Source organism: Microlunatus sp. YIM B11417 (genome assembly GCF_059617205.1).
On sequence record NZ_JCAMPJ010000003.1, the window covers coordinates 57,672 to 170,385 of the forward strand.

The 112,714-nt window shown below is 70.5% G+C and carries 102 protein-coding genes and 1 riboswitch (2 of these 103 only partly in view); of the genes, 68 read left to right on the top strand and 34 right to left on the bottom strand.

The genetic code is table 11. From position 1 onward, the window contains the following. Positions 1-213 carry the 3' portion of an aminoglycoside phosphotransferase family protein gene (locus tag AC6CCG_RS15435; protein ID WP_496655459.1) on the top strand. It extends 777 nt beyond the left edge of the window, so the window shows 213 of its 990 coding nt (coding positions 778-990); its start codon lies off the left edge, out of view; the stop codon is at positions 211-213. Between the two features lie 172 nt (positions 214-385). Here AC6CCG_RS15435 and AC6CCG_RS15440 read toward each other — a convergent pair whose 3' ends face one another. After that, entirely contained in the window at positions 386-1,417 is a 1,032-nt protein-coding gene (locus AC6CCG_RS15440) for a LacI family DNA-binding transcriptional regulator (protein ID WP_496655460.1), read from the bottom strand. Positions 1,418-1,550: 133 nt separating this feature from the next. Here AC6CCG_RS15440 and AC6CCG_RS15445 point away from each other — a divergent pair, with 133 nt between their 5' ends. The 5 genes from AC6CCG_RS15445 to AC6CCG_RS15465 are packed head-to-tail and all read left to right on the top strand — an operon-like array spanning position 1,551 to position 7,005. Further along, positions 1,551-2,882, top strand: a complete 1,332-nt coding sequence (locus AC6CCG_RS15445; RefSeq protein ID WP_496655461.1) for an ABC transporter substrate-binding protein — start codon at positions 1,551-1,553, stop codon at positions 2,880-2,882. Then, positions 2,879-3,781 (top strand): carbohydrate ABC transporter permease, encoded by a 903-nt coding sequence (locus AC6CCG_RS15450; protein ID WP_496655462.1) that lies wholly within the window; start codon positions 2,879-2,881, stop codon positions 3,779-3,781. The genes AC6CCG_RS15445 and AC6CCG_RS15450 overlap by 4 nt, the downstream gene beginning before the upstream one ends. Before the next feature lie 7 nt (positions 3,782-3,788). Then, the gene (locus tag AC6CCG_RS15455; RefSeq protein WP_496655463.1) at positions 3,789-4,697 is read left to right on the top strand and encodes a carbohydrate ABC transporter permease; all 909 of its coding nucleotides are present in this window, start codon (positions 3,789-3,791) and stop codon (positions 4,695-4,697) included. Further along, complete coding sequence (locus AC6CCG_RS15460; RefSeq protein ID WP_496655464.1) at positions 4,694-5,524, top strand: DUF6807 domain-containing protein; 831 nt, start codon at positions 4,694-4,696, stop codon at positions 5,522-5,524. The genes AC6CCG_RS15455 and AC6CCG_RS15460 overlap by 4 nt, the downstream gene beginning before the upstream one ends. Next, entirely contained in the window at positions 5,521-7,005 is a 1,485-nt protein-coding gene (locus AC6CCG_RS15465; protein ID WP_496655465.1) for a glycoside hydrolase family 43 protein, read from the top strand. Before AC6CCG_RS15460 ends, AC6CCG_RS15465 begins: the two co-directional genes overlap by 4 nt. Positions 7,006-7,024: 19 nt before the next feature. Here the strand turns inward: AC6CCG_RS15465 and AC6CCG_RS15470 are convergent, their stop codons facing one another. Together AC6CCG_RS15470 and AC6CCG_RS15475 are read right to left on the bottom strand one after the other, a co-directional pair. Beyond that, complete coding sequence (locus tag AC6CCG_RS15470) at positions 7,025-7,468, bottom strand: hypothetical protein (RefSeq protein ID WP_496655466.1); 444 nt, start codon at positions 7,466-7,468, stop codon at positions 7,025-7,027. Positions 7,469-7,493: 25 nt separating this feature from the next. After that, the gene (locus tag AC6CCG_RS15475; protein ID WP_496655467.1) at positions 7,494-8,183 is read right to left on the bottom strand and encodes a hypothetical protein; all 690 of its coding nucleotides are present in this window, start codon (positions 8,181-8,183) and stop codon (positions 7,494-7,496) included. Positions 8,184-8,399: 216 nt separating this feature from the next. On the opposite strand from AC6CCG_RS15475, the gene AC6CCG_RS15480 reads away from it, so the two are divergent. From AC6CCG_RS15480 to AC6CCG_RS15530, 11 genes are all read left to right on the top strand, one after another. Continuing rightward, positions 8,400-8,969 (top strand): TetR/AcrR family transcriptional regulator, encoded by a 570-nt coding sequence (locus AC6CCG_RS15480; protein ID WP_496655468.1) that lies wholly within the window; start codon positions 8,400-8,402, stop codon positions 8,967-8,969. 103 nt (positions 8,970-9,072) lie between these two features. After that, positions 9,073-10,023 carry a zinc-binding dehydrogenase gene (locus tag AC6CCG_RS15485; RefSeq protein ID WP_496655469.1) on the top strand — a complete coding sequence of 317 codons (951 nt, stop codon included), beginning with the start codon at positions 9,073-9,075 and terminating at the stop codon, positions 10,021-10,023. Between the two features lie 208 nt (positions 10,024-10,231). Continuing rightward, a complete protein-coding gene (locus AC6CCG_RS15490; RefSeq protein ID WP_496655470.1) occupies positions 10,232-11,830 on the top strand; it encodes an amidase family protein in 1,599 nt (532 codons plus the stop codon). Positions 11,831-11,888: 58 nt separating this feature from the next. After that, on the top strand, positions 11,889-12,929 hold the full coding sequence (locus AC6CCG_RS15495) for an ABC transporter ATP-binding protein (RefSeq protein WP_496655471.1): 1,041 nt from the start codon (positions 11,889-11,891) through the stop codon (positions 12,927-12,929). Further along, positions 12,926-14,542, top strand: coding sequence for an ABC transporter substrate-binding protein (locus tag AC6CCG_RS15500; RefSeq protein ID WP_496655472.1), 1,617 nt, complete (start codon positions 12,926-12,928; stop codon positions 14,540-14,542). The genes AC6CCG_RS15495 and AC6CCG_RS15500 overlap by 4 nt, the downstream gene beginning before the upstream one ends. Before the next feature lie 2 nt (positions 14,543-14,544). Beyond that, the gene (locus AC6CCG_RS15505; RefSeq protein WP_496655473.1) at positions 14,545-15,489 is read left to right on the top strand and encodes an ABC transporter permease; all 945 of its coding nucleotides are present in this window, start codon (positions 14,545-14,547) and stop codon (positions 15,487-15,489) included. Continuing rightward, on the top strand, positions 15,486-16,457 hold the full coding sequence (locus AC6CCG_RS15510; RefSeq protein WP_496655474.1) for an ABC transporter permease: 972 nt from the start codon (positions 15,486-15,488) through the stop codon (positions 16,455-16,457). The genes AC6CCG_RS15505 and AC6CCG_RS15510 overlap by 4 nt, the downstream gene beginning before the upstream one ends. 10 nt (positions 16,458-16,467) lie before the next feature. Beyond that, positions 16,468-17,595, top strand: a complete 1,128-nt coding sequence (locus AC6CCG_RS15515) for an ABC transporter ATP-binding protein (RefSeq protein ID WP_496655475.1) — start codon at positions 16,468-16,470, stop codon at positions 17,593-17,595. Then, the gene (locus AC6CCG_RS15520) at positions 17,592-17,804 is read left to right on the top strand and encodes a hypothetical protein (protein ID WP_496655476.1); all 213 of its coding nucleotides are present in this window, start codon (positions 17,592-17,594) and stop codon (positions 17,802-17,804) included. The genes AC6CCG_RS15515 and AC6CCG_RS15520 overlap by 4 nt, the downstream gene beginning before the upstream one ends. Next, positions 17,801-19,216 carry an amidase gene (locus AC6CCG_RS15525; protein ID WP_496655477.1) on the top strand — a complete coding sequence of 472 codons (1,416 nt, stop codon included), beginning with the start codon at positions 17,801-17,803 and terminating at the stop codon, positions 19,214-19,216. The genes AC6CCG_RS15520 and AC6CCG_RS15525 overlap by 4 nt, the downstream gene beginning before the upstream one ends. Next, positions 19,213-20,457: an MFS transporter gene (locus AC6CCG_RS15530; protein WP_496655478.1), complete on the top strand. Its 1,245-nt coding sequence runs from the start codon at positions 19,213-19,215 to the stop codon at positions 20,455-20,457. The genes AC6CCG_RS15525 and AC6CCG_RS15530 overlap by 4 nt, the downstream gene beginning before the upstream one ends. On the opposite strand, the gene AC6CCG_RS15535 is transcribed toward AC6CCG_RS15530, so the two are convergent. Beyond that, positions 20,420-21,190 (bottom strand): GntR family transcriptional regulator, encoded by a 771-nt coding sequence (locus AC6CCG_RS15535; protein ID WP_496655479.1) that lies wholly within the window; start codon positions 21,188-21,190, stop codon positions 20,420-20,422. The genes AC6CCG_RS15530 and AC6CCG_RS15535 overlap by 38 nt on opposite strands. Positions 21,191-21,362: 172 nt before the next feature. Between AC6CCG_RS15535 and AC6CCG_RS15540 the strand changes: the two genes are divergently transcribed. The 3 genes from AC6CCG_RS15540 (at position 21,363) to AC6CCG_RS15550 (ending at position 24,598) form a co-directional block, all read left to right on the top strand. Next, positions 21,363-22,346, top strand: a complete 984-nt coding sequence (locus AC6CCG_RS15540) for a helix-turn-helix transcriptional regulator (protein WP_496655480.1) — start codon at positions 21,363-21,365, stop codon at positions 22,344-22,346. Then, the gene (locus AC6CCG_RS15545) at positions 22,343-23,317 is read left to right on the top strand and encodes a helix-turn-helix transcriptional regulator (protein WP_496655481.1); all 975 of its coding nucleotides are present in this window, start codon (positions 22,343-22,345) and stop codon (positions 23,315-23,317) included. Before AC6CCG_RS15540 ends, AC6CCG_RS15545 begins: the two co-directional genes overlap by 4 nt. 399 nt (positions 23,318-23,716) lie before the next feature. Next, positions 23,717-24,598 (top strand): DUF559 domain-containing protein, encoded by an 882-nt coding sequence (locus tag AC6CCG_RS15550; RefSeq protein ID WP_496655482.1) that lies wholly within the window; start codon positions 23,717-23,719, stop codon positions 24,596-24,598. 100 nt (positions 24,599-24,698) lie between these two features. Here the strand turns inward: AC6CCG_RS15550 and AC6CCG_RS15555 are convergent, their stop codons facing one another. After that, the gene (locus tag AC6CCG_RS15555) at positions 24,699-25,793 is read right to left on the bottom strand and encodes a substrate-binding domain-containing protein (RefSeq protein WP_496655483.1); all 1,095 of its coding nucleotides are present in this window, start codon (positions 25,791-25,793) and stop codon (positions 24,699-24,701) included. 103 nt (positions 25,794-25,896) lie between these two features. On the opposite strand from AC6CCG_RS15555, the gene AC6CCG_RS15560 reads away from it, so the two are divergent. Both AC6CCG_RS15560 and AC6CCG_RS15565 read left to right on the top strand, forming a co-directional pair. Then, positions 25,897-29,214 (top strand): CBM96 family carbohydrate-binding protein, encoded by a 3,318-nt coding sequence (locus AC6CCG_RS15560; protein ID WP_496655484.1) that lies wholly within the window; start codon positions 25,897-25,899, stop codon positions 29,212-29,214. Positions 29,215-29,264: 50 nt separating this feature from the next. Next, complete coding sequence (locus AC6CCG_RS15565) at positions 29,265-29,684, top strand: permease-like cell division protein FtsX (protein ID WP_496655485.1); 420 nt, start codon at positions 29,265-29,267, stop codon at positions 29,682-29,684. Positions 29,685-29,696: 12 nt separating this feature from the next. On the opposite strand, the gene AC6CCG_RS15570 is transcribed toward AC6CCG_RS15565, so the two are convergent. Both AC6CCG_RS15570 and AC6CCG_RS15575 read right to left on the bottom strand, forming a co-directional pair. After that, positions 29,697-31,478 (bottom strand): ABC transporter ATP-binding protein, encoded by a 1,782-nt coding sequence (locus AC6CCG_RS15570; protein WP_496655486.1) that lies wholly within the window; start codon positions 31,476-31,478, stop codon positions 29,697-29,699. After that, positions 31,471-33,276 (bottom strand): ATP-binding cassette domain-containing protein, encoded by a 1,806-nt coding sequence (locus AC6CCG_RS15575; RefSeq protein WP_496655487.1) that lies wholly within the window; start codon positions 33,274-33,276, stop codon positions 31,471-31,473. Before AC6CCG_RS15575 ends, AC6CCG_RS15570 begins: the two co-directional genes overlap by 8 nt. A gap of 86 nt (positions 33,277-33,362) precedes the next feature. On the opposite strand from AC6CCG_RS15575, the gene AC6CCG_RS15580 reads away from it, so the two are divergent. The 4 genes from AC6CCG_RS15580 to AC6CCG_RS15595 all read left to right on the top strand — a co-directional run bounded on the left by AC6CCG_RS15580 (position 33,363) and on the right by AC6CCG_RS15595 (position 35,794). Then, positions 33,363-33,611, top strand: a complete 249-nt coding sequence (locus tag AC6CCG_RS15580; RefSeq protein ID WP_179748449.1) for a hypothetical protein — start codon at positions 33,363-33,365, stop codon at positions 33,609-33,611. Positions 33,612-33,688: 77 nt separating this feature from the next. Then, positions 33,689-33,964, top strand: coding sequence for a twin-arginine translocase TatA/TatE family subunit (tatA, locus tag AC6CCG_RS15585; RefSeq protein ID WP_496655488.1), 276 nt, complete (start codon positions 33,689-33,691; stop codon positions 33,962-33,964). Between the two features lie 99 nt (positions 33,965-34,063). Continuing rightward, a complete protein-coding gene (gene tatC, locus AC6CCG_RS15590; protein ID WP_496655489.1) occupies positions 34,064-34,900 on the top strand; it encodes a twin-arginine translocase subunit TatC in 837 nt (278 codons plus the stop codon). 3 nt (positions 34,901-34,903) lie between these two features. Then, positions 34,904-35,794 carry a diacylglycerol/lipid kinase family protein gene (locus AC6CCG_RS15595; protein ID WP_496655490.1) on the top strand — a complete coding sequence of 297 codons (891 nt, stop codon included), beginning with the start codon at positions 34,904-34,906 and terminating at the stop codon, positions 35,792-35,794. A 128-nt stretch (positions 35,795-35,922) separates the two neighbouring features. On the opposite strand, the gene AC6CCG_RS15600 is transcribed toward AC6CCG_RS15595, so the two are convergent. Continuing rightward, entirely contained in the window at positions 35,923-36,654 is a 732-nt protein-coding gene (locus AC6CCG_RS15600; RefSeq protein WP_496655491.1) for a M23 family metallopeptidase, read from the bottom strand. Between the two features lie 344 nt (positions 36,655-36,998). Here AC6CCG_RS15600 and AC6CCG_RS15605 point away from each other — a divergent pair, with 344 nt between their 5' ends. Then, complete coding sequence (locus AC6CCG_RS15605; protein ID WP_496655492.1) at positions 36,999-38,672, top strand: right-handed parallel beta-helix repeat-containing protein; 1,674 nt, start codon at positions 36,999-37,001, stop codon at positions 38,670-38,672. A gap of 76 nt (positions 38,673-38,748) precedes the next feature. On the opposite strand, the gene glyA is transcribed toward AC6CCG_RS15605, so the two are convergent. Beyond that, positions 38,749-40,011 carry a serine hydroxymethyltransferase gene (gene glyA / locus AC6CCG_RS15610; protein ID WP_496655493.1) on the bottom strand — a complete coding sequence of 421 codons (1,263 nt, stop codon included), beginning with the start codon at positions 40,009-40,011 and terminating at the stop codon, positions 38,749-38,751. A 24-nt stretch (positions 40,012-40,035) separates the two neighbouring features. Continuing rightward, positions 40,036-40,128, bottom strand: a riboswitch (ZMP/ZTP riboswitch). Positions 40,129-40,244: 116 nt separating this feature from the next. Here glyA and AC6CCG_RS15615 point away from each other — a divergent pair. From AC6CCG_RS15615 to AC6CCG_RS15630, 4 genes are all read left to right on the top strand, one after another. After that, positions 40,245-41,441: an acyltransferase family protein gene (locus AC6CCG_RS15615; protein ID WP_496655494.1), complete on the top strand. Its 1,197-nt coding sequence runs from the start codon at positions 40,245-40,247 to the stop codon at positions 41,439-41,441. Positions 41,442-41,769: 328 nt separating this feature from the next. After that, positions 41,770-44,628 (top strand): DEAD/DEAH box helicase, encoded by a 2,859-nt coding sequence (locus tag AC6CCG_RS15620; RefSeq protein ID WP_496655495.1) that lies wholly within the window; start codon positions 41,770-41,772, stop codon positions 44,626-44,628. Between the two features lie 964 nt (positions 44,629-45,592). Continuing rightward, the gene (locus AC6CCG_RS15625; protein ID WP_496655496.1) at positions 45,593-46,297 is read left to right on the top strand and encodes a hypothetical protein; all 705 of its coding nucleotides are present in this window, start codon (positions 45,593-45,595) and stop codon (positions 46,295-46,297) included. Positions 46,298-48,172: 1,875 nt separating this feature from the next. Then, positions 48,173-50,017: a serine/threonine-protein kinase gene (locus AC6CCG_RS15630; RefSeq protein WP_496655497.1), complete on the top strand. Its 1,845-nt coding sequence runs from the start codon at positions 48,173-48,175 to the stop codon at positions 50,015-50,017. Here the strand turns inward: AC6CCG_RS15630 and AC6CCG_RS15635 are convergent. From AC6CCG_RS15635 to AC6CCG_RS15650, 4 genes are all read right to left on the bottom strand, one after another. Continuing rightward, positions 50,001-51,155, bottom strand: coding sequence for a Cmx/CmrA family chloramphenicol efflux MFS transporter (locus AC6CCG_RS15635; protein ID WP_496655498.1), 1,155 nt, complete (start codon positions 51,153-51,155; stop codon positions 50,001-50,003). The genes AC6CCG_RS15630 and AC6CCG_RS15635 overlap by 17 nt on opposite strands. Before the next feature lie 138 nt (positions 51,156-51,293). Further along, positions 51,294-51,692 carry a VOC family protein gene (locus tag AC6CCG_RS15640; RefSeq protein ID WP_496655499.1) on the bottom strand — a complete coding sequence of 133 codons (399 nt, stop codon included), beginning with the start codon at positions 51,690-51,692 and terminating at the stop codon, positions 51,294-51,296. Beyond that, a complete protein-coding gene (locus AC6CCG_RS15645) occupies positions 51,689-53,098 on the bottom strand; it encodes a metallopeptidase TldD-related protein (RefSeq protein WP_496655500.1) in 1,410 nt (469 codons plus the stop codon). Before AC6CCG_RS15645 ends, AC6CCG_RS15640 begins: the two co-directional genes overlap by 4 nt. Beyond that, complete coding sequence (locus tag AC6CCG_RS15650; protein ID WP_496655501.1) at positions 53,098-54,594, bottom strand: TldD/PmbA family protein; 1,497 nt, start codon at positions 54,592-54,594, stop codon at positions 53,098-53,100. The genes AC6CCG_RS15645 and AC6CCG_RS15650 overlap by 1 nt, the downstream gene beginning before the upstream one ends. Positions 54,595-54,700: 106 nt before the next feature. Here AC6CCG_RS15650 and AC6CCG_RS15655 point away from each other — a divergent pair, with 106 nt between their 5' ends. Both AC6CCG_RS15655 and AC6CCG_RS15660 read left to right on the top strand, forming a co-directional pair. Further along, entirely contained in the window at positions 54,701-55,804 is a 1,104-nt protein-coding gene (locus AC6CCG_RS15655; protein WP_496655502.1) for a serine/threonine-protein kinase, read from the top strand. 55 nt (positions 55,805-55,859) lie between these two features. After that, a complete protein-coding gene (locus AC6CCG_RS15660) occupies positions 55,860-56,375 on the top strand; it encodes a helix-turn-helix domain-containing protein (protein ID WP_496655503.1) in 516 nt (171 codons plus the stop codon). Between the two features lie 93 nt (positions 56,376-56,468). On the opposite strand, the gene AC6CCG_RS15665 is transcribed toward AC6CCG_RS15660, so the two are convergent. Both AC6CCG_RS15665 and AC6CCG_RS15670 read right to left on the bottom strand, forming a co-directional pair. Then, positions 56,469-58,424 (bottom strand): vWA domain-containing protein, encoded by a 1,956-nt coding sequence (locus tag AC6CCG_RS15665; protein WP_496655504.1) that lies wholly within the window; start codon positions 58,422-58,424, stop codon positions 56,469-56,471. A 164-nt stretch (positions 58,425-58,588) separates the two neighbouring features. Further along, positions 58,589-59,647: a helix-turn-helix transcriptional regulator gene (locus AC6CCG_RS15670; protein WP_496655505.1), complete on the bottom strand. Its 1,059-nt coding sequence runs from the start codon at positions 59,645-59,647 to the stop codon at positions 58,589-58,591. A gap of 89 nt (positions 59,648-59,736) precedes the next feature. Between AC6CCG_RS15670 and AC6CCG_RS15675 the strand changes: the two genes are divergently transcribed. The 8 genes from AC6CCG_RS15675 (at position 59,737) to AC6CCG_RS15710 (ending at position 66,536) form a co-directional block, all read left to right on the top strand. Further along, positions 59,737-60,057 (top strand): hypothetical protein, encoded by a 321-nt coding sequence (locus tag AC6CCG_RS15675; RefSeq protein WP_496655506.1) that lies wholly within the window; start codon positions 59,737-59,739, stop codon positions 60,055-60,057. Between the two features lie 101 nt (positions 60,058-60,158). After that, complete coding sequence (locus AC6CCG_RS15680) at positions 60,159-60,638, top strand: GNAT family N-acetyltransferase (RefSeq protein WP_496656270.1); 480 nt, start codon at positions 60,159-60,161, stop codon at positions 60,636-60,638. A gap of 36 nt (positions 60,639-60,674) precedes the next feature. Continuing rightward, positions 60,675-61,466 carry an imidazole glycerol phosphate synthase subunit HisF gene (gene hisF / locus AC6CCG_RS15685; protein ID WP_496655507.1) on the top strand — a complete coding sequence of 264 codons (792 nt, stop codon included), beginning with the start codon at positions 60,675-60,677 and terminating at the stop codon, positions 61,464-61,466. After that, the gene (locus AC6CCG_RS15690) at positions 61,463-62,389 is read left to right on the top strand and encodes a 2-hydroxyacid dehydrogenase (protein WP_496655508.1); all 927 of its coding nucleotides are present in this window, start codon (positions 61,463-61,465) and stop codon (positions 62,387-62,389) included. Before hisF ends, AC6CCG_RS15690 begins: the two co-directional genes overlap by 4 nt. Continuing rightward, positions 62,382-62,792, top strand: a complete 411-nt coding sequence (locus tag AC6CCG_RS15695; RefSeq protein ID WP_496655509.1) for an HIT family protein — start codon at positions 62,382-62,384, stop codon at positions 62,790-62,792. Before AC6CCG_RS15690 ends, AC6CCG_RS15695 begins: the two co-directional genes overlap by 8 nt. Further along, complete coding sequence (locus tag AC6CCG_RS15700; RefSeq protein WP_496655511.1) at positions 62,789-64,060, top strand: glycosyltransferase 87 family protein; 1,272 nt, start codon at positions 62,789-62,791, stop codon at positions 64,058-64,060. The genes AC6CCG_RS15695 and AC6CCG_RS15700 overlap by 4 nt, the downstream gene beginning before the upstream one ends. Positions 64,061-64,071: 11 nt before the next feature. Then, complete coding sequence (gene ilvD, locus AC6CCG_RS15705) at positions 64,072-65,766, top strand: dihydroxy-acid dehydratase (RefSeq protein WP_496655512.1); 1,695 nt, start codon at positions 64,072-64,074, stop codon at positions 65,764-65,766. 2 nt (positions 65,767-65,768) lie between these two features. Then, the gene (locus AC6CCG_RS15710) at positions 65,769-66,536 is read left to right on the top strand and encodes an SDR family NAD(P)-dependent oxidoreductase (RefSeq protein ID WP_496655513.1); all 768 of its coding nucleotides are present in this window, start codon (positions 65,769-65,771) and stop codon (positions 66,534-66,536) included. Between the two features lie 9 nt (positions 66,537-66,545). Here the strand turns inward: AC6CCG_RS15710 and AC6CCG_RS15715 are convergent, their stop codons facing one another. Genes AC6CCG_RS15715 through AC6CCG_RS15725 form a run of 3 tightly spaced genes read right to left on the bottom strand, consistent with a single transcriptional unit; the run spans position 66,546 to position 68,191 of the window. Next, positions 66,546-67,220, bottom strand: a complete 675-nt coding sequence (locus AC6CCG_RS15715) for an anti-sigma factor family protein (protein ID WP_496655514.1) — start codon at positions 67,218-67,220, stop codon at positions 66,546-66,548. After that, positions 67,220-67,735: a sigma-70 family RNA polymerase sigma factor gene (locus tag AC6CCG_RS15720; protein WP_496655515.1), complete on the bottom strand. Its 516-nt coding sequence runs from the start codon at positions 67,733-67,735 to the stop codon at positions 67,220-67,222. Before AC6CCG_RS15720 ends, AC6CCG_RS15715 begins: the two co-directional genes overlap by 1 nt. Positions 67,736-67,738: 3 nt before the next feature. Next, a complete protein-coding gene (locus AC6CCG_RS15725; protein WP_496655516.1) occupies positions 67,739-68,191 on the bottom strand; it encodes a hypothetical protein in 453 nt (150 codons plus the stop codon). A gap of 168 nt (positions 68,192-68,359) precedes the next feature. Here AC6CCG_RS15725 and AC6CCG_RS15730 point away from each other — a divergent pair, with 168 nt between their 5' ends. Both AC6CCG_RS15730 and AC6CCG_RS15735 read left to right on the top strand, forming a co-directional pair. After that, positions 68,360-68,818, top strand: a complete 459-nt coding sequence (locus AC6CCG_RS15730) for a QcrA and Rieske domain-containing protein (RefSeq protein ID WP_496655517.1) — start codon at positions 68,360-68,362, stop codon at positions 68,816-68,818. Positions 68,819-68,842: 24 nt separating this feature from the next. Continuing rightward, complete coding sequence (locus AC6CCG_RS15735; RefSeq protein WP_496655518.1) at positions 68,843-70,231, top strand: CapA family protein; 1,389 nt, start codon at positions 68,843-68,845, stop codon at positions 70,229-70,231. On the opposite strand, the gene AC6CCG_RS15740 is transcribed toward AC6CCG_RS15735, so the two are convergent. After that, on the bottom strand, positions 70,232-71,251 hold the full coding sequence (locus AC6CCG_RS15740) for a M28 family metallopeptidase (RefSeq protein ID WP_496655520.1): 1,020 nt from the start codon (positions 71,249-71,251) through the stop codon (positions 70,232-70,234). 434 nt (positions 71,252-71,685) lie between these two features. Here AC6CCG_RS15740 and AC6CCG_RS15745 point away from each other — a divergent pair, with 434 nt between their 5' ends. After that, on the top strand, positions 71,686-72,789 hold the full coding sequence (locus AC6CCG_RS15745) for a glycoside hydrolase family 172 protein (RefSeq protein ID WP_496655521.1): 1,104 nt from the start codon (positions 71,686-71,688) through the stop codon (positions 72,787-72,789). A gap of 249 nt (positions 72,790-73,038) precedes the next feature. On the opposite strand, the gene AC6CCG_RS15750 is transcribed toward AC6CCG_RS15745, so the two are convergent. Continuing rightward, on the bottom strand, positions 73,039-73,473 hold the full coding sequence (locus AC6CCG_RS15750; protein ID WP_496655522.1) for a hypothetical protein: 435 nt from the start codon (positions 73,471-73,473) through the stop codon (positions 73,039-73,041). A 286-nt stretch (positions 73,474-73,759) separates the two neighbouring features. Between AC6CCG_RS15750 and AC6CCG_RS15755 the strand changes: the two genes are divergently transcribed. The 3 genes from AC6CCG_RS15755 to ilvC are packed head-to-tail and all read left to right on the top strand — an operon-like array spanning position 73,760 to position 77,121. Then, the gene (locus AC6CCG_RS15755; RefSeq protein WP_496655523.1) at positions 73,760-75,514 is read left to right on the top strand and encodes an acetolactate synthase large subunit; all 1,755 of its coding nucleotides are present in this window, start codon (positions 73,760-73,762) and stop codon (positions 75,512-75,514) included. Further along, positions 75,511-76,044 carry an acetolactate synthase small subunit gene (ilvN, locus tag AC6CCG_RS15760; protein ID WP_496655524.1) on the top strand — a complete coding sequence of 178 codons (534 nt, stop codon included), beginning with the start codon at positions 75,511-75,513 and terminating at the stop codon, positions 76,042-76,044. Before AC6CCG_RS15755 ends, ilvN begins: the two co-directional genes overlap by 4 nt. A 57-nt stretch (positions 76,045-76,101) precedes the next feature. Further along, complete coding sequence (ilvC, locus tag AC6CCG_RS15765) at positions 76,102-77,121, top strand: ketol-acid reductoisomerase (RefSeq protein WP_496656272.1); 1,020 nt, start codon at positions 76,102-76,104, stop codon at positions 77,119-77,121. Between the two features lie 73 nt (positions 77,122-77,194). Here the strand turns inward: ilvC and AC6CCG_RS15770 are convergent, their stop codons facing one another. Both AC6CCG_RS15770 and AC6CCG_RS15775 read right to left on the bottom strand, forming a co-directional pair. Then, complete coding sequence (locus tag AC6CCG_RS15770) at positions 77,195-77,629, bottom strand: LIC_13387 family protein (RefSeq protein ID WP_496655525.1); 435 nt, start codon at positions 77,627-77,629, stop codon at positions 77,195-77,197. Then, positions 77,626-78,057 carry a nuclear transport factor 2 family protein gene (locus tag AC6CCG_RS15775; protein ID WP_496655526.1) on the bottom strand — a complete coding sequence of 144 codons (432 nt, stop codon included), beginning with the start codon at positions 78,055-78,057 and terminating at the stop codon, positions 77,626-77,628. The genes AC6CCG_RS15770 and AC6CCG_RS15775 overlap by 4 nt, the downstream gene beginning before the upstream one ends. A gap of 82 nt (positions 78,058-78,139) precedes the next feature. Here AC6CCG_RS15775 and AC6CCG_RS15780 point away from each other — a divergent pair, with 82 nt between their 5' ends. Continuing rightward, positions 78,140-78,763, top strand: coding sequence for a TetR/AcrR family transcriptional regulator (locus tag AC6CCG_RS15780; protein WP_496655527.1), 624 nt, complete (start codon positions 78,140-78,142; stop codon positions 78,761-78,763). Positions 78,764-78,768: 5 nt separating this feature from the next. Here AC6CCG_RS15780 and AC6CCG_RS15785 read toward each other — a convergent pair whose 3' ends face one another. Continuing rightward, positions 78,769-79,803: a phosphotransferase enzyme family protein gene (locus AC6CCG_RS15785; protein ID WP_496655528.1), complete on the bottom strand. Its 1,035-nt coding sequence runs from the start codon at positions 79,801-79,803 to the stop codon at positions 78,769-78,771. Positions 79,804-79,964: 161 nt separating this feature from the next. Here AC6CCG_RS15785 and AC6CCG_RS15790 point away from each other — a divergent pair, with 161 nt between their 5' ends. From AC6CCG_RS15790 to AC6CCG_RS15805, 4 genes are all read left to right on the top strand, one after another. Then, positions 79,965-81,335: an MFS transporter gene (locus tag AC6CCG_RS15790; RefSeq protein ID WP_496655529.1), complete on the top strand. Its 1,371-nt coding sequence runs from the start codon at positions 79,965-79,967 to the stop codon at positions 81,333-81,335. 162 nt (positions 81,336-81,497) lie between these two features. Next, positions 81,498-82,250, top strand: a complete 753-nt coding sequence (locus tag AC6CCG_RS15795) for a DUF4097 family beta strand repeat-containing protein (RefSeq protein ID WP_496655530.1) — start codon at positions 81,498-81,500, stop codon at positions 82,248-82,250. Positions 82,251-82,308: 58 nt separating this feature from the next. Continuing rightward, positions 82,309-82,875, top strand: coding sequence for a GNAT family N-acetyltransferase (locus AC6CCG_RS15800; protein WP_496655531.1), 567 nt, complete (start codon positions 82,309-82,311; stop codon positions 82,873-82,875). 49 nt (positions 82,876-82,924) lie between these two features. Next, entirely contained in the window at positions 82,925-83,317 is a 393-nt protein-coding gene (locus tag AC6CCG_RS15805; protein WP_496655532.1) for a DoxX family protein, read from the top strand. On the opposite strand, the gene AC6CCG_RS15810 is transcribed toward AC6CCG_RS15805, so the two are convergent. Both AC6CCG_RS15810 and AC6CCG_RS15815 read right to left on the bottom strand, forming a co-directional pair. Continuing rightward, positions 83,314-83,769 carry a hypothetical protein gene (locus tag AC6CCG_RS15810; protein WP_496655533.1) on the bottom strand — a complete coding sequence of 152 codons (456 nt, stop codon included), beginning with the start codon at positions 83,767-83,769 and terminating at the stop codon, positions 83,314-83,316. The two genes, AC6CCG_RS15805 and AC6CCG_RS15810, sit on opposite strands and share 4 nt — an antisense overlap. Before the next feature lie 10 nt (positions 83,770-83,779). Then, on the bottom strand, positions 83,780-85,630 hold the full coding sequence (locus tag AC6CCG_RS15815) for a PrsW family glutamic-type intramembrane protease (protein ID WP_496655534.1): 1,851 nt from the start codon (positions 85,628-85,630) through the stop codon (positions 83,780-83,782). 110 nt (positions 85,631-85,740) lie between these two features. On the opposite strand from AC6CCG_RS15815, the gene AC6CCG_RS15820 reads away from it, so the two are divergent. Continuing rightward, entirely contained in the window at positions 85,741-86,607 is an 867-nt protein-coding gene (locus tag AC6CCG_RS15820; protein WP_496655535.1) for an RNA polymerase sigma-70 factor, read from the top strand. A 10-nt stretch (positions 86,608-86,617) separates the two neighbouring features. Here AC6CCG_RS15820 and AC6CCG_RS15825 read toward each other — a convergent pair whose 3' ends face one another. Next, positions 86,618-87,859, bottom strand: a complete 1,242-nt coding sequence (locus AC6CCG_RS15825) for a hypothetical protein (RefSeq protein WP_496655536.1) — start codon at positions 87,857-87,859, stop codon at positions 86,618-86,620. Positions 87,860-88,045: 186 nt separating this feature from the next. Between AC6CCG_RS15825 and AC6CCG_RS15830 the strand changes: the two genes are divergently transcribed. After that, a complete protein-coding gene (locus AC6CCG_RS15830; protein ID WP_496655537.1) occupies positions 88,046-88,792 on the top strand; it encodes an SDR family oxidoreductase in 747 nt (248 codons plus the stop codon). A 90-nt stretch (positions 88,793-88,882) separates the two neighbouring features. Here the strand turns inward: AC6CCG_RS15830 and AC6CCG_RS15835 are convergent, their stop codons facing one another. Together AC6CCG_RS15835 and AC6CCG_RS15840 are read right to left on the bottom strand one after the other, a co-directional pair. After that, a complete protein-coding gene (locus AC6CCG_RS15835; protein ID WP_496655538.1) occupies positions 88,883-89,422 on the bottom strand; it encodes a hypothetical protein in 540 nt (179 codons plus the stop codon). Between the two features lie 59 nt (positions 89,423-89,481). After that, positions 89,482-90,045 (bottom strand): O-methyltransferase, encoded by a 564-nt coding sequence (locus AC6CCG_RS15840; protein WP_496655539.1) that lies wholly within the window; start codon positions 90,043-90,045, stop codon positions 89,482-89,484. Positions 90,046-90,181: 136 nt separating this feature from the next. On the opposite strand from AC6CCG_RS15840, the gene AC6CCG_RS15845 reads away from it, so the two are divergent. Next, a complete protein-coding gene (locus AC6CCG_RS15845; protein WP_496655540.1) occupies positions 90,182-90,355 on the top strand; it encodes a hypothetical protein in 174 nt (57 codons plus the stop codon). A 107-nt stretch (positions 90,356-90,462) separates the two neighbouring features. Here AC6CCG_RS15845 and AC6CCG_RS15850 read toward each other — a convergent pair whose 3' ends face one another. Beyond that, complete coding sequence (locus AC6CCG_RS15850; protein WP_496655541.1) at positions 90,463-91,521, bottom strand: 3-isopropylmalate dehydrogenase; 1,059 nt, start codon at positions 91,519-91,521, stop codon at positions 90,463-90,465. An 84-nt stretch (positions 91,522-91,605) separates the two neighbouring features. Here AC6CCG_RS15850 and AC6CCG_RS15855 point away from each other — a divergent pair, with 84 nt between their 5' ends. From AC6CCG_RS15855 to AC6CCG_RS15865, 3 genes are all read left to right on the top strand, one after another. Beyond that, on the top strand, positions 91,606-92,691 hold the full coding sequence (locus AC6CCG_RS15855; RefSeq protein ID WP_496655542.1) for a branched-chain amino acid aminotransferase: 1,086 nt from the start codon (positions 91,606-91,608) through the stop codon (positions 92,689-92,691). Between the two features lie 2 nt (positions 92,692-92,693). Then, positions 92,694-93,179 carry an NUDIX domain-containing protein gene (locus AC6CCG_RS15860; protein ID WP_496655543.1) on the top strand — a complete coding sequence of 162 codons (486 nt, stop codon included), beginning with the start codon at positions 92,694-92,696 and terminating at the stop codon, positions 93,177-93,179. 238 nt (positions 93,180-93,417) lie between these two features. Further along, the gene (locus AC6CCG_RS15865) at positions 93,418-94,227 is read left to right on the top strand and encodes an alpha/beta fold hydrolase (RefSeq protein ID WP_496655544.1); all 810 of its coding nucleotides are present in this window, start codon (positions 93,418-93,420) and stop codon (positions 94,225-94,227) included. 7 nt (positions 94,228-94,234) lie between these two features. On the opposite strand, the gene AC6CCG_RS15870 is transcribed toward AC6CCG_RS15865, so the two are convergent. From AC6CCG_RS15870 to AC6CCG_RS15880, 3 genes are read right to left on the bottom strand one after another with little or no spacing between them, the layout of a single operon-like run. After that, positions 94,235-95,125, bottom strand: coding sequence for a DUF2797 domain-containing protein (locus AC6CCG_RS15870; RefSeq protein WP_496655545.1), 891 nt, complete (start codon positions 95,123-95,125; stop codon positions 94,235-94,237). Between the two features lie 42 nt (positions 95,126-95,167). Next, positions 95,168-96,175 (bottom strand): ABC transporter substrate-binding protein, encoded by a 1,008-nt coding sequence (locus tag AC6CCG_RS15875; RefSeq protein WP_496655546.1) that lies wholly within the window; start codon positions 96,173-96,175, stop codon positions 95,168-95,170. Between the two features lie 29 nt (positions 96,176-96,204). Beyond that, positions 96,205-96,975 (bottom strand): hypothetical protein, encoded by a 771-nt coding sequence (locus AC6CCG_RS15880; RefSeq protein WP_496655547.1) that lies wholly within the window; start codon positions 96,973-96,975, stop codon positions 96,205-96,207. Positions 96,976-97,060: 85 nt separating this feature from the next. Here AC6CCG_RS15880 and AC6CCG_RS15885 point away from each other — a divergent pair, with 85 nt between their 5' ends. From AC6CCG_RS15885 to cimA, 4 genes are all read left to right on the top strand, one after another. Beyond that, a complete protein-coding gene (locus AC6CCG_RS15885) occupies positions 97,061-98,185 on the top strand; it encodes a MerR family transcriptional regulator (protein ID WP_496655548.1) in 1,125 nt (374 codons plus the stop codon). Further along, entirely contained in the window at positions 98,182-99,441 is a 1,260-nt protein-coding gene (locus AC6CCG_RS15890; RefSeq protein WP_496655549.1) for an MFS transporter, read from the top strand. The genes AC6CCG_RS15885 and AC6CCG_RS15890 overlap by 4 nt, the downstream gene beginning before the upstream one ends. Positions 99,442-99,553: 112 nt before the next feature. Beyond that, positions 99,554-101,836: an Ig-like domain-containing protein gene (locus AC6CCG_RS15895; protein WP_496655550.1), complete on the top strand. Its 2,283-nt coding sequence runs from the start codon at positions 99,554-99,556 to the stop codon at positions 101,834-101,836. 218 nt (positions 101,837-102,054) lie between these two features. Then, positions 102,055-103,653, top strand: a complete 1,599-nt coding sequence (cimA, locus tag AC6CCG_RS15900; protein ID WP_496655551.1) for a citramalate synthase — start codon at positions 102,055-102,057, stop codon at positions 103,651-103,653. Positions 103,654-103,656: 3 nt separating this feature from the next. On the opposite strand, the gene AC6CCG_RS15905 is transcribed toward cimA, so the two are convergent. Next, a complete protein-coding gene (locus AC6CCG_RS15905; protein WP_496655552.1) occupies positions 103,657-104,007 on the bottom strand; it encodes a winged helix-turn-helix transcriptional regulator in 351 nt (116 codons plus the stop codon). Positions 104,008-104,146: 139 nt separating this feature from the next. Here AC6CCG_RS15905 and AC6CCG_RS15910 point away from each other — a divergent pair, with 139 nt between their 5' ends. Both AC6CCG_RS15910 and AC6CCG_RS15915 read left to right on the top strand, forming a co-directional pair. After that, positions 104,147-105,022: an NAD(P)-dependent oxidoreductase gene (locus AC6CCG_RS15910; RefSeq protein ID WP_496655553.1), complete on the top strand. Its 876-nt coding sequence runs from the start codon at positions 104,147-104,149 to the stop codon at positions 105,020-105,022. A 189-nt stretch (positions 105,023-105,211) separates the two neighbouring features. Continuing rightward, positions 105,212-106,978, top strand: a complete 1,767-nt coding sequence (locus AC6CCG_RS15915; protein ID WP_496655554.1) for an SdrD B-like domain-containing protein — start codon at positions 105,212-105,214, stop codon at positions 106,976-106,978. Here the strand turns inward: AC6CCG_RS15915 and AC6CCG_RS15920 are convergent. Next, positions 106,959-108,245, bottom strand: coding sequence for a thymidine phosphorylase (locus AC6CCG_RS15920; RefSeq protein WP_496655555.1), 1,287 nt, complete (start codon positions 108,243-108,245; stop codon positions 106,959-106,961). The genes AC6CCG_RS15915 and AC6CCG_RS15920 overlap by 20 nt on opposite strands. Before the next feature lie 251 nt (positions 108,246-108,496). On the opposite strand from AC6CCG_RS15920, the gene AC6CCG_RS15925 reads away from it, so the two are divergent. The 4 genes in view from AC6CCG_RS15925 to AC6CCG_RS15940 are tightly spaced (at most 45 nt apart) and all read left to right on the top strand, a layout consistent with a single transcriptional unit that may run on beyond the window. Next, positions 108,497-109,321 carry a fumarylacetoacetate hydrolase family protein gene (locus AC6CCG_RS15925; RefSeq protein WP_496655556.1) on the top strand — a complete coding sequence of 275 codons (825 nt, stop codon included), beginning with the start codon at positions 108,497-108,499 and terminating at the stop codon, positions 109,319-109,321. A gap of 21 nt (positions 109,322-109,342) precedes the next feature. Further along, a complete protein-coding gene (gene gltX, locus AC6CCG_RS15930) occupies positions 109,343-110,851 on the top strand; it encodes a glutamate--tRNA ligase (RefSeq protein ID WP_496655557.1) in 1,509 nt (502 codons plus the stop codon). Beyond that, the gene (locus AC6CCG_RS15935; RefSeq protein ID WP_496655558.1) at positions 110,848-111,891 is read left to right on the top strand and encodes a CPBP family intramembrane glutamic endopeptidase; all 1,044 of its coding nucleotides are present in this window, start codon (positions 110,848-110,850) and stop codon (positions 111,889-111,891) included. Before gltX ends, AC6CCG_RS15935 begins: the two co-directional genes overlap by 4 nt. Before the next feature lie 45 nt (positions 111,892-111,936). Then, positions 111,937-112,714: the 5' portion of a siderophore-interacting protein gene (locus AC6CCG_RS15940; RefSeq protein WP_496655559.1), read on the top strand. It continues 44 nt past the right edge of the window; 778 of the gene's 822 nt are visible here — the first part of the coding sequence; it begins with the start codon at positions 111,937-111,939; the stop codon falls past the right edge of the window.

Genomic DNA, 112,714 nt, shown 5'->3' on the forward strand with positions numbered 1-112,714 from the left:
GTCTCGGCCGAGGAGCACGCGATGGACGCACCGCTCGCCGTACTCGGAGCGCTCACGCGGTTCTCCGGGGACGCCAACCGACTCCCGCGCTGGGCCCGACTCCTGGTCGCCGAAGTACGAGACGGCACCCTTGCTGGCAAACTCGCCGCCGTAGCGGATCTCCGCCGAACCGCTCGGCTTGGGCGTGTCGCGAATTCTCTTCGCACGAACTGATAAAGCGCTTCAGCGGCCGGGAGTGCTCGACGTCAAGAGCATCCGCGACAAGGGGGCGCATCAACCGGCTCCTTGGTGGGCGTTGGTGGCCGAGGCGAGGCCGGCCCGCCCGTCCCGCCGACTCGGCACAAGAGCGGCGACACGCCGCCGGAACGCCCGCTCTTGTGCCCGGTCAGCGGGGTGGGGGCGTCGGGGCGGGGCCGGAGCTGGCGCGGACGCGGAGGGTCATCGGGAGCCGTACGCCCTGCTGAAGTTCCCGCAGCCGGGCCGGGGTCGGGTCCAGCAGATGATCAAGGATCTGGGCCGCCATCGCGGCCAGCGGCGAGGCCAGCGTGGTCACGGCCGGGACGAAGCGGGCTGCCTCGGGGATGTCGTCGAAGCCGACCACGCTGAGCTGATCGGGCACCCGCAGCCCCGCGCCGAGGGCAGCGCCGATCAGCCGGGTGGCCAGGTCGTCGTGCGAGGCGACGATCCCGGTCGGCGGTTCCGGCCGGTCGAGCAGGCGGCGCAGGGCTGCCGCGGCGCCTTCGCCGGAGGAGTCGCACCGCTCGACCGGGCCGGGGGAGAGCCCGGCCTCCGCGAGGCCCTCCTGGAAACCGATCTCTCGCTCCACGCCGGCCAGCGCGCTGATCGAACTGGCGAACGCCAGCCGCCGGTGCCCGAGCCCGATCAGGTGCCCGGTCGCGGTCCGGGCTGCGGCCCGGTGATCGGCGGTGATCCACGGGGTGTCGGGCTGCGGCTGGTGGGCCGGGTCGATCAGCACGTACGGCAGCGCGTTCTGCTCCAGCCAGGACGCCTCGCGATCGTCGAGATCGATCACCGCGAGGACGACGCCGCGGGACTGCCGGCGTGAGATCAGGGCCAGCCAGTTCGCGCCGGCGTCGCGGTTGGTCAGCACGATCGACACCGCCCGTCGCGCGGCCGCTTCGTCCAGGGCCCGGAACAGGGCGGCCAGGTAGGCCGACTTGAAGTTGGGTACGACCAGGTCCACCAGTTGTGGCGTGCGGCGGTCGACGAGCTTGATCTCGTACCCGGCGGCCTCGAGCAGCGGCTGGACCAGGCGCCGGGTCTCCGGCGACACGTTGGACCGGGCGTTCAGCACCCGCGACACGGTGGACACGGACACCCCGGCCCGGCGGGCGATCGTCTCCAGCTTGGCGGACGGCTGCGCCCTTGCGGCCGTGGTCCGGCGCTGCTTCGTCATCGGACCTCCACCCGGCAAGGGTACGGGTTTCGCCGTGGAATTTGCATGACCTTGACCCGGCTTCGGTGAGCTTTGTAGAAAGCGGTTACCGAGGCGAGGTCGCCCGGGGTGGTGACGAGAGAGGAACGGGTCGATGACGACTGAACTGACGGGCGCAGTGTCCCGCCGGGCACTGCTCCGGCTGTCCGCCGGCGCCGGTGCGACCGTGGCCCTGGCCGCGACCGGCTGCAACCGCTTCGGCGGCGGTGCGGGCCCGGCCGCCTCTGCGGGGGAGATCAACTTCGTCTGGTGGGGCGACGCGGCCCGGGCCAAGTCGACGCAGGCGCTGCTCGACCTCTACACGAAGGCGAACCCGGGGACGACGCTGCGCACGGAGTACCAGGACAGCGGGCCGTACGCGGACAAGCTGGCCACCCGGTTCGCCGCCGGCGACGTGCCGGACCTGTTCGCGCAGCGACGCGACTCGCTGCGGGAGTACGCCGACCGCGGTGCGCTGCTCGACCTGCGCGAGCACCTGGACGTGCTCAAGCTCGACGGCGTCCCGGAGACGATCCAGCAGATCGGCGTGGTCGGCGAGGCGATGTACGGCATCCCGGCCGGCCTGAACGCCGTCGGCTTCGTGATCAACACGACGCTGGCCGAGAAGTTCGGCGTCACCGTTCCGGACGGCGACAGCTGGTCCTGGGACGACTACTTCGCGATGGCCGCCGCGATCACCAAGGCGTCCGGCAAGAAGGTGTACGGCGGCGATCTCGACTTCGGCACGCTGCAGAACGTCGTCGTCTTCGTCCGGCAGACCGGCGAGGAGCTCTACAACCCGGACGACACGCTCGGTGTCTCGACCAAGACGATGACCGACTGGTTCAACTTCTCGGTGGAGCAGCGCAAGACCGGTGCGCTGCCGCCGGCGGGCTTCGTCGAGGCGCTCGGCGGCGGCGCCGAGCAGTCGTACCTGGCCAAGGGCACCATCGCCTCCCAGGTCATCCCGACCAACAACATGAAGGCGTACAACCAGGCCGCGGGCGGCAAGCTGCAGCTGAACCGGATGCCGGGCGAGGTGCAGGGCAAGCGGCGCGGGATGTCGATCGACACCGCCATGTACTGGTCGATCGGTACGAAATCGAAGAACATCGACGGCGGCCTGAAGCTGCTCGACTTCATCACCAACAGCGTGGAGGGCAACCAGGCGGTCGGGCCGACCCGCGGCGTGCCGGCCAGTTCGGCCGTCGCGGAGGCGATCGCGGACTCGCTGGACCCGGACGACAAGACATCGGTCGACTACATCACCGGCCTGAGCAAGGAACAGCTGCCCGAGTCCCGGCCGGATCCGATCGGCGGCTCCGAGATCGCGGACCTGATCGCGAACCTGGCCACCGAGGTGATGTTCGAGCGGGTCACCCCGGCCGATGCGGCGAAGCAGTTCACCGACGGTGCGGCGAAGATCCTCAAGGCCAACAACTCATGACGGCCGTCCCGTTGATCAGCCGGCGGCGGCGCCGGCGTTGGGACTGGTCCGGCTACGTGTTCCTGCTGCCGTGGTTCGCCGGGATGCTGTTCACGATCATCCCGTTCGGGGCATCGCTGTATCTGTCCTTCACCGACTACAACCTGCTCAGTGCGCCGCGCTGGGTCGGCCTGGACAATTTCGTCGGCATGATCAACGACGAGCGGCTCCGGTCGTCGCTGGTGGTCACGTTCGTCTACACGTTCGTCAGCGTGCCGCTGTCGCTGGTGGCGGCACTGGTGGTCGCTCTGCTGCTGAACAAGGGGATCCGAGGCCTGCCGATCTACCGGGCGGTGTTCTACCTGCCGTCGCTGCTCGGCGGCAGCGTGGCGATCGTCATGCTGTGGCGGCAGGTGTTCGGCACCAACGGGATCGTCAACGCCTTCCTCGGGCTGTTCGGCATCCAGGGCCCGAGCTGGGTGTCCGACCCGCAGACCGCGCTGTCGGTGCTGATCATGCTGAACATCTGGACCTTCGGCGCCCCGATGGTGATCTTCCTGGCCGGGCTGCGCCAGGTGCCGCTGATGTACTACGAGGCGGCCGCCGTCGACGGCGCCTCCCGCTGGCACCAGTTCCGGTCGATCACGCTGCCGCTGATCAGCCCGATCATCTTCTTCAACCTGGTGCTGTCCATGATCGGTTCGCTGCAGACCTTCACCCAGGGGTACGTGATGAGCAACGGCTCCGGCGGACCGGCGAACTCGACCCTGTTCTACAACCTCTACCTCTACATCCGCGGCTTCAACCAGTTCGACATGGGCTACGCCTCCGCGATGGCGTGGCTGTTGTTGATCATCGTCGCGGTCTTCACCGGCATCAACTTCCTGGCCCAGCGGTTCTGGGTCTTCTACGAGAGCTGAGCGAGCCATGTCCGCGATCATGATCAAGGAGCGGCGCTCCCGGGCCAAGCGCCCGGAGACCGACCTGGCCCACGTGGAACGGCTGGGCAGCACCCGGTCCAGCCGGTTCTTCCGGCATGTGGTGCTCTGCGCCATCGGGGCGGTGATGATGTACCCGCTGCTCTGGATGCTGTCCAGCTCGTTCAAGCCGGACACCGAGATCTTCACCAACCTCGGCCTGCTGTCCACCCAGTGGCGGTTCGACAACTACCTGGCCGGCTGGACAGCGCTGGAGTACCCGTTCGATCTCTACCTGGTGAACTCGCTGATCATCGCCGTGCTCACCATCGTCGGCAATCTGCTCTCCTGCGCGATGGCCGCGTACGCATTCTCCCGGCTCGAGTTCCCGGGCCGGCGGCTGTTCTTCGCCCTGATGCTGGGCACCCTGATGCTGCCCGGGCACGTGCTGCTGATCCCGCAGTACATCCTGTTCTCTTCTCTGGGCTGGCTGAACACGTACCTGCCGCTGGTGGTGCCGAACTTCCTGGCCAGCAACGCGTTCTTCATCTTCCTCATGGTGCAGTTCATGCGGGCGCTGCCGCGCGAGCTGGACGACGCGGCGCGGCTGGACGGCTGCGGCTCGTTCCGGACCTTCTGGCGGATCATCGTGCCGCTCTGCACGCCCGCGTTCGCGACGACGGCGATCTTCACCTTCATCTCGACCTGGAACGAGTTCTTCTCGCCGCTGCTCTACCTGACCGATGCCGAGCTGTACACGGTGCCGCTGGCGCTGCGGCAGTTCATCGATTCGGAGGGGCAGAGCTCGTGGGGCCAGATGTTCGCGATGTCGGTGGTCTCGCTGGCGCCGATCATCGGCTTCTTCATCGCCGGCCAGAAGTACCTGGTCAAGGGCATCGCGACGACGGGACTGAAGTGACCGATTCCTTGATCATCGACGGCGTGCCGGTCGCCGACTACCGGACCGGCGAGGACCTGCCGGCGGACCTGGCGCCGCGGCCCCACCTCCATCCGGTACGGACGCGCGCCGGACTCGCCCTGACCGCCGAGCGACCGGCCGATCATCGGCACCACCTGGGCGTCTCGCTGGCCCTGTCCGACGTGAACGGCGACAACTACTGGGGCGGCCGGTCCTTCCGCGGCGGGCCGGAATCGCTCCCGCTGGACAACCACGGCCGGCAGCTGCGCCGCACGGTCCGGCGCACCGAGACCTCGATCGAGGAGCGGCTGGACTGGCAGGACCGGACCGGTGAGGTGGTGATCACCGAGCAGCGGACGATCACCGCCCGGCTGTTGGACGAGGGGTCCTGGGCGCTGGACTGGACGAGCGAGCTGCGGGCCGAGCGGCCGCTGCGGATCGCGTCGTCGGCGGTCAACGGCCGGCCGGGCGCCGGCTACGGCGGCATCTTCTGGCGGTTCCCGGCCGACGGCCGGACCGAGGTGACCAGCCCGCTGGGTGACGGTGCGGAGGCGATCCACGAGCGCCGGGCGACCTGGATCGCCGTCCGGCACGAGGGGCCGGACGGCCGGACCGGGACCGTCGTGCTGACCGAACCGGGCAGTCGGGATCCCTGGTTCGTCAGGGATTCCGGCTACGTCGGCTGCTGCCCGGCGCCGGCCTCGACGGCCGCGGTGGAACTCGCTGCCGGGGAGGTGCTGGTGTGCCGGCTCGGCGCGGTGGTGCTGGACGGCTGGCACACCGACCCGGAGCTGCTCACCGGCCGGCTGGTCCGGGCGGGTTCATGATCACGTACCGGAACCCGATCCTGGACGCGGACTGGCCGGACCCGGATGTGATCCGGGTCGGCGACACGTTCTATCTGGTCGCGTCGAGCTTCAACCGGGCGCCCGGCCTGCCGCTGCTGGCCTCGACCGACCTGATCAACTGGCAGCCGATCGGGCACGCTCTGCCGGCGGTGCCGCCGCATGATCACTACCGGCTGCCGCGGCACGGCGGGGGCGTCTGGGCGCCGGCGCTGCGGTATCACCACGGACGGTTCTGGATCTGCTACCCCGATCCCGATCACGGCATCTTCATGATCACCGCGGAGCGCGCGGAGGGCCCCTGGTCGGAGCCGCACCTGCTCCATCCCGGCCGCGGGCTGATCGACCCGTGCCCGTTCTGGGACGAGGACGGGAAGGCGTACCTGGTGCACGGCTGGGCGGCCAGCCGGGCCGGGATCAACAACCGGCTCTCGCTCTGCCCGATCAGCCCGGACGGCACGAGAGTGCTCGGCCCGAGCCGTACCGTCGTCGACGGTGATCAACTGGACGGCTATCGGACTGTGGAGGGGCCGAAGCTCTACCGCCGCGACGGCTGGTATCTGATCTTCGCGCCGGCCGGCGGGGTCACCGACGGCTGGCAGTCGGTGTTCCGGTCCCGCTCGCTCTGGGGACCGTACGAGGACCGGATCGTGCTCGCCCAGGGCGGTACCGACATCAACGGGCCGCACCAGGGCGCCTGGGTGGACACGCCGGCGGGGGAGGACTGGTTCGTCCACTTCTCCGACCGCGGGCCGTACGGACGGGTGGTGCATCTGCAGCCGCTGCGCTGGCGCTCGGACGGCTGGCCGGAGCTGGGCCGGCGCGGCGAGCCGGTCCGCGAGCATCCGGTGCCGGCCGGCCTGAGCCCGGGCCGGGACGGGCTGACCCGGTCCGACGCCTTCACCGGCAGTCGGCTCGGGCCACTCTGGCACTGGCAGGGCAACCCGGTCGGCGGCTGGGCCGATCTGCGCGGTGACGGCCTGCTCCGGCTGCCCGCGTACGGCGACGATCCCGGCAACCTGCGTGACCTGCCGCGGGTGCTCGGCCAGACCCTGTCGGGCGGGCCCGGCTCGGCCAGCGTGCGGCTGAGCCTGGCCGGCGCCGTCGGCACCCGGGCCGGCCTGGTCGTGCTCGGCGAGAGGTACGCGTGGATCGGGCTGGAGCTGACCGAGGACGGTCCACGGCTGGTCTGCCGGACCGGTGGTGCGAGCCCGCTCGAGGAGCAGCTCGCCGAGCCGGAGGCGGTCCCGGCGACGGTGGAGTTGCGGGTGGACTGGGACGCCGAAGCCCGGTGCCGGTACGGCTTCCGTACCGACGGGTCCTGGTCCTGGCTCGACGCGAGCTTCGAGGCCGTCCCGGGTCGCTGGATCGGTGCCGAGGTCGGCCTGTTCGCCACCGCACCGCTCGGCACCGAGCCGAGCGGCACGGCCGCCTTCGCCGCCTTCAGCCACCACGTTCCTTGAGCCTGTCGAAGGGCGAGGCTCAGGATCCGGCGGTCTGGCGGACCCGGTTGGCCACGAAGGCGATCACCGCGGCGACCGTGCCGACGCCGAGCCCGATCGCCAGGGCGATCGCCCAGGTGGACGCGTGCGCCGCCAGGTCGTTCGACAGCTGGTGGCCCAGCGAGGTGCCGGCCCACCAGAGCGCCTCGTGGACGGCGATCAGGGACAGCCCGTACAGGGCGCCGGCCAGCAGATGATCACGGATCGGGGTCGCGGTGCGCCGCAGGACGGCGACCGCGAACCAGACCGCGAACGGGGTCAGGGCCAGCACGAAGTAGACCCAGGAGCTTTCCGGCGCCACGATCCCGAGGTCGGCCAGGATCGTCCGCGGCAGGCCCAGCAGGACCAGGCCGAGCAGCAGCCAGGCGGGCCAGCTGGTGCCCAGAAGCCCTTGCGGGAAACGGGTCTGGACGGTCGTGGACATGATCGACTCCTGTTCTGGGAGTGGTTCAGGCGGGCGGGAAGGAACGCAGCCGGCGGGCCAGGCTGATCGCGGCGACCAGGCACCAGACCATGCCGAGCACCCGGCCGGCGAGGATCAGGATCGACGCGTTGTAGATCGCCAGCGAGGCGAGCGAGCCGACCGCGATCACGGCGAGCACGATCGCGAAGATCCGGACCGGCTTCGACATCCCCGGGATCCTGGACGCCGCGAGGGCGAACAGGCCGAGCAGCGCGACATGCGCGGTGCCACCGGCGATGAAGTTCGCGGTACGGAGTGCGACCACCGCGTCCGGACTGAGGCCGGCGACGAGCCCGCCCAGCACCAGGGCCAGCACGCTGGAGACCACGATGCCGGCGACCGCGGCCGTACCGGCGGCGATGGACCAGCGCCGGGCCGGTCCGTCGGCCGATCGGGTGATCGCCGCCACCGAGGCCACGAAGACGGCGAGGAAGGCGACCGAGACGAGCATCAGCACGGCCTGGGCCGCGCTCGCCATGGTGTTCTCGATCAGCCACGCCTTGGTCTCCTCGCCGCTCACGTTCGGCTGCGGCGCGGTGCTGGTCGCGAACGAGGAACTGATCGGCCCGGAGATGAAGTAGACCAGCGCGAAACCGGCCGCGCCGACCAGGGCCGGTACCGCCCGGCCCACGCCGACGCCGACGCCGCCGGCGCTGCTGGTGACCGTGTTCGACATGATGGATGCTCCTTGTGGATCTCGTTGTTTGCTTGGGATTCAGCCTGGTCTGCGCAGGCCTCGTTGTCGTCCGTCAGGGAACGGGTTCGGGGCTGCGCCGTGCCGCGCACCACGGGTACGCCGTCGTACGTAGCTGCGGTGGGGGACGACCGTGACATTCGTCCTAGTGACGGTAAGGTACTTCAAACGTAGTGGTTCATTGCCGGAGGAGATGTCATGGTCAGCAACCCGGAACGCCGGATCGCCCTGCTCGATGCCGCGATCGAGGCGCTCGCCGACGAGGGGGCCCGAGGCCTCACCTTCCGCATGGTCGACGGCCTGGCCGCCGTACCGATCGGCACCACCTCGAACTACTTCACCAGCCGGGACGACCTGCTGACCCAGGTGGCGGCCCACCTCTACGTACGGTTCGCACCGGACCCGGACGAGCTCGACCGAGCCGCCTCGGCGTCCACCCTGGACGAGTTGATCATGGTCATGCAGGGCGTGGTGGCCCGGCTGATCGAGCGCCGGTCGGTCTACCTGGCCATGCTGGAGCTCAGGCTGGAGGCCACCCGCCGGCCGGCCCTGCGCGAGATGTTCACCGAACGGGTCCGACAGGATCTTGCCGCCAATGTCGCCGGTCATGCGGCCTCCGGGATGCCCGGCGACCGGAGCACCGTGATCGTGCTCTATGTGGCGCTGGCCGGCTTGATCATCGAGCAGCTCACGCTGCCCGGCGTGCTCGCCGACGAGGGGTCCACCGACGAGCTCGTGGCCCTGGTCGTCCGGTCCGTCGCCGGCTGAGCCGGTGATGTTCATCGTGATTCCGCCTCGCCTGGCTTGAGCTCAACCTCACTTCAACTCCTAGCGTGGACAGCCTCAGCGATTCGCGACAGTGAGGAATGTCATGCGTGCAGCAGTGGTGACCGAGTTCGGCGGGCCCGAGGTGCTCCGGACGGAGGAGGTGCCGGAGCCGACCGCCGGCCCGGGCGAGTTGATCATCGAGGTCGAGGCGGCCGAGGTGTTGTTCCTGGACACGCAACTGCGCAGCGGGTGGGGGCAGGAGTACTTCGCGGTGAAGCCGCCGTTCGTTCCGGGCGCCGGAGTGGCCGGTGTGGTGCATTCGGCTGGTGCCGGGGTCGAGTCCGGGCTGGTCGGCCGGCGGGTGATCGCCGGGACCGGAGGGGTCGGGACCTACCGCGGCGGCGGGTACGCCGAGCGGGTGGCCGTCCCGGAGACCGAGGTGTTCCCGATCCCGGGCGATCTGGACGCGGCCGTCGCCCTGGCGGCGCTGCACGACGGGTCGACCGCGCTGGCCCAGCTGGACCGGGCCGAGATCGGTTCCGGTGACCGGGTGTTGATCACCGCGGCGGCCGGCAGCCTCGGTCACTGGCTGGTGCCGCTGGCGGCGGCCGTCGGCGCCACGGTGGTCGGCGCCGCGCGGGGTCACGCGAAGCTGGCCCGGGTCGGCGAGCTCGGCGCGGCGGAGGCGGTCGACTACTCCGAGGCAGGCTGGGCCGACCGGGTCGGATCGGTGGACGTCGTCTTCGACGGCGTGGGCGGTGATCTCGGGCGAGCCGCGTACAAGATCATCAAGCCCGGCGGCCGGTTCCTCGGCTACGGTGCGGCGAGCGGTGACTTCGCCGGGCCGGCGGACCGCTCCGACGTCACCGTGCTCGGCCTCTACCAGCCCGATCCGGACGACTGGCGGGCACTGCCGGCGCGGGCCCTGAAGCACCTCGAGGCGAAGTTGATCAACCCCACCCTCGGCGCCTCCTTCCCGCTCGCCGACGCGACCGCGGCCCACGCCGCCGTCGAGGCGCGGACCACCGTGGGCAAGACCGTGCTGCGCCCCTGAGCCGGCCCTTGGAATGTGCCCTGAGCATGTCGAAGGGCCGAGCCGGACCTGCCCTGCCCTTCGACAGGCTCAGGGAACGTCGTGGCGTTGGGGTGGCGGAGCGTCTCCCGGCGTTCGGCGCCGTGCCTGGTCAGCACCGTGTTGGTGATCATGACGGGTCGCTTAACACGGTGCTAACCGGAGCGGGTTGGTGGCGTAACTCCAGTGGGTGACCTTCGAGTCAGCGATCACCCACCAGGAGGAGGACGGGATGTTCCGAGTTCCCGGCGTCACCGACATCCAAGCCACAGCGGGGGAGCTGGGGGTTGAGCTCACCCCGGCAGAGGCCGCGATCTTCGCCGAGCAACTGGCCGCCCAGCTCGCCGACTTCGACGGCTTCGTGCAGAGCCGCGAGGGTCGGCCCACGCCGCCGCGTCACCCGGGGCCGCGGGAGCCCGGGTATCGGCCGGGTCCCGACGAGGACAGCCACAACGCCTGGACCTGGAAGTGCCGGATCGACGGTTCCGGCGAAGGGCTGCTGGCCGGCCGGACGGTGAGCTTCAAGGATCACATCGCGGTCGCCGGGATCCCGCTCAGCTTTGGGGCGTACGCCCTCGAAGGACACCTGCCCGACTTCGACGCGACCGTGGTGCAGCGGGTCCTGGAGGCCGGCGGTGTGATCACCGGCAAGAACGTGATGAACGGCCTGGCCGGCGGCTTCGGGTTCGGCGGCGGAGTGGGCGACTACGGCCGGCCGCTCAACCCGCACGACCAAGATCATCTCAGCGGCGGGTCGTCGTCCGGCTCGGCGGTCGCGCTGGCCCTGGGCGAGGTCGACATCTCGTTCGGCGGCGACCAGGGCGGCTCGATCCGGATCCCGGCGTCCTGGTCCGGCACGGTCGGGCTGAAGCCGACCTTCGGGCTGGTCTCCCATTTCGGCATCGGCTTCGGCTCCGATCAGAGCATCGACTACACCGGGCCGATGACCCGGACGGTCGCCGACTGTGCGCTGGCGCTGCAGGCGACCGCCGGGTATGACGGCCTGGATCCCCGCCAGGGCAAGGAGGTTCCGGACTTCTACGACGCCACCAGCCGGCTCGACGAGGGGGTCGAGGGACTGCGGATCGGCATCCTCACGGAGGGTTTCGCCGACGCGACCGACGCTGTCAAGGACTCGGTGCACCAGGCGCTCGACCAGTTGGCCGAGCTCGGCGCCAAGATCACCGAGATCTCGGTACCCCAGCACACGACGATCGGCCTGGCCCAGCAGGCGATGTCGGCCGAGGGGGCACTGGCGGTCCGTGGCTCGGGCTTCTACGGCGCGTTCACCCGGACCTACTACCCGGAGTCGACGATCGTCGCGATCACCCGGCTCTGGCAAGATCATCAGGACCTGCTGGACCCGCGGGCCCTGCTCACCCTGCTGGCCGGAACCTACGTCCGGCAGCAGCACGGCGGCCGGGTCTACGCCCGGGCCCAGAACAGCCGGCGCGCCTTCATCGACGCCTACGACGCGACGTTCGCCGAGGTCGATCTGCTGGCGATGCCGACCACGCCGACCCAGGCGCCGCGCTATCAGCCGATCCCGGACCGGCTGGAGGCCTTGCGCGCCGCCCTGACCGGTTCGGTCGCCTTCAACGCCGTCGCGAACACCCGGCCGTTCAACTTCACCGGGCACCCGGCGCTGGCCGTACCGACGGCGAAACGGGACGGGCTGCCGGTCAGCCTGCAACTGGTCGGGCCGATGTTCTCCGACGACCTGCTGCTGCGTGCCGCACAGGCCTACACCCAGTCGGTGTCCTTCGCCGACCATCTCGCGCTGGCTTGATCAACACCTGCGCCGCTGTTCCACACCATTTCTGAGTCCGATTGGGGAGGGCCCGGTCATGTCTGTCACCACTCGAATCCGCGAGGTTGCACCGCCGGTCACGGCGGCACCCGCGCCGGCGCCGATGGCGCTCACGGTTCATGATCTTGTCACCGAGTTCCGGACCAGGTCCGGCCCCTTGCGTGCCGTCGACGGCGTCTCCTTCGCGGTGCCCCGGGGCGGCGTGCTGGCGGTGATCGGCGAGTCCGGCAGCGGCAAGAGCGCCATGCTCCGGTCGATCATCGGGATCAACCCTCCGTCGGCCCGGATCGAGGGGCGGGTCCAGCTCGGCGACCGGGATCTGCTCGCGATGTCGCCGCGGGAACGGCGGCGGACCCGCGGCCGCGAGATCTCGATGGTGTTCCAGGATCCGCTGACCGCACTCGACCCGGTCTACACCGTGGAACGCCAGCTGACCGAGACGATCCGCAAGCAGGACCCGGGGATCGGCCGCGGCGGAGCCGCCGCTCGGGCGCTGGAACTGCTGGAGCTGGTCCAGATCCCTTCCGCCGCCGCCCGGCTGAAGGCCTACCCGTCCGAGCTGAGCGGCGGCATGCGGCAGCGGGTGGTGATCGCGATGGCGATCGCCGGCCGACCCTCGGTGATCTTGGCCGACGAGCCGACCACCGCCCTCGACGTCACGGTGCAGGCACGGATCATGCGGCTGTTCCGGGAGGTGCAGCAGGAGGTCGACTCGGGACTGGTGATCGTCACTCATGATCTTGGCGTTGCGGCCGAACTGGCCGACGACGTCGCGGTGATGTATGCGGGCCGGCTGGTCGAGTACGGGACCGCGGCCGAGGTGCTGACCCGGCCTGCGCATCCGTACACGGAAGGGCTGATCGAGGCGAACGTCCGGCCCGGCCAGGACCGCCGCCCGAACGCCATCCCGGGTGCCCCGCCCAGCCTGCGGCGGTTGCCGCCGGGCTGCGCCTTCGCGCCGCGCTGCCGCTACGCGGTGGCCGACTGCTGGGCCGGCCTGCCGACGCCCGCGACGGTTGCCGGTGATCACTGGAGCCGCTGCCTGCTGGTGCCGGCGGCGGAACGGGAGCCGTCATGATCAACCGGCGGGAGCTGCTGGCCGCGACCGCCGCCCTGGCGCCGGTCGGCCTGGTCGCCGCCGGTTGTGCCGGCTCGGCCGAGGGCACGCCAGGCTCCGGCCAGGTGCTCCGGATCGCGATGTCGGCCGGCAACATCCCGTTCCCGTCGACGCCGCCGAACGAGGGCTACGAGGGGTACCGGTTCGTCGGCAACAACCTCTACGACGCGCTGACCCGGCTCGACCTTGATCAGGACGAGACGCTGCCGACGCCACGGCCCAGCCTGGGCAGGTCCTGGACGGTGTCGAAGGACCTGCGGACCTGGACCTTCGAGCTCCGCAAGGGAGTCCGGTTCCACGACGGTACGGCCTTCGACGCCGACGCGGTGATCTTCCAGCTGGACCGGCTGGCGAACCCGGACTTCGAGTTCTTCTACCAGACCTCGGCGGCCGGCCAGGCGGCCCAGCTCCGGTACATCAAGAGCTACGCGAAGCTCGACGATCACAAGGTCCGGTTCGTCACCACCCAGCCGTACGCCTGGCTGCACTGGGATCTGCTGCACATCAAGTTCCCCAGCCCGGCGGTGATCCGCGAGCACGGCAACGAGAACTACAACGCGCACGCGGTCGGCACCGGGCCCTTCCTGATGACCCGGTACGTCGACGGCGAGGTGATGGAGCTGAGCCGCAACCCGGACTACTGGGACGGTCCGCCGAAGCTGGACAAGATCGTGCTCTACCCGCAGCCGGAGGCGGCGTCCCGGCTGTCCATGCTGATGTCCGGCGAGGTGGACTGGGCCGAGGTGCCGTCGCCGGACGCCCTTGATCAACTCGAGTCCGACGGCTACGTGATCCACCTGGGCAAGTACCCGCACGGGATCATGCCGCGGTTCAACCTGTTCCGGCCGCCGTTCGCCGGCAACCTCAAGCTGCGCCAGGCGCTCAACTACGCGCTGGACCGGGAGGGCACCGCGGCCTTGATCAACAACGTCGGCTACCCGGCCACCCAGTACGTCTACCAGGGGCATCCGGCCTATGCGCAGGGCAACCCCGGCTACCACTACGACGTCGACCGGGCCAAGCAGTTGCTGGCCGAGGCGGGCTATGGGCCGGGGGAGTTGACGATCACGTTCGGCTACACCACCGGCGGCTCCGGGAACATGTACCCGGACGTCATGATGCAGAAGCTGCAGGCCGACTTCGCCGCGATCGGCGTCGGGGTGAACCTGCAGCCGATGGAGTGGAACACGCTGATCTCGGTCGGCCTGGACGGGCTCAACTCGGAGACCTGGAACGACATCGACATCCTCTGGGCGTCGCCCGCGGCCGGGATGACGCCGACCGGCTACAACACGTCGTTCTTCTGCGAGCGGCCGGGCGGCAAGCCGAACGCGGCCGGGACCTGCGACCCGGCGATCGACAAGGCGCTCAGCCTGGCCCCGCAACAGGCCGAACCGAACGCCCAGGACGCCTATCTGCAACAGATGATGGACGTCGCGGTCGACCAGGCCTACTTCCTGTTCTGGATGCACGACCTCAACCTGCGGGTGATGTCGCCCAAGGTGCAGGGCTACGTCCAGGCCCAGTCCTGGTGGGTCGACTTCACCACCATCTCGCTCGGAACGGGGGACTGATCATGCTCCGTGTCGCTGTCCGTCGCGCCGCCCTCGCCGTGCCGATCCTGTTCGGCGTCTCGGTGATCGTCTTCCTCCTGATGACCGTCCTGCCCGGCTCGCCCGAGGCCGGCCTGGTCCCGGAGGACGCCACCGAGGAACAGCGCCAGGCGATCCGTGATCAACTCGGGCTGAACGACCCGCTGCCGCTGCGTTACCTGGAATGGTTGCTGGCCGCCCTGCAGGGCGACCTCGGCTACTCCACCCAGCGGCGCCGCGAGGTCGCCGACCTGCTGCTCCAGGCCTGGGGCAACACCGCCGTACTGGCCCTGGTCTCGGCCGTCTTCGGGATCGCGCTGGGGCTGCTGCTCGGCTACCTGGCCGGCACCCGGCGGGGCAGGATCATCGACCGGGTGGTCTCGGTGTTCAGCCTGTCCGGGCTGAGCATCCCGTCCTTCTTCCTGGCGATCGTTCTGCTCGGTGTCTTCGCCGGGGGCTTGAGGCTGCTGCCCTCCGGCGGCGCCAACTTCCACGACGGCCCGATCGTCGCCGTGCGCAGTCTGGTGCTGCCGGTGCTGGCCGGTTCCTTGATCACGATGGCGATCACCGCCCGGGTGACCCGGGCCGGCATCGTCGACGTACTCGGCGCCGACTTCGTGGAAACCCTGCGCGCCAAGGGCCTGAGCGAGTTCGAGGTCCGCCGGCACGTGCTCCGGAACGCGATCTCGCCGGTGCTCACCACGTCCGGCGTCCAGATCGGGGCGCTGCTCGGCGGCTCCGTGCTGGTCGAGACGATCTTCCGCTGGCCGGGGATGGGGCTGCTCGTGTTCAACGCGATCTCGGCCCGGGACCTGCTGGTCGTGCAGGGCGCGACGCTGATCATCGCCGTCACGTTCGTGATCATCAACCTGGTCGTCGACCTGCTGCAGGCGGCGATCGACCCGCGGGTGAGGGGAGCGGTGTCATGACCGAATCAGCCGCCGTACCGGTGCCGACCCTGCTGCCGCCGGCGTTCGGCCGCGACAGCACCGAGGAGCAGCGCGGCCAGGCCCGGCAACGGGCGGAGGAGTGGAACGCGGTCGCGTCCACCGTGGTGGCCCAGTCGTTCTGGCGGGAGACCGGGCGCCGCTTCCTGACCAATCGGACCGGCGTCGTCGCGACCGCGATCCTGATCTTGCTCGTCCTCGGCGCGATCTTCGCCCCGCTGCTGACCCCGTACGACCCGCTGGTCGGTCGGCCGGTGGAACGGCTGCAGAACCTCGGCGCGCCCGGCCACCCGCTGGGCACCGACGAACAGGGCCGGGACCTGCTGGCCCGGGTCCTCTACGGCGGCCGGCTGTCGCTGCTGGCCGGCTTCGCACCGACCGTCGCCGCAGCCCTGGTCGGCACGACCATCGGCGTCACCGCCGGCATGGTGCGCGGAATCGTCGGCACCGTGCTGATGCGGATCATGGACATGCTGTACGCGTTCCCGGCGATCCTGCTGGCGATCGCGGTCGGCGCGTCGCTCGGCCCTGGCCTGACCAACACGATCATCGCGGTGAGCATCGTCTTCGTACCGCCGGTGGCCCGGGTCGCCGAGTCGGCCACCCGCCGGGTGATCACCCGCGAGTTCGTCGAAGCGGCCCGGTTGAGTGGCGCCGGCCCGGTGACGATCGCCCGGACCCAGATCCTGCCCAACGTGCTCAACGACATCATCGTGTACGCCTCCGGACTGGTCGGCGTGGCCATGATCATCGCCGCCAGCCTCAGCTTCCTCGGTCTCGGCTCCGCGCCGCCCGCGCCGGAGTGGGGCTACATGCTGAACAGCCTGCGCGGCGCGATCACCCGGACCCCGCTGGTGACGATGGTGCCCGGCTTCTTCATCTTCGTCACCTCGGTCGCGTTCAACCTGGCCAGCGACGCGCTGCGCGAGGCCATGGACTCAAGGCTCTGAAGGGAGCGCCATGACCACCACCACGACCAGCGAGGTGCCGACCGCGACCACGCCGGAACGGCCGCTGCTGGAGTTGATCAACGTCTCCAAGGAGTTCGACGTCCGGAGCGGCGGCCGCCGGGCCACCCTGTCCGCGGTGACCGACGTGTCGCTGCAGGTGCGGGAGGGCCGGACGCTCGGCATCGTCGGCGAGTCCGGCTGCGGCAAGTCGACGCTGGCCCGGGTGATCGTCGGGCTGCACCCGGCCACCGGCGGCGAGATGATCTTCGACAACCGGCAGATCGCCACCCGCGGCCGGCGGCCCCGGGACGTCGTCGAGCAGATGCAGATGGTGTTCCAGGACCCGTCCTCGGCGCTCAACCCGCGGGCCACCGTCGGCGAGTCGATCGCCTTCCCGCTCCGGGTCCGCGGCGCGTCGCCGAAGACGATCACCGAACGGGTCACCCGGGTGATCGACGACGTCGGGCTGCCGACCTCGTACGCGGACAGCTATCCGCACCAGCTCAGCGGCGGCCAGCGGCAGCGGGTCAACATCGCCCGTGCGCTGGCCCTGCAGCCGAAGCTGGTGGTGCTCGACGAGGCCGTGTCCGCGCTGGACAAGTCGATCCAGGCCCAGGTGCTCAACCTGCTCACCGACCTGCAGCGGGACTACCGGCTGACGTACGTCTTCATCAGCCACGACCTCAACGTCGTCGAGTACGTCAGCGACGACGTCGCCGTGATGTATCTCGGCCAGGTGGTCGAGCAGGCGCCGGCGGCCGCGCTCTACCGGACCCCGCTGCACCCGTACACGCAATTGCTGTTGTCGTCGATCCCGGCCCTCGACCCGGCCGAATCCGAACGCGCCCTGAGCCTGTCGAAGCCTCGTCCTGAGCCTGTCGAAGGAGGTGCGCCCGGGGAGGTCCTTCGACAGGCTCAGGACACGGATCTGCCGAGCCCGATCGACCCGCCGAGCGGCTGCCGGTTCCGGACCCGCTGCCCGTTCGCCGGCCCGGTCTGCGCCGAGCTGCCGCCGGCGCCGATCGAGGCCGAGCCGGGACACCTGGTCGCCTGCCACGCCTACGGCGAGCACCGCGACGCGCTGCCCCGAACCCCCGCGACCGCCCAGACTCCCTTACCCAGAAAGGATCCCGCATGACCGCAACTGCCGAGGAGATCGTCGCCGGCCTGCTGGCCGCGGCCGGCCTGACCGTCTCCGAGTTCGAGCAGGCGACGTTCGTCGCCGACTACCCGCTGATCCGGCAGGCCGCCGACGCGCTCCACCTGCCCGAGCTGGAGGCCCTCGAACCGTCGGCCCGGTTCGACCCGCTCGACTACTACCCGACCGAAGGAAGCGAGTCACGATGAACGATCAACCGCTGACCATCGCCGACGCCGCTGCGGCGTTGCGCTCCGGTGCGACCAGTTCGGTCGCGCTGACCCGGTCCATCCTGGCCAGGATCACCGCGCTGAACGACGCTCTCGGCGCCTACGTCACGGTGACCGCCGACCAGGCGCTCGAGCAGGCCGCCGCTGCCGACGCAGCCCTGGCCGCCGGAGATGATCAAGGTCCGCTGGCCGGCATCCCGCTGGCGATCAAGGACATCATCGCGATGAAGGGGGCGCCGACGACCGCGAACAGCCGGGTGCTGGATCCGGCCTGGGGTGAGGGGACCGACGCCCCGGTGGTGGCCCGGCTGCGGGCGGCCGGCTCGGTGTTCCTCGGCAAGTCCACCACCAGCGAGTTCGCGATCGGGCTGCCGGATCCGGAGAAGGGCTTCCTCGTCCCACACAACCCGTGGAACGTCGAGCACACGCCGGCCGGCTCCAGTTCCGGCACCGGGGTCGCCGTCGCGGCGGGGCTGGCGCTGGGCGGGCTCGGCACCGACACCGGCGGCTCGGTCCGCGGCCCGGCCTGCGTGAACGGCCACACCGGGCTCAAGGTCACCTTCGGGCGGGTGCCGAAGAGCGGCGTGGTGCCGCTCGGGTTCAGCCTGGACAGCATCGGGCCGATGGCCCGCAGCGCGTACGACTGCGCCCTGCTGCTGCAGGTGATGGCGGGCTACGACGCGTCCGACCCGAACGCCGCCGCGGTTCCGGTCGACGACTACCCGGCCGCGCTGGACGGGGACGTCTCCGGGATCAAGATCGGCCTGCCGACCGGCTACTTCTTCGATCATGATCAACTCGATCCGGAGCAGAAGGAGGCCGTGCTGACCGCGGTCGGGGTGCTGGAGGGTCTCGGCGCCAAGCCGGACGAGGTGACGCTGCCGTACCCGGACCTGGCCAAGGACGCCAACCATCTGATCTTGATCGGCGAGGCGTACGCGTACCACCGGAACAACCTGGTGAAGCGGTGGGCCGACTACGGCGCCGGGACCCGGCCGACCCTGGCCCGGGGCGCGTTCTACACCGCCGGCGACTTCGCCCAGGCGCAACGGTTCCGGACCCTGTTCTGCCGCGCCGTGGCCGACGTCCTCAAGACCTGCGACGTGATGATCACCCCGTCCGCGCCGACCCCGGCGGAACGCGCCGCCGACCTGACCCCGAGCAGCCGGCTGAACAAGCCCAGCTACACCGGGCACTGGAACCTGACCGGCCTGCCGGCGGCGGCCGTCCCGGTCGGCTTCAGCCGTGACGGGCTGCCGCTGTCGATGCAGGTGATCGGCAGGCCGTTCGCCGAGGCGACCGTGCTCAAGGTCGCCGATGCGCTGCAACGGGTCACCGACTGGCACCTCAGGGTTCCCGACGTCGAAGCCCTGGCCGGCGCGGTGGTGTGACCGCCGAGCTGACTCGGGGTGTTGCCGATGATCAAGGTCCGGCTGCGGCGATCAGGGTCTTCTATCCGCTGAGCGTCGCGGCCGGCCTCACCCTCGGCCTGACCGCGCCGCTCACGGCGGTGCTGGCGGTCGAGCTCGGCGCCGACCCGTTCGCCGCCAGCGCCTCGGTCGCATCGCTGACCGCCGTCGTCCTGCTGCTCGACCTGTTCGGGACCCGGGTGCTGCCGTTCCTGGAACCGCGCCGGGCGATCACGATCGGGATGCTGCTCTGGGCCCTCGGCTCGTTCGGCTCGGCCGTCGCGCCGTCGTTCCTGATCATGGCCGCGGCCCGGCTGCTGCAGGGGGTCGGGCTGGCGCTCTACGCGTCGGCCGGGCCGCAGTTGGCGATCAAGCTGACCGGCAGCCATCGGGTGGGTACGGCGATCGGCCGGTTCCAGGCGGCGATGACGCTCGGCTCGGCGGTCGCCCCGCTGTCCGGGGGAGCGGTGTCGACCCTCGGCACCGGCACCTTCGGGCTGCGGCTGGCCTTCGCCGTCTGCGGCGGGCTGGCCCTGGTCTGCGCCGCCGTCGCCTGGTTCGGGCTGCCGACCCTGAGGAGCGGGGTCCGGCCACGCTGGAGCCTGCCCCGGCTGCCCGGCCTGGACCGGCCGCGACCGGTGCTGGCCCTCTGCCTGGGTGCGATCGGGCAGGGCGCCCGCGGCGCGGTGGCGCTGATGGCCGTGCCGCTGATCGCGGCCGAGGTGCTCGGCCTCGGCGGCGGCTGGCTGGGGATCTTCCTCACCGCCATGTACGCCGTCGAGGTGGCCGCGATGGCGTTCGGCGGCGGCTGGTCCGACCGCAACGGCCGCCGCACCATGATCATCGCCGGCACGATCTTCGGCCTGTCCGGGGTGGCGGTGCTGGCGGTTGCCGTCCACACCGCCTCGGCCGCGGTGTTCTTCGCCGCGCTGGTGCCACTGGGGCTGGCCGGCGGCTGCATGCTCAGCCTGCTGCCGGCGGTGCTGGTCGACCTGGCCGGCACACCGGAGGTCGGTCTGTCGGCCACCCGGATCTCCCGTGATCTTGGCTTCACCGGCTGCACCCTGGCCGCCGGCGCCATGATCACCGTCGCCGGCGCGGCCGGTGCCCTGGTGCTGATCGCGATCATGTTCGCCGTGGTCGCGGCCGGGATCATGATCGTCGGCGAGACCCGCTCGAAGACGATCATGGTCCGAGGGCGCGCATCACGGTCGAGAAGCTGATCCGGTCCGCCCGCGCATGCGCCTTGCTGTACTCCAGCGGCGTGCCGTCGGTCGCGCGGATGGTCCGGGTCGTGTCGAGCAGGGCGAAACCGACCGGGACCTGCAGCAGCTCGGCGCACAGCCCGTCCGCGTTGGAGCAGCCGATCTGCAGCTCGGTGTCGCCGACCGGCCCGCCGATCACCTCCGCGATGATCTCGTACGGGGAGCGGTCGAGATCGAAGTCCCGCCGCTCGACCAGCGCCGCGAACCGCTCGCCCGGCAGGAACGCGGTGCGCAGGCTCAGCGGCGACCCGTCCAGCGACGTCGTCGATTCCATGATCACCACCGGCTCGCCGGCCCGCAGGCCGAGCAGCGTCCCGAGCGCGGGGACGGCCGGGTGCAGTTCGGCATAGCTGGTGCGGATCGTGATCCGTACCCCTCCGGCGTTGACGTCCTGAGCCAGGTCCCGGGACTCGTCGATGCCGTGCCGCAGCATCGTCGGCGCCACCACGAACGTGCCGGCGCCGCGGACCCGGTCCAGCACGCCCTGGTCGGTGAGATTGAGCAGGGCCTGCCGGATGGTGCCGCGGCTGACTCCGTAGCCGCGGATCAACGCCTCCTCGCCGGGCAGCACGCCGTCCGGAAAGCTGCCCAGGGCGAGTTCGGTGCGGAGCAGGTCGCAGACCCACTGGACGGCCGGCATCCGCTGCGATCCGGGGCCGGTGGGGCGATGCGGCTGTCCGCGAAACGACACGGGCTTGCTCCTCGAGGCTGGGGACGCCGATGTCGTACGGGTGCGCGGAAAGAGGAAGGTGAACACCGATCCTAATCGCCTGTGTCGGCCTCGGCCAGAGCAGGAAGTCTGGTAGCGTTCAAGACCCGTCAATCGCACGGGTATTCGAACGAAGGTGACGCTGGATCCGCCCATGACCACCCGCAAGACCGAACGCATCCTCAACCTCACCATCTGCCTGCTGGTGTCCGGCCGGTTCGTCTCCAAGGCCCAGATCCGGGAGGCGGTCGAGGCGTACCACGGGCTGAGTGCGGCAGCGTTCGAGCGCACCTTCGAGCGGGACAAGGACGAGCTGCGGGCGCTCGGCGTACCGATCGAGGTGGGCACCTACGACCCCTTGTTCGACGACGAGCCCGGCTACCGGATCCGGCCGTCGGAGTTCGAGCTGCCGCCGATCGATCTGACCGCCGACGAGGCCGCCGTGGTCGGGGTCGCGGCGCGGGTCTGGCAGCACGCCTCGGTGGCCGAGTCGACGATGAGCGCGATCGCCAAGCTGCGGGCCGCCGGGATCGAGCCGGACACGTCGCAGCTGGCCTCGCTGGAGCCGTCGGTGCAGGCCCAGGAGCCGGCCTTCGAACCACTCTGGAACGCCGTCCTGCAACGGATCCGGATGTCGTTCACCTATCGCGGCGGGGCGCGGCGGACGCTGGAGCCGTGGGGGCTGACCTCGACCAAGGGCCGTTGGTACGTGATCGGCCGGGACACCGACCGGGACGCGGTGCGGATGTTCAAGCTGTCCCGGATCAGCGACGTGCCGCGGCGGGCCTCGAAGCCCGGGGCCTACCAGGTGCCGGACGATCTTGATCTTCGTTCGCTGGCCAAGTCGCTGGCCCCGGCCGAGCCGACCGCGACCGCGCTGGTGGCGCTGCGGCCCGGGAAGGCGCCGGCGCTGTCCCGGCGTGGCGAGCCGGTGGACGTGCGTTCGCTGGGCGTCGACCTGCCGTCCGGGTTCGCGGCCTACCGGGTCGGCTACACCGAGGTGAGCTACCTGGCCGAGGAGATCACCCGGTACGCGGCGGACGTGGTGGTCGTCGAGCCGGCCGAGTTGCGACAGGCCGTGATCGACCAGCTGACCGCGGTGGTCGGCACCGTCCGTACCGTCGAGGTGGTCCGGTGACCGGTACTTCGCAGAACCAGGTGCGCCGGCTGCTCAGCCTGGTGCCGTACCTGCGCGAGCACGACGGCGTGTCGCTGACCGAGGTGGCGGCCGCGTTCAACGTCAGCGAGGAGACCCTGCGCGGCGACCTCAACGTGCTCTGGATGTGCGGCATGCCGGGCCTGATGCCGGGCGACCTGATCGAGATCGACATGGACGCGGTGGACGGCGAGGGCGTGATCCACCTGTCCAACGCCGACTACCTGACCCGGCCGCTGCGGCTGGCCGCGGACGAGGCGCTGGCCCTGGTCCTGGCGCTGCGGACGCTGCGCGAGGTGGTCGCCGGGACCGACCGGCGCGCGATCGACAGCGCCCTGGTGAAGCTGGAGGCGGCGACCGGCAGCGTCACACCGTCGGACCGGGCCAGCGTCACCGTGACTGCCGCCCGCGAAGAGGTCCAGGACCGGATCGCCGACGCGCTGCGCCGCGGCAAGCGGCTCGACCTCACCTACGACGTGGCGTCCCGGGCCGAGACCACCCGGCGGATGGTCGATCCGCTCCGGGTCTTCGTCCTCGAGGGGTACGGCTACCTGGACGCCTGGTGCTACTCGGCCGGCGGCCTGCGAACCTTCCGGCTGGACCGGATCGCCGGGGTCGAGGTCACCGACACCGACGTCGAGCCGCACCCCGGCGTCGTCCTGAAGGACCTGTCCGTCGGCTGGTTCGACGCCCTCAAGGACGCCCCGCTGGTCACCCTGGAACTGCGCCCCTGGGCGACCTGGATCGCCGAGTACTACCCGACCGAGTCCGTGGTGCCCCGCGACGACGGCGGAGCGACCGTGACCCTCCGCGTCACCGACCCGGCCTGGCTCCGTGGCCTGCTGCTCCGCCTCGGCGGCGGCGCCCGCGTGATCGCCCCGCCCGACGCCGGCCAGTCCGCCGCCGAAGCCGCCCGCGAAGCCCTGGACCAGTACGAGGCGATCTTCGGCTGAGCCGCTGATCAACTTCGACGTTCGCGGGTCCCCGGGAGTCGCGGCCGCGGGTGAGCGGGCTCCGGTCGAGACGGCGCGTGCCGAGACGGCGCGTGCCGGAACGGCCGCAGCCTTTTCGCTGCAGTGTCCTTGGCCGGATCTGCCTTGGCCATCGACCGCAGCGCCGATTTGCCGCAGGACGTCGACCTCACCGGAGAACCTTCCGAGCCCATACGTCACAGAACTGCAATGGAATGCCCTCTGCGGCCCCGATTTGGCTAGCGAGAAGGGTTTGCGTTGCAGATCTGTGCCGTTTGGCGCGTCGGCGCAGGTTGTCCACAGCAGTCGGCCGCTGGACGTTATCCACAGGCCGGCGGACGGATGCTGGCCTGAGCGCGGCGAACGTTCCATGATCGTCGAGTGCAGAGACGCATCCCACTCGAAGCGCTGCTCGCCGACGGCGGCGGAGTGATCGCCTTGCGCCGGCATCCGGATCACCGACGCAGCCTGTATCGGCTCGTGGAGCAGGGTCGGTTGACCGCGGTGCTGCCGGGGGTGCTCGCCCCGGTCGAGACCGTCGACCGACTCGAGGTCCGGCTCCGGGCGCTCGCCTCGTGGGACGACGACATCGTCCTGACTCGCTGGGCCGCGGCCAGGCTGACCTTCTGGCCCGAGCTCGAAGTTCCGGTGATCACAGCGGCCTTGCCACGGAAGCGGGTCCAGCCGGGGGTCGACGTGGTGCAGGAGACCATCCCGCGTCCGTTGGTCCGCGACGTCGGCGGCGTCCGCGTCACCGCGCCGGAGCTGACCGCTCTCGACCTGGCGCTGACCGACCGCGGCGCCGCGATCGAACGGGTGCTGCGCACCGGACTGGTCTCGATCGATTGCTTGGACGCCGCACTCGACGAGACTGCGCGCCGTCGGGACAACCAACGTCGCCGTCGCTGGTTGACGCGGTCGCGCCGTCGACCCTGGTCGCCCGCGGAACGGACCATGCACGGGCTGTTGCGCGAAGCCCACATCGACGGCTGGCTGGGGAACTGCCCGATCCGGGTGGGCCGGGTCCGCTACGTCGTCGACATCGTGTTCCACGGATCGCGCGTCGCGATCGAGATCGATGGCTACGCGTTCCATCGGAGCGAGGAGCAATTCCATCGCGACCGGCGGAAGTGGACCGATCTCGCCGCCGGCGGCTGGACTGTCTTGCATTTCACGTGGCCGCAGTTGACCGAGGATCCCGAATGGGTGCTCGCGTCGATCCGCCGCACGCTTGCGATCCGCCGCCTGGGGCACGCCGCCTGATCCCCAAGCGGCACGGATCTGCAACACAACGCCGCCACGGGCACCAATCGGGGGCGAGCGCGGGCGTTGCGTTGCAGATCTGTGCCACTTGCCCACGAGGTCACGGCGGCGGGGGAGCCGTGGTGGCGCGGAGGATCAGTTCGGGGACCAGGGAGACCTGGTAGCCGGGGCGTTGCTCGTGGGTACGGCGGCCGCGGCTGCGGAGGCGGTCGACGACCGTCTCGACGGCCATGGTGCCGATCCAGCGGCGGCGGGGCGTGACCGCGCTGAGGACGGGTTCGGGGCCGAACCGGACGCCGTCGTACGACAGCAGGGAGACCCGGCCCGGGACGGGGATGCCGGCCGCGGTCAGGCGGCGGTAGAGCTCGAGGGCCTCCCAGTCGGCGTGAGCGAAGATCGCGGTGACCGCTCCAGTACGGCAGCGCTCGACGACCTCGGCCAGCAGGGCCTGCCAGACGGACGGCTCGGGCTCCAGGGTGTCGGGGTCCACCGGCACCGCGTGCACCTCGACCGGGCAACCGGGCCCCAGCTCGGCGGCGGCGTGTTCGAGGCCGCGCAGCAGCGGGACAGCGGTCGCCGTGCTGCGGACCAGGCAGAGGACGGAACGGTGGCCGAGCCCGGCCAGGTGGCGCAGGCCGATCCCGGCGCCGGCATGGTGATCGGAGCAGACGTGGTCGATCTGGTCGGCGTCCGCGGTGTCGGAGGCGAACCGGTCCGGATGCCAGGGCCGTTCGATGACGACGGTGGTCAGGCCGAGCGTGCGCAACTGGTGGTAGCCGTGCCCGCGGTAGTCGACCGTCGCGACCAGCCCGTCCAGCCGGACCTCGCCGAGGCGGTGCAGGGCCGCGGTCTCCAGGTCCTCCCGGTAGGCGTAGGTGCCGACCACGAGCCGTACGTTGAGCGCCGCGGCGGCCGCCTCGGCACCGGCGATGACCTCCTCGTAGTAGTAGTCGCCGACCGGCAGCAGCATCCCGATCCGCAGGCCCGGTCCGGCCGTGCCCGGCTCGGCACTGACCAGACCGCCGTAGACCCGGCGCCCGGTCGGCAGCTGGTCGGCCAGCCAGTCCAGGTCCCGCTGCACGGTCCGTTCGCTGACCCCGAGCCGCTCCGCCAGCTCGGCCGTCCGGACCGAACCACGGCGGGCGAACTCGCGCCGGATCGCCGCGCGGCGCTGCTCGGCCAGACCCCCGGTCACCCGGCTCAGCCTAGATGATCACTGTCGGGTTGTGTCGGTTCCGTTGCCGCCCGGCCGGTCCGCTTCCGAAGATCAACACCAACCCGCACACCGAAGGAATCCGATGCGACGACGCGCCTTCCTCGCGGCCGGTGCCGCAACCCTCGGCCTGAGCCAGCTGCTGCTCCAGGCGCAGCGGGCCGCCGCCGAGCCGATCACCGTACGGCCGGAACACCCGCGGCTGCTGCTCTCCGATTTCGATCACCCGCGCTCGGTGATCAAGAACGATCCGGTCGCGGCCGCCTGGTACGGCAAGATCAAGTCCGCGGCCGATGGGCTGCTGGACCAGCCGCCGGTGACGTACCAGATCCCCGACGGGCTGCGGCTGCTGGCGACCAGCCGAGAGGCGCAGCATCGCGTCTACACACTCGGCTTCGCGTACGCGATCGAGGGCGACGCCGGTTACCGGGACCGGCTCTGGGCCGAGCTCGCCGCGGTCTGCGCGTTTCCGGATTGGAACCATCAGCGGCACTTCCTCGACGTGGCCGAGATGACCCACGCCGTCGCGATCGGCTACGACTGGTGGCACGCCGCATGGTCCGCCGAGCAGCGGGCGACGCTGGAGACCGCGCTGGTGAACCACGGGCTCAAGCCTGGTCTGGCCGTCTACGGCGGTGCCCCGACCGCGCACAAGTGGCCGACCTGGACCAACAACTGGAACATCGTCTGCAACGGCGGCATGATCACGGGTGCGCTGGCGGTCGCGGACCGGTTTCCGGAGGTCGCCCGGGACGTGATCACGAAGGCGGTGGCCTCGCTGCCGCTGGCGATCGGCGAGTACGCGCCCGACGGCGGCTACCCGGAGGGTGCCGGCTACTGGGAGTACGCCGCGAAGTATCTGGTCCTCCTCCTGGCCGTGCTCGACTCGGCCACCGGCGGCGACGACGGGCTGTCCGAGTCACCGGGCGTCGCCACCACGGTGGACTTTCCGCTGCACCTGGCCGGCCCGACCGGTCTGGCGTTCAACTACTACGACGGTGCCGCCGGGGCCAGCCGGATTCCCGAGATGTTCTGGTTCGCCCGGCGGTTCGACCGGCCCGACTACGCCTGGCTGGCGCGGCTCGGGGCGTCCACCCGGCAGCCGGGCTGGGCCCAGTTGCCGGTCGGGCTGATCTGGTACGACCCCGACCGGACCCGCGGTCCGGTGGCGAGCGGGACCGCCCTCGACGCCTATTTCGATCACTGCGCGGTCGCCACCGCCCGCAGCGGCTGGGAGCGCGACGAGGCGCTCTACCTGGCCGGCAAGGCCGGCGACAACGCGACCAGCCACTCCGATCTTGATCTTGGTTCCTGGGTCCTGGACGCGCTGGGCCAGCGCTGGTTCGTCGAGCTCGGCAGCGACAACTACAACCTGCCCGGCTATTTCCACGAGCCGCGCTGGACGTACTACCGGAAGCGCCCGGAGGGCCAGAACACGCTGGTCGTCAATCCCGGCGAGGATCCCGGCCAGCGGCCGGACGCGGTGGGCACCGTGGTGGCCCGCAGGACCGGCCCGGCCGAGTCCTGGTTCGTCATCGACGGCACCGGGGCGCATCCCGACATCGTCTCCTGGCGCCGCGGCTGGCGGCTGTTCGATCACCGGCGCCGGGTGATCGTCCAGGACGAGATCACGATCAAGGAACCGGGCGACCTGTGGTGGTTCGCGCACACCAGCGCCAAGATCACCATCAGCGCGGATGGTCGCAGCGCCACCCTCGCACTGGCCGGCCAGCGGCTGCTGGCCCGGGTGCTGACCCCGGACGCGACCTTCCTCGAACTGTCCGCCCGGCCGCTCTGGACGTCGCCCGACCCGTCGGGACAGGCGACCAACCGGGGGCTGCGGAAACTCACCGTACGGCTGCCCGAGACGGCCGCGGCGACACTCGCGATCGAGTTCGTCCCGCTGGTCCCGGGTGCCGCGCTGCCGTCCCCGGAACCGGTGACCGAGCTCGCCGCGTGGCCGGCTCCGGCGGCCAAGATCGCCACGTTGACCGATCTCGCCGTGGGCGGCGAGACGATCCCGGGCTTCGCGCCGGGCAACTTCACGTACGGTGTCGACCTGCCCGACGATCCCAAGATCACCGCCGCCGCCGAGCCCGGTACCAAGATCAACATTCTGCCCGGCCGGAGCGACCAGCCGACCCGGGTGATCACGGTCCGGCCCGGTCACCAACGCGGGGTCTACTGGGTCTGGCGGCGCACGCCGCTGGGGCTGGGCAACTTCCCGGAGACGATCATCGCCAGCACCGACGACGGCAACGTGCCGGTGAACACGATGGACGGTGACCCGGCGACCCGCTGGTCCGCCGAGGGCGACGGTCAATGGATCGCGTACGACCTCGGTTCGGACGGCCCGGTCGAGTCGATCAAGATCGCCTGGTCCAGTGGCGACACCCGGGTCGCCCGGTTCGACGTCGAAGTCGCCGCGGCGGGGGAGACGAGCTGGCGGCCGGTGTTCAGCGGCAGCAGCGGCGGCACCAGTGCCGCCTTCGAGACGTACGACCTCGAACCGTCCACCGCTCGCTACCTGCGGATCGTCGGTCACGGCAACTCCGCCAACGGCTGGAACTCGATCACCGAGGTCGAGATCCCGGGCCGCTCGGTGGACGTCCGCCGGGAGAACCGGCTGGAATCGCTGAGCCTCGCGGTCGGACCGGTCCCGATCGGCAAGCAGGTGGCCGGTGAACTGACCGGGACGATGACGGACGGCTCGGCCGCCGACCTCGCCGGGCTCACGGTCGACTACGCGGCGCTCGACCCGAACGTGGCGACCGTCGCGGCGGACGGCGTGATCACCGGCGTCGCCGATGGCACGGCGCGGATCGCCGCGATCGCGCAACTTCCCGATCATCGCCTGGTGCACACTCGGACCTCGGTCGCCGTCGCCGACCCGGACCGGCCCAAGTTCCCCTGCACCGCCGATAGCTACGTTCGGGACGGAACCTACGCGGCGCAGAACTTCGGCGGCCACGGCGGCATGATCGTCAAGTACGTCCCCGAGCCCGACAGCGGGTTCACCCGGCGCGCGTTCCTGGCGTTCACCCCGGCCGCGCAGACCCGCCCGATCAGCCGCGTCCTGCTGCACTTCCACGGCCGGGTCGCCGACAACAACGGCACCGAGGCCGAGCTGGTGTTCCGGCTGGCCGCCGCCGGCTTCGAGGAGCGCAAGCTGACCTGGCAGAACCAGCCCGCGCTGGCCGGCCGGGTCGGCGTGCTCCGGCTCGACAGTACGGCGGCCTGGCACGCCGTCGATCTGACGGCAGGCCTGACCGAGTTGATCACTCGGGGCGCGACGGTCAATCTGGCGATCGTCCAGGAGCCGGCCACCGGGCAGGGCCTGGCCACCGACCTGAGCAGCCGCGAGTCCGCCAACGCACCGTACCTGGAGGTGCAGCTGGGCTGACGCCCGAAGCTTTCCGAAGCAGGGCGGGGTGGTGGCGCTAGGCTGCCGAAATGCGACGTCTGGCCCTGGCCTTCCTGGCGGGTGCGCTGGTGCTGGCGGGCTGTTCGCTGATCCCTGCGCCGCCACCGACCGTTCCGCCTTCGTCGGCTCCGCCCGGACCGACCAAGATCGTGGTGCGGCTCGGCGACGATGTCACCGAGGTGCAGAAGGCGGCGATCCCGGACCGGTTGAGCGCCCTGCCCGGCGTGGCCGAGGTCAGGTACGTGTCACGGCAGGAGGCGTACCGGACGTTCAAGGAACTCAGCCGGGAGAAGTCCGGCCCGGTCGACGGCATCGGGCCCGAGGACCTGCCGGAATCGTTCACGGTCACGCTGGCCGACCCGGCCGCCTCGCTCGCGGTCGTGCGGACCGCACAGGGCCTCCCCGGCGTCCAGGAGGCCACCGCCGTCCCGACCGCGGCGCCCTCCTGAACCGCCGACGGGTCAGCGGTAGGCGCGGGCCTGGAGCTCGAAGAGCTCGGCGTAGTGGCCGCCGGCGGCGAGGAGGTCCTCGTGGGTGCCCACCTCGAGGATCCGGCCATGATCGAGAACGACGATCAGGTCGGCCATCCGGACCGTGGAGAAGCGGTGTGAGACCAGGACGGTGATCCCGCCGGTCTCCCGGGCGGCGGCCGCGGCGCGCAGCGCGAAACGTTCGTAGAGGGCGTGCTCGGCCTCCGGGTCGATCGCGGCGGTCGGCTCGTCGAGCAGCAACAGCAGCGGCCGGTCCCGCATGAACGCGCGGGCCAGCGCGACCCGCTGCCATTGGCCGCCGGACAGATCGACGCCGCCGCTGAACTGCTTGCCCAGTTGCGTGTCCAGCCCGTGCGGCAACCCGTCGATCACGGTCTGTGCGTCGCCCTCGACGATCGCCCGGCGCAGCGCGCCCGGGTCGTCCAGCCGCTCGAGATCACCGATCCCGACGGCCTCCCGGGCGGTGAACTCGAACCGCGCGTAGTCGCTGAACGCCGCGGACAGCTGCCGCCGCCAGCCGTCCGGCGTGATCATGGTCAGGGCCAGCCCGTCGATGATCACCTCGCCCTGGGTGGGGTCGTACATCCGGGCGAGCAGCTTGACCAGCGTGGTCTTGCCGGCCCCGTTCTCGCCGACCAGGGCGACGCTGGTGCCGGCCGGGATGCTCAGGTCGAGATCGGTGATCACCTCGCGGTCGGTGCCGGGATAACAGAACCCGACGCCGCGCAACTCGATCCCGGTCGCGATCCGCGCCGGAGCAGGCGTCGTGCTGTTCGACCAATCATGCTCGCGGGCGAACCGCCGCACCGCCTGGTAACGACCGAACCGGCGCAACGACTCGGAGAGCTGCGACATCAGCGCTCCGGCGCCGCCAGCCGCTCCGGCAACGGTGGGCGCGAGCAAGATCAACAATGCGACGTCGCCCGGACGAAACTCGGAGTCGCCGAACAGCAGCCAGCCGAGCGCGCCCAGGAAGACGAGCGCGAAGATCAACTGGCCGCCGAGCTTGACCGCGGCGGCCTTCCGCTGGGCGGTTGCCTGCACCCTGTTGATCGTCTGGACCTGGCGCTGGACCCGGTCCAGCAGGACGTCCTTGAGGCCGAAGGTCCGCAGTTCCATCGCATTGGCCGGACTGCGGCAGATCCGGACCAGCTCGTGCACCTGCCGGGCGTTCGGCATCATCGCGGTGGTCGAGCTCCAGGTCAGCGTGTTCGAGATCCGGGCGGCCACGACCTGGACGACGCCGACGATCAGCAGGCCGAGGAAGGCCGGGTGCAGGCTCACCAGCAGCAGGCTGACCGTGACCAGGCTGCTGCTCGTGCCGAGGGCGACCAGGACGATCCAGACGGACTGGCCCATCATCCGGGACTCGGCTCGCAGCAGCGCGACCTGGTCGGCGATGTCCGGTCGTTCGTGCTGCTCGATGCCCGGGATGCCGGCCACCAGGTCGGCCAGGTCGGCGTGGAAGGACCGCTGGGTACGGTCCTCGAGGAGCGTGCCCAGCGGCCGGAGCGCAGTCATGAAGAGCAGTGACACGGCGAAGCAGCCGAGCACCAGCCAGAGGGCGACCCAGATCAGGCCGGGGTTCCCGTTCGGACTCAGGCTGTCGACGACGAGCTTGACCGCGTACGCCTGCACCGGCTGGATCGCCGAGCCCAGCACGTTGAGGCCGATGGCCAGCGCGCACAGCCCAGGCGCCGCCTTGAACGCCGTCGCCAGCCACAGGCGCACCGCGCCGAGTTGATCACTCATCGCCGGCCCCCTCCACCGCAGCGGTGTAGCGGGCCGCCTGCAGGCCGAACATCCGGGCGTACTGCCCCTGCTGCCGGAGCAGCTCAGCGTGCGTACCGGACTCGACGATCCGGCCGCCGTCCAGGACACAGATCCGGTGGGCGTCGCGGACCACCGAGAACCGGTGCGAGATGATCATGGACGTGATCCCGGCGGTGAGGTTGAGGTACTGATCGACCAGGCGGGCCTCGGCCCGGACGTCGAGCGCCGCGGCGGGCTCGTCCAAGATCAACAGCTTGGCGCCGCAGTCGACCGCGAACAGGGCCCGGGCCAGCGCGACCCGCTGCCACTGGCCGGCCGACAGGTCGGTGCCGCCGGTCCACTCCTTGTCCAGCACGGTGTCCCAGCCGCGGCCGAGGTCGGGCAGCAGGTCGGCGACCCCGGACCGTTCCGCGATCCGGTCCCGGTCCGCGTCGGTCAGTGCCCGCCGGGCGCCGAGCGCGACGTTGTCGTCCAGCGACAGGGGGTAGCGGGCGAACTCCTGGATGATCGGTGCGACCTGGCGCTGCCAGCGGGCCAGGTCGTCCGGCCCGAGCGTGGCCAGGTCGACGCCGTCGACCATGACCCGACCGGAGGTCGGCGGGTAGATGCCGGCGATCAGCTTGGTCAGCGTGGTCTTGCCGGCGCCGTTGACGCCGACCAGGCCGAGCGCCTCGCCGGCCCGGATCTCCAGGTCGAGGTCGGTGAAGACGTCCCGATCGCTGCCCGGGTAGCGGAAGCCGACCTGCTCCAGCCGGACGTACCGCGCGGGCGCCTGCCCCAGGTCGGCCGGCTCACCGGCCGGGTGCGGATGCCGCTCGGCGATCACCGCCGGCAGGTCCATCATGGCCCGGTAAGCGGCGACACCGCGGGCCACCAGTGCGGCGATCTCGGGGGAGCCGCTGCTGCTGATCGCCAGGATCGCCGTGATCGAGCTGGCCACCGCCGCCAGGCCGAGCCGGCCGGACTGGGCCGCGACGATCACCCAGGCGACGGCGCCCGCGTTGACCAGCACCGACAGCACCAGCGGCGCCGAGCCGAGCAGGTAGCCGCGGCGCCGGGACCGCCACAATTCGTCCATCGCGGCGGTCCAGAACCGCAGATAGCGCCGCACCAGCCAGTCCCGCAGCCCGAACACCCGCAGTTCGGTCGGCGCGTCGCCCAGCGCCAGCTCGAACGGATACAGCGCCTTGCGCTCGCTCTCGGTCGTGTTGGCCCAGGCGGCGACCTCGTCCCGGACGAACCGGACCCGCCACTGTTCCGCGATCAGCACCACGACGACCAGGCCGGCAGCGAGCCACCACTCGGTCAGCGCGCCCAGCAGGACCGCTGAGGAGAGCACGGTCAGGCGGGCCCCGAGCAGGTTCGGCACCTGCCCGAGCGACCAGGTGATCTGGTAGCCGCCGGTCCCGGCCGCCCGCTCCGCCTGGTCCAGGACGACCGGGTCCTCCACGTGCGCGACCCGGGCGCCGCCGGCCATCGGCCCGGCCATCCGGAAGTAGACGTCGAGACCGGCCAGGTTGCCCAGCCGGTGCGCCGAGGCGGACTGCAGCGTCGGCAGCGCCTTGGTGAGCAGGAACAGAGTGGCGAAGGCCGTGAACAGGGCCACCATGGCGGAGCGGTCGGTGACGCCGGCCAGGAACGCGGGGACCGCGGCGACCACGAGGCCGATGGTCAGCGTGAACAGGGCCTGCGCGACGGCGTCGGCCACGGCCAGGGCCACCACGATCACCGTCGATCCGCGCGCCACTCGCCAGCCGTACCGCAGCAGTGTCAGCACTCGGACACCGTAACGATTCAATGTCCACCCCGCGAACGATTTCGCGGACTCCTTGCCGCACCGGCTCAGTGGATTAGGGTGGCCCCGTGCCATGGCCCTGGATCTTCATCGGAATCGCCGTCGGGGGCCTGGTCATGCTCGTCTGTTTCGGGGTGTGGTTGGCGCACAAGGCGTCGGACCTGTTCGCCGAGCTCCGGGTGCTGGCCCAACGGGCCGGCCAGGGAGCGGAGCTGCTCAGCCGGATCGAGATCCCGGACGGGCGCTCGTCCGGTGAACTGATCTACCCGGATCACGATCCAGACGTGGTCGTACGCCACCGGGTGCCGACGACGTAAGATGACGACCAGAGGCGTGGCTAGCGTCACAGCAACGTGAGGCAACCCACGGACGGAAAGAGGAAATCATGACCCCAATGGCATTTCCCCTCGGGCCCACCGAGTTGATCATCATTCTGGTCATCGTGGTCCTGCTCTTCGGGGGCTCGCGGCTGGCCGGGCTCGGCAAGAGCACGGGACGCGCGCTGAAGGAGTTCAAGGAGGAGACTTCGGGGCTCCGCAAGTCCGACGAGGACAAGGCCGAGGCCGAGAAGCCCGCCCCGGACGCCCGTGCGGCGGCCGAACTGGACGCCAAGTCCACCGACGTGCGTGCGGCCGAGCCGACCAACGCCGAACTTCGCAAAGACGCCTGATCGCGCCCTGCTGCCGTGGCGTTGTCCCTCAAGTGGCGGCCCTCTCGGATCAATCTGAGCTGGCTCAAGCCGCCCAAACCGGCGTCTCCGGACGGGTCGATGACCCTGTTCGAGCATCTGGCCGAGCTCCGCTATCGGCTGGTGATCTGTGTGCTGGCCATCCTGGTCGCCTCGATCGCCTGTTTTGCCTTCAATACGTGGCTGCTCGAATTGATCACGGCGCCGTACCACACGGCGATCGCGGCGCTCAAGGTCGAGCGGCCCGACATCCAGGCCGAGCTGGTGCTGAACGGTGTGAGTTCGCCATTCACGATGTCGCTCGCCGTCGCCGGTCTCGCCGGTCTGATCATCTCTTCGCCGGTCTGGCTCTATCAGGTCTGGGCGTTCATCGTGCCCGGCCTGCTGGCCAAGGAGAAGAAGTGGAGCCTGATCGTCGTCGGCGCGGCGGTCCCGCTGTTCCTGCTCGGCGTCGGCATGGGCTACTTCGTGATGCCGCAGGCGATCAAGATCCTGATCGGCTTCACCCCCGAGGGCGCGGGGATCAACAACCTGCAGTCGCTGCAGGACTTCCTCGGCTTCATGATCAGGCTGATGGTGATCTTCGGGCTCGCCTTCGAGGTCCCGCTGTTCATCGTCATGCTCAATGTCGTCGGCGTGCTGCCGGCGAAGATGATCTCCAAGTACCGGGCGTACATCATCTTCGCGATGTTCGTCTTCGCCGCGATCGCGACGCCGACCCCGGACGCGTTCACCATGCTGTTACTGGCCCTGCCGATGACGGTGCTGGTGATCGTCTCCGAGTTCATCGCGTACGCCCTCGACCGGCGCAAGGGCAAGCTCAACAAGAGCGAGGACTCGGTGGACCACAGTGTCGACGACGACGCGGCGCTGCGGCAGCTCGAGGCCGAAGACACCGGCGACGACGAGAAGAAGTGATCGGTGACGCGCCGCGTCACGCTGGTCGTCAATCCCTCCTCCGGCAAGGGCCGGGCCCAGGAGTTGCTGCCGCAGGTGGCCGGCCGCCTGCGTGACGGCGGCCTCGACCTGACGATCCAGCTGAGCCGCGACTACGCCGAGGCCCGGACCCTGATCGACGCCGCGGCCGCCGCCGGCGGCGTCGTCGCCGTGATGGGCGGCGACGGGATGATGCACCTGGGGCTGAACGCGGTCGCCGAGCGGTACGCGAGCGGCGACGAGACCGTCGCGCTGGCGATGATCCCGGCCGGCACCGGCAACGACCTCTGCCGTGGGCTCGGCCTGCCGCCCAATGACGCGATCGGCGCCACCCAGTTGATCGTCTCCGGCCGACCGTCCCTGGTCGACGTGATGGAAGTGGCCGGTCGCCGGATCGGTACGGTGCTCGCGACCGGGTTCGACGCGATGGTGAACCGGCGGGCCAACGCGCTGGCGTACCCCAAGGGCTCGCTGCGCTATCCGATCGCGACCCTGGCCGAACTCCGCGTGTTCTCGCCGCTGCGCTACCAGCTGGTGATCGACGGCGAGCCGCGCGACCTGGACGCGATGCTGGTCGCGGTCGCCAACACCAGGTGCTACGGCGGCGGGATCCAGATCTCTCCGGATGCCGACCCGCGGGACGGGCGACTGGACCTGACGATCATTCATCCGGTCGGCCGGTTCCGGCTGCTCCGGCTGCTGCCCAAGCTCTACACCGGCGACTTCGTCACCGACCCGTGCGTGGAACGGCTGCAGGCCACCGAGGTCCAGGTCGACGGCCCGGGCCTGGTCGCCTTCGGCGACGGCGAGCTTCTCGGCGCGACCCCGCTGACCGCAAGGATCGCCCCCCGCGCCCTGCCGGTCTTCACCCCCTGATATTCCGCCGACCGGTCACAAAAGCAGGCGTTCTGGCGGCGTGTCGCTGCACAACTGACCGGTCGATCGCCGGTGACACAAGCGCGCACAGACCTGTTCGACGCGAATCCGCCACGGCGCGTTGTGCGCTACGGGCGGCGCAGGGCGAGCAGGTCGGTCGGGTCGGTGGCGGTGCTGAGGCCGCCGTCGACCGCGCGCTGCTCGAAATGCAGATGGCAGCCGTCCGGGGCGCCGAGGTCGCCGGTCTCGGCGATCGGCTGGCCGGCCCGGACCCGGTCACCGGGCCGGACCAGCACCTTGCGCGCGTGGCCGATCAGGACATCGACCTGGCCGTCGGCGGTCACGACCCGGAGCCGGAAGGCCTTCTCTCCGTACGCGGTTCCGGGCCGGCCCGGTCGGGCCGGCTCGACCACCCGGCCGGCGACGCCGGCTCGGAGCGTGGTGCCGCAGGGGAGGGCGATGTCGATGCCGTGGTGGAAGCCCTGGTCGCCGTCGCAGCGCTCGTCGGGGGTGTAGTACGGGGCGTCGGTGCAGCCGAAGTCGATCATGATCCGGCGGGCGCCGTCGAACCAGGGCGAGCGATGCCTGGACCGGTCGTCGGAATAGAACCGCCATCGCGGGTCCGCCCGCTCGGTCGGGGACTCCGACGTCCGGGACGGAGCGGGCGCGGAGGGCGATGGCGACGGTGAAGGGGCCCGGGGACTCGGGGACGGCGTCGCGGACGGGCGCGAGGTCGGGCTGCTGCTCGAGGCGCCGCCGGGACCCGCGCCGGAGTCGGTCCGGGACGGGCACCCGGACAGTCCGAAGCCGCTCGCGGCGATGATCAGCATCACCGCGACGGCTCGACCGGACCCGTGCATGACGTCGAGGCTAGCCTCGACCCCGGGTGTGTCGGCCCCCGCACCCGCTGATCGGTGAGCACCCGCCGAGTCCAGCTCGGCACTAGACCGGACCTGGGTGAATTTCGCCGCGGCTGACCGGCGGGAATTCACTCAAGGATGGCCGGCGCCGGGGCGACCCGACCGAGCTGCCGTGCGTTGGATCGTGGGACAGGGGTTCCGAAATCGTCGGTTCGATGTTGAATGGATCAGGCACATAGTGGATATCTGTCCCATATAGACACGGTGAGGTGTCGATCGTGAATCATTCAGCGCGTTTCGGTCGTCGCGGGTTTGTCGCACTCGGCGGCACCCTGGTGGGTGCCGTGGCCCTGACACAGCTCGGGGCCTGGCCCGCCGCCGCTGGCCCACGGATCCTGCACGTTCGCGATTTCGGCGCCCGGCCGGAAGACGACACCGACGACACGGCTGCCATCCGGGCGGCGATCGCGGACGCGCTCAGCTCGGGGCGGCCCACCGAGATCCGGTTCGACACGGGCACCTACCGGCTGCGCCCCGGCGCCGAGCTCGGCGCGAGCCTGCCGATCACCGGCGCGTCCGGGCTGACGCTGACCGGCGCGGTCGGTCGGGACGGACGGCCGACGACCCGGCTGCTCAGCCTGATCCCGCTCGCGAACGACCTCGCCCCGGCGACCCAGTTCCAGCTCACCGACTGCCGCGACCTGACCCTGCGCAACCTGATCTTGGACTACGCGCCGCGCGCCACCACGTCGGGGGAGATCGTCGCGGTCGACGCCACCGCCGATCAGGTGACCGTCGACGTGTTCGAGGGCAACGCCCACTTCGACGGCATGCGCTGCTATTCGGCGAACAGCTGGGACCTCGCCACCCGACAGCTGAATCACGTGGCTCCGTTGACGATCGGCGCGAACCCGGACCAGTTCGCCAACGTCTGGCACAGCGTCCCCGGCGGTTCCGGCCGGCGCTACACGATCACCGGCTTCGGCTTCTCCGACCGGGTCCGGCCCGGCGACGGCGCGTCCTGGCACTTCAACGTGGTCGGCGGCTCGTACAACGTCTACGCCCTGGGCTGCCGGGACCTGCGGCTGGAGAACCTGATGATCAACAACGCGATCGGCGCGGGCATCCTGGCCGGCTACGGCCACAACCTGACCTGCCGGGACGTGACCTTCGCGCCGGACGGCAACGATCTTGCCGTCGGCCCGCGCGACGCGATCCACCTGTCCAACAACACGGGCCGGCTGGACTACCGTGGCGGGCGGCTGGCCGGGGTGCGCTGGGATCCGCTGGTGTCGCGGAGCTCCTTCGTGCGGGTCGCCGCGATCGAGAACGCGCGCAAGATCACGATCGCACCGGCCTCGGCGGGCTCACGGCCACTGCCGTTCCGGACCGGCGACGAGCTCACGTTCTGGTCCGGCCCGGTCCCGTCGACCGTGCGGATCGCCGCCGTGACGCCGGTCGACGAGGCGGGCTCGGCGTTCCTGATCATGCTGGACGCGGACCTGCCGGGCACCGTCGCCGTGGGCGGCCTGGCCACCAGTTCGGGCCACGAATGGGATGAGGCGCGGATCGCCGCGGCGACGATCGACGGCAACATCGGCACCGCCCTCGTGTTCATGAACAAGAACCTCGTCGTCGAGCAGTGCCGGTTCGCCAACAACGCCTACCACGACATCGGCTTCGGTACGACGAGCGGACCGACCGGCTCGTTCGCCCGCAACGTGATCGTCCGGAACAACGTCTTCGCGGGCTCCGGCTGGGTCCGCAAGTACACGAAGTTTCCGTCCAGCGGGGCGATCACCACGCTGGCCAACAACGGGGCGTTCACGACGCAGCCGTACAACAGCGGAATCGTGATCGAGAACAACCGGTTCAGCGATCTGACCGAGCCGTTCCAGGCCGGTGTCTACCTGCGCAACGCGCGCGCCGTGACCGTGCGCGGGAACAGCTACCGCCGGGTGGCCGAGCCGGTGGTGGTGGACGAGGCGTCGACGGAAGGGATCACGGTGGAGGACTGACCGGAATCCAGCCGAAGTCGGCGGCTTCGGGCGATCCGGAGCCAGATCTCGCCGAGTCGGCTGGATTCCGGTCACCTCAGCCGGGGAGTCCAGGCGCCGGGTGCGTGGCCATCAGTTCGGCCACCTCGCCCCGCACGGCGGTGATCGTCGCCTCGTCGTCGGACCGCGCGGCGGTGATCACCCGGTCCATCCAGTCCGCGATCGTGATCATGTCGGCGGTGCCGAGGCCGCGGGTGGTGGCGGCCGGCGTGCCGATCCGTACCCCGGACGGATCGAACGGCTTGCGGGTGTCGAACGGCACCGTGTTGTAGTTGGCGACGATCCCGGCCCGGTCCAGTGCCTTCGCCGCGGCCTTGCCGCCGATGCCGTTGCGACTGAGATCGATCAGGATCAGGTGGGTGTCGGTGCCGCCGGAGACCAGGTCGTAGCCGAGCTCGAGCAGCCGGGCCGCCAGCGCCTTCGCGTTGTCCACCACGGCTCGCGCGTAGTCGGCGAACTCCGGCCGGGCCGCCTCGCCGAGCGCCACGGCGATCGCGGCGGTCGTGTGATCATGCGGTCCGCCCTGCAGGCCGGGGAACACGGCCCGGTCGATCGCCTTGGCCCGGTCGGCGTCGCAGAGCAGCATCGCGCCGCGCGGCCCGCGCAGCGTCTTGTGCGTCGTGGTCATGATCACCGGCGCATGGCCGGCCGGGGAGGGGTGGGCACCGCCGACGACCAGACCGGCGATGTGCGAGATGTCGGCGGCCAGCAGTGCGCCGCTCTCCCGGGCGATCTCGCCGAACGCGGCGAAGTCGATGGTCCGCGGGATCGCCGTACCGCCGCAGAAGATGATCTTGGGCCGCTCGGCCAGGGCGAGGTCACGGACCTGATCAAGATCGATCCGGCCGTCCCGCCCGACCCCGTACCGGACGCCGCGGAACCAGCGCCCGGTGGCGGAGACGTCCCAGCCGTGGGTCAGGTGGCCGCCCATCGGCAGGCCCATCCCGAGGATCGTGTCGCCGGGTGCGGCGAAGGCGAGGTAGATGGCCAGGTTCGCCGGCGAGCCCGAGTACGGCTGCACGTTGGCATGATCGACGCCGAACAGCCGGGTGGCCCGCTCGGCCGCCAGCCGTTCGACCCGGTCGACGACCTGGTTGCCCTCGTAGTAGCGGCGGCCCGGATAGCCCTCGCTGTACTTGTTCTGCAGCACGCTGCCGGACGCGGCCAGCACGGCGGGGGAGACGTAGTTCTCGCTGGGGATGAGCCGCAGCGTGCTCGCCTGGAAGTCCTCCTCGGCGCGGAGCAGTTCCGCGACCTCGGGGTCGGTGGCGAGCTGGTCGGGGGATGCGGTGAGCGTCATGCCAGGGTCCTTCCGGTCGTCGAGACCGGATGCCCAGGCGGGCGGCATCACGTTGGAGGTACGTCATCGCGGCTCCCTCCGGGTTCACTCCCGGGTACGCCAGTCACCGCGACGCCATGATCATAGCCAACGTCCCCTTCGACAGGCTCAGGGCGCGTCTCCATCGAAGGTTGCAGGCGGGATGGATCCGATGGCCGATGTGGGTACGGCGGCGGATGCCTAGCGTCGTCGAGGTGACGACGACCTCCTCCGAACCCACCGCCTCGAAACCGTCGACCACGACGAGACTGCACGGCCTGGACGCCCTGCGGGCCGGGGCGCTGCTGCTGGGCATCGTGCTGCACGGGCTGATCCCGTTCCTCCCGGCCGGCGGCTGGCTTGTGGTCGACCGCTACCAGAGCGAGGCCGCGCTGGCCGTGGTCTACCTGATCCACCTGTTCCGGATGGTGCTGTTCATGACGCTGGCCGGCTACTTCGGCCGGATGGTGCTGCAGCGCCGCGGCGCCGGAGCCTACGTCCGGGACCGGGCGCTGCGGATCGGCCTGCCGGCGGTGGCGTTCTGGCCGCTCGCGGTCGGGTCGCTCGCCCTGATCGCCATCGCGGCCGGGTCCCTGGACACCGCCGAGGCGACCCAGGCGTCCCCCGACCTGCCCGGACCGCTGGCGGTGCTGATGCCGGGGCACCTGTGGTTCCTGGTCACCCTGCTCCAGCTGGTGCTGGTCACCGTCGCCGGTCGCGCGGTGCTGGTACGGGTGCTCGGCCGGCAGCGCTGCGCGGGGATCGCGGACCGGATCGGCTCGGTGCTGGCGTCGCCGGCCGGGCTCGGGATCGCCGCGCTGCCGTACCTGATCGGGCTGGTGCTGCAGGGCCAGGGCGGGGACCTCGGCATCCAGGAACCGCCGACCATCGTGCCGGTCCCGGGTGCCTCGGTGGCCTACCTCGGCGCGTTCCTGACCGGCTGGTTCCTGCAGGCCCGGGCCGACGCCCTGCCGCGGCTGGGCGGGCGCTGGCCGGTGCTGCTGGTGCTCGCCACGGTGCTGTCCGTGCTCGGCTGGTTCGGCCCGGACGTCCTGCCACCGCTGGCCAACTCGGCGGTGGCGGCGCTGGCCGGCTGGTCCTGGACCTTCGGGCTGCTCGGTCTCGCGGTGCGGACGCTGCGGCGGGAGCGGCCGGTCGTGCGTTACCTGGCCGACGCCTCGTACTGGATGTATCTGCTGCACCTGCCGCTGCTGACCCTGATCGAGCTGGGGTTGCGCGATCTCGCCTGGCCGATTCCGGTGAAACTGCTGATCGCCTGGGCCGGCTGCACCGCGGTGCTGCTGCTCAGCTACGACGTGCTGGTCCGGTCGACCTGGATCGGTCGCTGGCTGAACGGCCGTCGGCACGAGTCCGTACTGCTGGCCAGAAGGACGGGATCCCGTCGTCGGTGATCGGCGGCTGGTAGCCGGGCGGCCGTTCACGTTCCGGCGGCTCCGGCCGGGGCGGCGGATCGGTGATCTCGGTGCCCGTCAGCAGTCGCCATCGCGCGCGGGTGTTCTCGGCGCCGAGCCGCTGGGACAGCAGCTGGGAGGTCCGCGGGCTGAACGACACGTGCAGGGACGGCTCCTCGGCCGAAACAGCTCCAGCGCGGCCGCCGGGACCTGACAGAAGGGCCGGTGGTACCGCCACACGGCGTCGTCCGGACCTGGCACCTCGGGCAGGGCTCGGGGATCTGTCACGTCACGACCCTGAGTCCGGGTTGGTACCGTTGGCGACGACATGGAGCAGGCGAGTTCAGATCCGGCCGCGGCGTACGCCAGGTTCCGGCAACGGCAGCTGAGCCCGCTGCTGGCCGAGTTCGCGGGCGGTTACGGCTTCGAGCTGGACGACTACCAGCGCGAGGCGTGCGCCCACGTCGAGACCGGGTCCGGGGTGCTGGTGGCGGCGCCTACCGGGGCCGGCAAGACGATCGTCGGCGAGTTCGCGGTCTTCCTGGCGCTGCGGAGCGGCCGGAAGTGCTTCTACACGACGCCGATCAAGGCCCTGTCCAACCAGAAGTACGCCGACCTGGTCCGCGCCCACGGGGCCGCCTCGGTCGGCCTGCTGACCGGGGACACCTCGATCAACTCCGAGGCGCCGGTGGTCGTGATGACCACCGAGGTGCTGCGCAACATGATCTACGCCCGGTCGGCGACGCTGGCCAACCTCGGCTACGTGGTGATGGACGAGGTGCACTACCTGGCCGACCGGTTCCGCGGCGCGGTCTGGGAGGAAGTGATCATCGGGCTGGCCGAGTCGATCCAACTGATCGCGCTGTCGGCGACCGTGAGCAACGCCGAGGAGTTCGGCGAGTGGCTGGCCGAGGTGCGCGGCGACGTCGCCGTGGTCGTCTCCGAGCGACGGCCGGTGCCGCTGTTCCAGCACGTCATGGTCGGCCGGCGGATCCATGATCTTTTCGCCGACGTGGCGCCGACCGCGCAGGCGACGCCGCAGCCCGGCAAGGCCGAGGTGAACCCGGAGTTGATCAAGATCGCCCGGGACGAGGGCCGCCGGGTCCGGGACGACTCGCGGCGGCCGCGCGGCCGGACCGGCAAGGGCAAGCGCACCGTCTCGTACGGCAGCGGACGGTACGGCGGCGCCGCGCACAAGCGATTCTCCGACGGTGGCGGGGGACGCCCGTCGCGGGCCATGGTGCCGAACCGGCCCGACCTGGTGGAGCGACTGGACGCCGAGGCGCTGCTGCCGGCGATCGTGTTCATCTTCTCCCGGGTGGGCTGCGACGCGGCCGTCGGCCAGCTGCTGGCGTCCGGCATCCGGCTGACCTCGCCGGAGGAGCGCCGGGAGATCTCGTTGATCATCGAGCGGCACGTGTCCGGGCTGAGCGGCGCCGACCTGCGCGCTCTTGATCATGGCCGGTTCGCCGAGGCGCTGGAGCGGGGGATCGCGGCCCACCACGCCGGGATGCTGCCCGCCTACAAGGAATGCGTCGAGGAGGCGTTCGTCCGCGGATTGATCAAGGTCGTGTTCGCGACCGAGACGCTGGCGCTCGGGATCAACATGCCGGCCCGCAGCGTGGTGCTGGAGAAGCTGGTCAAGTACAACGGCGAGTCGCACGCCGACATCACGCCGGGCGAGTACACCCAGCTGACCGGCCGGGCCGGCCGGCGCGGCATCGACATCGAGGGTCACGCCGTCGTGCTCTGGCAGCCGGGCCTGGACCCGCGTGCGCTGGCCGGGCTGGCCTCGCGACGGACGTACCCGCTGAAGTCGTCCTTCGCGCCCACCTACAACATGGCGGTGAACCTGGTCGGCACCGTGGGCCGGGAGCGCGCCCGAACGCTGCTGGAGCAGTCCTTCGCGCAGTTCCAGTCGGACCGGTCGGTGGTCGGCTGGGCCAGGACGCTGGCCAAGAACACCGAGGCCGTCGCCGGCTACTGGGAGGCGGCCGAGTGCGACCGCGGCGACTTCGCCGAGTACGCGAAGCTGCGCGCCGAGATCTCCCAGACCGAGGCCGAACTGGCCCGGAGCCGCAAGTCCGACCGCCGGGCCGAGGCGCTCGAATCGTTGTTGATCTTGCAGCCGGGCGACGTGGTCCGGGTGCCGCAAGGACGGAGCCAGGGCTGGGTGGTGATCATCGACCCGGGCACCAGAGATCGCAAGGGCTCCAGCGATCCGCGGCCGCTGGTGCTGACCGAGGACCGGCAGGTCCGTCGGCTCAGCCTGGTCGACTTCCCGACCCCGGTGAAGGCGGTCGGGCGGCTCAAGATCAACAAGCGGTTCGACCCGCGCGAGCCGGCGTCCCGGCGCAACCTCGCGGCGTCGCTGCGGGCCAAGCTGGCCGGAGTCGATCTTGATCCGCAGCGGCACCGGGTGCCGGCCGACCCGGAACTGACCGAGCGGATCGGCGAGCTTCGCGAGCAGCTGCGGAACCACCCGTGCCACGACTGCCCGGACCGGGAGGCGCACGCCCGCTGGTCCGAGCGCGCCCTGCGATTGGAACGCGAGGTCGCGCAGACGGAACGCCGGATGGCCTCGCGGACCAACACGATCGCGAACCGGTTCGACCGGATCTGTACCGTGCTGCAGTCGCTCGGCTACCTGGCCGAGGGCGACGAGGTCACCGACGAGGGCCGGATGCTGGCCCGGATCTACAGCGAGTTGGACCTGGTCGCCGCCGAGTGCATCCGGGCCGGGGTCTTCGACGGGCTCAGCCATCCGCAGTTGGCCGCGGTGCTGGCGTCGCTGGTGTTCGAGGCCCGGCGCAGCGACGACGGGGTACGGCGGCCGCGGATGCCGGACAGCCGGACCGACGCCGCGATGACCCAGTTGCGGCGGATCTGGCGCGAGGTGTCCCTGGTCGAACGGGACGCCCGGCTCGAGCCCGGGCCCGAGCCGGACATCGGCTTCAGCCAGGCCGCCTTCTCCTGGGCCGCGGGCCGGCCGCTGTCCGCGGTGCTCACCGACTCCGGCCTGACCGCGGGCGACTTCGTCCGCTGGGTCCGCCAGGTGATCGACTTCGCCGACCAGGTCGGGCATGCCGCCGGCCCGGGCGAGCTGCGCGACACGGCGAGGACGATCGTCACGTCGATGCGGCGGGGCGTCGTCGATTTCGTACCGGACGATTCGGACGACGTCTGAGCGAAGCCTGGGCCGGACGAGATTCGATCCTGCTGCTTGCGTAGTTCCGAGCCAGCTGAATTGTATGTTCAAGGCCTGCTGAGGCGACGCTGCGACCTCTTGTGGCCACATGCTGTGACACGGTACGGTTTCGCTACATGTCATAACGCTTCTGGGGGATCAAATGGATGAATCGGTTGGGCGAATTCTGCAGAGAATGCTCCTCGTACTTACGTTCATTGCTCTGGTCGTGGCGCTAATCATCGGTACATCTCCGCAGCGAGGTGTAGCAGAAGATCAGGATGGCCGACTTGAGAGCGGCGAAATGGCATACTACTACAATTCAGACTGCAAGACAGCCTTGCTGGATTTTAGGGGCGATGTGAGGGATCTGGATGGATATCGTTTCTGGGGAACTCACCTCCCTGTGAAGAATAATGCCGCCTGTGTGTACAATTTTGCGCCCAGATGGAAGGTGACAATCTTTTACAATAGCCAGTATGATTGCCGCGTTGCTTGCGTATCGTACTATCCGTATATGAAGGAGAATCTTCCGCCGAAAATGAAGAATCAGAATGCGTCGCATCGCTGGTCCTCTTTAGGTTGATCTTGGAAACCACCCAGTGACTATTCTATGAATTCTGCACACGAGTCGGGTGTCTCCTGCCCTCATCCGAAATTACTCGGGGTTTCGATGGTGTCTACTTCTGGACTTCGGGGCGTGCTAAAATGCGCGCTAGCAGGTCTCATGTCTATTCTTCTTATGTCGTCGGCGTGCAGCGCGGAACGGTCGCAGGTGTTGAACGACGAGAATCCCGGGGGGTCCTTAGAGACTAGTGAACGTGGGTCGGCTAGCGAGATTGACGGTCGGTACCGGGACGGCGTAGTGCCTCCTAGCAGGTTTCCCCTGGATGCATATCGCTTCCAGCATGACTACGAATCAATGCTCGTCGGTCTCGCGAGGCAAGTCCTGGTATCCAAGTGCATGTCGGACCAATCTTTTGTGTATGAAGTGGACAGTGAGTCGGAAATTTCTGATCAGAATTGGTTCTTTTGGATCAACTACTACGGAATCACTTCTCGACAGCAAGCCATCGAACTTGGTTACGGCTTGGAGTCAGACGTGCCATCGGTTGCAGAAGGTGACGATCGTGCGGGATACCGAAGAGCACTTGTTGGAAGAATGGCGGACGCGAATTCGAACATCCCGGAGAATGGGCGGGATGATGAGTTTGGATGTTCCGGAAGCGCATTGCGCCAGTTGGGAATGTCGCCTGATGGGCAGGTTGATCCTGTGTTCACCTTGCCAAATGAACTGGTATTCGAGTCGGGCATGGATTCAAAAGATGATAAGCGTTTGATTTCCGTGGGAGAGCGGTGGAGGAAGTGCATGCAGGGAAAGGGCTACGCTCGACCGAACCTGTGGGTTTCAGTCGGCGGCATTCGATACGATCGCTTGATTCGGACGCCGCCATCTGAATCTGAAGTCGACGAAGCGCTGGCTGATGTTGAGTGTAAGGCAGCGACTGATTACGTAAGAATCGCTACTATGGTCCAATCTGAATATCAGGCCCGGGCTGTTCTGAGGAACCGTTCTGAGTTGTCATCGGCTCGGCGGCTGCGGAACAAAATTGTCGCACTGTCCCGGAAGGTAGTTGGGGCGTACAAGAATGGCGATTTCGGGCGTTAACTGGTGGCAGACTCAATCTGCCGCCGAGTCGTCATGGGCGGAGCTTGGCCGGCCGATATTCCGGGCTCGCAACATTGGCCGCCGGAGGTCCGTGGACCGCGCTCGACCCAGCATTGTGCACGGTGCTAGGTCGATCCGGCCGACAGGGTGACCGCCCAGCAGCTGGACATGCTGCTGATCCCTCCCTCGAACCGGCGCCGGTTGTTATCAGATCGCCGCGTCCGCGCTCCTGTGTCACGCGGCCAGTCTAGGAAATGGGCCAGCCGGCCGGGTTGACGTCGATCACCGCGCCGTCGGATTTGCCTTTCGACGACCGGTTCCGACTTATCAAGCGTCCTCGGTTCGGGCGCGATGGGGCCGGCCGATTTGGGATGGCCTCGGGTCCCGGGTTCACCGTGATGCTGCGGACCCGAGGCGTGGGCGCTCGCCCGGATCCACCATCCGCACGCCGTCACCACTCACCACATCGTCGAGCTGCCGGCGAGCCCTATCCGTGGCTGGTGATGGAACTGGTCCGTGTCGGCACCCTGGGGTTCAAGCTCGCCGGGCCCTGGCGCCGGACGTGGTGGCCGAGCTGACGTGTGGGCTGTGGGGCACGCTGCGGGCGGTGCACGCGGCCGGGATCTGTCACGGCTGTGTGAAGTTCGGCCAACGTGTTGTTGTGGCCGGACGGGAGTCCGGTGCTGACCGATTTCGCGATCGCCGATCGGCGGACACGTCGCGGCTGACCGGGTGGCCGGCCTGCATCGCTCCAGCGCGGCTGTGCGGCTGCGAGGGCAACGCTGCCTCGGACCTGCCAACGTGAGCTTTGTGGGCTGAGCTCGAGCAGTGAAGATCCTACGGTGGTCGACGCTGCGGCCTCTTGTGGCCACATGTTGGTATCCGGTATTTTGGATCCTATCGAATTCTGCGTTCTCTGGGGGATAAGTGGATGAACGGCCTGGGAGGACTCTGCGAAGAGGTCTCCGTATATTGTTGCTCACTGTTGCCGCGGTGATCCTAACTACCGGCACGTCTGCACAACGAAGTTCCGCACAAGATCAAGACGGCCGTCTTGAGAGTGGCGAGATGGCGTACTTCTACAATTCAGGCTGCAAGACAGCCATGCTAGATTTTGTTGGTTCCGTGGAGGATCTGTCAGGTTATCGATTCTACGGTACTAGCCTGCCCGTCAAGAACAATGCTGCGTGTGTGTGGAATTTCGCGGATAGGTGGCAGGTGACAATCTATTACAATAGCCACTATGATTGCCGCGTGGCGTGCGTGGCGTACTATCCGTTCATGAAGGAGAATCTTCCAGCCACGATGAAGAACCAGAATGCATCGCATCGTTGGTCCTCGTTTGGGTGAGATTGAACGCGATTGGTGATCATGAATGTTGCACAGGGTTCAGGCGGTGGCATCACAAATTCTGAATGTTCTGGGTCTTGATGAGTGTCAAGGCTCGGAATTCAGTGCACACTCAAACGTGCATTAGCTCCCGTAGTCGTTGTGATTCTGTTGCCCCGGCGTTCAGGCCTGAACGGCAGGCATTGGAGGATGGGAATCCGCAAGGATCACTAATCTCTAATCATCGACAGCCGCATAACAGTGAGGTCGAGGGTAGATACGGAGATGGTGTCGTGCCTCCAACCGATTTCCGTTGGATCGGCCTTTCTGGCATGACAACGACTCATTGCTTGTCGAACTCACGAGGCAAGTCCCGATATCCAAGTGTACATCGGACCAGTCATTTGAGTACGCGGTTGATCACGAGGCCAAACCTTTCTGGCCGGAATAGGTTCTGCTGGACCAACCACCATGGCATCCGGAGACTCGGAGACACCGGGACGTGTACCGCGGGTTTCGCGTGCGCCCTCCCGTAGGCTGACCCGGGTGACACAGGAGCGCGGGCCCGGTGATCTGATCGACCACCGGTTCCGACTGATCGAGCGCCTCGGTACGGGGGCGATGGGCGCGGTCTGGCGCGCCCTGGACGAGGTCCTGCAGCGCGAGGTGGCGCTGAAGGAGGTCCGGCCGGCCGATCCCGGGCTGCTGGCCGACCCGGATTTCGCCCAGATGCTGCGAACCCGGGTGCTGCGCGAGGCGCAGGCGCTGGCGCGGATCGATCACCCGCATGTCGTCGCGATCCACAACATCGTCGACGTGCCCGGCGAGTCGCATCCGTGGCTGGTGATGGAACTGGTCCGCGGCGGCACCCTGGAGGACCGACTGGCCGCGGGACCGATGCCGCCGCATGAGGTGGCCGCGATGGGCCGCGGGCTGCTCGGGGCGTTGCGGGCCGCTCATGCCGCCGGGATCTGTCACCGCGATGTGAAGCCGGCGAACGTGTTGCTGCGGCCGGACGGCCGCCCGGTGCTGACCGACTTCGGGATCGCTGATCTTGCCGACACGTCGCGGCTGACCATGACCGGTGAGCTGACCGGGTCGCCGGCCTACATCGCCCCCGAGCGGTTGCACGGCAGCGAGGGCAACCCGGCCTCGGACCTGTGGTCGCTGGGGATGCTGCTGTACGTGGCCGTCGAGGGCGTCCACCCGTTGCGGCGGTCCACCGCGGTGGAGACCCTGGCCGCCGTGATGTCCGGGGTCGTACCCCCGGCCACCCGGGCCGGGGCCCTGGGCCCGGCGCTGCGCGCGGTGCTGGTCGCCGATCCGGCGCACCGGGCGACCGCGGAGCAGCTGGAGCCGCTGCTGGTCCGCGCGCTCGACGCCGGCGCGTCCCAGCCGGGCGCACCCAAGCCGGCCTCGCTCGATCCCGGCGCATCACCGCAGGGCGTGTCCCAGCCCGGCGCACCCGAGCCTGTGCCGCTCAAGCCCGTCGCGTCCCACACCGCTGCATTCGAGTCCACCCAGTCCGGGTCCGGCCAGTCCGAGTCCGGGGCGATCGGGTCCGGACGCCCCGGGCCAGCGGCGTCGCCGGCCTCGGCGACCCCACGGTCGCCGGCCACCGCGGGTCACCCCTCGTCCGCCGGCTCCCCGGGCCCGACGGCCGCAAGCGGGGGCTCGCCCGCCGAATCGTCGCTGACCGGTCACCCCGCGAAGGACGCCACCGTCTCGAGTTTCGCCACCACCCAGCGCCTGGCCGTCCAGCCGCTGCCCCGGGAACGACGACGCCGGCCGCGGATCGCGTTCTGGGCGGTCGCCGGGGCGCTGGTGCTGGCGCTCATCGTCGGCGCTGCCCTGGCCGGGCCCGTCCTCGTCCCGCGGTTCCAGGCGGCGTTGGCGGGCCAACCGCCCAACAGTGCGGAACCGACGCCGAGCACCGAGACCACCGAACCGGTGAACCTGCACACCGAGGCGGGCATGGAGCAGTTGATCAAGGCCCTCGAGGAGGTCGCCGGCACGACCGAGTTCAGCCATTTCCTGGTGTACGAGGACTCGGCCCTGGCCAGCGTCCCGGTCGAGGACGGTACGGACACGGTCGACACCTACCTCTATCAGGACGGCACCGCCAAGTTGTGGCAGTCGGGTCCCGGCGAACCGGACGCGCGGAGGGTCGACGTGTCCGAGATCGACTGGGACGTCCTGCCCAGGCTGCTGAGCCGGGCCGACAAGAACCTGAAGACCGACAAGTCGACCACTCGGCAGGTGTCGGTCGAGTACGACTCCTTCTACGGCACCCGGGTGATCAAGATCCTCCTGTCGGGCAAGGCCGGCACCGGTGGCAACCTGGTCGCCCACCTGAACGGGGAGATCATCGACATCACTCCGACCGAGTAGCCCGTTCGGAGGTCCGGACGTGCCGGCAGAGCACCAGCGCGACCGCGACCAGGCCGGCGGCGATCCAGGCCGGCCCCTGCAGTCCGAGACCGGTGCCGAGTGAGAGCCCCGCGACGGCCGGTCCCACCGCGGCCCCGACGTTGAGCGCTGCGGTCGCGTACGCGCCGGCCATCGTCGGTGCTCCGGCGGCGGCATAGAGCGCCCGCGCGATCAGCGTGCTGCCGACGCCGAACGACAGCGTGCCGAGCACCAGCACGAGAATGATCAACGCGACCGGGTGTGCCCCGGCGAGCGCCAGGGCGATCCAGCCCGCCAGCAGGGCCGGACCGCCGACCATGATCACCAGCCACGGCCGTCGGTCGGCCAGCCGGCCGGCGATCGTCACGCCGGCGAAGGAGCCGAGGCCGAAGATCATCAACGTGACCGGGATCCAGACCGGGGCCAGCCCGGCCAGGTCCGTGACCACGGGAGCCAGGAACGTGAACACGCCGAAGGTGGCCGCGTTGACCAGCGCGCCGACCAGCAGGGTCATGATCAACTGCGGCCGACGCAGCCGACCCAGCTCCGGGCCGAGGTCGAGGGACTGCCGGTCCGGGTCGGGCAGCCGTACGGCCAGCACGCCGACCACCGCCGGCACGCACAGCACGGCGATCGCCCAGAACGTGGCCCGCCAGCCGAACCCGGTGCCGAGCAGCGCGCCGCCGGGTACGCCGGCGACGGTGGCGAGCGTCGTACCGGCGAGCAAGATCGACAACGCGCGGCCCTTGCGGTCGGCCGGCACCAGCGAGACGGCCGTGTTCAGCGCCACCGCCAGGAAGCCGGCGTTGGTCACCGCGGCGATCACCCGGGTCGCGAACAGCACCGCGAAGCTGTCGGTGAGCGCTCCGGCGACGTGGGCCAGCAGGAACAAGATCAGAAAGCCGGCCAGGGCGGTCCGGCGCGGCCAGGTCCGGGCGAACACGGCCATCAGCGGGGCACCGGCGACCATGCCGATCGCGAAGGCCGAGGTCAGCAGCCCGGCCGTACCGACGCCGACGCCGAGGTCGGTCGCCAGCGCCGGCACCAGACCGGCCAGCATGAATTCCGAGGTGCCCATGGCGAACACGGCCAGGGCGAGCAGGTAGAGCGGGAAGGGCATGACAGAGACTCCGGGGTGAGAGAGAGCGACGGGATCGTCTCGGTCACCACGGTCAGCGTGGGATCAGGTGATCACGGGGCTGACGGATGACCGGCAGCCCCGGTCCTGTCTGCCTCCGGAGTCGACACGGCGAGCATGCTAGTCAACCGGGGTGGGGGCGACCAACTCGATTTCGAAGCCGTCGCCGTTGATCACGTACGCGGCGTAGTGCTCCGGCCCGCCGGCATGGGGATGCCGCTCCGGGAACAGCAGCGTCCAGCCATGTCCAGCACCCTCAGCCGCGACCCGGTCGACGACCGCCCGGTCGGCGTTGAGGGCCAGATGGTTCAGTCCGGCCGCCGTCCGGCGATGCGGCCCGGGCAGCACGTCCGGCGACTGTTCGACGACGACGTACGCCCCGTCGGCGGCCCGCCAGGACCGCCCGGCCGGCCAGTTCTGGTACGGCGACCAGCCCAGCTCGCCGAACAACCAGTTCCATTCCGGTTCGGCCCGGGCCAGATCGGTCACCCAGAGTTCGACGTGATGGATCGAACTCAACGCGCCTGGCTGACCGTCGACATGTTGAAGTCGGGCACCCGGACCGGCGGCATGATCGTCCGGGTGAACCAGTCGTTCCACTCCCGGCACAGCGTCTTCTCCGACCGGCCGACCTCGGAGATCCGGGACAGCAGGTCGACCGGCGACTCGTTGAACCGGAAGTTGTTCACCGCTCCGGTGATCTTGCCGTTCTCGATCAGGTAGACGCCGTCGCGGGTCAGCCCGGTCAGCAGGAGGGTCTGCGGATCGACCTCGCGGATGTACCAGAGGCAGGTCAGCAGCAGACCGCGCTCGGTGTCGGCGATCATCTCCTCGATCGTCGCGGTGCCGCCGCCGTCCATGATCAAGTTGTCGATCTCGGCGACGGCCGGTCGACCCGAGGCAGACCTGGCCGCCCAGGCCCGGGTCCGGATCAGCTCGTTGAGGATGCCGTCCTTGACCCATTCGGTACGGGACAGAGGCATCCCGTTGTCGAACACCGAGCTGTTCTCGCCGGAGCTTCCGGTGATCACGAACGGGTCGCACTCGATGCCCGGCTCGGCCGGATCGGACGCCAGCGTGATCGGCAGCGTGCTCAGCCGCTGGCCGATCCGGGTGCCGCCTGCCTTGTCGGAGTAGACGTTCCGGCCCTCTTCGGCGGCCCGCGCGCCGGCCGTCCAGTAGGCGTAGATCATCAGGTCGGCGATCGCGCCGGGCGGCAGGATCGTCTCGTACCGGCCGGGCGGCAGCTCGACCGGGTTGGCGTGCCAGCCCAGCCGCCGGTTGACCTCGGCGACCAGGCCGGGCACGTCGAGGTCGGTGAAGTCGGCGGTCGCCGCGCCGGCCCAGGCCGACGCGGTCAGGTCGGCCGTCTTCGCGTTCAGCTCGAGCCGGCCGCTGCGCTGCACGGACCGCCGGCGCTGGCCGTCGCTGGTGGCGAGATAACTGGTGGTGACGAGGTGCTCGGCGAACCCGAACAGCAGCCGGCCCTCCTCGCCGGCCTGCCGGAACGCCTCGCCGAGTGCCGGCGCGACCGCGGTGAACACGTCGATGTCGGTGCCGGCCGGCGGCTCGTCGAAGTCCGCGTCCGGTTCGCCGGCGGGCAGCGGCTCGGCGGCGTCCTCGGCGGCCGCGGAGGCCCGGGCCGACCGTTCGGCGGCGGCCACCTGACCGGCCACGTCATGATCATCTCCGGCCTGCCGGCTGATCGACCCGGCCGCCCGGCCACCCGCAACGTCGGCGAAGCTGATCACGGTCAGTTCCCGGCCGTGCATCTGGCCGTTGGTGGTGAGCTGGTTGTTGGCCCAGCGCAGGTTGGCCTGGTACGTCTCGCGGACCAGCACCGTGACCGGCAGCGTGGCGGCCGCCAGCGCGTCGGTGATCAACTGCTGCGCCGACGTCTTGGTGCCGGATTCCATCGCTGCCATCACTGGCCCCCCTCGGACACGGTGTTCAGGATGTTGACCTGGCGGAACAGCGCCGACGGGCAGCCGTGCGACACCGGCGCGATCTGGCCGGGCTGTCCCTTGCCACAGTTGAACGCGCCGCCCAGGTAGTACGTCTGCGGTCCACCGACCGCCTCCATCGAGCGCCAGAAGTCGGTCGTCGTCGCCTGGTACGCGACGTCGCGCAGCTGGTGCGTGATCTTGCCGTTCTCGATCGCGTAGAAGCGCTGCCCGGTGAACTGGAAGTTGTAGCGCTGCATGTCGATCGACCAGGACTTGTCGCCGACGATGTAGATGCCGCGGTCGACCCGGCCGATCAGCTCGTCGGTGCTCGGCCCGTTCTCGGCCGGCTGCAGCGAGACGTTCGGCATCCGCTGCATCGGGATGTGGCCGGGGGAGTCGGCGAACGAGCAGCCGTTGGAGCGCAGCCCGCGGGCCGCGGCCATCTGCCGGTTCAGCTGGTAGCCGACCAGGGTGCCGCCGGTGATGATCGGGAAGGTCTGCCCGGCGACGCCCTCGTCGTCGTACCCGACGGTGGCCAGACCATGATCGACTTCCCGGTCACCGGTGACGTTCATCACCTCGCTGCCGTAGTGCAGCGTGCCGAGTTGATCAACGGTGGCGAACGAGGTGCCGGCGTAGGCGGCCTCGTAGCCGAGCGCCCGGTCCAGCTCGGTCGCGTGCCCGATCGACTCGTGGATGGTGAGGTAGAGATTGGTCGGGTCGATCACCAGGTCGTAGCGGCCGGCCTCGACCGAGGGCGCCTTCGCGTGCGCGGCCAGCAGGTCCGGCAGTTCGGCCACCTCGGCGTCGAAGTCCCAGCCGGTCCCGGTCAGGTACTCCCAGCCGCGGCCGGTCGGCGCGGCCAGGGTCCGCATCGAGGCGAAACCATGATCACCGACGCTGATCGCGGTCAGCTCCGGCTGCAGCCGGACCCGTTGCTGGGTCGTCGTGGTGCCGGCCAGGTCGGCGTAGAACTTGTTCTCCAGCACGTACCAGAGCTGGGCCTCGGCGTGGTTCACGCCGTCGGCGGCGAGCAGCCGGTCGCTCAGCTCGATCATCCGGCCGTCCTTCTCGGCGTCGGCCACCTGGAACGGATCGAGCTCGTACGCGGAGACCCAGGTGGCGTCGGCGTAGACCGGTTCCGGCGCCAGCTCCACCCGCTCGGTGGTCAGCGGCTGCGACACCTGGGCGGTCCGGACCGCCTGCTCGGCCAGGCCGGCGGCCGCATCCGTACCGAGGACGATGCCGGCCGCGAAACCCCACGTTCCCTGGTGCACCACCCGGACCGCGAGGCCCAGCGTCTCGTCGTCCACCGCGGTTTCGATCTTGCTGTCACGGTAGTTGCGCAGACTCTGTTTGATCCGTTCGATCCGGACGTCGGCATGCTCGGCGCCGAGGTCTCGGGCCCTGCTCAGGGCTGCGTCGGCGACCGCGCGGAGGGGCAGGTCGGTGAAGGTCTGATCGAGCGCGGGCATGAGGCCGACCCTACCTGCGCGGCCGCTGCCGCGGAGCCGATTTCCGAAGCTGGGCGGACCAGGTGCCAGGTGGCGATCCGCGACGGCGATCGGCGAGGATGGCGGGATGGGAGAGGTGTTCGCCGGCCGGTACGAGCTCGTCGATCTGCTGGACGAGGGCGGCATGGGCACGGTCTGGCGCGCCTGGGATCTGCGCGAGTCCGCGTACCGCGCCGCGAAGGTGTTGAAGCAGTCCGACAGCGCGTCCCTGCTCCGGTTCGTCCGCGAGACGTCCTGGCGGATCGATCACGCCCACGTGATCACGCCGCTCGGCTGGGCCGGCGAGGACGACCGGGTGTTGTTCACGATGCCGTTGGTCCGGGGCGGCACCGCCGCGTTGTTGATCAAGGACTACGGCCGGCTGCCGCCGCTCTGGGCGATCACCCTGCTGGACCAGCTGCTGCAGGCCCTGGCCGCCGTGCACGCGGTCGGCCTGGTGCACCGGGACGTGAAGCCGAGCAACCTGTTGCTGGAGGCGACCGGGCGGGACCGGCCGGTGCTGCGGCTGACCGACTTCGGTATCGCGGCGGCGATCGACGACCCGCGGCTGACCCGGGTGGGCGAGGTGATCGGCACGCCGGGCTACCTGTCCCCGGAGGCCGCGTACGGAGCCGATCCGGACCCGCGGCAGGACCTCTACGCGGCCGGCCTGGTCACCCTCGAACTCCTCACCGGCGTCAAGCCGGGCTCCTGGCCGGAGATCCCGGCCGACCTGCAGGCCGGTCCGCTCGGCCCGCTGCTGGGTCGCCTGCTGGCGCCCGACCCGGCCGACCGGATCAGCTCCGCCGAGCAGGCGCGGGCCGAGTTGGCGACGATCCGGTGGTGGGGCGACCCGGGCGCCGAGATCGAGGTGTTCGACCAGCTGCCGGCGCTGCCGCCGGGCTGGTCGCCGGACGGGCCGGCGACCCGAGCCCGGCCGCAGCCTTCCGGACCGTCGGCCGCCTCGGCCACCAGCGCGCCCGGGCCGGTGCCGCCGCCGCAGGGCAGACCCGCGCAGCCCTCGACCAAGCCCGATCCGGTCCCGTACGCCCCGGCGCCGCGGGACGTGGCGACCTCGCCGCGGGCCGCGCTGGCCCCCGACCGGCGGCGCCGGCTGACCGGGATCGCGATCGGCGCGGTCGGACTCGGCGCCGTCTGTCTCGTCGTCGCGCTGGTGTTGCTGCTGACCTGAGCGGCCGTGTCTCGTAGGCTTGGGCTCTTCACGGATGCAAACGGAGGTCGGTTCGATGGCGGCACCGGACGAGGTCGAGCGGGCACGTACGGAGCAGACCAGGTTGTACGGCGACACCCTGCAGCAACTGGTCGGGCGCTACTGCGCGGCGCTCGGGCTCAGCCAGGGCAAGCTGGCCGAACTGCTCGGCGTCTCGGCGCCGATGCTGTCCCAGTTGATCAACGGGCACCGGGTGAAGCTGGCCAACCCGGCCAGCGGGGAGCGGCTCCGGTTGCTGCACGAGGCCGTGATCGACGTCGAGCTGGGCCGGCTCACCGCGGCCGAGGCGATGGCCCAGGTCACCGAGGACCGGTCCGGCGACGTGCTCACGGCCCGGACCCGCTCGGTGTCGCGGAACACCGTCCGCCAGGTGCAGGAGGTGTTCCGGCTCGCCGCCGGCGCCGACGAGTACGCGGCCGTGGCAGCACAGATCCGCGACCGCCATCCCGCGGTCGCGGACCTGTTGCTCGCCTACGGGGTGTCCCGCACCGACGACGCCCTGCGCCATTTCGCCCGGATCACCGAGTCCTGAGTCCGGACCACCGGAGCGATCCCTGGAACGTGCCCTGAGCCTGTCGAAGGGCTGATGATCTCGGCCCTTCGACAAGCTCAGGGGGCGTGGTGATCAGTGGCGGCGGAGCCAGACCAGGAGACCGGTGCCGCCGCCGACCAGGACCACCGCGCCGGTGACCAGGGCCGCGGTCAGCCCGACCGGCGGGCCGGGCCGGTCGTCGTTCGCCGTACCGTCTCCGGAGCCACCGTTCCCCGGCTGACCGTTGCCGTCGGACGGCGGGTTCGACACCGGCGGTTCAGCCGATTCGCTGGCCGGAGGCAGGGTCGAAGGAGTCTCGGACGGGGTGGTCTCCGGCGTCGGCGTCTGGCTCGGCGGGGGAGCGTCCTGGGCGTACTGCGGCGCTCCGTTCGGCGTGCCGATCACGCCGACGGTCAGCGTCATCGGCAGCGCGAAGGCGGGTTCGTCCTCGGCCTCCCGGTCGAGCTGGACGGTGACGTAGAACTCGCCGGCCAGCGCGTTGTTCTGCTCGTCGTCGCCGGAGCCGTCCCGGTTGGCCCAGCGGACCTCCTTGGTCTGTACGGCCACCTCGTTGCCCTGGCGGGAGACGATGGACTGGTAGCCGGCCGGCTCGCCCTTGCCGAAGATCGCCTTCGCGGGACCGCCGTACGGGGACAGGACACCCACCGCGTAGCGCCGGGCGCCGCGGGCCACCCACTCGTCGGCCTTGGCCAGCTTCGCGATCTGGCCGAGCACCTGGATCCGCTGGCCCCAGTCCGCCTTCACCTTGAAGACCTGGATCTCGCCCGGCATCACGTCGACCCGGTACGTGCCCGAGGTGATCGTCGGCGCGTCGGCGAACGCGCTGCCCGGCTGGACCGCCTTCGGGCTGCGCGGAGCCATCGACTGCCAATGCGGATCGTCCACCTCGGGCGGCAGCCCGACCCTGGTCGCCACCGGCGGCTCCTCGTACACCCGGAGTTGGAACTTCTGCCCGGCCAGGCTGTCGGAGAAGTCGGTGAAGCCGACCTGGAGCAGGAACTCGGTCGCCGCGAGGCAGTCCTTGTTCTTGGTGTGGCTGCTGACGACGCCGCTGAGCAGCATCCGGGAATGCTTGCCGCCCAAGGCCGACGGGTAGGCCCAGCCACAGGTCTCGTCCAGGTCCTCCGGCAGCACCAGCTTCATGGCGAGCTGGGTCCGCGAGGAGGGCGCCTGCAGGCTCGCGCCGATCCAGAACGTCGACTGCGCCTTGGTCCGCTTCAGCCGGTAGTACTTGACTGCCTCGGCCTCGGACGGCAGCTTGTCGATCCACGAACCAGGCCCGAGATCGGGCGCCGTGGCCGGCTCCTCGCTGCCGGTGATCGGGGTCCCGCCGAGCCGGAACGGGCGGAAGGCCCGGGTGGACAGCCGGCTCAGGCTCTCCTCGAGCTCCTCGGTGTCGTCGGCGTCGTAGTAGTCGCCGTTGCCCTTGTCGGCGACGCAGCGCAGTTGCCGCTCAGCCTTGCCGGAGACGTTGAACCCGACCACGTCGATCTTCAGGTCGATCCCCGCGTCGGCGATCTTCTGGGCGACCGGGCACGGGTCGGGCACGCAGGTCTCCTCGCCGTCGGAGACCAGCAGAATCGTCCGCTGTCCCTCCGAGCCGAGATCCTTCGCCGCCTGCTCCAGCGAGTACGCGATCGGCGTCTCCCCGTACGGCTTGTACTTCCCGATCGCCGCCTTCAGCTGCGCCTGGTTCCCGGTGCCGATCGGGACGACCAACTGGGTGTCCTGACAGGCGCCCTTGTCCTTGCGATCGAAGACCGTCGCGCCGTACACCCGCATGCCCACCTGGGCCTCGTCGGGCAACGAGTCGACGACGCCGGTGAGCGCCTTCTTGGCCGCCTCGATCTTGGTCCTGCCGTCCCCGGCCTTCTCCTTCATCGACCCGGACGAGTCGAGGACGAGCAGCAGCTTGCCGCTGCCGTCCTCGGCCGCCGCCGGCACCGTCCCGGCCAGGGCCGCGGTCAGCAGGACCAGCCCACCGAGGGCCACGGCGACACACCGCCGGAGTCGTGATCGCTTGTTCATGTCGTCCTCCCCGCGATCGACATTTTACGAGTGCAAATCTGTCTTTACTATTGCAAACACGCGGGTCATTGGCAAACGCACTCGTCGCGAGTCTCCGCTCGGTCGGGCCGAGCGCCGCGAGCATCGCACATCGGAGGTGCTCCGACCCAACGATCCGAAGGAACTCAGTGCCCGAAGGCCCGGCCGATCAGGGCGGACCGGTGGCGGACTCCGGTCTTGTCGAAGATCGAGCGCAGGTGGTCCTGCACAGTGTGTTCGGAGAGGTACAGCCGGGCCGCGAGATCACGGGTGTCCGGGCCGCCGGCGAGCGTGATCAGCAGTTGCCGTTCACGCGGACTGAGCCCGTACGCCCTCGCGAACACCTCCGCGCGGTGGGTCGGTTCCGTGCGTTCGATGCTGACGGCGAGGTCGCGGTCGTCGCTGGCGCCGGCCGCCGGTTCGAGGCCGATCCGGGCGGCGCGCAGCGTGACCCAGCGGCCGGCGTCGAGATGGACCCGGGTCACTGGGGGATGGAGGTCGATCCCCGCTTCCCGCGCGAGCAGTTGGGCCGCGACGTTGTAGGCGCCCGCTGGCACCGGGTCGTCGCCGGCCTCCGGTGGGACCAGCAGCCGGAGCGCGGTCGAGGTCGGACCCGTCTGCGCCCGTACGGCGAGGTCCGCTCCGAGCAGCAGGACCATCGGCCCGCCCTCGTACGCGGGACCCTCGGCGGCGAAGCTCCGGGCCACCGCTCCGCGCAGGGCCCGGGCGAGCAGCCCGGCCAGGGTCCGGACGTAGGAGATCTCGCCCGGCCCGAACGGGGTGCCGGACCGCCAGAGGTCGAGGAATCCCCAACAGCCGTGGCGATCCCGGAAGACGGCCGACAGTACGTCGGTGATCCCGTACCGGCAGAGCAGGTCGCGCCAGATGCGGCTCTCGCCGAGTTCGCCGCCGGTGGCCTGCCACAGACTGGCGGCCGCGGCAGGGAGTTCGGTCCAGCGGTTCACCGCGGTGAGGTACTTGAGCTTGATCGCCGCCGGCAGTTCCGGTAGCCATGGCACGTCAGCCAGTGGGGACCCACCCACCTCCGTCTGCGGATCGGTGATCAGCCAGGCGTACGCGTCGAAGCCGATCACCGCCCGGAGCTGGGCCAGCACCTCGAGCCGGACTTCGCGGGCGTCCAACCGTGCGGCACAGATCCGTTCGATCCGTGCCCTGGCCCGGGCCCACGGCGGCTGCGTCGCCACGACTCGAGCGTACGCCCGAAATCTCCCGGAAATCGCGGATGGTGCCGAACCTCAGGCGGGTCCTACGGTCGAAGCGACAACCTCACTCCATGATCACGAAGGAGCAGATCATGATCACGTTGCACATCGAACACAGGATCAGCGACTACCCGACCTGGCGCCGGGCCTTCGACCGGTTCCGGGACGTACGGGAGCGGTCCGGAGTCCTGGCCGACCGGGTTCGCAGCCCGCTCGACGATCCCCAGACGCTGATCATCGAACTGGACTTCGCCACGACCGAACAGGCCTTGAGGTTCCGTGACTTCCTGGTCAGCAAGGTCTGGTCGTCCGCGGACTCCGCCCCAGCTCTGGTCGGCGACGCGGCCACCCGGCTGCTGCGTCGGCCCGAGGACGAAGCGGAGGACGCCTGACCTGGCCGCCTCGCGACAGTCCGTTCCTCCGCGGGCAGGTCGGCCGGACAAACTCGATTGCGCCGCGGGATCCGGTCGATGAGTGTGTGCCGGTGATCAGGATGAAGGTGTTGACTCCGGCCGACTGGAGGCTGTGGCGGGAATTGCGGCTGGCGTCGCTGCGTGACGCCCCGTACGCCTTCGGCTCGAAGCTGGCGGACTGGGAGGACGCGCCGGAGCACCGCTGGGGGGAGCGGCTGGAATTCCCGTGGCTGCACCTCGCGGCCCTCACGGAGGACCGGGCGGTCGGCGTCGCCTGCGGGCGCCTGGCCGAGGAGCCGGGCGTCGCGGAGCTGATGTCGTTCTGGGTTGCACCTGAGGTCCGCGGGCAGGACGTCGCCGCGACGCTGGTCGAGACCGTGGAGCAGTGGGCGTCGGAGCGCGGCTGCGGCAGGCTCCGGCTCGGCGTGTGGTCGGACAACGCCCGCGCCATCGCCTTCTACCGCCGGGCCGGCTTCACCGAGGTCGAGCGTCCCGGCGACCGGGTCGTCGACGGGCGCCGCGAACTGAGCTTCGAGAAGAGGCTCGGCGAGTCGGAATAGGGTAGGCGCCGTGAACCTCATCCCACGGAGGCCGGCATGACGGTCGCGGTCCGTGTCATTCCCTGCCTCGACGTCCACGGCGGACGCGTGGTCAAGGGGGTCAACTTCGTCGACCTGCGCGACGCCGGCGACCCGGTCGAACTCGGGTCCGTGTACGACGCCGAGGGGGCCGACGAACTCACCTTCCTCGACATCTCCGCCTCGGTCGAGGGTCGGGAGACGACGCTCGAGGTGGTCCGGCGGACCGCGGAGACCGTGTTCATCCCGCTCACGGTCGGCGGCGGGGTCAGCTCGGTCGCCGACGTCGACACCCTGCTCCGCGCCGGCGCCGACAAGGTCGCGATCAACACCGGCGCGATCCACCGGCCCGAGGTGATCGGCGAGATCACCCGGCGGTTCGGCAACCAGGTGCTGGTGCTCTCGGTCGACGCGCGCCGGAGTCCGGACCAGCCGTCCGGGTTCGAGGTGACCACCCACGGCGGCCGGAAGAGTGCCGGCCTGGACGCGATCGAATGGGCCCGCCGCGGGGTCGACCTCGGGGTGGGGGAGATCCTGCTCAACTCCATGGACGCCGACGGGACCACGTCCGGCTTCGATCTGGACATGATCGCCGCGGTACGAGCCGTGGTCGACGTCCCGTTGATCGCCTCCGGCGGCGCGGGCCGGGCCGAGGACTTCCCGCCCGCCGTCGATGCGGGAGCCGATGCCGTGCTGGCGGCCAGCGTGTTCCACTTCGGTACGCTGCGGGTCGCCGACGTGAAGGCGGCCCTCGCCGCCGCCGGCTACCCGGTTCGCACGCCCGTCGGCGCCGGAGGTGCACCCGCATGACCCGTCGCGTCTGGCTGCCCTTCCGGGACCTCGCCGAGGCCGAGCGCCGGCTCGGCGGCATCCCGGACGGGCTCGAGGTGGACTGCTTCCCCGGCGACGGTGCCTGGCCGGACTCCATCGCCGAGGTGGAGTTCTACGTGCTGTCCAAGTCGCCGAAGGAGGCGTTCTCCCGGGCGTCGGAGATGACGAACCTGAAGATCGCCCAGATCCTCTACGCCGGGTACGAGGGCGTCCTGCCGCACGTGCCCGAGGGCGTCACGCTGTGCAACGGCGGCGGCATCCACGACACCGCGACCTCCGAGCTGGCGATCGCGCTGGCGCTGGCCAACGGCCGGCACCTGGACGAATTCGCGCGGAACCAGGCCGAGGGGGTGTGGCGCGGCCGGATGGGCGTCGGGCTGGCCGACCAGCGGGTGCTGATCCTCGGCTACGGCCGGATCGGCGCGGCCATCGAGCGACGGCTGGCCGGGTTCGAGGTCGCCTCGGTGACCCGGGTCGCCCGCCGAGCCCGTACCGAACCTGAGGTGCAGCCGGTCGACCGGCTGCCGGACCTGCTGCCGGAGGCCGACATCGTGTTCGTGATCGCGCCGCTGACGCCGCAGACCGAGCGAATCATCGATGCCGCCGCGCTGAAGCTGCTGCCGGACAACGCCCTGGTGGTCAACGTCGCCCGCGGCCGGCTGATCGACACCGACGCCCTGGTGGCCGAGACGAGCACCGGCCGGATCCGGGCCGCGCTCGACGTCACCCACCCCGAGCCGCTGCCGCCGGACCATCCGCTCTGGCGCATTCCCGGGGTGACGATCGTGCCGCACGTCGGCGGTGCCAGCTCCGCGGGCGAGCCGCGCTCCGACCGCTTCCTGGCGAACCAACTGCGCCGGTTCGCCGCCGGTGAGGAACTGGAGAACGTGATCAATGGCTGATTGTGTCTTCTGCAAGATCATCAGCGGGGAGTTCCCGTCCCGCCGGGTGTACGAGGACGATCATGCGATCGCGTTCCTCGACCTGCAGCCGTGGCACCGGGGGCACACCCTGGTGGTGCCGCGCGAGCACGTGACCAGCGTGGTCGAGGGTGCTCCGGTGATGGCCGACCTCGGCCCGGCGATCGACACCTGCGCCCGGCTGCTGGTGGACCGGCTCGGCGCCGACGGGCTCAACCTCTCCTCGTCGGCCGGGGCGGTGGCCGGCCAGGAGGTGTTCCATCTGCACGTCCATCTGATCCCGCGCTACGCCGACGCCCCCGGCCTGCGGAATCTGATCAACCCGAAGCCGACCGAGCCGGAAGAGCTGGACGCCGTGCTGGCGCAGATCAACGGAGCCGCATGACCTTGACCAAGGACCAGGAGACGATCATGCCGCGGGTCACCGGCCGCAGCCTCGGCCGGCTGGCTCTCGAGCTGCTGCCGCCGTTCGCCGTCGCGTTGGTGATCTTGCCGTTCGTGATCTCCTTCGACGGCAGCTACTTCCCCTGGGAGCCGCAGACGATCGACCTCCAGGTGTACGTCTACGCGGTCAAGGATCTCCTGGCCGGCAAGGACATCTTCGCCACCACGACGCCCGGCTGGGGCCTCTACTTCATCTATCCGCCGATCGCGGCGATCCTGATGATCCCGCTCGCCTTCGGCCCGTACGTCATGTGGCAGGTGCTCTGGACGCTCGGCCTGGTTGCGGCCCAGCAGACCGTGCTGCGGCGTTGTGGGGTGCCGCGCGGCTGGAAGCTCGCGGTGATCGGGATCGTCGTGGTCCTCGCGGTGGAGCCGATCCGGACGACGCTCGGGTACGGCCAGGTGAACACCCTGCTGATGGCCCTCGTGGTGATGGACCTGCTGCCGGACCGGCCGGGGGAGCGGCGGCTGCTGCCGCGCGGCATCCTGATCGGCCTGGCCGCGGCGATCAAGCTCACGCCGGCGCTGTTCGTGATCTTCGCGTTCCTGATCGGGAAGCGCCGGACCGCGATCACCGCCATGATCAGCTTCGCCGTGCTGACCGGGATCGGCGCGATCTTCCTCTGGCCCCAGACGGTGTCGTTCTTCGGCGGGCTGCTGGGCGGCGACACCCGGACCGCCTCGCCGCTCTACGTCGGCAACCAGTCACTGCTCGGCGTGTTCTTCCGGCTGTTCGGCGACTCCCGGGCGATCACCCTGGCCGGGCTCGCGATCGGCGGTCTGATCGCGCTGACCGGCACCGTGATCGCGGCGCAGTGGTGGCGCCGCCGGCAGTACGCCTTCGCGATCGGCATCGTCGGCCTGAGCACCTGCCTGGCCTCGCCGCTGTCCTGGACGCACCACTTCGTCTGGATCCTGCCGCTCGCCGTCGCGGTGGCGCTCCGGGTGCCGCGGCCGCTGCCGCTGGAGCCGTTGCCCCGGTGGACCAAGATCATGGCCGGTGCCTGGGTGGTCTGGGTCTGTGCCTGCCCGCCGCTCGCCCTGCTGCCGTACGGGCAGGGCAAGGAACTCGCCTACTCGGCGCTGCAGGATCTGGTCGGCCTGATCGGGCCGGTGCTCGGCGCGACCCTGATCGTCGCGCTGGCCGTCGCGGAACTGCGCCGCAACGCGGCCCGGACCACCGGGAAGCACGCGGTGACCGGGGCGTAGATTACGGCCCTATGACCACCGACACGACCCCCGGTCCCGACATCAAGCCGCGCTCCCGCGTGGTGACCGACGGCCTCGAGGCCACGGCGGCCCGCGGCATGCTCCGCGCGGTCGGGATGGGCGACGAGGACTTCGCGAAGCCGCAGGTCGGCGTCGCGTCCAGCTGGAACGAGATCACCCCCTGCAACCTGTCCCTGGACCGGCTCGCCAAAGCGGTCAAGGACGGCGTCCACGCGTCCGGCGGCTACCCGCTGGAGTTCGGCACCATCTCGGTGTCGGACGGGATCTCGATGGGCCACGTCGGCATGCACTACTCGCTGGTCAGCCGGGAGATCATCGCCGACTCCGTGGAGACCGTGATGGAGGCCGAGCGGCTGGACGGGTCGGTGCTGCTGGCCGGCTGCGACAAGTCGCTGCCCGGCATGCTGATGGCCGCCGCGCGGCTGGACCTGTCCTCGGTGTTCCTCTACGCCGGTTCGATCATGCCCGGCCGGGTGGGTGACAAGGACGTGACGATCATCGACGCCTTCGAGGCGGTCGGTGCCTGCGTCCGAGGCTTGATCACCCGCGAGGAGGTCACCGAGATCGAGAAGGCGATCTGCCCCGGTGAGGGCGCCTGCGGCGGCATGTACACGGCGAACACCATGGCCAGCGCGGCCGAGGCGCTGGGCATGTCGCTGCCCGGCTCGGCCTCCCCGCCGGCGGTGGCGCGCCGCCGTGACACGTACGCGCGGCAGAGTGGCGAGGCCGTCGTCGAGCTGCTCCGGCGCGGCATCACGGCGCGGCAGATCATGACCAAGGAGGCGTTCGAGAACGCGATCGCCGTGGTGATGGCCTTCGGCGGCTCCACCAACGCGGTGCTGCACCTGCTCGCGATCGCCAACGAGGCCGAGGTCGAGCTGAGCCTGGACGACTTCGTCCGGGTCGGCAAGAAGGTGCCGCACCTGGGCGACCTGAAGCCGTTCGGCCGGTTCGTGATGAACGACGTCGACCGGGTCGGCGGCGTGCCGGTGGTGATGCGGGCGCTGCTCGACGCCGGGCTGCTGCACGGCGACTGCCTGACCGTGACCGGCAAGACGCTGGCCGAGAACCTGGCCGACATCAACCCGCCGGACGTCGACGGCACCATCGTCCGGGCGCTGTCGAACCCGATGCACCCGACCGGTGGCATCACGATCCTCAGCGGGTCGCTGGCGCCGGAGGGCGCGGTGGTGAAGAGCGCCGGCTTCGACACCGAGGTGATCACCGGGACGGCGCGGGTGTTCGACGGCGAGCGGGCCGCGATGGACGCGCTGGAGGACGGCACGATCACCGCCGGCGACGTCGTGGTGATCAGGTACGAGGGCCCGAAGGGCGGCCCCGGCATGCGCGAGATGCTGGCGATCACCGGAGCGATCAAGGGCGCCGGCCTCGGCAAGGACGTCATGTTGATCACCGACGGCCGGTTCTCCGGCGGCACCACCGGCCTCTGCGTCGGCCACATCGCCCCCGAGGCCACCGAGGGCGGCCCGATCGCCCTGATCGAGAACGGCGACAAGATCACGCTCGACGTCGCCAACGGCAAACTCGACGTGGACCTGTCCGCCGACGAACTGCAGCGCCGGCGCGAGGCCTGGACCCCGCTCGAGCGGCCGGCCCCGCGGGGCGTGCTGGCCAAGTACGCCAAGCTGGTCCAGTCCGCCAACGTCGGCGCCATCTGCACCTGATCATGGAACCGGCCGGCATCGTGGTGACCGGCGGCGGCCAGGGCATCGGCCGGGCCGCCGTCGAACGCCTGCTCGCCGACGGCAACCGGGTGATCATCATCGAGCTCGATCCGGCGGTCACCGCCTGGACCGATGATCATCCGGCGGCCGATCGCCTCGGCGTCGTCACCGGCAGCGCCGCCGATCCGGCGGTGACCGAACGCGCGGCCGACCTGGCCGGCCCGTTGGCCGGCTGGGTGAACAACGCCGCCGTGTTCCGGGACGCCTCAGTGCACGCCGACCCGCCGGAGGCCGTACTCGACGCGGTCACGCTGAACCTGGCTCCGGCCGTGGTCGGCTGCACGACCGCCGTCCGCCGCTTCCGGTCCGCCGGCACCCCGGGCGCGATCGTCAACGTGTCCTCGCACCAGGCGAAGCAGGCGGTGCCCGGCGCGACCCCGTACGCGACGGCGAAGGCGGCCGTCGAGGGCCTGACCCGAGCCCTGGCCGTCGAGTACGGCCGGGACGGGATCCGGGTCAACTGCGCCGCCCTCGGCTCGATCACCACCGCCCGCTACGAGCGCTACCTGGACGACCTCGGCCCCGACGGCGCCGCCGCCACCGAACGCGAGATGGCCGCCATCCACCCGCTCGGCCGGGTCGGCCGCCCCGAAGAGGTCGCCGCCACCATCGCCTTCCTGCTCTCACCCGACTCCGGCTTCATCACCGGCGCCGTCGTCCCGGTCGACGGCGGCCGTACCGTCCTCGCCCGTGACCCCGAGGCCCGCTGACGGTCCCGCTCAGGGCTTGAGGCTGAGCAGCGTCTTGTTCGAGGTGGTCCGGACCTCGATGGAGGCGATCTCGCTGATCGAGTGCGAGGTGGCGGCGGGGAAGCGGGCGTCCTGGCCGGGCTTCACCCGCCAGGCGCCGACCTGTTCCTCGGAGCCGTCCTTGGCGACGACGACGAGTAGGTAGACGCCGCTCTTGTTGTAGCCGGGGCGCTTCTCGTACATGCAGTGCATGTCGACCTTGGTGCCCCAGTCGACCTGCTCCAGGCCGATGGTGGCCCAGACCGGGGCGTTGCTGACCGGGCTCATGGTCGCGGTCGGAATGGCGGTCGGTTCGTCGCCGACCACCGGGCGGAAGATGATCATGAACGCCAGGGCCAGGCAGGCGGCCGCGGCCAGGACGGACGTTCCGATCGTGATCATCCGGCGGCGCAGCCGCTCACCGCGCACCCGGTCCAGCAGCTTGGGCAGCAGGTCGTCGGGCGGCAGTTCCGGGCGCTCGGCGTCGGTCGGCAGCAGCGAGGGCGGCACCTGGGCGAGCAGTCCGGGCATCCCGGCCAGTTCCCGGACCGCGTTCGCGCAGTCCGGGCATTCCCGCAGATGCTGTTCGTACTCCTGCCGGTCCTTCGGCGAGAGTGCGCCGAGGACATACGCGGCGTCGTAGGACGCGAACCTGTCCTGTGGCATCACTCGGTCACCCCCATCTCCTCCAACGCGAGCCGCAGGGCTCGCAACGCGTAGTGCAGCCGCGACTTGACCGTGCCCTCCGGCACCCCGATCCGGTGCGCCGCCTCCGCGACCGAATGGCCGCGGTAGTGGCATTCGACGACCACTTCGCGGTGGGCCGGCGAGAGCCGTTCCAGGGCCTCGGCGATGCTGAACACCAGCATGGACCGCTCGGCCTCGTCGTCGGCCACCGCATACCGCCCGGTGCCCGGCAGTTCGGCGACCGGCACCTCGCTGCGCGCCCGTACGGTGCGCCACTCGTCGATCACGATCCGCTTGGCCACGGTGAACAGCCACGACCGTGCTGAGTCGGCGTCCAGCACGTCCGGATGCCGCCAGGCCCGCAGCATGGTCTCCTGGACGACGTCCTCGGCCCGGGCCCGGTCGCCGCCGGTCAGCCGCAGGGCGTACCACCAGAGCGCGGCTGCATGATCATCATGCAGCCGGCGCATCAGCTCCGCCTGGCCGTCCGGCACCCGTCACCCCACGGTGTTCGCTCTGGTACGGGATCGTAGCCAGGCCACCATCAGCACGACACCACCGACGGCCGCCACGATCTCCGACACCGCGGCGAGCACGGCCTGCGCGTCCCAGGTCTGCTCCCGTACCCCGAACAGGCCGACGGTCGCCGAGATCAGGTACGCGGCGAACGTGGCCGCCCCGAAGCCGGCCGCGACGAAGGCCAGGAACCAGTGCCGGACGATCAACAACCCGACCCCGATGATCAAGCCGGCCACCACGTTGACCAGGAACAGCGGACCGATTACCGGGATGTCGGCGAACCCGTCCAGGTAGAGCACCAGGTGGATGTCGGCCGACAGCAGCACGGCCGCGGCCACCAGGCCCCGGACCACCTGCAGCGCGGGCGTGGCCTCGGCGGTCACGATCGACCCGCCCGCGGGCAGCCGTCGTGTCGCAACGGACTCACTCATCTCGAACCTCCCACCGAACGTTTCGACACCGAGAGATACGGGGTCGGCGGCGCCGGCGTTCAATCCGGGTTCAGAAAATTTCGCGGTACGGGTGAACCGGGGCGGTCCGGCCCCCGTAGTGAGGGGTGTTCCCCGACCCCCAGCTCGACCACGAGAAAGGGCACGACCATGGAGTTCAGCACGCATCCGACCCGCCGCCAGATGATGGTCGGAGTCGGCGCCGGCGCGCTCGCCCTGGCCGGTTGCAGTCCCACGGCCACCGAGACCGGAACCCCCGGCGGACCGGCGAGTCAGCCCGCGGAGGGCGGCGAGTCCGGCCAGCCGAAGGAGGGCACCACGCTGACGGCGTTGGACCAGGTCAAGGTCGGCGAAGCCGTACTCGTCAAAGCCGACGGCGCCGACGTTCTGGTCTGCCGGCACTCGGACTCGGAGGCGGTCGCGTTCAGCGCGATCTGCACGCACAAGGGCTGCACCGTGGAGCCGAGCGGCCAGGAGTTGATCTGCCCGTGCCACCAGTCGAAGTTCAGCCCGTCCGACGGCGCGGTGCTCGGCGGCCCGGCCTCGGCTCCGCTGGCCAAGATCGACGTCCATGTGAAGTCGGGACAGGTCGTCACCGGTACGGCCTGAGGCGGCGTTTGGCACACTCGAGAGATGAAGCGGCCCTGGCCTGCGGCCGTGCTGCTGGTCGCGGCTTGTACGGCTCCGGCGCCGATCCCGCCGTCGGAGCCACCGTCGAGCCCAGACCGGGGCGCGGCGAGCCCGGCCGCACCGAGTTCGAGCCGGAGCCCGGTGCCGGCTGAGCCGCGGTACCGGCTGCCGGTGGTGCTCGCCGTGCACGCCACGCACCCGGTCCTGGACGTGGACCTCGCGGCGGCCCGGGCGGTCGTCGAGGGCCGGGCGGAGCGGGTCACGGCGGACGGGGCGTCGTTCACGGTCGCCGGGCTGGACCGCGTCCGGCGCGACCGGTCGGTCGTCGCGGCAGTGCCGGCCACCGAGATCGACGAAACGGTACGGGTGCTGACCGTCGACGGCCGGCACCCGCTCCGCGACCCGGCTCGCTATCCGCTGACCACCGCAGCCGACCGTCCGGTCGGCGAGGTCACCACGATCACGGTCACCGGCGATCTGATGCTGGCCCGGCGGGTGGCGGCGGCCCACCGGGACGACCCGGCGGGGCCGCTGCGCCCGTACGCGAAGCGCCTCGCGGCCGCCGAGATCACGGTGGGCAATCTCGAGTCGACGCTGTCCACCGACGGCGAGCCGACCCAGGGCGGCGATTCGTTCGGCGCCGACCCGCAGGTGCTGGACGGGCTGGCGCTGGCCGGCTTCGACCTGGTCTCGCTGGCCAACAACCACGTCGGGGACTACGGGCGGGCGGCGATGCTGCAGACCTTCCTCGAACTGGACGCGGCCGGGATCGACTACGTCGGCGCCGGTCGTGATCTTGCCCGGGCGCGGCGGCCGGTGGTGATCACCGACGGGAAGGTTCGGATCGGCTTCCTCGGTACGGAGTCGATCGGCGAGACGCCGGCCGCGACGAACAGCCGGCCCGGCACCAACCGGCTGAACATGCCGCCGCGCACCGGCCCGCTGGACCGCGCCGCCCTGGACCGCATCGCGGGCGACATCAAGAAGCTGGACGAGCGGGTGGACCTGGTGATCGTGATCCCGCACTGGGGCACCCAGTACACCCATGTCGCGGAGCCGAGCCAGCGCACCGCGGCCCGCGTCTTCGCCGAGGCGGGCGCCGATCTGATCATCGGCGGCCATCCGCACTGGGTGCAGGGCTGGGAGCCGATCGGCGACGCGACCGTGGTGCACTCGCTGGGCAACTTCGTGTTCGACATGGACTTCCAGACCAAGACCAACGAGGGCGTGTTCCTGGAGATCGTGGCCTGGGACGGCGAGGTCCGGGCCGTGGAGCCGGTCCCGTACGTGATCGACGACCGGTTCACGCCCCGCCCGGCGAGCCAGGCCCGGGCCGAGTCGATCTTGGCCGACATCGCCGGGCACAGCCGCGGCCCGTACGCCCGTCCTTGATCAACTCCGGCTCAGCCAGGCCCGGACGAGCCGGGCCGCGCGGGCGAGCTGATCACCGTCGACGACGGACGGCACGTCGTCGGGGGAGTGGTAGCCGGCGTAGGCGATCTTGCCCAGCCGGACCGCCGGAATCCCCGCCTTCTGGTACGACCAGTGATCACTGGCCCGGTCCTCGCAGGCGCGGGTGTCGATCTTCGCGGCTCGGCCCGCGGCCCGGAGTTGATCTTGCAGGTCGGCGCCGCGCGACCCGGCCCGGCAGACCGGCACCCGGTCGGCCGGCACTCCGACCCGGTCCAGCGACACCATCCCGCGGATCGCCCGCCGCTCGGCCGGGGACAGTCCGGCGACGAGTTGCTGGGAGCCGAAGTGGTGCAGCGAGTCGCCGTCGCCACGCGGTTCCTCGGCACCGAACGCGACGAACCGGACCGGCACCCCGGGCGGCGCCAGGCGGCCCAGCCGGGCCAGCTCGAGCAGCACCGCGATGCCGGAGGCGTTGTCCTCGGCGCCGGGCGCGCGGGCCACGGTGTCCAGATGCGCACCGATCACCACATGATCGGCTTCGGGATCCAAACCGGGCGAATCAGCGATGACGTTCGCCGAGGTGCCGGCCCGGACCGGAGTGCCCCAGGAATTCCCGGCCGGCACCTTCACCGCGGTCCGCCGGGTCCGGTATCCGAGCTCGCGGAACCGCTGTTCGACCAGGTCCGCCGCCTCCCGGAACGCCTTCGACGTCGCCTCCCGCGGCCCGATCTCGCCGGCCAACCGCTCCACGTCGGCCACCATTCGGCGCGCCGACACCTCGGCCGGAGCCCGGGTCGGCGACGGATTCGGCGAATTCGGCGTCGGCGGTGCGGACGATGGGTCGGGGGAGGGCGAGATCGGCGGGGTGGCGGACGTCGGGCCGCTCGCCACCGAGGATCCGGACAAGGTCGGATCGGGTACGGGCGAACCGGGATCCGGCGTGCAGCCCACCAGCAAGACGATCATGATCAGCCCGGCCGGGGCGAGCGCACCGCGCATGCCCGGAGCGTAGGTGCGGTCGACAAACCGTCGGCATGGTCGGCCGGCTGGCGGTCGCTGATCGGTGGGCGCCAGCGGCTCGCGGTCCGTGCCAAGCGGGCTCCACCCGCTCGGGCTGCCACACCCGCCCGTGTCCCGCTGCCATTCCCCGGCGCGGCGGCGAGGTGTCGGAATTTCTCCACGGGCGGCCAGGTTGGTGCGCCTGCCACGCGGCAACGCCCGATCCGTGGAGGAATGACGACAACGCCGGTCGCGACGTCCGTGGTGTCGGCCTCTCGGGTCTGCCGCCGATACCGCGTCGGAGCGCCGGGCGTGACGCACGCCGGGAATGAGGACGGCGCCGGCCGGCGGGAGGGAACTGGGGCGGCCGCTCGGCGGGACAGGCGGCGCGCCTAGAGTTTGAAGTCCCGACCCCGTTGCGCAGGGAGCAGCCGATGATCGACTGGACCATGATCACCAGGGCGCCCGGCGCCGTTCGGAGTCGCTCGATCAACGCCGAGAATCCGACCGGCGCGCCGGGCCGGGCGGCGACCGAGGCGTCCGCGCTCGGGCCGTCCAGGAAGGGGCGGCCGGCAATCGGGATCGACGCCGGGGGTGCGGCGACGCTGGCCGAGATCGAGGGGCCGGGCACGATCCGGCATCTCTGGCTGACCGTGCCGGACCGTACCTCCGCCGGCCCGTGGGTGCTCCGCGACCTGGTGCTCAGGATCTGGTGGGACGACGCCGAGGCGCCGGCGGTCGAGGTGCCGCTCGGCGACTTCTTCTGCAACGGGTTCGGCGCTCGCGCCCTGGTGACCTCGGTGCCGGTCGTGGTCGCGCCGACCGGCGGGATGAACTGCTACTTCCCGATGCCGTTCCGCCGCAACGCCCGGATCGAGCTCGGCAATGATCATCCCGGGCGGGTGGACGGGATCTACTACCAGGTCGACTACACGATCGGCGACGACCTGCCCGCGGACACCGCGACCTTCCACGCCCAGTGGCGGCGTACCAACGGGACCGGGACGCTCGGCGAGGACCACCTCCTGCTGGACGGTGTGACCGGGCCCGGCTCATACGTCGGAAGCTACATCGGCCTGACCGCGCTGGAGCGCTACTGGTGGGGCGAGGGCGAGGTGAAGTTCTACGTCGACGACGATCGGGAGTACCCGAGCCAGTGCAGCACCGGCCTGGAGGACTACGCGGGCGGTGCCTGGGCGTTCCAGGACGAACTGCGCCGCGACCCGCCGCCGAACCCGATCACCTTCAGCGCCCCGTACTGCGGCTATCCGTACTACTCGGCGACGGACCTGACCCAGGCCTCGCCCTTCGCGACCCCGACCGCACAGTCACACGGCATGTATCGCTGGCATCTGCCCGACCCGGTGATCTTCAGCAGCCGGATCCGGGTCACACTGCAGCAGATCGGTGCCTGGGACCACGGCCACTTCGAGCGCAACGACGACCTGTCCACCGTCGCCTACTGGTATCAGGCCGGGCCGACCGACCAGAACGTACGGCAGCCGCTGCCGAGCCGGGAACACCGCCGCCCCCGCTGACCCAACGCTCCCTGAGCTTGTCGAAGGGCAAGGCACGGTCAGGCCCGCCCTACGCTCCCTGAGCTTGTCGAAGGGCAAGGCACGGTCAGGCTCGCCCTTCGACAGGCTCAGGGAACGGGTGGTGCGATCTGGTTCGCCCTTCGACAGGCTCAGGGAACGGGTGGTGCGATCTGGTTCGCCCTTCGACAGGCTCAGGGAACGGTGGAGCGATCCGGCCCCCTTCGACAGGCCCGGGCACGGAGCGGTGGATCAGGCCCAGGCGAAGGCCCAGTCGACAACCTTCCGTACGGTGTCGTCGGGGTCGGCCCTGAGTTCGTCGAGCAGCTCGCGCGGGCAGGAGCGGTTGGCGGCGACCCAGCCGCGGACCTGCGCCGACGGGTCCGCGGCGAGCCGGCGCAGCACGTCGGCGGAGGCCGACTCGTTGCGGGCGACGCTGCTCCGGACGCCGACCTCGGTGTCGCGGCTCAGCGCGTCGAGGGTCTCGGCGGGAGCCTGTCGCTTGCTCGCGGCCGCGGCTCGGATCGCGGGATCGGGATTCCGGGCGAGCAGCCGGATCCGGGCCAGCGTGCCGTCCGTGACCGGCGGCATCGGGTGCGCCGCCTGCACCTCCTCGGGACTCAGCTCGCAGGTGACCCGCCCCAGGGTGGCCCGCTGTTCCGGCGAAAGGAAGCTGATGCACGACACCCGGCCGACTTTACGCAAGCCGGCCCGCCCGCCCGGGCCGCACCCGCCGCAAACGCCAAGAAAGTAGGGCATCCGAGCGTCCTTCCGGAATCCAAGACACGATTGACACCGGGGAAGCCGCGAGTAGGGTGAGGCTATGCGTCCGAGCATTGTCGTACTTCCAAAGCGTGTCGACTGAGCCGCAAAGCTCACCGACACGCTCCCTCGTCTGCCATTCGGCGGCGGGGGTTTTTTGTTGAGTACGGAGATTCGGGCGTGACGATCATGGACGAAACGAGGAGTCGTGATGACTGACAACGAGGCTGAGGGCGCTCAGCTGACGGGAGCACAGTCGCTGGTGCGGTCGCTGGAGCGGGTCGGCGCCGAGACCGTATTCGGGATCCCGGGCGGCGCGATCCTTCCGGCGTACGACCCGCTCTACGACTCCAAGTTCGTACGTCACATCCTGGTCCGGCACGAGCAGGGCGCGGGCCACGCGGCCGAGGGCTACGCGATGGTGACCGGGAAGGCCGGCGTCTGCATGGCCACCTCCGGCCCGGGTGCGACCAACCTGGTCACGCCGATCGCCGACGCGCACATGGACTCGGTGCCGATGGTGGCGATCACCGGGCAGGTCGCCGGCCCGGCGATCGGCACGGACGCCTTCCAGGAGGCCGACATCACCGGCATCACGATGCCGATCACCAAGCACAACTTCCTGGTCCGCAAGCCGGCCGACATCCCCGGTGCGATCGCCTCGGCGTTCCATCTGGCGACGACCGGCCGGCCGGGCCCGGTGCTGGTCGACATCACCAAGGATGCGCTGCAGAGCAGGTCCGGGTTCCAGTGGCCGACCGAGATCAATCTGCCCGGCTACCGTCCGGTGACCAAGCCGCACGGCAAGCAGGTCAAGGAAGCCGTGAAGTTGATCACCGAGGCGCGTCGCCCGGTGCTCTACGTCGGCGGCGGTGCCTACAAGGCGGGCGCGTCGAAGGAACTGGCCGCGCTGGTCGAGCTGACCGGGATCCCGGTGGTGACCACGCTGATGGCCCGCGGCGTGTTCCCGGACAGCCACCCGCTCAACATGGGCATGCCCGGCATGCACGGCACGGTGGCGGCCGTGGGCGCCTTGCAGCGCAGCGATCTGCTGATCTCGCTGGGCGCCCGGTTCGACGACCGGGTGACCGGCGAACTGTCCTCGTTCGCGCCCGGCGCCAAGATCATCCACGCCGACATCGACCCGGCCGAGATCTCCAAGAACCGGGTCGCCGACGTGCCGATCGTGGGTGACTGCAAGGAGGTCATCGCCGAGCTGACCGCGCTGTTGTCGGCGAGCGGCACCCCGATCCGGATCGACGACTGGGCGTCCTGGCTGGCCGGCGTGAAGGACCGCTACCCGACCGGGTACGACGAGCCGGAGGACGGCTCGCTGTCGCCGCAGGGCGTGATCAAGCGGATCGGCCAGATCGCCGGCCCGGACGCCTACTACGTGGCGGGCGTCGGCCAGCACCAGATGTGGGCGGCGCACTACCTGCCGTTCGAGAAGCCGGGGCACTGGCTGAACTCCGGCGGCCTCGGCACCATGGGCTACTGCGTGCCGGCCGCGATGGGCGCCAAGGCCGGCCGGCCCGATGCGGTGGTCTGGGGGATCGACGGCGACGGCTGCTTCCAGATGACCAACCAGGAACTGGTCACCTGTGCCCTGGAAGGGATCCCGGTCAAGATCGCGGTGATCAACAACCAGAGCCTGGGCATGGTGCGGCAGTGGCAGACGCTGTTCTACAACTCGCGCTACTCCAACACCGACCTGAAGACGAACCGGGTGCCGGACTTCCAGAAGCTGGCCGAGGCGATGGGCTGCGTCGGGTTGCGCGCAGAGCAGCCGGGCGACGTGGACGCGGTGATCGACAAGGCGATGTCGATCAACGACGCGCCGGTGGTGGTCGAGTTCGTCGTGCACAAGGACGCCATGGTGTGGCCGATGGTCGCCGCCGGCACCAGCAACGACGAGATCAAGGTGGCCCGCGACATGGCCCCGAACTGGGAAGGTGAAGACCTGTGAACACGCACACCCTGAGCGTCCTGGTCGAGAACAAGCCGGGCGTCCTGGCCCGCATCTCCAGCCTGATCTCGCGGCGCGGCTTCAACATCGACTCGCTCGCCGTCGGGCCCACCGAGTTCCCCGAGATGTCCCGGATCACGGTCGTCGTCACCGTCGACGACCTGATCCTCGAGCAACTGACGAAGCAGCTCAACAAGCTGGTCGAGGTGCTCAAGATCGTCGAGCTGGACGACGCCGTACGCCGCGAGTTGATCTTGGTCAAGGTGAAGGCGCACGCCGACACCCGCGGCCAGATGATCGAGATCGTCGGACTGTTCGGCGCCAAGGTGGTCGACATCACCGCGGACGCGATGACGATCGAGGCAACCGGCAGCCCGGAGAAGCTGGACGCGCTGCTGAAACTGCTGGAGCCGTACGGGATCCGCGAGCTGGTCCAGTCCGGCCTGGTCGCCGTCGGCCGGGGCAGCCGGTCGATCACCGACCGGACGATCCGGTCCGAGCGTCCGAAACCGATTCGAGTAGTGTCTTAGCGTTTCCCGGGCAGAAAACCCGATCACCCAAGGAGATTGAAGAACGTGGCAGCAGAGATGTTTTACGACGACAACGCCGACCTGTCGGTGATCCAGGGACGCAACGTCGCGGTCCTCGGGTTCGGCAGCCAGGGGCACGCGCACGCGCTGTCGCTGCGTGACTCCGGCGTCGACGTACGGGTCGGGCTGCAGGAGGGCAGCAAGAGCCGGGCCAAGGCCGAGGCGCAGGGGCTCCGGGTGCTGACCCCGTACGAGGCCTGCGAGGAGGCCGACCTGATCATGGTGCTGACGCCGGATCCGGCGCAGCGCAAGGTGTACGCCGAGGCGATCCAGCCGAACCTGGTGCCGGGCGACGCGCTGTTCTTCAGCCACGGCTTCAACATCCGGTACGGCTACATCAAGCCCCCGGAGGGCGTGGACGTGGCCATGGTCGCGCCGAAGGGACCGGGCCACCTGGTCCGCCGCGAGTACGCCGAGGGCCGGGGCGTCCCGGTGCTGGTCGCGGTCGAGCAGGACGCGACCGGCAAGGCGTGGGACCTCGCGCTCTCGTACGCGAAGGGGATCGGCGGCCTGCGCGCGGGCGGCATCAAGACCACCTTCACCGAGGAGACCGAGACCGACCTGTTCGGCGAGCAGGCCGTGCTCTGCGGTGGCGCCAGCGCGCTGATCCAGGCCGGCTACGAGACGCTGATCGAGGCCGGTTACCAGCCCGAGGTCGCGTATTTCGAGTGCCTGCACGAGCTGAAGCTGATCGTCGACCTGATGTACGAGGGCGGCATCGCCAAGCAGCGCTGGAGCGTCTCCGACACCGCCGAGTACGGCGATTACGTGTCCGGCCCGCGGGTGATCGACGCCCGGGTGAAGGAGAACATGAAGGCCGTCCTCACCGACGTCCAGAACGGCGCCTTCGCCAAGCGGTTCATCGACGATCAGGACGCCGGCGCCCCTGAGTTCAAGGAGCTGCGGGCCAAGGGCGAGCAGCACCCGATCGAGGAGGTCGGGCACAAGCTGCGCGACCTGATGGCCTGGGTGAAGAGCCACGACGACGACTACGTCGAGGGCACCGCCGCTCGCTGATCACAGCAGCAGACCGCGCCGGTCGGAGGGACTCGTTCTCTCCGGCCGGCGCGTTTCCCTTTCCGGGTACGGGTCAGCGTGCGGTCGGCACCGCCTCGGTCCGGACGGTGGTCCGGGTCCGGCCGGCCAGAGCGATCACGAAGGCGGCCGACGCGACCGTGAACGTGATCACCGGCGGCCCGGGGATCATGGCGATCGCCAGCCCGAGTGCGGCCAGCGAGGCGGCCAGGGCGACGATCCCGAACGGCCGGAGCTTCTCGGCCGGCAGGGCCCGGATGATCATCCACAGCAGCAGCCCGACCACGAACATGGCCAGCCCCATCGCCAGGCTGATGCCCTGGTGCAGTGACGCCGAGTTGAGCGAGAACGGCCCGACCTGGAGGGCGGACGCCCGCAGCGCCTCGGCCAGCACCGGGTCGTCGGGCAGGATCAGGCTGAGCACGTTGTGGACCAGGCCGGTGAACATCCAGGCCCCGGCGCCGACCTTGCCGGCGGTGAGTCGCATCATGACCTCGCTTCGTCCGGAACGTGCGGAGCCGCGGGCGGGTCGGGCCAGCAGCGGGTGTCGGTGAGCTGGCGCAGGGAGGCGAGCCGGCCGTCCTTGGTGGTCAGCAGATGCGCGAACGGGGCCTCCCAGCCGTCGCCGCGATAGTGGCCGAGGACGACGACCTCGTCGGCACCGGCCGTGATCGCCCGGTCCGGCTCGCAGCGGAGTTCGAAGCCCGCCGGGATCCGTCCCCAGACCTCGGACACGGCCGCGGCCCGGCCGTGATGCTCCCGGGCGGTCGGCAGCGGCAGCCCCGGGCTCAGGGTCAGCACGAAGTCCTCGTCGAGGGAGTCGAGCAGCGCGGCGCCGTCCCGGTTCGCCAGGCTGGAGTAGAAGCGGTCCGCGGCGGGTACGCCGAGTCGGCTGGTGTCCTGCTGATCACCGTTCATGATCATGAACGTACGCCGATGCCCGGCACGCCGGCAACGCGAGCTTGGTCACACATGCGTGCATCCATGTATGTTTGTGTCTGTGATCACCAACGACGGCGAGGGTCCTCGGCCCCGGCGGACCCAGGCGGAGCGCACCGAACGGACCCGGAGCAGGCTGCTCGAGTCGGCTGCCCGCGGGTTCTCCACCTACGGGTACGGCAACGTGCGCCTGGACGACATCGCCCGGGACGCCGGCTACACCCGGGGTGCGCTCTATCACCTCTTCGCCAACAAGGACGAGTTGGCGCTGGCCGTGATCGAGTGGGTGGACCAGACCTGGCGGGCCGAGGTCGGCGATCCCGCCGACGAGATCGAGGACCCGGCCGAGCGGCTGGTCTGGACCGCCCGGGCGCACGCCCGCTACTGCCGCAAGCACATCGCGGCGGTGCTGATGAGCCTGCGGGTGGAGTTCGCCGGCCGCGACCATCCGGTCGCCGATGCGTTGTCCCGGGTGGTCGGCCCGCTGATCGACGACCTGGCGAAGTTGATCACGCTGGGGCGCCGGCGGGGGAGCCTGCCGCCCGGCCCACCGCCGCGCATGGTCGCGCGGGCCTACATCGGTGTGCTGGAGGGCGTCACGTCGGGCGTGACCGGAGCGCCGCACGACGCCGACCTGACCGAGCGCGCCGTCCGCGGCTTGCTCGGCCTGCCGCAGCCCAGCTAGTGACACTAGCCGAGCAGCGCGTCCTGCCAGGCCGGGAGTTCGGCCAGCACGGCTTGGGCGACCGGGAGCTCGCCGACGACGTGGTTGACGTGCTCCCGGGCGTCCCTGTCGTCCAGAACCAAGGCCCAGCGACCGAGGGACCAGGCCGGTTGCCGGGCGATCGCGAGCGGCAGCATCGCCCGCTCCTCGGTGGCGAGCGGTCGCGTGGTCCCGGCGTCGTAGGCGTCGACGAGGCGACGCGCCTGGGCGCGGTCGGTCGCCGTCGGAAGGGCCCGGCCCGGTTCCAGCAGGAAGAAGTAGACCGTCAGCGCCAGGTGGTCGATCCTCGGCCGGGCCGCCATGAAGTCGAAGTCCAGGATGGCCGCGAGACGACCGTCGCGGAAGACGATGTTGTTGTCCCAGAAGTCGCCGTGCACGATCTGGGTGAGCTGCCGGTCCAGCAGCGGTTCCTCCGCCTCGGCGACGGCCTCGAGATGGCGCACCGCACGGTGGGCGAGGTCGGTCAGCACGGCGTCGCCCCAACCCCGGATCCGGTCCGCGCCCCGTCGTGACGCAGCGAGCGCGACCTCGGCGTGGATGTGGTTGGCCGCGCTCGTCGTCCGGCCGGCCGCCGGGAGCGCGGCGTTCCGGAGGGCGTCGTGGAGCCGGCCGAACACGACGGACCCCGATTCGAGCCGCGCCGCGGTGTTCATCCGTTCGTTCCAGGCGACGAACGGCTCGAGTTCGGCGAGCCGTCCGTTGCCGAGCCTGACGTACGAGGCGCCGCCGGGCGTGGCCAGCGGCCGGATCGCGGGAAGCCCGGCGTCGGCGACGGCGATCCGGGCCGCCTGCACCGCGGCCAGCCGTTCGGGTGGAGCGTAGGCGCGATGGATCCGGGCGACCAGCGGCTCCCGCCCCGGCAGCTCCAGTCGCAGGTTCGTCGTCCAACTCCCGCCGAGATCGCACCAGGCGGCCGGGCGCCCGAGGCCGTACCGATCCGCGATCTCGGCCACGAGCGAGTCGTCCGCGGCCAGCCGCTCCTCGAGAAACTCCTCGGTCATCCGGCCATTGTTGATCACCGGCCGAGCCGCCGCCTGCTGATTTCGCACCGGCGGTCGTGCGTCCCGGTTATCGGAGAAGCGAATGACAATTATCGCGTCGATTCCGTTTCGTCATGATCGGATTCCTGCGAGGGTTGATCACGCCGGTACTCCGATCAACGATGTGGACGCTCGTGACCTACCTGAACCGTCGGGGACCCATCGCCTCCCCGTCGACGCCGCGCCGGACGACGTTCTCCTCGCTGCGGACTCGCAACTTCCGGTTGTTCGCGACCGGGCAGATCTTCTCCAGCACCGGCTGGTGGGTGCTGAGCATCGCCCAGGGCTGGCTGGTCCTCAGCCTGACCGGCAGCCCGGCCGCGGTCGGACTCACCACGGCGTTGATCTTCGTCCCGACGATCGCGCTGGGCGTGGTCGGCGGTGCGCTGGCCGATCGGTTCCCGAAGCGCCGCATCCTGTTGTGCGCCTCGTCCGGGCTGGGCCTGCTGGCCGCCACGTTGGCGCTGCTCACCCTGACCGGGGTCGTGCAGGCCTGGCACGTTCAGCTGGTGGCGGTCGGCGTCGGGGTCTGCATCGCGCTCAACGACCCGGCCCGCCAGGCGTTCATCCACGAGATGGTCGGCCCGGACCAGCTGCGTAATGCGGTCAGCCTGAGCAACGCGCTGTTCCAGCTCGGCGGCCTGGTCGGGCCGGCCCTCAGCGGTGTGCTGCTCGGTGTCGTCGGACCGGGCTGGTCGTTCTTGATCACCGCGGTGTCGTATCTGGCGCCGGTCATCGCCCTGAGCCGGATCCGGGACCAGGAACTGCACACAGCCCCGCCCGCACCAGCACAGCGCGGGCAGTTCCGGGCCGGCCTGCGCTTCGCCGCGGGCCGTACCGACATCGTGGTGCCGACGATCCTGATCGGAGTGTTCGGCATGTTCACGGCGAACCTGGCCGTCACGCTCGCCGCGTACGCGCATTCGGTGTTCGACATCGGCGCGAGCGGCTACGGCTTGCTCACCTCGGTGGTTGCGGTCGGCTCGCTCGTCGGAGCCCTCATCTCGGCCCGGCAGGGGCGGTCCCGGGTTCGGACGCTCATGGTGTTCGCGGGTGCCCTCTCCGTGCTGTACGCGGTCGCCGCGGTGGCCGCGCTTCCCGTGCTCTTCTGCGTGGTCCTGCTGGGAATCGGCGCCTTCACGATGCTGCTGTACACGACGAACATCTCGAGTGTGCAATTGGCGACCCCCGGCGCGATCCGCGGCCGGGTGATGGCCCTCTACCTCCTCGTCTTCTACAGCAGCGCGTCGGTCGGCGGAATCCTCGTCGGCACGGTCGATGAGCGTCTGGGCCCGCAGGCGGGCATGCTGCTCGCCGGAGTCGCGCCCGGCATCGCCAGCGCCCTGATCGGCCTGTGGCTGGTGGTCAGGCACCGGCGAACCCGTGTCCTCCCGGCTCCCGAGATCTCGGCCGCGGTCGAGGGCGGCTCCGTCGCTCCCCGGCCGAGAGCCATGGCCGGCCTGTTCCGCGCCTCGCCCATGACCCGGAAGTAGCCCGCTCGTTGATCATGGACACCTGTTCGGGATCGACGTGTCCCGGCGGTCTCCACTCCCGTCCTGATCGAGAACGATCGGCCGATGGTGGGGAAAACCCGAAGTCGGACTCGGAGGTTGCCCGGATTCCGGTGGCTGTTGATCTTGCCTAGGTTCATGGGTATGAAGCCGAAACGGGTCGCCATCGTCGTAGTCGTCCTCCTCGTGGTCGTCGGGGTCAGCGCCGGCTGGTCTGCCTGGCGCAATCAGAACCCGGAGCAGAAGTCGTTCGACTTCTCCGGTCCGGAGCTCACCGTGGTCGCCGACGACGGCGATCTCGAACTCGTCCCGGTCACGGGCCAGGACGGCCGGGTCTCGGTGACCCGGTGGTTCAAGACCAACAAGTGGCTCGGCAACACGGGCGCCGACTGGAGGCTCGAAGCGGGCCGGACGCTGGAACTGACCTCGCACTGCGAGGGGATGTTCGCCCGCTGCGACGTCCGCTACCGGCTGGAGGTCCCGGCCGGCACCAAGCTCCGGGTACGGGCCCAGGACGGCACCGTGCGCGGGAACGGGTTCGTCAGCGACCTGGCGATCGAGACCCGCGACGGCGACATCGAGCTGGACGACGCTCGCGGCCCGCTCAGCCTGGTCACCGACGACGGCACGATCCGCGCCACCGGCCTGGCCGCCCCGCGGGTGAGCGCCCGGTCCGGCGACGGCGACGTCCGGCTCGACTTCCTGGCCGCGCCGGAGAGCGTGTCCGCGACGACCGACGACGGGCAGATCGACGTGGCGGCTCCGGACGGCCCGTACAAGATCACGACCAAGGTGGACGACGGCGACGCCGAGAGCACGCTGCCGAACGATCCCGCCGCGCCGCGGACCATCGACGCGCGTTCCGGCGATGGTGACATCAGCATCCACCGTCGCTGACTCGTCGGCGGGATCTCGGCACCTGGTACGTCCGGCGACCCGCCGAGGACGGCCTGCGATGATCAACAACATGGTGACCGACCCGACACAGCCCAGCCTCCGGCCGGCCGTCCTCGAGGACGCCGGCCGGATCGCCGAACTCCACGCGGACAGCTGGCGCCGGCACTACCGCGGGGCCTACGCCGACAGTTTTCTCGACGGCGACGTGATCACCGACCGGCAGCAGCTGTGGTCCACCCGGCTGGCCGCACCGGACGCTTCGGCGACGATCGTTGCCGAGGACGCCGACGGTCTGGCCGGGTTCGTCCACGTGATGTTCGATCATGACGAACGCTGGGGCAGCCTGGTCGACAACCTGCACGTACGGTTCGCGCGGAAGCGGTCCGGCATCGGTCGCAGCTTGATCACCGCGGCCGCGGCGGCGATCACCGAACAGGCGGACCGACCGGCCCTGCATCTGTGGGTGCTGGAACAGAACACCGCCGCGCAAGGGTTCTACGCCGCCGTCGGCGGGGTCCAGGTCGAACGCGGGCTGGTGCCGCCGCCGGGCGGCGTCGAGGGCCGGCTGAACGGAAGCCCCGCCTGCCTCAGATTCGCCTGGCCGGAACCCGTGACCATCGGCTGACCGGCACGCTACGCTCGGCCGACAGCGGACGAACCGGAGAGGCTCGAGCATGAAGATCGCGGTGTGGATCATCACGGGGCTGCTGGCCCTGTTCTTCCTGGGCGTCGGCTTCAGCAAGGCGTTGGCCTCCTGGGAGTTCCTGGAGGCCGGCTCGATGGGCATCCCGGTGATCTTGCTCAAGATCGCGGGCTTCGCCGAGATCATCGGCGCGATCGGTCTGATCGTGCCCGCGGCGACGCGGGTGCTGCCGATCCTGACCCCGATCGCGGCGATCGGCCTGGTCGGCACCATGATCGGCGCGACGGCGATCAACATCGGCCTGGGCATGCCGGGCATCGCCGTCCAGACCGGGGTGGCCGGCATCCTGTCCGCCTTCGTCGCCTGGGCCCGGCTGGCCGGACCGGTCCAGGTCGCCCCGCGGGTTGCGGTGACCGGGAACTAGGGCTGGTCGGCGGGGGAGAGCTGCCAGGCCGATCCCGGGCCGACGCCGAGGACCAGCCGGTCCGGGCGGAACAGCAGCCACTGCTCCATCCGGTCGACCGCCGGGTCGGTGAAGATCTCGAATGTCACCAGACGGGCCCCCTCGAACGTGAAGATCGTCGACAGCGACGGGCGTTCGAACGTGATTGCGGTGAGCCGGCGACCGTTGAGGCGTCCGACGGCCGCCCCGATCCTCTCGTCCGGGTCCTCGCTGCCCGCGCCGATCTCGGCTCCGAACTCGATCCGCCAGGCGCACTGGTAGATCCACAGGTGATAGCTGCCCTGTTCCGGATCGCCGGCCCTGGGCTCGCCGAACTCGAGCGTCAGGAAGCTGCCGTGCCCCGGCTTCGCGCCCCAGACGGGAAGCCCGATCAGGCCTGCGGCGGCCTCCTCCGGCGAAGCTGACTCGTTCATCTGTGTCCTTTCACCCGAACTCCGCAAGTATGAGGTCGATGATCTCGTCGCGGGTGTAGCCCTGCTTCGAGATCATCCGATGGACCCGTTGCACCTCGTCCCGGGTCAGCCGGCGTCCCAGTTCGCGTTCGGCCGACCGGACCGCACTGTCGAACTGCCGGTTCTGGGCCTGATTGTTGCGCGGCGATCCGCCACCGCCGCTGTACCCGCCGTTCTGGGCCGCGGCCATCAGGGCGATGCCGCTGAGCCCGAGCACCGCGGCGATCTTGAGGATGCCCGCGATCGCCACGCCCTCGGCCAGCATCCCGCCGCCGGCCAGGGCCAGCGCGCCGCCCGGCGGGAACATCACGAACAGCCCGGCCAGCGCCATCAGGATCCCGACAATGAGCAACGCCTGCCCGAGCGCCTCCAGGATGTGGTACGTGTCCAGGGCCCGACCGTTGCCGGCGGTGCCGGTCAGTGCCCGGATCACCGCGCCGGTGGCGCCGAGCAGAGCGGCCGCACCGATCGAGATCCGCAGCCCGGTCCGCAGCACGGCCTCGCCCCAGCCGCCATGATCACGACCGCGGAGTACCTTGATCAGCCGGGCGAGCTGCCAGAACCCGTACAGGATCGCGATCACGGTCAGCGCGACCACGCCGATGAAGACGGCCCGCGACTCCATCAGGTTCTGCAGTCCGCCGGTGGCGGGCACGGCGCCGAGCACGAAGTACAGGAACAGCGGCACGCCGAGGATCAACCACAGCACGACCCGCCAGTTGGTGATCAACTTCACCGGGTCGACCGACGGGCGCAGCTTCCGGAGCCGATCACCCCGCCAAGCCGCCCGGTCGAAGCTGCTGTCGATCATGGCCGCGATCTCGCGGACGGTCGCCTCCAACGGCGGCGCATGATCGGGCTGCGCGACGCGGGCGTAGCGCACCGAGCGGCGGGCCAGCGCGAACCTGATCGCCACCAGAGCCGACCAGGGCGGCCCGAAGGTCGCGTACCGGAAGAGGACGAAGACGCCGGCCCTGCTGCTCCGCTCGGCCGCCGTGGCCAGGTGCCCGGTCTGCGTCCGTACGGACCGGAGCAGGAACAGGTCGATCCCGACGGCCAGCACCAGGCCGACCAGGACCAGGAACGGCAGCACGTTGCGCAGCGCCTCGGCGACGGACAGCAGCCACCCCACGAAGCCCTCGTGGTGGTTGACGATCGCGTCGTTGTTCATGGCGTGGTCGACGCTCGCGTACAGCAGCGGGGCGAGACCGATCAGGCGCCACCAGCCGCGCATCCGGACCAGCAGGCCGAGCCCGAGCCCGGCCAGCGCGGTCCAGACCAGGTGCAGGTTGACCGCAGCGCCGGCCGTGCCGAGGATGTCGGCGGTCCGGACCGGCGGCGGCAACCAGCTGACCAGGGTCGGCCCGACTCCGGTGATCTGCGGCGGCGCGAGGCTGGGCAGCAGGTAGCCGCCGCTGCTGTCGCCGAGGGCCTGGCTCGCGTCGCCGGCGAACCGCAACATCGCTTCCATCCAAGCGAAGCCGGTGCCGATCGCCGCACCCAGCAGGAGGTAGTCGGTGACGCCGAACTGCTTCTGCAGCCGACGGGCCAGCAACGCGATCAAGATCAACGGCAGCACCTTGACCAGTTCCTCGATGAACGGGTCGACGGTGTGCGAGGCGGTTCTGATCACCTCGTAGAGCGGCTCGCCGGTGATCAGCGCGCCCAGCCGGGTCCAGCCGATCTCACCGATCAGGGCGACGGCGCCGCACGCGTACGCCCCGGCCATGGCGGCCAGCAGCAGGGTGGAGATCCGCACCGTACGGGTGACCGAACCCAGGGCGGCGAGCTGGACCACGCCGTAGCAGGCGGCGATGATCATCAGCACGACCATGGCGAAGCGGCCTCCGGGTCGGGTACGGCGGGCGTGGCCCGAGCCTAGCCAAGATCGGCTCCGTCGCGACCGGGCGCGCGGGGCGTATTCTCCGGAGCGTGATCACGTCGCCGGCGGAGGCCGACTACCACCGGCTGCGGCCGCGACTGTTCGGGATCGCCTACCGGATCCTGGGCAGTGTCGCCGAGGCGGAGGACGTGCTGCAGGAGGTCTGGATCCGCTGGCAGGACTATCCGCACGAGCGGGTGGAGAACGTCGACGCCTTCCTGGTCACGACGACGACCCGGCTTGCGCTCAACGTCGCCGAGTCGGCCCGGAAGCGGCGGGAGACCTACCCGGGGCAGTGGCTGCCCGACCCGGTGGACACCAGCTCCGATCCCGCGCTCGGCGCCGAGCGAGCCGAGGCGCTCGAGGTCGCGGTGCTGCTGTTGCTGGAACGGCTGACCCCGACCGAGCGGGCGGCGTACGTGCTGCGGGAGGCGTTCGACTATCCGTACGAGCAGATCGGGACCATGCTGAACCAGTCCGCGGCGGGTGCCCGACAACTGGTCAGCCGGGCCCGGAAGCACCTGGCCGGCAACCTGCGCAGCCGGGTCGACGCCGCCGAGCAGCAGCGCTTGCTGGACGCGTTCCTGATCGCCGCCCGCGGCGGCGACCTCGCCGCGCTGGAGGACCTGCTGGCGGAGCAGGCCGTCTCGTACTCCGACGGCGGCGGCCGGGTCCGCGCGGCCAAGCTGCCGATCCTCGGCGGCGACCGGATCGCCCGCGTCATCCGTGCGTTCTCGCCGCGGTTCTGGGAGGGCGCGACGGTCACGCCGCGCCGGGTCAACGGCGCTGCCGCCGCGCTGCTGTCCCGCGACGGCGTCCCGTACGCGCTGATCACGGTCTCGGCCGGGCCGGACGGCATCGACCGGGTGCTCTGGCACCTCAACCCGGACAAGCTGGCCCAGTTCCCGGCCGACTGACCGGCACGGATCAGGACGCCGCGGAGCCCGGGTGGAGCCGGACGGTGATGCCGATGACGACCGCCGCGGCGAGCGTCGTCCCGACGACGAAGATCACGTACGGACTGACCGGCTGGCCGACCGTGGAGACGGTCACCAGCAGCCCGCCGGCGAACAGCCCGAACTGGAGCGAGGAGGAGTCGACGACGTCGAGCAGGGTGAAGCTGCGGACACTGTTCTCGGCGGTGACGAGGCGGTGCGCGGCTTCCAGCAGCGCGATGCTCGCGTACGTCGACCCGGCCGCGATCGCCGCCGACACGGCGAACACGGTCACCTGCTCCCGAAGACCGGCCACGGTGCCGCCGACCGTCAGCAGCGCGGCACTGCCGGCGAGCAGCACCAGCGTGCCGGCGATCACCCGCCGGCCGACCGGACCGTCGGTGCTGCGCCAGGCCAGCAGCGCGGCCACCACGGCCGCCGTCTGCACGGCGCCGACCAGGGCGAGGTTCGCGTCCGGCCAGCTCACCTCGGCGAGATAGACCAGCCACATCGGCAGCGAGGCGAAGTTGATCAAGGTGAAACTCGCCAGGATCCAGATCATCGCCGGGGCCAGTGGAGCCTTCGCGGGGGCGGGCCGCGGCGCGGTGGGCGTGGCCGGGACCGGCGGCGGGTCGCCCGCGACGACCCGGCGCAGCTGAACCGCGATGGCCACGGCCGCAGCGGCCAGGGCGATCAGCACCACGGCCCGGCCGGCGACGTTCACCGCTGCGAAGATCACCAGCACGCCGGCCAGCAGTCCCCGCCCCATCGCCGACCAGAACGCGTTGAGCCGTTGCCGGTCCACGCTGCGGGTCCGGGTGGAGAGCAGCGGCTGCCACGCCGTGGTGAACAGCACCGAGATCGAGATCTCCGCCGTCACGGTGATCGCCAAGGCGGTCGCGGCCAGTCCGCCGGTGGCGCCGACCATGATCAGCCCGGCGAGGATCAGCGCCTGGGCGGCGGCGAGCACGAGGAACAACTGCAGATTGCGCCGGGCCCGGTGCAACGGCAGCCGGGCCGCCCACACCTGGACGGGCAGCGAGAGCAGGCCGAGGCCGAACGCCGTGCCGATCGCGGCGGCGGACAGCCCGAGGTCCTCGACCGCGAGGATCTGGAACAGCGGGCCGCCGTCGATGCCGAGCGCCGCGGCCAGGGCCGGCTTGAGCAACGCGAGCGGTACGAAGCGGCGCAGCGGCTCCGGCGGGGCCGGGCTCCGATTGGCGTCTTCGGTCACGGCGTGCGGTCCCGGCTCGGCTCGGGCGCGGGGACCAGGCTGCAGCTCGCCGACATGACCTCATTGGACACCATCCGCACGGCCGGGGCCGGGAGCGACCGGAGATTGTTGTCACAGTTCCCGGCCGTGCGCGGTCTAGCGAGTGACCGGTGCGATCGGCGCCGGCTCCCGACGGAAGGACAGGACATGGCGAAGATCGTGGTCATCGGCGGTACCGGGCTGGTCGGCTCCCAGGTGGTCGACCGGCTCCGGGCGGCCGGCCAGGAGGCCGTACCGGCATCACCCTCGAGTGGCGTGAACACGCTGACCGGCGAGGGCGTCGACGAGGTGCTGGCCGGGGCACAGGCGGTCGTCGACGTGACCAACTCGCCCTCCTTCGAGGAGCAGGCGGTGCTCGACTTCTTCACCACGTCCACGACCACGCTGCTCGAGGCCGCCGCCCGAGCCGAGGTCGGCCACTACGTCGCGCTGTCCGTCGTCGGCACCGACCGGCTCGCCGAGAGCGCGTACTTCCGGGGCAAGATCGCCCAGGAGAAGTTGATCACCGGCTCCGGGCTGCCGTACACGATCGTGCACGCGACGCAGTTCTTCGAGTTCGTCCGCGGGATCGCCGACGAGGCCACCGACGGCGACACGGTACGGCTCTCGGACGCGTTGATCCGGCCGATCGCGGCGGCCGACGTGGCGGCGGCGGTGGCCGAGACCGCGACGGCGGCGCCGCTGAACGGGATCCGCGAGGTGGCCGGACCGGAGACGTTCGGCTTGAACGAGCTGGTGAGCACCGCGCTGGCGGCGGCCGGTGACCCGCGGCACGTCGAGGTCGACCGCACGGCGCGCTACTTCGGTGCCCGGCTGGGGGAGCGGACGCTGCTGCCGGGCGACGATCCGGTGGTCGGGGCGACCCGGTTCGCCGATTGGACGAGCGTGCACTGACCTCGTCGACGTGTGCACTGAGCCTGTCGAAGTGCCGAACCAGAAGGGACCCTGCCCTTCCTTCGACAGGCTGAGGGAACGGTGGTCCGGTCAGCGGGACTTGACGCTGAGCGCGATCACCCGGGTGCCGTCCTTGCGGACGCCGGTGCCGACACTGAACAGCCGGCTCCGGTTGCGCTCGTCCTTGGACCCGAAGACGTTCTCGTTGGACATCGCGCAGAGGTTGGCGAGGCCCTCCGGGTCCAGGGCGGTGTGATGGTCACCGCAGGCGCCGAACGAACCGTTCAGTGCCTTCAGTGCGGCGTCCGCCGACGGCTTGGGCACCTCGAGGGTGACGTCCAACGCGTAGTCGTGGGTGACCGTATAGGTCCCCTTGATCACCTTCGTGTCGTCGGGGAGGTCGACCTCGCCGTACAACTCGACGTCGGCGAGCGTCACCTTGTCGCAGGTGTGGCCGTTGAAGGTGTTGGTGCACTGGGAGCCGTTCTCGGTCTGGAACGAGAACATCGGCACGCCCCAGTAGCCCGCGTACCGGGTGATCACGAAGAGACAGATGCAGACGAACGCCACCATCAACAGGAGCCCGCCGAGCACCCGCACGATTTTCGGCAGCCGTTCGCGTTCCGCCACGCGAACAGCATGCCCGAACGAACGGGCAGTTCCAATTCCGCGTAGATCACGGAAAGGCGTCAGCGACGCACGGCGATCAACACCGAGGTGTCCTCAGCGACCATCACGTCGACGCAGGCGAACCGTTCGTCGGACAGCCAGGCCTGGCGCAGACTGTCGATCCGGCCGCCCACGATCGGCGGCCAGGAGGCGGTCGGGACGAAGTCGTCGAGGACGATCATGCCGCCCTCGCCGAGCAGGTCGACGATCTGTTCCCGTTCGGTGGTCCGGGCGGTGCCCGCGTCGATGAAGATCAGCGAGAAGGGTGCGTGGTCGGCCAGCGTGGTCCAGTCGGCGTGCAGGACGTCGATGTCGTCGTGCTCGAACATCTCCATCACGCCGTGGGCGAGCTCGGGATCGAGCTCGGCCGTGATCACCCGGGTCGCCTTGGGCGCACCGCTGCGCAGCCAGGCGGCGCCGACGCCGCAGCCGGTGCCACACTCGGCGATGGTGCCGGTCCGGGTCGCGGCGAGGGTCGCCAGCAGCCGACCGGTCTCGCTGCGGGAGGTCTGGACGTAACCACGCTCCAGGGACATGCGGAGGGCCCGAGTCACCAACTCAGGCATTTCCGGGGGAGCGCTCATGGCCTCAGTGTGGCAGCTTCCCGGAGGCCGCCAAGCCCGTCCGAATACTGAGAATCAGGTATCGCATCGTGGGTAAGAATTACTTTGGTGTCCTAGTATTTCTCAAAACTGCGAGGCACGAGTGAGGTTGTCGATCATGTACGAGATGTATCCCGAGGACTGGTCCGCCACGGCGCGCTCTGGTCGCCGGGTCCTCGATGATCCGGACACCCCGCCGCGCCGCCGGCCGCGCAAGGCCCATTCCGTCACGCCGCCGGTGATCCGGCGTCAGCAGCGGTCCGCGTCGCAGTCGGTCGATCCTGCCGCCTGATCGGTGTCCGCGCCCTGAATCCGTACCCGAGAACTGCACTGAGCCTGCCGGAAACCCTTGTCTCGCAAGGATTCCGACAGGCTCAGTCGTCGTGCTCCGGACTCGGCTCAGACCGCGGCGGCGATCGCGTCGCCGATCTCGGTCGTGGAGCGCTGCCGGCCGGTCCGGGCGGCGAGGTCGGAGATCGCGGCCTTCTCCACCCGCGCGGCCTCCTCGGTCAGGCCGAGGTGATCCAGCAGCAGGGCCACCGACAGGATCGCGGCGGTCGGGTCGGCGAGACCCTTGCCGGCGATGTCCGGCGCGGAACCGTGCACCGGCTCGAACATCGACGGGTACGCCCCGGACGGGTTGATGTTGCCGCTCGCACCGAGGCCCATGCCACCGGTCACCGCCGCGGCCAGGTCGGTGATGATGTCGCCGAACAGGTTGTCGGTGACGATCACGTCGAACCGGGCCGGATCGGTGGCCAGGAAGATCGTCGCGGCGTCGACGTGCAGGTAGTCCGTGGTGACCTGCGGGTACTCGGCCGCGACCGCCTCGAACACCCGGCGCCAGAGGCCGCCGGCATTGACCAGCACGTTGTGCTTGTGCACCAGGGTGACCTTGTTGCGGCGCCGGGTGGCCCGCTCGAAGGCGTCCCGGACCACGCGCTCGACACCGTAGGCGGTGTTGACGCTGACCTCGGTCGCGATCTCGTGCGGGGTGCCCGCCCGGACCACGCCGCCGTTGCCGCAGTAGAGCCCCTCGGTGCCCTCCCGGACGACGACGAAGTCGATCTCCTTGCCCTCGGTCACCGATGCGGCGAGCGGAGTCGGCACGCCGGGGTAGAGCCGGGACGGCCGCAGGTTGACGTAGTGGTCGAACTCGAACCGCAGCCGGAGCAGGAGCCCGCGCTCCAGCAGCCCGCTCGGAATGTCCTTGGAGTTCGGGGCGGCGCCGACGGCGCCGAGCAGGATGGCGTCCGCTTCGGCGAGTTCGGCGAGCACCGAGTCCGGCAGCACCTCGCCGGTCCGCTGCCAGGCGGTCGCGCCGAGGTCGTACGGCTGCAGGTCGAAGCTGCCCGGGGCCGTGACGGCCTGGAGCACCTTGACGGCCTCCGCAGTGACCTCCGGCCCGATGAAATCGCCGCCGATCACGGCGATCGTCCTCGTAGTGGTCTGATTCACCGGCGCATCGTAGCGAGTCCGATCCGGCGGTCGGCCGGGTATCTCGCAGAGCAGTAACCTCAGATCGACGAAGGAGTGCCACCGATGACTTTGACCTTTCCCCTGACCGCGAACCCGCAGCCGCGCAGCGACGCCGAGCGCGCCGCGATCCTGGCCGACCCGGGCTTCGGCAGCAACTTCACCGACCACATGGCCGTCGCCACCTGGACCGCCGACCAGGGCTGGCACGACGACGGCATCGTTCCGTACGGCCCGTTCAGCCTCGACCCGGCCGCGGCGGTGCTGCACTACGCGCAGGAGATCTTCGAAGGGCTGAAGGCGTACCACCACGCCGACGGCTCGGTCTGGCTGTTCCGGCCCGAGCGCAACGCCGCGCGGTTCCATCGGTCCGCGGTCCGGCTGGCCCTGCCGCCGCTGCCGGAGGAGGACTTCCTGGCCGGCATCGAGGCACTGGTCGCGGCCGACCGGGCCTGGGTGCCGACGCTGGAGGAGCAGAGCCTCTACCTGCGGCCGTTCATGTTCGCGTCCGAGGTGTTCCTCGGGGTCCGGCCGGCCAAGAAGGTGACCTACAGCTGCATCGCCAGCCCGGCCGGCGCCTACTTCAGTTCCGGAGTGAAGCCGGTCAAGATCTGGGTCTCGACCACGTACACCCGGGCGGCGCCCGGCGGCACCGGCGCGGCCAAGTGCGGCGGGAACTACGCGGCCAGCCTGATCGCGCAGGCCGAGGCCGCCGAGCACGGCTGCGAACAGGTCGTCTTCGCCGACGCCGCCGAGCACACCTGGCTGGAGGAACTCGGCGGGATGAACGTCTACCTGGTCACCGCCGATGATCAACTTCTGACCCCGGAGCTGTCCGGCACGATCCTCGAAGGGGTGACCCGGGAGTCGATCCTGATCCTGGCCAAGGACCACGGGCTGACGCCGGTGGAACGCAAGATCAGTCTGGCCGAGGTGCTGGAGGGTGTCGGCTCCGGGGCGATCAAGGAGGTGTTCGCCTGCGGCACCGCCGCCGTGATCACGCCGATCGCCGAACTGAAGGACGCCGGCGGGAGCCATCGCGTCGGCACCGGCGAGGCCGGCGAGGTGACCACCGCGATCCGGTCGGCCCTGCTGGACATCCAGTACGGCCGCGCCGAGGACACCCACAACTGGCTGCGCCGGGTCTCCTGATCTTGATCACACCGCACCGACTGGCCGTCCGGGCCGCGGAACGGGTCTGGCGATCACTCCGCGGCAAGGCCCAGTGGAGGCTGCTCTGGCTCCGGCACGCGACCTTCATGATCGGCGTGACCGGAGCCGTGTTCGACTCCCGCGGTCGGGTGCTGCTGTTGCGGCACCGGTTCTGGGCCGGCTGTCCGTGGGGCCCGCCGTCCGGGTACGTCGAGCGCGGCGAGACCTTCGAGGAGACGTTGCAGCGCGAGGTCCGGGAGGAGACCGGCCTCGAGCTGACCGACGTCCGGCACCGGTTCGACCGGTCCGGCTTCCGACTCCGGGTCGAGGTCTACCTGTCCGGCCGGCTGGTCAGCGACGGCCCGCTCCGGCTGGAGGAGGACGAGATCCTCGAGGCCCGCTTCTTCGAGCTCGACGAACTCCCACCCGACCTGCGCCCGATCCACCGCCGCCTGATCGAAGAGGCGCACGCCGACCTGCCCTCCTGATCGCGCCCCGCCGGGTCACCCACCGTTCGCGCCGCGCGGTTTTTCACGTCCCGTGAAAACCGGCGCTTTACCAGAGAAGTTTCTCGGGTAAAGCGCCAGTAAATGTGGTGAAGAGGGGCGCGGCGAGCCGGGCGGGTGTGACGCAGGTCATGTCAAGGTGGTGTCAAGGTCGGTCGGGCGGCTCCGAGGTAGCAGTGTCCGCGGAGTTGCCGCGGGAACTGAGACCGAGGAGAACGTCATGTCGAACCTTTCCACCGTCACCTCCGCCGACGGCACCGCGATCGCCTACCTGCAGACGGGCTCCGGTCCGGCGATCATCGTGATCAGCAACGTCGCCGAGGACCACACCGGGGTCGCCGGCCTGGTCGAGGCGCTGGCCGCGGACTTCACGGTGATCAGCTACGACCGCCGCGGGCGTGGGGCGAGCGGCGATCCGCAGCCGTACGACCCGGCCCGGGAGATCGACGATCTCGCCGCACTGATCGAGGTGGCCGGCGGCTCCGCGGCGCTGGCCAGCGGCTCGGGCGGCAGTGGGCTGACGCTCGACGCGGCCAGTGCCCTGGGTGACCGGGTGACCGGGGTCTACCTGTACGAACCGCCGTTCATCGTCGACGACTCCAAGGCGCCCGCCCCGGCCGACTACGTCGAGCACCAGGAGGGCCTGGTCGCAGCGGGGAAGCGCAGCGAGGCGGTCGAGTACTTCATGACCGAGATGATCGGCGTGCCGGCCGAGTACCTCGGCATGATGAAGCAGGACCCGTCCTGGGACGCGATGGCCGCCCTCGCGCACACGTACGCCTACGACGGCCGGATCCTGCGCGGCCTGCAGGACGGCAAGCCGTTGCCGACCGACCGCTGGGCGATCGAGGCGCCGGTCGCGGTGGCCGTCGGCAGCGAGGGGGAGGCCTTCATCAAGGCGGGCGCCGAGGCGCTGGCCGGGGTGCTGCCGAACGTCACCGTGCTGACCCTGGACGGTCATGATCATTCCGCGTTCTGGATGGCGCCGGAGCCGGTCGCCGAGCAGGTCCGTGCCTTCCTGCTCGGCTGACCCATGATCAGAAGAGCGCGTCCTGGGTGTCCGCCGGGGGCGCCGGGGCGACCGCCTGGGTCGGTGCCGCGAGCACGGCGCCGGCCCGGGCGGGCAGCAGCGGCCAGCCGGCCAGCAGCCGGCTGTCGATCAAGGTGATCCCGCGGTCCGTGGCGAGATAGAGGTCGGCGCCGACCGCGCACTCGACCCGGCCGGCGATCACGGCCTCGGGCGCCAGCGGCAGCAGGGCTTCGCGGGGCTGCAGTCCGGTGTCGGGCAGCCCGTACGTCGTGCCGTGATCGACGATCTCGGGCTCGCGGGTCCGGGTCTGGCCGTCCGGCCAGTCCAGCGCCGCGACCCGAGCCGCCGCGTCCTCCAGTTGGCCGGCCCGGTCGGCCGCCGAACCGGGCCGGGACCGGGCCTCGTGCTTGATCACCGAACTGATCCGGTCCGGATAGCCGAGGGCGGTGCTGACCAGGTGTTCCGCCCGCCGCGCGGCGAGCAGGGTGCCGGTCGAGATGATCATGGACGCCAGCGCGCCCTGCTCCAGCAGACGGAGCCGGCCGCGCTCCCGGGCGGTGATCCCGATCTTGATCCTGGTCCCGTGGTGGGCCAGGTAGACCGAGAACTCGCGCGGGTCGTCCAGCCGGGTGTCGGCGGCGACGGAGTCCCAGCGGTCCAGCGTCTGGCACTCCTGGCAGACCGGCCCGCGCCCGGACGGCGGCAGCTCGCTGCGGGTCGGGCAGGCGATGTGCCGGTCCCGGCGCCAGAATCCGACGCAGCGGCGATCGGCCCCGACCGTCAGGGCCAGCGCGGTGCCGAGCGGCACCGGGCTGGACGTGGCATCGGACCAGGTGAGCCGCGCACCGCTCGGGTCCCAGCCGAGGCCGAGCGATCGCCGGGACGTCTCCGTGGTCACCCGGACATTCTGGCCCAGGGGTCCGACACCCGGTCGCGCCGTTCAGCCCGTCGGCCAGCCCGACACCAGCTCGTCGAGGACGGAGGCGTAGCCCTGGAAGCCGTACGAGCCGACCGAGGACTGCGAGTTGATCTTGACCACCCGGCCGGCCCGGACCGCGGCCAGCTGCTGCCAGGTCGGTGCGGCCTCGAGTTCGGCCAGTGCGCTCTCGCCGGCCGGGCCTGAGTTGTACATGACCACGATCGTGTCGCCGGTCAGGATGTCCAGCCGCTCCGGGCTGATCAACATGAACGTCTTGTCCTCGCTGGCCTCGGCGCCCTCGGCCTCCGGGACGACGGTGGCCCCGCGCTCGCTCAGCCAGCGGGCCACGGAGGAGCCCGTCCTGCTGTACGCCCGGAACTGCTGGTCGCCGATCCCGAGCACGATCGACACCGTACCGAGGTCGCCGAGCCGGCCCAGCTGGTCGTCGCACTGCTGCTCGAACTCCCGCACCACCCGGTCCGCCTCGGCCTCGCGCCCGACCGCCGCCGCGATCGCGCGCAGACTCACCGCTGCGTCGGTGAAATCGACGTCGACGGCCACCGTCGGCGCGATCTGCGACAGCGCCGGATACACCTCCTCGATGCCGCCGGTGTAGCCGAGGATCAGGTCGGGATGAAGCGCGGTCACCGGCTCCAGGGCCGGATCGTCCGCGCCGCCGGCGACCGGCAGCACCTCGACTCCGGCAGCCTGCTCGGCCACCAGTTCCGGGAAGTCGGTGCCGATGATGCTCTTGTGGGTGAGGCCGCCGACCGGCGTGATGCCGAGCGCCAGCAGATGCGGCAGCGCGCCGCGGCGATCCAGGGCCACGACCCGGCTGGGCTGCACCGGGACGTCGGCCGTGCCGAGCGGGTGGGTGACGGTCCGGGTGGCCGCAGCCGTTCCTTCGGCTCCGGGTGTGGAACAACCGGTGGCGGCGGCGACCGAGGCGGCGCCGAGCAGGGCGAGCAGCCGGCGACGGGGCAGCGGCGGTGCGGAGCGGAACGCGAGCTCCGCTGACGGAATGATCATGGAGCTAGATTAGGGTAGCCAAACCTGAATTACGATCCGGTGCTCGGCTGTCGGCCCGTTCCGGCTCGCCGGCGCGGATCGACCCGCTGCAGCCGTACGGCAGCGACGGTCATCGCGATCTCCAGGACGATCGAGACGACGGCGAGCCACGCGATCCCGAACACCAGCGCCGTCCCGATCACGACGGCGTTCAGGGCGAGGAGCGGCATCAGGCCCAGCGCCGTGCGGTTCCGCCGGAAATGCTCGGGCGAGGTGTCCAGCCGGTTCTCCGCGATGGCCTGGTGCGGCCGCAGCAGCAGCTGCAGCGGCCACAGCACGACCACGTAGAACGCGAGCGCCAGCAGCAGCCCGGCGACGTAGCCGAGCAGGCCGAACAGGATCGACGGCACCCCCGGTCCGTCGGCCGGGAACCAGTAGTGCCACTTGTCCGCGGCCTGGGCCGCCGCCAGGGCGCCGGACGCCCGGACGGCGATCTCGGCGAGGCCCATGGCGATCACGGCCCCGGCCGCGCCGATCGCGGGGAACAGGAACCAGCGCCGCGTGACCTTCGCCAGCGACAGGTCGTGCTCGCGGTCCCAGGCCAGTTCGAGCGTGGGAAAGGCTCCGGCGAGTGCCGGCCCGGCGAACATCAGCCAGCTGAGCGGGTTCTCGCCCTCGGAGTCGCCGACGGCGGCCAGGAAGCCGGCGGCGCTGGCCAGCACGCTGACCACCGTGACGATCATGGCCGGCCTGCTGTAGTTCGACGCGATCCACCGGCGGACCGGGTTCGGCCGACTCGGTCGGGACCTGCGCTGAGCCATCCGGCGACCCTATCGGGGTCGGTGATCGCGGATCCGGCCCGGCGCGCTTGACCTTCAGGTTGGTCGAATCAGCACGATGGGTGCCGTGAACTCACCGGACCTGCTCACGATCGGAGCCTTCGCCCGGCTGGTCGGACTGACGCCCAGCGCGCTCCGGTTCTACGACGACTGCGGGCTGCTCCGGCCGCGCGAGATCGATCCGCAGACCGGATACCGCTACTACGGGCACGACCAGCGCCGGGCCGCCGTGCTGCTGCGCCGGAGCCGGGAGCTCGACCTGCCGCTTGCCGAGGTCGAGTCGGTGCTCGCCGGACCGGCCGCTCGGGCGGCGGAGATCGTCCGGGATCACGCAGCCAAGCTCGGCACCCGGGCCGAGCGGGCGGCCCGGGCCGCGGCCGAGCTGGTGGCGAGCCTGGAGGCCGAATCACGCTCCGGTACGGAAGCGGAGCCGGCCGCGGAGACCACGGTCGAGGTCGCCGGTCCGGAGCTGGCGGCGGCGATCCGTCAGGTGCGCAGCGCGGGGGAGCCGGCGTCCGGACGGCGCGGTGTGCTGCTCGAGCTGGGGCCGGTCGAGGCGGACGGCGCCGGCGAACTGGCGGTGGTGGCCGACGGACCCGCCTGGCTCGCCGTCCGGACGCTGCCGGTCGTGATCACCGGGCTGGCGCCGGCCCGCCGGCTGCCGATCGCCGTCGCGGACACCGAGCCGCTGACCGAGCTGGCCCGCCGGCAGGACCGAGTGACCGTCCGGTTCGGGGCCGGCCGGGCCGGCGCTGCCGTACCGCCGCAGGTGGTCGCCGACCAGGACCGGCTCGACCTGCGCCACGAGGTCGATCTTCATCCGAGTCACCGCGCCGTTCTCGCCGGTCTGCCGCCGTGGCGGTCCCGGGTGATCATGGACCGGGCGGCCGCGACGGCCGCGCTGCCGGCGACCGGCAGTGCCCGGCTGGTGATCGACCGGGATCACGTCGAGTTCCACGACGGCTCGCTCGCTCCGGACGCGTCGCTGAGCCCGCGCCGGGTCCCGGCGGTGTGCCGGGGAGGCTCGCTGACGGTCGCGTTCGCCACCGAGGTGCTCACCGCGGCGTTGACCGCCGGCGTCGGCCCGGACGTCCTGGTCGAATCGAGCGCCCCGGACCGGCCGGTCCTGGTGCGCAGCGCCGACCAGGGCAGCTTCACGTTGTTGATCATGCCCCAGCAGCCGCTGCGATGACGCTCCGGGTCGCCGACCGGGTCCGGTCGAGGACCGCCGGCCGGGCCCTGTGGATCGGCGGGACGACGGTGGTCGGGACCGCCGACGTGATGCTCTTCTTCGTCCTCGCCTGGATCGCCTCCGGGCTCGGGGCCACGGCGAGCACCGTGATCAACTTGCTGATCGCGGTACCGCGGACGGTCCTGCTGGTGTTCGGCGGTACCCTCGGCGACCGGTTCGGCGCCCGCCGGATGTTGATCATCACCGATGCCTGCCGGGTGCTCGCCGTGCTGGCCGGAACGGTCGCGATCATGGTCGCCCCGCCCGGCCTGACCTGGCTCGCCGTCTTCACCCTCGCCCTCGGCGTGATCAGCGCCTTCTCGCTGCCGGCGGCGAACACGATGCCGCGGCTGTTCGCCACGATCGACGAACTCCCCGAACTGTGGGCGAAGGTGAGTGGCCTGTCCCAGGTGGGCCGGATGATCGGCCCGCCGCTCGGCGGTGTGGCGTTGATCGCGATCGGTGCGGCCGGCGTGTTCCTGGTCGACCTGGCCGCGGCAATGATCATGATCGGCGTCCTGATCCTGGTCCGGCCGCCGTACCGGCTGCCGACCGAGCCGGCCACCGAGTCGGTGCTCCGGCAGTCCTGGGCTGGACTGCGGGCGGCCGTCCGGACACCGGGCATCCCGCCGCTCTACGGCGCGACCGCGCTGGTCGCGTCGGGCATCCTGCCGGTGGTGTTCCTGTGCCTGCCGCTGCTCGCCCGGGAACGCGGCTGGACGGCGGCCGCCACCGGGGTGGTCGAGGCGGGCTGGATCGCCGGGTCGCTGGTGATCACGCTGCTGATCGCCCGGCGCGGGATCCTGCACCGGTGCGGCCCGGCCATGATCACCGGGCCGCTGCTGGCCGCGCTCGGGGCCGGGCTGCTCGCGGTCGCGCCCGCGTACCCGTACGCGCTGCTGGGGTCGGTCGCGATGGGCGTCGGCACCGTGGTCTTCACCAGCCACCTCGGCCCGCTGCTGCTGGACTGGACCCCGGACGGGATGGTGTCCCGGTTCCAGGCTTTGTTCGTGCTGGTCCAGTCGGCGCCGCAGGTGATCACGATCGCGGCGTTCGGTGCCGTCGCCGAGCTGGTCGGACCGGTCCCGGCCACTGGTGGTGCTGCCCTGATCTGCGCGGCCGCCGGCCTCGTCGTGGCGCTGAGCCCGCGCCTGCGTACGGCCACCCGGCCGGTCGCGGACGGCCCGGCCGCGGGCGAGCCGGACCCGGCTTCCTGAGTCTCGGTTCGGCCGGCCGAGCCTTGACACTCGTCACACGCCGACCCATATTAGGGCCTGCCTCTATTTAGTGTCATGGTCGCCCGTAATAGATCGCAGGATGGAGTTCCCCGTGCGAACCGTTCCTCAGCGCCTCGGCCTGGTCCCGCTCCTCATCGTGCTGACGCTGGTCCTCGGCACCGCCCCGGCCGCGGCCGAGACCGCTCGGGTTCCGGCGGCCGCGCTGCCGGCCAGGTTCGCGGAGCCGGAGAACCTCGGTCCGCTGATCCGTTCCGTAGCCGTGTTCGACAGCGCGTACGGCGTCGAGAACGGCCACGACGTCCTGTACACGACCGTGGCCGGATCGCCGGCGACGTTCCAGGTGGTCGATCTGGACAGCCACACGCTGCTCCGGACGATCCCGCTGCCGGGCGCGGGGGACTCCTGGTCGCACGCCGTTGATCATGACGGCAGTGTGATCATCTCCGGCGGCGGGCACCTGTTCCGCTACCAGCCGTCCGACGCCACCGTGCGCGATCTCGGCCAGGCGCCCGGGGCGAGCGTCCTCTACGGCGTGTCCCCGGACGGCGCGGGGAACATCTACGCGGGCACCTATCCCGGCGGCAAGGTCGTCAAGTACGACACCGCCGCCGGTAGCTTCACCGACCTCGGCCCGGTCGTCCCCGGCCAGGACTACGTCCGGGGCCTGGCCCACCACCGGGGCACCGTGTACGCGGGCGTCGGGATCACCGGGAGCCTGTGGTCGATCGACCCCGGCACCGGGACCAAGACCGAGATCCCGCTGCCGGCCCGCCCGGAGTTCGATCCGGCGAAGCCGCCGAGCATCTACAGCCTCAACGTCGCGGGCGATCTGTTGTTCGTCCAGCTCTCCGACGTCAACCTGCTGCTGATCTACGACACGGTCGCGGGCGCCTGGCTGGACACGGTGGTCGGCCAGTACCGCGGCCTCTACACGTCGCCCGAGCGGGACGGCAAGACGTACCTGATGGCCGGCGGCCGGCTGCGCTCGTTCGACCTGACCACCCACGAACTGGTCGACACCGGGATGGCCTTCGGCACCTACCTGCGGCACTCGGCCTGGGTGGACGTCTCGGCGACGAATCCGGAGCTGCCCGGGCTCAGCCTGGTGACCGTGCAGTACGGGGGAGCGGTCACCTTCCTCAATCCGCAGACGGGTGCGGTGATCAGCAAGCCGTCGGTCCTGGAAGGCTCGCCGATCACCCTGCAGACGCTCGAACGTGGTCCCGACGACCGGCTGTACGCGTCGGGCTATCCGGGCGGCACCGGGGCTCGGTTCGATCCGGCGACCGGAGAGCTGGCGAACTTCGCGCTCGGCCAGTCCGAGGGCATGGCGGCGCTCGGGGACTCGCTCTACCTGGGCAACTATCCCGGCGCGATCATGCACGAACTCGACACGACCAAGCCGCTCGGTGCCGGGACCAATCCCCGGCAGGTGCACGACATCGGCGATGATCAAGATCGTCCGTTCGCGATCACGTCCGGCGACGGCAAGCTCTTCGTCGGCACCATCCCGACGTACGGTGCGCTCGGCGGCGCGGTGACGATCAAGGACGGCAGCGCCTGGTCGACGTACCGCAACGTCGTTCCGGGCCAGAGCGTGATGAGCCTGGCCTATTCCGACGGCAAGCTGTACGGCTCGACCACCGTCTGGGGCGGCCTGGGCATCGAGCCGACCGAGACCGAGGCTCGCGTCTTCGTCTTCGACGTCGCCACCCGGACCGTGCAGAAGATCATCACGCCGGAGCTGCCCGGAGCCGTTCCGGCCAAGGCGATCGGCTCGCTGGCCTTCGGGCCGGACGGGCTGCTCTGGGGTGCCGCCTGGGGAACGATCTTCGCGCTCGATCCCGGGACGCTCGAGGTGGTGAAGAGCCGCGAGATCGTCGCCACCGACTGGAACTTCAATCACCTGTGGCGCCCGGTCCAGCTGCGCTGGGCCGCCGACGGGCTGCTCTACACGACGCTGGGCGGGAAGCTGACCGTGGTCGAACCGCGATCGTTGAAGTCCCGTACGCTCGCCGCCACCGCGCTGATGACCCTCGCCGCGAACGGCGACGTCTACTATGCCGACGGGCCGGACCTGATCCGGGTCCGCGACGTCACCGCGCCGGACGCGCCCGCGGTCACCGCGCCGGCCCGACCCGGGCGGAGTGCGGACGACACCCCGGAGGTCTCGGTCCGGAGCGAGCCCGGCGCACTGATCCAGCTCTGGAACGGCGACCGGGAGGTGGGTCGCGGCACGGCCGGAGCCGGCGGGTCGGCGACGGTCCAGGCCGGTCCGTTGGCCGCCGGGGCCTACCGCCTGCGGGTCACCGCCACGGATTCCGCCGGGAACCGGAGCGAGCCCGCCGAGGTACCGCTGATCGTCGTTGCGTAGTGGGTCGCGGCAGCCCGTGCCGACGGTGACCTGTCTCAGAACCTGGGACTGCCGGCACGGATTCCGGCCGGCCGGGGTAAGACTTAGCCCATGCGGTCGTCCTCGATCATTATCAGCTAGCGCGCCGAACGTCTGTTCGTCGCGCAAACCTCTCGTACCGAAACGAGAGGTTTTTTGTTTGCCGCAAACGACCCCCCGACCCCGAAGGACCACGAATCATGCGAACCCAGCCCGAGGAGTTCCACGTCTTCGACACCACGCTGCGCGACGGCGCGCAGCAGGAGGGTTTGCGGCTTTCGGTGCCGGACAAGCTGGCGATCGCGGGGCTGCTGGACGAGTTCGGGGTGGACTTCATCGAGGGCGGCTGGCCGGGCGCGAACCCCAACGACACGGCGTTCTTCCAGGCGATGGCCGACGGGGAGGTCCCGCTGAAGAACTCGACGCTGGTCGCCTTCGGGTTCACCCGCCGGGTCGGCGGCAAGGCCGCCGACGACCCGCTCACCGCCGCCCTGCGGGACTCCCGGGCACCGGTCGCCTGCATCGTCGCCAAGAGCCACGACCGGCACGTCGAGCAGGCCCTGCGGACCACGCTGGACGAGAACCTCGCCATGATCACCGACACGGTGCGCCACCTCAAGGCCGAGGGCCAGCGGGTCTTCGTCGACTGCGAGCACTTCTTCGACGGCTATCGGGAGAACCCGGCCTACGCCCTCGAGGTCGTCCGTACGGCGAGCGAGGCCGGCGCCGAGGTCGTCGTCCTCTGCGACACCAACGGCGGGATGCTGCCGCAGTGGATGGGTGACGTGGTGACCGCCGCCGCGGGCACCGGCGCCCAGCTCGGCGTCCACTGCCACAACGACACCGGCTGCGCGGTGGCCAACACGCTGGCCGCCGTCGACGCCGGCGTGATGCATGTCCAGGGCACCTTCAACGGGTACGGCGAGCGGACCGGCAACGCCGACCTGGTCACGATCGTGGCGAACCTGGAACTCAAGTACGGCTGGCAGCTGCTGCCGGCCGGCTCCCTGTCCGAGGCGACGCGCCTATCCCATGCGATCGCCGAGGTGACGAATGTTCCACCGAGCAATCGTCAACCCTATGTTGGCTTGTCGTCGTTCGCCCACAAGGCGGGCCTGCATGCCAGCGCCATCAAGGTCGACCCGAATCTCTACCAGCACATCGATCCGGCGCTGGTCGGCAATGACATGCGGATGCTCGTGTCCGACATGGCCGGCCGGGCGAACATCCAGATCAAGGGCTCCGAGCTCGGGTTCGACCTGTCCGACCGCGAGGTGGCAGCAAAGATCACCGACCAGGTGAAGGATGCCGAGGCGGCCGGGTACACCTACGAGGCGGCGGACGCGAGCTTCGAGCTGCTGCTGCGTCGGGAGCTGGGGCAGCTGCCGGAGTTCTTCTCCGTGCTGTCCTGGCGGGTGTTCACGCAGTCCACCCATGATCAGGAGACCGACACCGAGTGCACGCTGCGGATCACGGCGAAGGGCGAGAGCCATCGCGTGGTCGGCGAGGGCAACGGTCCGGTGAACGCTCTTGATCATGCTGTCCGGCAGGCGCTGCTGCCCGCCTATCCGGTGGTGGAACGGTTCGAGCTGATCGACTACCGGGTCCGCATTCTCGATCAAGGTCACGGCACCGACGCGACCGTACGGGTGCTGATCCAGACCAGCAACGGCCGGCGGGCCTGGACCACGGTCGGCGTCGGCCAGAACGTCATCGAGGCGTCCTGGGAGGCGCTCTACGAGGCGTACCTGTACGGGCTGATCCACACCGAGGACGTCGATCCGGCCGAGCGGAACTGAGCGTTACGGCGCCGCGGCGAGCAGGTTTCCGAGCAGCTCGTCGCGGTGCCGGTCGCCCCAGACCTCGAGCGGGCGCAGCGCGACCTCCAACTCCCGGCCGATCGGCGTGAGCGAGTACTCGACCCGGGGCGGCACCTCGGCATAGACCTCGCGCCGGACGACCCCGCTCGCTTCGAGCTGGCGCAGGTTCTCGGCGAGGACCTTCTCGCTGACCCCGGTCAGCAACCTTCTGATCCGGCCGAATCGCTGCGGTCCGGCCGCCAGCACCCACATGAGATGCAGTTTCCACTTCCCGCCGACGACGTCGATCGCCACGCTCATGCCGCACACGTCGTGATCCGTGTCACTGCTCACGATGCCCACACCCCTCTGACCTGATTTCGGACCTCGAGGTAAGCAACCCCACCTCAACGTTCGGTCTTCCCCGCTCCGCGAGCGGAGATGACGATGGTGCCCGGCGCCGATCCCAACCGAACGAGCAGAAGGGGCACTCATGTCCAAGCAGAACACGACCCGGTCCGTCACCGTCATCGGGCTCGGCCCGATGGGGCAGTCGATGGTCCGGGCCTTCCTGGACGCGGGCGTCGAGGTGACGGTGTGGAATCGCAGCGCCGACAAGGCCGACGCGATGGTCGAACTCGGCGCAGTCCGGGCCGGGTCGGTGGCCGACGCGCTGGCGGCGAACGAGGTCGTCGTGGTGAGCCTGACCCACTACGCCGCGATGTACGACGTGCTGGGCCAGGCGACCGACGGCCTGGCCGGCAAGGTGATCGCCAACCTGTCGTCGGACTCGCCGGAGCAGGCCCGGCGCGGGGCCGCCTGGGTTCGTGATCATGGCGCGGAGTTCCTCTCCGGCGGGGTGATGTCGGCGGGGGACAACCTGACCCATCCGGCGTCGTACATCTTCTACAGCGGGCCGCGGCAGGTCTTCGACGCGCACGCGGAGCTGTTGCGGCCGCTCAGCCCGCAGGAATATCTCGGCGAGGACGACGGCCTGGCCCAGGTGTTCTACCAGGCCTTGTTGATCATCTTCCATCCGTGGCTGCTGGGGTTCGACCAGGCGACTGCGCTGATCGACCGGTCCGGCCACAGCATCGGCCAGTTCGTGCCGTACGCGATCCGCTCGGCCGCCGCGTTCCCGTACTTCATGGAGGAGTTCTCGGTGGCGAACCAGAACGGCGGCTGGGCGTCCCTGGCCGGCCTGAAGATGATGGACGCCGGCGCGCAGCACATCATCGACGCCAGCGAGGAGGTGGGAGTCGACGCCACCCTGTCGCACACCGCCCAGGCCTTCTGGCGCAAGGCCGTCGCCGCCAGCGAGGAGCGCGGCACGCCGGTGTCCACCTTCGCCCTGATGTCCGGGGAGTGAACGCGCGGCGACGAAGCGGTTACGCCGATTCGGCACGGGCAGGGCGGCCACGCGGTATCGTCGGGCGAGTCTCTCGCCTGCGGGTAGCCCGGGGCGCGGACGACCTACAGCTTGCAACGGCGAGGTGACACGGGCGTCACCGGCCGCCGCTGCCCGGAACCGCGGCTTGTCCCGAGAACTGGAGTCCCGATGGTGGGCACCTCACCGACCCGACCCCGAACGCGCCCGCGAGCCCTGCTGTCCCTGATGGCGGCGGTGGCCGCTCTCGTCGCGGGACTCGGGCTCTGGCTCGGCGGTACCGCGGCCCCGGCCGTCGCCGCCGGGCCGTGCGAGCTGGGCGACTACGTCTGGCACGACCGGAACGGCAACTCGCTCCAGGACGACTTCGAGGAAGGGGTGCCCGGCGTCAAGGTCACCCTGCTCGACGCCGACGAGCAGCCGGTCGACGTCGATCCGGTGACCACCGACGCCCAGGGACGGTACCGGTTCGACGACCTCGCCTGCGGCACGTACGTGGTGAAGTTCGACGCCACGGCCATCCGCGGCTCGCTCACCGGAACGAAGAAGGGCGACGACCGGACCGTTGACTCGGACCCGGCCACCAGGGGCTTCGAGACCAAGATCGGCTGGACCGACCCCGTCGTCCTGACCGAGGACGATCCCTCGAACGTCACCGTCGACGCCGGGATCCTGGCCTCCTACGAGGAGTGCTCGATCGGCGACTTCGTCTGGTCCGACGAGAACGAGAACGGCATCCAGGACGACGGTGAGCCCGGGATCCCGAACGTCGTCATCCAGCTGCTGGACGCGAACGGCGAGCCCGCCGGCTACGACCCGGCGGTCACCGACGCGCAGGGCCGGTACTCGTTCCCGGCGATCCTGTGCGGTGACTACGCGTTGCAGTTCCGGACGCCGACGGGCGCCGAGGTGACCAAGACGCAGCAGGGCGACGACCGTACGAAGGACTCCGACATCGAGGTGCGCGACTTCGCCCCGACGCTGGCGTTCGCCAACGTCCGGGTCGGCGAGAGCGAGGATCCGGCGGACCGGGCCACCGTGACGGTCGACGCCGGGTTCGTGCTGCCGGACCAGCCGGTCCCGCCGCAGTGCTGGATCGGCGACTTCGTCTGGGGCGACGCCGACGGCGACGGCATCCAGGACCCCGGCGAGCGGGTGGGCTGGGCCCAGTTGGTGGAGCTGATCGACGGCGACGGCAAGGTGGCCACGACCTCGTTCGTCGACAGCAACGGCAAGCACCTACTGGTCGCCGACTGCGGGACCTACCGGGTACGGTTCTCCGACCTGGTCAAGGGGTACGAGTTCACCGGACAGCACGCCGGAGACGATCCGGCCAAGGATTCCGACGCGGATCCCAGGACCGGCCTGACCGACCCGGTGACCGTGACCGCGAAGACCTCCTTCGATCGCACCGTCGATGCCGGAGTCCGCAAGATCGGTACGGGGCCGAGCCCGACCCCGACGCCGACCTCGCCGGCGCCCTCCGCGCCGAGTGCCGAGAAGTGCCGGATCGGTGGCCTGGTCTGGAACGACGCCGACTCCGACGGCGTACCGGACGACGACGAGGATCGGTTCGCCGGCGTGCGGGTCGCCCTGATCGACGATGACGGCGACGCGGCGGCCCGGACGACCACGGACGACCGGGGCCGTTACAGCCTGGCGGTGAAGTGCGGCACCTACCGGGTGAGGTTCTCAGGCCTGCCGGACGGCTACGAATTTGCAGATCCGCGGTCCGGGCGGACCGATCCGGTCACGCTCACCGAGAAGCGGCCGGAGGCCACCAGGAACGCCGCGGTCTACAGCCCGACCGGCGAGTTGCCGGCCACCGGCGCCGCCGATCAGCTCGGCTGGCTGCTGGGCGGCGCGGCGACCATGATCACGACCGGCGGGCTGCTGTTGATCACTCGGCGGCGCCGGGTCATCCGATCCGGTCGATGATCACCTGACGCTCCGGTACGGCGGCGTCGTCGATCGACCAGCCGCCGTCGAGCGTCTCCCGGGCCCGGCCGAAGCGCTCCGGAGTGTCGGTGTGCAGGGTGATCAACGGCTGGCCGGCGGTCACCCGGTCGCCGGGCTTGGCGTGCAGCTGCACCCCGGCCGCGGCCTGCACCGGGTCCTCCTTGCGGGCCCGGCCGGCGCCCAGCCGCCAGGCCGCGATCCCCACGGCGTAGGCGTCCAGGGTGGCCAGGATCCCGTCCTCCGGTGCGGTGATCACCTCGGTCTCCCGGGCGGTCGGCAGGGCCGCGTCCGGGTCGCCGCCCTGCGCGCTGATCATGGAACGCCAGACGTCCATCGCCCGGCCCGAAGCCAGCGCGTCGGCCGGATCCTGATCGCTCCGGCCGGCGGCGGCCAGCATCTCCCGGGCCAGCGCGAGGGTCAGCTCCACCACGTCCGCCGGCCCGCCGCCGGCCAGCACCTCGACCGACTCGGCCACTTCGAGCGCGTTGCCGGCGGTCAGACCGAGCGGTGTGGACATGTCGGTGACCAGCGCCACCGTCCGCACACCGGCGGCGCCGCCGAGCTCGACCATGGTCCGGGCCAGCGTGCGGGCGTCCTCGGGCCGCTTCATGAACGCGCCGGAGCCGACCTTGACGTCCAGCACCAGCGCCCCGGTGCCCTCGGCGATCTTCTTGCTCATGATCGAGGACGCGATCAGCGGGATCGACTCGACGGTCCCGGTCACGTCGCGGAGCGCGTACAGCTTCGCGTCGGCCGGCGCCAGCCCCGAGCCGGCGGCGCAGATCACGGCGCCGACGTCCTCCAGTTGCCGCAGCATCGCCTCGTTGGAGAGCTTGGCCTGCCAGCCGGGGATGGACTCGAGCTTGTCCAGCGTGCCGCCGGTGTGGCCCAGCCCGCGCCCGGACAGCTGCGGCACCGCGACCCCGCAGGCCGCCACCAGCGGCGCCAGCGGCAACGTGATCTTGTCGCCGACCCCGCCGGTCGAATGCTTGTCCGCCGTCGGCCGGGACAGCCCGGAGAAGTCGAGCCGTTCGCCGGTGTTGATCATGGCCTGGGTCCACCGGGCCAATTCGGTGCCGTCGAGGCCGCGGAGGAAGATCGCCATGGCCAGCGCCGACATCTGCTCCTCGGCGATCACTCCGCGGGTGTACGCGTCGATCAGCCAGTCGATCTCCGCCTCGGCGAGGACACCGCCGTCCCGCTTGGTCCGGATCAGGTCGACCGTGTCGAAGGGCTCTGCCGTCATGCACCGGAGTATGCCCGAGGCGGGACGAATCCGTACCCGAGCCTCCCGAGCTGCCGCGCTGCCGCGGCGATCCCCTCGGTCGGTTTTTCACGTCCCGTGAAAAGTTGTCGCTTTACCAGAGAAGTTTCTCGTGGAAAGCGCCGGTTTTTCACGCAACGTGAAAAACCGCAGCACCAGTGTGGCCAGAGTGACGGCCGGCCGGCGGCGGGCAGGGTCGGTGGGGTCGGGGCGGCTGCGGATACTGTGTCGCCATGCGTATCGCTCGTTTCACCGCCGGCTCGGATCCGCAGTACGGCATCGTCGAACTCGCCGAGGACGGCGGTCAGCATCCCGACACCGTGGCCGTGCTCAACGGTGACCCGCTGGCGACCCCGGTCCAGCTGACCGGGGAACGGATCGAGCTCGATGCGGCCCGGCTGCTCGCTCCGGTGATCCCGCGCAGCAAGATCGTCGCGGTCGGCCGCAACTACGCGGCGCACGCGGCCGAGCTCGGCAACGAGGTGCCGGCCGTACCGCTCACGTTCTTCAAGCCGAACACGTCGGTGATCGGGCCGGGGGAGTCGATCATCCATCCCGACACCAGCAACGAGGTCAGCTTCGAGGGTGAGCTGGCGATCGTGATCGGCCGGATCGCCAAGGAGGTGCCGGCGGCCCGGGCCAAGGACGTGATCTTCGGCTACACGATCGCCAACGACGTCACCGCCCGGGACCTGCAGAAGTCGGACGGGCAGTGGGCCCGCGCGAAGGGGTACGACACGTTCTGCCCGCTCGGGCCGTGGATGACCACCCACCAGAGCATCGAGGAGGTCAGTGACCTCACGATCCGGACCACGCTGGACGGCGAGGAACGGCAGCACGGCTCGACCAGCCTGATGATCCGCAAGATCCCCGAACTGATCGAGTACATCTCCTCCTACACGACCCTGCTGCCCGGCGACGTGATCCTGACCGGGACACCGGAGGGCGTCGGCGTGATGAAGGCGGGCCAGGAGGTCAGCGTCGAGATCGACGGGATCGGTATCCTGACCAACCTGGTCACCGGCGGTTCCTCCGGGACCAGCACTCCGACCACCTGATCGAATCGTGAGGAAAGCTCGATGACCCCCGACCCGGTGCTGGGCGACCTGGCACCCGAACAGGTCCGCGTCCGGTTCCCACCGTCGCCGACCGGAAACCTGCACATCGGCAACGTCCGGAGTGCCTTGTACAACTGGGTTTTCGCCCGGCATCACGGCGGCACCTTCGTGCTGCGGATCGAGGACACCGACGCCGAGCGCAACCTGGCCGAGTCCTACCGCAACATCTACGACTCGCTGCGCTGGCTCGGCCTGGACTGGGACGAGGGTCCGGAGAAGGGCGGGGAGTACGGGCCGTACCTGCAGACCGAGCGCCGTGAGCTGCACGTCGACATCGCCGCGAAGCTGCTCGAGGCCGGGCTGGCGTACAAATGCTTCGACACGCCCGCCGAACTGGAGGCGCGGCAGAAGGACCTGCCGAAGGGCGCTCCGCGGGGGTACGACGGCATCCACCGGAATCTGACGCCGGAGCAGGTGGCCGAGTTCGAGGCCCAGGGCAAGCCGTACGTGATCCGGATGAAGATGCCGGAGTCCGGCGCGATCGCGTTCACCGATCTGGTCCGCGGCGAGGTCTCGTTCGACGCCGAGCACCAGCAGGACTTCGTCATCGTGCGGGCGAACGGGAACCCGCTGTACACCCTGGTCAACCCGGTCGACGACGCGCTGATGGGGATCACCCATGTGCTCCGCGGCGAGGACCTCTTGCCGTCGACACCGCGGCAGATCGTGCTCTACCGGGCGTTGGCCGAGATCGGCGTCGGCTCGGGCCGGATCCCGATCTTCGGCCATCTGCCGACGGTGCTGGGCGAGGGTAACAAGCGGCTGTCCAAGCGGGACCAGGGCGGCGGCCTGGCGGAGTATCAGGAGAAGGGCTACCTGCCCGAGGGCCTGCTCAACTACCTGGCCCTGCTCGGCTGGGGGATCGCCGACGACCGGGACGTCTTCACCATCGCCGAGATGGTGCAGGCGTTCGACATCCGCAAGGTGAACGCCAGCCCGGCCCGGTTCGACCCGAAGAAGTGCGAGGCGATCAATGCCGAGCACATCCGGATGCTGGGGCCGGAGGAGTTCGTCGAGCATCTGTCCGGCTTCCTCGGCCGGGCCGGCCTGATCGGCGATCCGGCGACCGATGCCGAGCGGAAGTTGATCACCGACCTGGCGCCGCTGATCCAGGAGCGGATCAACACCCTGTCCGATTCGGTGGCCATGATCGACTTCCTGTTCACCGCCGACGACAAGATCGTCATCGGCGACGACGCCGGCCTCAAGCCGGACTCGGCGCCGGTCCTGGACGCGACGATCACCGCACTGTCCGGGCTGGCCGAGTTCGATCATGAAGCCATCGAGGCGGCGCTGCGGGCAGCGCTGGTGGACGGCCTCGGCCTGAAGCCGCGGCATGCGTTCGGTCCGGTCCGCGCGGCCGTCACCGGCAAGCGGATCTCGCCGCCGCTGTTCGAGTCGCTGGAACTGCTCGGCCGGGAGTCCACGTTGGCCAGGCTCACCGCGGCGCGCTCGGGTCTCGGCGGATGAACGACCGACGCCGGCAGCGGTCGGGCAACCCGGCGGTCCGTGGCGGCGCCGCCGAGCCGACCGCGCCCGCCAAGCCTCCCGCGCCACGGCCGCAGCCCTCGCCGGGCGGCTCCGCGCCGCGGGGGACGTTCGACGACGCGCTGGAGATCCCGGCCGCCGGGCTGACGTACCCGCAACTGCTCCGGGTGCCCGGGTCGGCCTGGTGGCGGTCGCTGCTCGGGGTCGCCTGCGGACTGGCGCTGTTCCTGCTGCTGACGACGGTGATCAACCAGGCGATCGTGTTCGGCTTCTGGGCGGTCGGCTCGCCGCAGACGCCGTACGGGGACTACGCCGCGGCGGCCGCGCGGTTCGAGTCGCCGGTCGGGATGCTCGGCGCGAACCTCGGCCTGGCGACCCTGATCGTGATCTGTGCGGTGCTGATGCCGCTGGTGCACCGGGTCAACCCGCGCTGGCTGATCTCGGTCGAGTCGCACCTGCGTGGCCGCTACTTCGCGATCTGCCTGGCGCTCGGGATCGTCGCCCCGGTGCTGATCCAGGGACTGTCGACGCTGGTCGAGGGCGTACCCCAGTTCAAGCTCAATGATCATTTCTGGCTGTTCCTGATCGTGATCATCCTGACCTCGCCGCTGCAGGCGGCGGCCGAGGAGGTCTTCTTCCGCGGCTACCTGCTGCAGGCGCTGGGCAGCGTGATGAAGACGCCGTGGTTCGGCATCATCGCGTCGTCGTTGATCTTCGCGCTGTTCCACGGCGTGCAGAACCCGGCCCTGTTCGTCGACCGGTTCGCCTTCGGGCTGCTGGCCGCGATCCTGGTCTGGCGGACCGGCGGGCTGGAGGCAGGCATCGGGGCGCACATCGCGAACAACGTGCTGGCCTATCTGCTGGCCGGGCTGACCGGGACGATCTCGGCGACCCGCGGGATCCGCGAGATCGGCTGGGAGAACGCCGCGTTCGACGTCGGCGGCTTCGCCCTGTTCGCGCTGCTGGCCTGGCTGATCGCGTCGCGGCTCAAGCTGCGCCGCACGGTTCCGCCCTCGCCCTGAGAGTTTGGATAGGTTAACCTAACCTCCTCAAGCGAGGGGGTTGCTGTGGCGCGGACGAATCTCACGGCTCGACGGATCAAGCCGGAGACCACCGAGTTGATCACGGTACGGGTGCTGCGCCGGGAGGCGATCTCGGAGCATTTCGTCCGGGTCACCGTCGGGGGACCGGACCTGGCCCGGTTCGTACCGCTCGGGTTCGACCAGTGGTTCCGGCTGTTCCTGCCGGTGCCCGGGGGAACCCTGGAACGGGTGCCGAGCCGGCTCACCACGCTGTCGTACGCGCGCTTCCTGACCGTGGCCAAGCTGGAGCGGCCGGTGCTGCGCAACTACACCGTGCGCGCCTTCCGGCCGGCCGGGCCCGAAGGCCCGGAACTCGACATCGACTTCGTCCGGCACGGCTCGGCGGACGACGGCACCGCCGGCCCGGCCACCGTCTGGTCCGAGACCTGCTCACCCGGCGACCTGGCCGCACTGCTCGACGAGGGCGTCGGCTTCAACGCTCCCGGCGACACCGAGCGAGTGACCCTGGTCGCCGACGAGACCGGCCTGCCCGCCGCGGCCGGCATCCTGGCCTCACTGCCCGAGGACACCCGTGGCACCGCCGTGATCGAGATCCCCGCCGCCGGCGACCGGCAGGAGCTCACCGTCCCGTTCGGCGTCGAGGTCAGCTGGGTGACCCGCGCCGACCCCGCCGCCGTGCCCGGCCGCGCCGCCCTCGCCGTCGCGACCGAGCTGGCCGGTCCGGGCAGCACCGGCTACGGCTGGGTCGTCGGCGAACAGTCCCTCGCCACCGACCTCCGCCGGCACTGGGTCCGCACCGGTA

What these genes read in the sequence shown, in the direction of transcription:
- AC6CCG_RS15890 (WP_496655549.1), top strand. Translation starts at nt 98,182, where the DNA reads ATGACGCTCCGGGTCGCCGACCGGGTCCGGTCGAGGACCGCCGGCCGG.
- AC6CCG_RS15790 (WP_496655529.1), top strand. Translation starts at nt 79,965, where the DNA reads ATGTGGACGCTCGTGACCTACCTGAACCGTCGGGGACCCATCGCCTCC.
- AC6CCG_RS15480 (WP_496655468.1), top strand. Translation starts at nt 8,400, where the DNA reads ATGGTCAGCAACCCGGAACGCCGGATCGCCCTGCTCGATGCCGCGATC.
- AC6CCG_RS15665 (WP_496655504.1), bottom strand. Translation starts at nt 58,424, where the DNA reads ATGAACAAGCGATCACGACTCCGGCGGTGTGTCGCCGTGGCCCTCGGT.
- AC6CCG_RS15660 (WP_496655503.1), top strand. Translation starts at nt 55,860, where the DNA reads ATGGCGGCACCGGACGAGGTCGAGCGGGCACGTACGGAGCAGACCAGG.
- AC6CCG_RS15745 (WP_496655521.1), top strand. Translation starts at nt 71,686, where the DNA reads ATGATCGACTGGACCATGATCACCAGGGCGCCCGGCGCCGTTCGGAGT.
- AC6CCG_RS15810 (WP_496655533.1), bottom strand. Translation starts at nt 83,769, where the DNA reads ATGAACGAGTCAGCTTCGCCGGAGGAGGCCGCCGCAGGCCTGATCGGG.
- AC6CCG_RS15570 (WP_496655486.1), bottom strand. Translation starts at nt 31,478, where the DNA reads ATGAGTGATCAACTCGGCGCGGTGCGCCTGTGGCTGGCGACGGCGTTC.
- AC6CCG_RS15475 (WP_496655467.1), bottom strand. Translation starts at nt 8,183, where the DNA reads ATGTCGAACACGGTCACCAGCAGCGCCGGCGGCGTCGGCGTCGGCGTG.
- AC6CCG_RS15775 (WP_496655526.1), bottom strand. Translation starts at nt 78,057, where the DNA reads ATGAACGGTGATCAGCAGGACACCAGCCGACTCGGCGTACCCGCCGCG.
- AC6CCG_RS15795 (WP_496655530.1), top strand. Translation starts at nt 81,498, where the DNA reads ATGAAGCCGAAACGGGTCGCCATCGTCGTAGTCGTCCTCCTCGTGGTC.
- AC6CCG_RS15510 (WP_496655474.1), top strand. Translation starts at nt 15,486, where the DNA reads ATGACCGAATCAGCCGCCGTACCGGTGCCGACCCTGCTGCCGCCGGCG.
- cimA (WP_496655551.1), top strand. Translation starts at nt 102,055, where the DNA reads ATGCGAACCCAGCCCGAGGAGTTCCACGTCTTCGACACCACGCTGCGC.
- AC6CCG_RS15625 (WP_496655496.1), top strand. Translation starts at nt 45,593, where the DNA reads ATGTCGGACCAATCTTTTGTGTATGAAGTGGACAGTGAGTCGGAAATT.
- AC6CCG_RS15920 (WP_496655555.1), bottom strand. Translation starts at nt 108,245, where the DNA reads ATGACGGCAGAGCCCTTCGACACGGTCGACCTGATCCGGACCAAGCGG.
- AC6CCG_RS15755 (WP_496655523.1), top strand. Translation starts at nt 73,760, where the DNA reads ATGACTGACAACGAGGCTGAGGGCGCTCAGCTGACGGGAGCACAGTCG.
- gltX (WP_496655557.1), top strand. Translation starts at nt 109,343, where the DNA reads ATGACCCCCGACCCGGTGCTGGGCGACCTGGCACCCGAACAGGTCCGC.
- AC6CCG_RS15880 (WP_496655547.1), bottom strand. Translation starts at nt 96,975, where the DNA reads ATGGCTCAGCGCAGGTCCCGACCGAGTCGGCCGAACCCGGTCCGCCGG.
- AC6CCG_RS15655 (WP_496655502.1), top strand. Translation starts at nt 54,701, where the DNA reads ATGGGAGAGGTGTTCGCCGGCCGGTACGAGCTCGTCGATCTGCTGGAC.
- AC6CCG_RS15540 (WP_496655480.1), top strand. Translation starts at nt 21,363, where the DNA reads ATGACCACCCGCAAGACCGAACGCATCCTCAACCTCACCATCTGCCTG.
- AC6CCG_RS15470 (WP_496655466.1), bottom strand. Translation starts at nt 7,468, where the DNA reads ATGTCCACGACCGTCCAGACCCGTTTCCCGCAAGGGCTTCTGGGCACC.
- AC6CCG_RS15770 (WP_496655525.1), bottom strand. Translation starts at nt 77,629, where the DNA reads ATGATGCGACTCACCGCCGGCAAGGTCGGCGCCGGGGCCTGGATGTTC.
- AC6CCG_RS15445 (WP_496655461.1), top strand. Translation starts at nt 1,551, where the DNA reads ATGACGACTGAACTGACGGGCGCAGTGTCCCGCCGGGCACTGCTCCGG.
- AC6CCG_RS15715 (WP_496655514.1), bottom strand. Translation starts at nt 67,220, where the DNA reads ATGCCACAGGACAGGTTCGCGTCCTACGACGCCGCGTATGTCCTCGGC.
- ilvD (WP_496655512.1), top strand. Translation starts at nt 64,072, where the DNA reads ATGACCACCGACACGACCCCCGGTCCCGACATCAAGCCGCGCTCCCGC.
- AC6CCG_RS15635 (WP_496655498.1), bottom strand. Translation starts at nt 51,155, where the DNA reads ATGCCCTTCCCGCTCTACCTGCTCGCCCTGGCCGTGTTCGCCATGGGC.
- AC6CCG_RS15505 (WP_496655473.1), top strand. Translation starts at nt 14,545, where the DNA reads ATGCTCCGTGTCGCTGTCCGTCGCGCCGCCCTCGCCGTGCCGATCCTG.
- AC6CCG_RS15520 (WP_496655476.1), top strand. Translation starts at nt 17,592, where the DNA reads ATGACCGCAACTGCCGAGGAGATCGTCGCCGGCCTGCTGGCCGCGGCC.
- AC6CCG_RS15840 (WP_496655539.1), bottom strand. Translation starts at nt 90,045, where the DNA reads ATGAGCGCTCCCCCGGAAATGCCTGAGTTGGTGACTCGGGCCCTCCGC.
- AC6CCG_RS15855 (WP_496655542.1), top strand. Translation starts at nt 91,606, where the DNA reads ATGACTTTGACCTTTCCCCTGACCGCGAACCCGCAGCCGCGCAGCGAC.
- AC6CCG_RS15800 (WP_496655531.1), top strand. Translation starts at nt 82,309, where the DNA reads ATGATCAACAACATGGTGACCGACCCGACACAGCCCAGCCTCCGGCCG.
- AC6CCG_RS15815 (WP_496655534.1), bottom strand. Translation starts at nt 85,630, where the DNA reads ATGATCATCGCCGCCTGCTACGGCGTGGTCCAGCTCGCCGCCCTGGGT.
- AC6CCG_RS15495 (WP_496655471.1), top strand. Translation starts at nt 11,889, where the DNA reads ATGTCTGTCACCACTCGAATCCGCGAGGTTGCACCGCCGGTCACGGCG.
- AC6CCG_RS15600 (WP_496655491.1), bottom strand. Translation starts at nt 36,654, where the DNA reads ATGCACGGGTCCGGTCGAGCCGTCGCGGTGATGCTGATCATCGCCGCG.
- AC6CCG_RS15645 (WP_496655500.1), bottom strand. Translation starts at nt 53,098, where the DNA reads ATGGCAGCGATGGAATCCGGCACCAAGACGTCGGCGCAGCAGTTGATC.
- tatC (WP_496655489.1), top strand. Translation starts at nt 34,064, where the DNA reads ATGACCCTGTTCGAGCATCTGGCCGAGCTCCGCTATCGGCTGGTGATC.
- AC6CCG_RS15565 (WP_496655485.1), top strand. Translation starts at nt 29,265, where the DNA reads ATGCGACGTCTGGCCCTGGCCTTCCTGGCGGGTGCGCTGGTGCTGGCG.
- AC6CCG_RS15515 (WP_496655475.1), top strand. Translation starts at nt 16,468, where the DNA reads ATGACCACCACCACGACCAGCGAGGTGCCGACCGCGACCACGCCGGAA.
- AC6CCG_RS15865 (WP_496655544.1), top strand. Translation starts at nt 93,418, where the DNA reads ATGTCGAACCTTTCCACCGTCACCTCCGCCGACGGCACCGCGATCGCC.
- AC6CCG_RS15450 (WP_496655462.1), top strand. Translation starts at nt 2,879, where the DNA reads ATGACGGCCGTCCCGTTGATCAGCCGGCGGCGGCGCCGGCGTTGGGAC.
- AC6CCG_RS15560 (WP_496655484.1), top strand. Translation starts at nt 25,897, where the DNA reads ATGCGACGACGCGCCTTCCTCGCGGCCGGTGCCGCAACCCTCGGCCTG.
- AC6CCG_RS15875 (WP_496655546.1), bottom strand. Translation starts at nt 96,175, where the DNA reads ATGATCATTCCGTCAGCGGAGCTCGCGTTCCGCTCCGCACCGCCGCTG.
- AC6CCG_RS15455 (WP_496655463.1), top strand. Translation starts at nt 3,789, where the DNA reads ATGTCCGCGATCATGATCAAGGAGCGGCGCTCCCGGGCCAAGCGCCCG.
- AC6CCG_RS15650 (WP_496655501.1), bottom strand. Translation starts at nt 54,594, where the DNA reads ATGCCCGCGCTCGATCAGACCTTCACCGACCTGCCCCTCCGCGCGGTC.
- AC6CCG_RS15935 (WP_496655558.1), top strand. Translation starts at nt 110,848, where the DNA reads ATGAACGACCGACGCCGGCAGCGGTCGGGCAACCCGGCGGTCCGTGGC.
- AC6CCG_RS15925 (WP_496655556.1), top strand. Translation starts at nt 108,497, where the DNA reads ATGCGTATCGCTCGTTTCACCGCCGGCTCGGATCCGCAGTACGGCATC.
- AC6CCG_RS15725 (WP_496655516.1), bottom strand. Translation starts at nt 68,191, where the DNA reads ATGAGTGAGTCCGTTGCGACACGACGGCTGCCCGCGGGCGGGTCGATC.
- AC6CCG_RS15620 (WP_496655495.1), top strand. Translation starts at nt 41,770, where the DNA reads ATGGAGCAGGCGAGTTCAGATCCGGCCGCGGCGTACGCCAGGTTCCGG.
- glyA (WP_496655493.1), bottom strand. Translation starts at nt 40,011, where the DNA reads ATGACGCTCACCGCATCCCCCGACCAGCTCGCCACCGACCCCGAGGTC.
- AC6CCG_RS15910 (WP_496655553.1), top strand. Translation starts at nt 104,147, where the DNA reads ATGTCCAAGCAGAACACGACCCGGTCCGTCACCGTCATCGGGCTCGGC.
- AC6CCG_RS15680 (WP_496656270.1), top strand. Translation starts at nt 60,159, where the DNA reads ATGAAGGTGTTGACTCCGGCCGACTGGAGGCTGTGGCGGGAATTGCGG.
- AC6CCG_RS15465 (WP_496655465.1), top strand. Translation starts at nt 5,521, where the DNA reads ATGATCACGTACCGGAACCCGATCCTGGACGCGGACTGGCCGGACCCG.
- tatA (WP_496655488.1), top strand. Translation starts at nt 33,689, where the DNA reads ATGGCATTTCCCCTCGGGCCCACCGAGTTGATCATCATTCTGGTCATC.
- AC6CCG_RS15440 (WP_496655460.1), bottom strand. Translation starts at nt 1,417, where the DNA reads ATGACGAAGCAGCGCCGGACCACGGCCGCAAGGGCGCAGCCGTCCGCC.
- hisF (WP_496655507.1), top strand. Translation starts at nt 60,675, where the DNA reads ATGACGGTCGCGGTCCGTGTCATTCCCTGCCTCGACGTCCACGGCGGA.
- AC6CCG_RS15740 (WP_496655520.1), bottom strand. Translation starts at nt 71,251, where the DNA reads ATGCGCGGTGCGCTCGCCCCGGCCGGGCTGATCATGATCGTCTTGCTG.
- AC6CCG_RS15730 (WP_496655517.1), top strand. Translation starts at nt 68,360, where the DNA reads ATGGAGTTCAGCACGCATCCGACCCGCCGCCAGATGATGGTCGGAGTC.
- ilvC (WP_496656272.1), top strand. Translation starts at nt 76,102, where the DNA reads ATGTTTTACGACGACAACGCCGACCTGTCGGTGATCCAGGGACGCAAC.
- AC6CCG_RS15830 (WP_496655537.1), top strand. Translation starts at nt 88,046, where the DNA reads ATGGCGAAGATCGTGGTCATCGGCGGTACCGGGCTGGTCGGCTCCCAG.
- AC6CCG_RS15915 (WP_496655554.1), top strand. Translation starts at nt 105,212, where the DNA reads ATGGTGGGCACCTCACCGACCCGACCCCGAACGCGCCCGCGAGCCCTG.
- AC6CCG_RS15700 (WP_496655511.1), top strand. Translation starts at nt 62,789, where the DNA reads ATGACCTTGACCAAGGACCAGGAGACGATCATGCCGCGGGTCACCGGC.
- AC6CCG_RS15735 (WP_496655518.1), top strand. Translation starts at nt 68,843, where the DNA reads ATGAAGCGGCCCTGGCCTGCGGCCGTGCTGCTGGTCGCGGCTTGTACG.
- AC6CCG_RS15675 (WP_496655506.1), top strand. Translation starts at nt 59,737, where the DNA reads ATGATCACGAAGGAGCAGATCATGATCACGTTGCACATCGAACACAGG.
- AC6CCG_RS15690 (WP_496655508.1), top strand. Translation starts at nt 61,463, where the DNA reads ATGACCCGTCGCGTCTGGCTGCCCTTCCGGGACCTCGCCGAGGCCGAG.
- AC6CCG_RS15845 (WP_496655540.1), top strand. Translation starts at nt 90,182, where the DNA reads ATGTACGAGATGTATCCCGAGGACTGGTCCGCCACGGCGCGCTCTGGT.
- AC6CCG_RS15785 (WP_496655528.1), bottom strand. Translation starts at nt 79,803, where the DNA reads ATGACCGAGGAGTTTCTCGAGGAGCGGCTGGCCGCGGACGACTCGCTC.
- AC6CCG_RS15695 (WP_496655509.1), top strand. Translation starts at nt 62,382, where the DNA reads ATGGCTGATTGTGTCTTCTGCAAGATCATCAGCGGGGAGTTCCCGTCC.
- AC6CCG_RS15710 (WP_496655513.1), top strand. Translation starts at nt 65,769, where the DNA reads ATGGAACCGGCCGGCATCGTGGTGACCGGCGGCGGCCAGGGCATCGGC.
- AC6CCG_RS15805 (WP_496655532.1), top strand. Translation starts at nt 82,925, where the DNA reads ATGAAGATCGCGGTGTGGATCATCACGGGGCTGCTGGCCCTGTTCTTC.
- AC6CCG_RS15485 (WP_496655469.1), top strand. Translation starts at nt 9,073, where the DNA reads ATGCGTGCAGCAGTGGTGACCGAGTTCGGCGGGCCCGAGGTGCTCCGG.
- AC6CCG_RS15500 (WP_496655472.1), top strand. Translation starts at nt 12,926, where the DNA reads ATGATCAACCGGCGGGAGCTGCTGGCCGCGACCGCCGCCCTGGCGCCG.
- AC6CCG_RS15525 (WP_496655477.1), top strand. Translation starts at nt 17,801, where the DNA reads ATGAACGATCAACCGCTGACCATCGCCGACGCCGCTGCGGCGTTGCGC.